Here is a 112,231-nt window from a genome sequence, read left to right as displayed (position 1 = left end):
TTCCAGCAGGTGGCGCATTTCTCGAAGAGCTACCGGGTACTGTGCATGGACATGCGCGGCTTCGGCGGTTCGGCGTGCAATGCCGACACCTTCCATCAGCGCTTCTTCCCCGACGACCTCGCGCGCATCCTCGACGTCGAGGCGACTGAGCCGGTGGCGGCGGTCTGCCAGTCGATGGGCGCCTGGGCCGGCTTACCGCTCGCGGTTCGCGAACCCGAGCGCTTCCGCGCGCTTGTTCTCTCGGGATCTCCGACGCCTGCATATGGTCCGCATCATGCTGCGCTGACCAATGTGTCGAACACGTTCAAGCGCGCCGGCGCCGGCGAGAAGGTGGACCCGACGCAACTCGGATTCTCGGAACGCTTCGTCCGTGAACGGTCCGACCTGATCGCGCTTTACCAGATGCTCGCGCGGCAGAACCAGAAGGTCGATACCTCGCACATCACCGATCCCGAGCTTCGGCTGCTCCCCGAGCATTTCGAAGGCTATGCGGTACCGACGCTCGTGATGGGCGGCTTGCAAAACAAGTTGCTCGGCGGAGAGACCCACAAGATCGCGGCGAGCTTCATTCCCGGCTCGGAAGTTTACACCTTCGAGGACAGCGGACACTCGTCCTACTTCGAGGAACCCGATCACTACAACCGTGTCGTCGAGCAGTTCCTGCGCAAGCACGGTCACCTCCCAGCCAACACCGAGGAGAATTCCGCATGCTGACCAAGCGTTCGCTGAGCCTCGCCGACGCGCAGTTCCTTGCCGACGAAGTCTGCAAGGCGAGCGCCGTCGTCGGAAAATTTCCGGTGTCGGTTGCCGTCGTCGATGCCTCGACCTTCCTGCAGTCCCTTGCCAGGATGGACGGAGCGCCCCTCTTCAGCGCCGAAGGTGCGTATGACAAGGCGCGCAGCGCGGCCGAAGGGGGGCATCCGACGACCTTTTTCGAAGAGCCGCTGAATGCCGGCCGCTACTCGGTCCTCAAACTCCCACACACGCCCATCGAAGGTGGCATTCCCGTCATCGTCGATGGCCAGTGTGTCGGTGCGGTCGGCGTCGGGGGGGCGCCGCCGCACCTTGACGCGCAGTTCGCCCAGACCGCGATCGACGCCTTTCTCGCGCGGGAGGCCGGTCAATGAAACTCGTCTCCTATCTGAAAACCGGTACGCCGAGCTGGGGCGCCGTCGACGGCGAGGGCCGGATCGCCGACCTGTCGCATGTGGCTCCGAGCCTCCGTGCGGCACTGGCGGCGGGGGCAATTCCGGTTGAGGCTCCGTCCGCTTCGGACGGTCCACGCGTCGAAGACGTCGAACTGCTGCCGGTCGTTCCGGACCCCGAGAAAATCCTGTGCGTCGGGATCGCCTACCATGCGCATCGCATCGAGACCGGGCGAGACGAAAGCGCCGCACCGATCATTTTTCCCCGCTTTTCCAACAGTCAGGTGGCGCACGGCCAACCGTTGCTGCGGCCGATTGAATCCGAGCAGCTCGACTTCGAGGGCGAGATCGCCGTCGTGATCGGCAAGGGCGGTCGCCGGATCAGCGTTGAGGACGCCTGGGATCACGTCGCGGGCTATGCGCCCTATTGCGACGCAACGATCCGCGACTGGCAGCACAAGACCGGCCAGTGGACGCCGGGCAAGAATTTCGCCGGGACCGGCGGTTTCGGGCCGTGGCTCGTCACGCGCGACGAAATTCCCGACGGTGAGGCACTGAGCCTCGTCACGCGCCTCAACGGTGAGGAGATGCAGCGCACGACGACGGATCTCCTGATCTTCAGCATCCCCGAGATCATCTCCTTCTGCTCCACCTTCACTCGCCTCGAACCGGGCGACGTCATCGCCACCGGCACACCCGGCGGCGTTGGCGGCAAGCGCAATCCGCCGGTGTGGATGAAGCCGGGCGATATTCTGGAGGTCGAGGTCGGCAGCGTCGGCACGCTTCGTCACACGATCGAGGACGACAAGGCATGAGCGAGACTGACGGCATCGTCGAGACGGTGAACCTGGCTGCCGAAGAAGGGCGGATGGGCTTCTACGATCGGGCCAAGGCGGAGCATCTCGCACCGCTTTGGCGTGTGCTGCACGGTCTCGTGACCGCGGAGCCGAAGGTGACGGCACTGCCGGCCCACTTCGGCTATTCGCGCATTCGCCCTTACCTGATGGAAGCGTGCGAGCTCATCGGCACCGAAGAGGCCGAGCGCCGCGTTCTCGTCCTCGAAAATCCCGGTCTCGCCGGCCAGTCGAAGATCACGCCCAGCCTCTTCTGCGGTCTCCAGATCATTCTTCCGGGCGAAATCGCTCCTGCCCACAAGCATGTAGCCTCGGCACTGCGGTTCATCGTCGAAGGATCGGGAGCCTATTCGGCGATCGCCGGCGAGAAGACGATGATGGAAGTCGGCGACTTCGTGATCACCCCGAGCATGACCTGGCATGATCATGGCAATGAGTCCGATGCTCCAATGGTGTGGATCGACGGACTCGACATGCACATGGTCAACCTGTTCAGCGCCTCGTTCCGCGAGAATTATCCGGGCGCGGTGCATCCGACGCTCAAGCCCGAGGGCGCGACCATGGCCGAGGTCGGCTATAATATGGTACCGGACGGCTTCCGCCATGAATCGCAGACGTCGCCGATTTTCAACTATCCCTACAGCCGGACGCGCGATGCGCTCGACCGCATGGCGCGATTCCGTGAAGCCGACGTCTGTCATGGCTTCAAGCTGAACTACATCAACCCGCTCACGGGCGCGTCGGCGATGCCGACTATTTCGACCGCGATGCGCCTGATCCCGGCAGGGATGGTGACCGAGTCCTATCGCTCCACTGCGGCGACAGTATTCAACCTCGTCGAAGGCCGCGGGCGTGTCCGCGTCGGCGATGAAACCTACACGCTCGAAGCGAAAGACATATTCGTCGTTCCGAGCTGGTTCCCTGTCGTCTTCGAGAGCGACGCGGACATGGTCCTGTTCAGCTATTCTGACCAGGTCGTTCAAGAGAAACTCGACTTTTTCCGGGAGATGCGCGGCAATGCCTGATTTTCTGTTCGAACCCCAGGTCGTCAGCGTTCCCGTCGTCGGAAGTGACGTCCAGTTCCCGGTGCGCCGCATCTACTGCGTGGGGCGCAACTATCTCGAACATATCCGCGAGATGGGCCAGGACGAGCGTCAGCCGCCCTTCTTTTTTCAGAAGCCCACCGACGCGATCGTCCTAAATGGGGCAACCGTCGATTATCCCGTGGCGACCGAGGATTTCCAGTTCGAGATTGAGCTGGTTCTGGCAATCAGCAAGGGCGGAACCGATATCGAGGTCGCCGACGCAGTGGACCATGTGTTCGGAACTGCCGTCGGTATCGATTTTACCCGCCGCGACTTGCAGTTGAAGGCCCGCGATACGGGACGTCCATGGGAGCCGGGCAAGTCGTTCGACGAGTCCGCCCCGATCGGCCCGATCGTGCCGCTGGGTGCCGGGTTGCCTGAGAAGGGGCCGATCTCGCTCGAGGTCAACGGACATGTCCGTCAGACGGGCGACCTCGAACAGCTCATCTGGAATTGCGCCGAGATCGTGTCGCAGCTCTCGCGCCAGTACCGGCTCGAACCGGGGGATCTCATCTACACGGGGACGCCGGCGGGCGTCGGTGCCGTGGTGAGCGGCGATCACATTCTCGGCAAGGTGGAGGGCCATCCCGAACTGCGCATTGCAGTCGGCTGATCAAAGCCGGGGACCCGGCGAAACAAGGGAGCGGGTATGCGCAGCTATCGGAGAATAGCGACCGAAGAGGCCTTCACGACGCAGTCGATCATCGACGAAACCGACAAGCTCATCGCTGCCGGCGATATTGAGCCTGGCTTCGCGAAGATCGCAGGGTCGATCCTTGGCGACAGTCCGGGTGCCCGCGATGTGAAGCGGCGCCTCCTTGACCTTGGCGAGGGCCGCATCGCGCAGATGGATGCCGACGGCATCGACTTCGCACTCATATCGATCAATTCCCCTGCCGTGCAGGTCTTCGAGGCGAGCCGCGCAGTCGGCCTAGCAACCGAAGCCAATGATATCCTGGCTGAGGCCATAAAGGGGAGGCCTGACCGCTTCGCTGGCCTCGCGGCGGTCGCTCCGCAAGATCCTGCGGCTGCGGCTCGCGAGCTTGAGCGCGCGAAGGGCATGGGCCTCAAGGGCTTCCTCATTAACTCCAGCACGGCTGGCGAGTATCTCGACCTGCCGAAGTTCGCGCCGATCTTCGAGGCCGCCGAGGCGCTGAACATGCCGCTCTATCTACATCCGCGCGAACCGGGTCCCACGATGGTGACGCCCTTCCTCGACTACGGTCTCTATTTTGCGGGCTGGGGGTTCGCGGCCGAATGCGGTCTGTCGGCCATGCGCCTGATCATGTCGGGTTTGTTCGACCGCTATCCGGGTGTGCGCGTCGCGCTCGGTCACATGGGCGAAGGTATCCCATTCTGGTTGCAGCGGATCGACAATCGCTACGGCCTGCAAGTCAAGATCGGCGCTGTCGATCCACTGGCAAAAGCGCCGAGTGCCTATTTTCTCGACAATTTTCAGATCACTACCAGCGGCGTCATGACCGACGCGGCGCTGCGCCTGGCGATCGATGTCCTCGGAGTCGACCGGATCCAGTTCGCCGGCGACTATCCCTTCGAGGATGTGAAGGCGGGGGTCGATTTTCTCGAGGGAACTCCGATTTCGGCCGAACACCGAAGCGCCATATTCGAAACCAATGCCGTCGCCTTTTGGGATCTTCCGGCCACCGGGCCGATCATCGGAGCCGGGCAGTGAGCATAGCGGCCGAGCGCTATTCTCGGATCGCGATCTGGATGCACTGGCTCGTCGCGCTGGGGATCCTCGCCAATCTCTTCATTGGCTTCACGATGGATAGCCTGTTCCCGCGGTCGCGTGGGACGGTGATCTTTGTTCACGCCTCGATCGGGATGACTGTTCTCGCGCTGGTCGCGCTGCGCATATTCTGGCGCGTCACCCATGCGCCGCCGCCCTTCCCCGAGACGGTTCCTGGTTGGGAGCGCCATGGAGCGCATCTAGGGCATTTCTTCCTCTACGCGATGATGCTCCTGTTGCCGGTCAGCGGCTGGGCGATCCTGTCGACCAGCCCGCCTGCCGGCTCGCAAGGAGCCGCTGCCGCCAAGTCGCTCGGTGTCGACGCGCACCCGAACGATGGCATTTCGGTCTGGGGTCTGTTCAAGGCTCCGGTGATCGAGCCGATCAACGCTCTCGGGGCCAAGCCCGAGGGCGTCCGCCCACAGGCCGAGTTGCACGGTAAGCTCGAAGAACTGCACGAGGCCGGATCCTGGATCATGCTGCTGCTTGTCGCGCTACACCTCGGCGCGGCGCTCAAACACCAGTTCGCCGACAAATGGAATATTTTTGCCCGGATGGGGATCGGGGGCAATCGCTCTCCGCTCGCCGCCGCTGACGAGGAACAGATCTGACCATGAAATTCATCGGAATCGATGTCGACGGCCGGACCGTCATCGCCGTCGTCAAGGGCGACCGGGTTGCCCCCGTCGCGGACGCTGAACGCTTCTACAGCGATCCGGCCCACTGGGCGGAGGTCGCAGAAAGCCTGGAGGCAACGCAGGATCGGGCGTCGGTCCGGGAAGTCCCAGCCGCGTGGGCGGGTGCCCGCGTGCTCTGCGTGGGCCTCAACTATAAGGCGCATGCCGCGGAGGGCGGTTTCACGCCGCCCGAGTATCCCGCCATTTTCGGACGCTGGACACGCTCGCTCATCTGTTCGGGTGACAGCGTACCGGCGCTCGACGACCGGCTCGACTGGGAAGGTGAACTGGTCGCTATCGTCGGGACGCGGCTCGCCGATGCGAGCCCGGCAGAAGCACTCGAGGGCGTCTTCGGTTACGCCGCCTTCAACGACATCTCGGCGCGCACGTTCCAGCGGCACACCCATCAGTGGACCCCGGGCAAGAATATGGATCGCTCGGGCGCGATGAGCGACGTCGTGACCGCCGACGAAGTGGGGGATCCGGGGCGCGGGCTGAAGCTCGAAACCCGGCTCAACGGAGACGTCATGCAGTCAGCCACGACGGCCGACATGATCTTCGGCGTTGGCGAAATCCTCTCCTACCTCAGCCGGATCATGACGCTTTATCCGGGGGACATCGTGGTCACCGGCACGCCCGAAGGCGTGGGCTATGCACGCAATCCTCCCATTCTCATGAAGCCGGGCGACGAGATTGAGGTGACCATCGAAGGCGTAGGTTCCGTCCGCAACCCGATCGTTCCGGCATCGGAAAGGGCGGGCTGATGGTGGGTGTAACTGCCGACGGCATCACCGAGGCCTTCGCACGCGTCGCCGAGAATGCGCCGAATGCGCGCGCGCGCGAGCTCTTTGTATCGCTTGCCGGACACCTTCATGCGTGGCTCAAGGAGACGAAGCCCACGCATGACGAGTGGCGGGCCGGTATCGAGGCTCTGACCCGCGCCGCCGAACTCACCAATGGCGGACGCAACGAGTTCGTTCTCTTTTCCGATCTTTTCGGCATCACCTCGCTCGTCGACCTTCTGAACACTCCGGAAGGGGCAAGCTCCTCATCGCCGCTCGGGCCCTTTCATCAGCGCGGCGCTCCGCCGCTCGCGAATGGCGGAGATATGTGGAAGGGGCAGCAAGGCGAGGTACTGGTGATCGAGGGCCGCGTTGTCGATGCGGCCAGCGGCGAGGGCGTGTCGGGCGCGATCCTCGATCTGTGGCAGAATGCCGGAAACGGTCTTTACTCGGTGCAGGACCCCGAGCAGCCGGATGGAAATTATCATGGTCTGCTCACCTGCGCCGAAGATGGCAGCTTCTGCCTGACCACGACGCTCTTCCTTCCTTATACTGTGCCTTACGATGGCCCGGGCGGCGACATGCTGCGCGCCCTCGGCCGCGACGCCTGGCGCGCGGCGCACCTTCATGTGATCGCCGAAGCGCCGGGCTACCGCGCGCTCGTCACAGAGCTGTTTGTCGAAGGCGACGAGTGGCTGGAGAAGGATGCCGTGTTCGGGGTGAGGCCTGACCTGGTGCTTCCGGTCGAGCAGTGCCGGAAGGGCGATGCGGTTGCGGACGCGCTCGAAGCGAAGGATAGTCTGCCGGAGACCTTCCTGCGGATCCGGCCGACGATCCGCATGGCAACCGGAGGGAATTGATGGCAGGCAACGCAAACCTCGTAACCCATGTGCTCGTTGCGGCGGATTGCGCCGGCGGCAAACCGTTCCTCGTCGAACCGGACGGCACCGCCATTTCCTTTGCCGATCTCGATACGTTGACCGGACGTTATGCCGCCCGGCTCGCGGCGCTTGGCGGCGAGGTTGGCGATCGCATCGTGGTCCAGGTCGACAAATCGCCCGAGGCGGTACTGCTCTACCTCGCCGCGCTTCGCCTCGGCATGGTCTTCGTTCCGCTTAATACCGCCTACACCAGTGCGGAACTCGACTATTTCATCGGCGATGCCGAACCCGCGATCGTGGTTTGCCGCCCGGGTGACGAGACCGAGATCGGAGGTCGAACCGGCGCCCGGGTGGTTTCACTCGGCGAGCGCGGCGACGGGAGCCTGCTCGAACACCTCCCGGAAGGAGGCGTACCGGTCGTCGCGCGCGAGCCAAGCGATCTCGCCTGCATCCTGTACACCTCGGGGACGACGGGGCGCTCGAAAGGAGCCATGCTCACCCACGCCAACCTCCTCAGCAATGCACGCACGCTTCTGGCAGCCTGGCGATGGACGGCCGACGACGTGCTCATCCACATCCTGCCGATTTTTCACGTCCACGGGCTTTTCGTTGCCTTGCACTGCGCGTTGCTCGCGCCCGCGACGATCCGCTTTCACCGCGGTTTCGACCCGGCTGCAGTCGTCGCCGACTTTGCCCGCTCGACCGTCCTCATGGGCGTGCCGACCCACTATGTGAGGCTCCTTTCGGGCGCCCTGCTCTCGCGCGAGGCCTGTGCGCCGATGCGCCTCTTCATTTCCGGTTCCGCGCCGCTCCTCGCCGAAACGCATCGCGCGTTCACGGAGGTTTCGGGCCAGGCGATCCTCGAGCGCTACGGTATGACCGAAACCGGGATGATCACCTCCAATCCCTATGATGGCGAGCGTGTGCCCGGCACTGTCGGTTACGCACTTTCCGACATATCGGTGCGGATCTGTGCCGAAGGCGGCGCGCGCGTCGATCCGGGTGAGCCCGGAGTCCTCGAAGTGCGCGGCCCGAATGTATTTGCCGGCTATTGGCGTAACCCTGAAAAGACCGCCGAGGAGTTTCGGGCCGACGGATTTTTCATCACCGGCGACATCGCCACCGCTTCGCCGGACGGCCGTGTCACGCTGGTCGGTCGCGCCAAGGATTTGATCATTTCCGGTGGACTCAACATCTATCCCAAGGAGATCGAGGAAGCGATCGACGAGCTGGAGGGCGTGACGGAGTCCGCGGTGATCGGCGTTCCGCATCCCGATTTCGGTGAGGCGGTGGTTGCTGTGGTCGTGGGTAGTGCCGGCGCCGACCGAATCGCCGCCGGGCTTGATGGCAAGCTTGCGCGCTTCAAGCAGCCTAAGCGGATCGTCCTCGTCGATGATCTGCCGCGAAACACGATGGGGAAGGTCCAGAAGGCGCGTCTCCGCGAGCTCTATGCCGACAGCTTTCCTGTCGCCGCGGGTTGAGGAGAGCCTGGATGTCCGAATCTGAACGTCATCGCATCGAGCGCGTCCGGCGCGAGCCCCGCCGGCGCGAACTCGTCGTCGAAGGAATTTTGGACCTGTCACGATCGATGCGGCGCATCGTCTTCCGGTCGGACGATCTCCATGATTTCGAGAGCCTCGGACCCGACGACCATATAAAGCTCTTCCTCCCAGGCGAGGGCAGCGCCGATGGCAAGCCGCTGATGCGGGATTTTACGCCGCGCCGCTTCGATACGGCGGCGGGGGTCTTTGAGCTCGAGTTCTTCCTCCATGATGCCGGCCCCGCGACCGAATGGGCGAGGCAGGCCGGGGTGGGGGACCGGATCTCGATCGGCGGACCGCGCGGTTCGATGGTCGTCGCAGATGATTTCGACTGGTATCTTCTCGCCGGCGACGAAACCGCCTTGCCTGCCATCGCGCGCCGCATGGAGGAACTTCGCGACAGGGTACCTGTCCATTGCATCCTTCTCGTCGAAGCACCCGAGGACAGTTTTGATATGCCCCAGCGCGACGGTGCGCATGTCCAATGGATTTACCGGGCCGGGCGGGTTGGCGAGGACGCAGACCTGATCGGGACGGCGATCAGCACCTGGGAGCTACCGGAAGGCGACGGGTTTGCTTTTGTGGCGGCGGAAGCTCGCGCCTCCCAAGGAGCTCGCGAGATACTCGCTGCCAAGGGGCAGAAGGAACAATGGATCAAGGCGGCTGGCTATTGGTCGGCCTTGGCCACCTGATCAGTTTTCCGCATCGGCCTTTCCGCGCCGGAAGTTCAGGATCGCCACAACCACGCAGAGCGCGGCGAGGATCGCCATGGCGACGAACACGTGGTTGAGCGCCATGCCGATATCCTGCGCGACATCGGTGGGCAGACGTCTGAATCCATCTGACGCGATACGGGCTTCGATCGCGTGAATGTCGAGACCACCCGCCTGGCCTGAAACCGATGCGTTGAACACGACGCCGAAAATACTGGCCCCGATGACGCTGCCGAGGTTGCGCGCAAATATATTGCTTCCTGTTGCCGTCCCGCGCTCGGCCGGCGTAACCGATTCCTGGACCATGATCATCGCCGCGCTGGTGAGCAGACCCATGCCCATGCCGACGAAGAAGGATCCCGACGCAGCGTGAAGAAAGCTCGATCCTGCATCGAGAGTCGCGAAGAATATGCTGCCGAGCAAGATGAGCACACTTCCGCCAAGCATCGTGCGCGCGAGACCGATCTTCAGCTGATACCATCCCGCGAACGTCGCCCCGAGCGGCCACCCCATCGCGATCGCCGTCAGCGCGAGACCTGCCTTGAGCGGCGTTGCCTGAAGCAGCGCCTGCATGAAAAGCGGCAGGAAGGCCGTGATCGCGATGATGACCGACGCGCCGCAGAAGGTGGCGAGGTTCGCGATCGCGACGTGGCCGCTCTTCCAGACGCTCGGCACGAACAACGGTGCCGGGCTGTTGAGTTCGGTCATCAGGAACGCGAGGAGCAGAGCGCTTGCAACTGCAAGAGCAATCACTCCTTCCGGCCCGCGATTGCCGAACCAGCTGAGGGAGAGAAGCGCCGCTGTTAGCGCACCCATGAAGAGAAGGCTTCCCGACATGCGGATGCCTCCATCTCCCTGTCTTTCGTGGACCGGCAGGAGGAGACGAAACGCCAGCATGGCGGCCAGGGCGACCGGGATGTTGATCCAGAAGATCCACGACCAGCTGACCGACTGCACGATAGCCCCGCCCAGCATCGGGCCAACGACTGACGATGTGCCGAAAACCGTGGCCACAAGGCTTTGCGCCTTCCCGCGCTGCTGAGGCGGATAAAGGTCGCCGATGATTGTCATCGAGATCGGCATGATCGCGCCGGCGCCCAGCCCCTGGAAAGCGCGAAAACCGATCAGCGCGGGCAACGACCAGGCAAAGCCGCAAAGCAGCGAGCCCGACAGGAAGATTGCCAAGCCGATCAATATGGCGGTGCGCCGTCCGATCGTGTCCGCCAGGCGTCCGAACACCAGCGACGTCGCGGTTTGACCAAGCAAATACGCGGCGAACACCCAGCTATAGTTCGAGATGTCGCCGAAGCTCCTCGCGATGCTTGGCATTGCCGTGGAAATGACGGTGCCTTCCAGCGCTGCCATGAACATCGCTGCCATTACGGCGGCCATGATCATATTCTTGCGCGGCTTTTCCCGCTGCTCGTCCTGTGCCCTCTCCGGCGCGATGATCTGTGTCGTCATGCTGCGTCATTAACACGCCAACGCATGCGTAGAGACGTTATTCACAAATGATATGACCGATATTCCCGCCGAATATTGATTGGCGGAGCGGCGCCATCCTATGCCGAGGTGTGAAAATTCGGGCACCGAGACGGTGCCGCAAATGCCGGAGAGGATCAGTTTTGAGCAAGGTTGTCAGGAGCGGCGCCCGGGTCGCCGCGGACGTGATCGACGGGCTCGCGGCGTGCGGCGTTTCGACCGTCCACGAGGCGCAGGGACGGACCGGACTCCTTGCTCCGCACATGCGCCCCATTATCGAGGGCGCGCGAATTGCTGGCAGCGCGGTCACAATCAGCGCACCTCCCGGCGACAACTGGATGTTGCACGTCGCGATCGAGCAGCTTCTGCCGGGAGACATTCTGGTGCTCGCGCCGACCAGCCCCTGCAGCGACGGATATTTCGGGGATTTGCTGGCAACCAGTGCGATGGCGCGCGGTTGCCGGGGACTGGTGATCGACGCAGGCGTTCGGGATATCCGCGACCTTCGCGAAATGAACTTCCCGGTCTGGTCGAAATGTGTGTCCGCGCAGGGTACGGTCAAAGCGACGCTCGGGTCGGTCAATGTTCCGATTGTCTGCGCAGGCGCAAGCATCGAGGCCGGCGATATTATCGTCGCTGACGACGATGGTGTGTGCGTGGTTCCCGCTGCCAATGCAAAAGCGGTCCTTCAGCGGGCTCGGGACAGAGAAGCGAATGAGGCAGCCAAGCGCGAGAAGCTTGCGAGCGGCGAGCTCGGGCTCGACCTTTACAGCATGCGTGAAACGCTTAGCGCCAAGGGCCTGATTTACATCGACGCAGCGTAGCGACTTGTCGCAAGAAGGCGTGCCTAAGGACCGGCGATGGGCGAGAAACAAGCGGAAATGGTGACGGATGCGGTTGCGGCGCGCCGCAAATGCTTCGTCGATGCCGCGGCTGCCTCCTTCTTCGAGCATGGCTATGCCGGTACGACCATGTCGTCGATCGCGCAGCGGGTCGGAGGTTCTAAGACGACGCTTTGGAGCTATTTTCCTGCGAAGGAACAGCTCTTCGCTGCCGTCGTCGATGATATTGTCGACATCTATGGAACGGCACTGCAGATGGACTTGCCGCTCGATGTTCCGGTCATGACGGTACTCGAGACGTTCGCAAACGCGCTAGTAGACTCACTTCTCCAGCCGCCGATCATGTCGCTTCATCGGTTGGTTTCAGGCGAGGCTGGACGTTTTCCTCACCTCGCTCAGCTCTTCTACGATCGAGGCCCTAAACGCGGTCGCCAGCGACTGACGGACTATATGGCCGCGAAGATGCAGCAGGCCGAGTTGCGCGCGGGAGACCCCTCCGCCGCGAGTCAGCAGTTCTTCGGCCTCTGCCAGGCAAGCATCTACGAATATACGGTGCTCAACATGCCGCTTGACGAGAATGGGGGTCGCGTGAAGATCGAGGCCGACCTTTCTTTGGCGTTGGATAGTTTCGGGCGTGCTTGGGCCGTCAAGGGCTGAGTATCTGGTTCGCGCCTGATGTCCGTCGTTCCTCCTCCGACGCTAAGTCCGGAAAAGCGGACATCAAATGTTCGGCGCTAGTTCGGCTTTGATTGCTGACGCGCGAGCTCTTTCCGAGGTCAGATCGTACTCTCCCTCCAAACCAGCGGAACCGACCGTAAATCTCATAGGGTGTTCTTTGGCGCTTGCATGTCGGAATTTCCGACATTATAGGAGGGCAATGTAGAGAAATCGTGTGAGGTTCGAATGGCGACCATTGCTCCCCCCGCTCCGACGATTACGGCCTTTCCGAAGAACGATGTCATCAAGGCATTGGTCGACGAATTGCTTGAGGTCGCCCGCACCGAGGCGCAATTGCGAGGCATCGCGCTTCCGCAGGATGAAGCTGGCATCAGGAACGCGCCGGTGCCCCTCGATTCTCTCTCGATAGTGGACACGCTGTGTGCGATCGAGGCGGTGATCGGCTTCGAGTTGCGCGACAATATCGTTCAGACCGGCGGCTATGTCTCAGTCGAGGACGCGCTTGGGCATCTGGTGCCGCGTATCGAAAAGGTCTGGATCAAGAAGAAGGGAGTCAAGCCGTGACACAATTGTCGCTGGGGCAGTCGGCTGATGATGAGGCTGAGCGGCGGCGGCTTGGCGACCGATTGCGCGAAGCGCGCAAATATCTGGGCCTGAAGCAGGACGAGGTGGCTAGCTATCTCAAGATTCCGCGCACGGCTTTGACGGACATCGAGAGCGGTCAACGTCGTGTGGAGGCGATCGAACTCACGCGCCTCGCTAAGCTCTATCGACAGTCCGTTGCCTATTTCACCGGCGAGGACGAGGCGTCGGCGAGCCTACCGGCCGATGTCGCCCATCTAGCGCGGCGCGTCGTCGACCTGTCGATTGAGGATCGAGCCGAACTTGGCCGTTTTGCCGAATATCTGAGGGCGCGATCATCGGGCAAGGCGGCCTGAGCCGTGGCGCGCGACTATATCAGCGCAGTCCGGGCAGGCACGATGGCGGCGGGCCGCCTTCATCGCCAGCTAGGCACCCAAGCCCTGATCGAACAACATGGCGGCAACGTGGATGTATTTGGCGCGATCCATGCGCTCGACCTGCCGCTGCTGTTGCGCCCGCTCAAGGGTCTGCTCGGAGCCTATCTCAGTGAACCGGCACCTGGCGTGCTGGTGACGACCGAACGGCCGATGAGTATTCAACGTTTTACTGCCGCGCATGAGCTGGGTCATTTCTCGATGCGGCACGAACCGAGCCTCGACGACGAGAGTATTTTGCGCCGAATGCCGATGAGCCCGGAACCTGGAAACCAGTTCCAGGAAACCGAAGCGGATGCGTTCGCGGTCGCCTTCATGATGCCCAAATGGCTCATCGCCAAACATTGCGCACGGCAGGGCTGGACCGTCGCCGACCTCCGCCGACCAAATATCGCCTATCAGCTCTCGCTGCGCATCGGCGCCAGCTACGAGGCGACCTGCCGTACATTGGTCCGCTACGATCTCATCTCAGATACGATCATGCGCGAGCTTCTCGACACCAAGCCCCGGAGCCTCAAGGTGGATTTGCTCAAGGATTATCGCCCCGAAAATTATCGAGGCGATGTCTGGCTGCTTACCGAGCAAGACCAAGGCGTGCGCCTCGATGGCAGTCGCAACGATCTTTTCGTGCTGCGTCTCAAGGAGCATAGCGGCGGTGGCTATCTTTGGGATCTCGACCAGCTGATCGCGAGCGGCTTTGCCGTGGTGCGCGATGAGCGCGAAGCGTTCGATGCCGAAGCGATCGGTGGGCCGGTCGTTCGCCGTGTCACCGCAGCAGCTGAAGCAGCAGGGCGCGGTCGCATGTCGCTCAACGAACGGCGTCCCTGGCAGCCAGCGGCCGCGCATGCCAGCTTTACGATCGACTTCGATCTTACCGGTCCGGAGCAGGAAGGCCTTTCCCGCGCCGAACGGCGTCACCTGCTTGAGGCGGCCTAACAAGCATGATCGCAATCAAGACTGATCTTCGGCACCTGCTCGGGCCGGTGCGCGATCAGGGCGCGCGGCCGACTTGCCTCGCCTTCGCCGCGAGCGATGGACACGCCGCTTTGCGCGATGGTACGCCGCTCTCTTGCGAATATGCCTATTTCCATGCCCAGCGCCGTGGCGGCCGCGCAGCCGATCAGGGCGCAACCCTGTCCACGATGCTTGATGCGCTGCGGCTAGACGGACAGCCTGCCGAAAGCGGGTGGCCCTATCTCGACATCGTGCCGGGCGATGAATGGGCGCCGCCCGCCATGGCCGGACCGTGCTTCGGTCGGAAAGGCGGTGCTGCCACTCTCGATTTCTCTTCGATTCTGGCTTCACTCGATGCCAACCGACCGGTGCTTCTGCTGTCCACCTTGTCGGTCTCTTTTTTCCAGCCGACCGGCGAGGGATTGGTAGATCCAGCGAATGACGAGATGCCCGATGCCAGCCTGCGCCACGCGATCCTCGCGGTTGGCCATGGCCTTGCCGACGGGCAGAGCGCGATTTTGGTACGCAACAGCTGGGGTGTCGGCTGGGGCGTTGAAGGCCATGCCTGGCTCACCGAGAAGTTCCTGAAGCCGCGCCTGTTCGCGACGGCGATCCTAACGGAAGAGATCGATGTACCTTCCCATTCCGCCGCAGCCTGACTGCGTATCTGCCTGGCGTGAAGCCGTCGCGCTCGTTGATGCCCGGCCAGGCCATCACGATTTCAATGTCGTCATCGACGTGGCTGATCCGCTCGCGCGGGCCAGCCTCGCCGATCCGGTGGTCTCAGCCGTCGACGACTTTTTTAGCAAGCACGGCGCCAAGCGCATCGAGACCGTTGCCAACACGATCTTCCCTGCCGCCCTCTATCACCGGTACGGATCGCCGCTCTTCTTCGACCGCTTCCGAGACAATGTTTTGCCGAAGGTGCGCAACAAAGGCGATCGGTGGTCGGGCTACTATTTCGAGCGGATGATGCAGCTGCCACAGCTCAAAGGCGAACCGATCAACCAGCTGACGGACATCATCCGCCGCCTCAAGGATCCCTCGATCAGCGCTCTCAACAAGTTCGAACTTAGCGTGTTCGATCCCGCGCGCGACGTCGATGATTCACCCTATGGCGGCCAGTGCCTCAGCTTCGCGAGCTTCAAGCCGATCGGCGACGGCAGCAACCGGAGGCTGGCGCTGACCGCGATGTACCGGAACCACTATTATATGGAGAAGCTGCTCGGCAATCTGATCGGTCTCGGCCGATTGATGGCATTCGTCGCCGCCGAAGCGGGGGTCGCGCCAGGGCCGCTGACGATCCTGTCCACTCATGCGACAATCGACACTGACAAATGGAACCGGACCGACATCAAGGCGCTGCTTGCGGCCTGCGATCAGGCCAATGCGCAGGTCGCAGCGGTCGCATAGCGCGGTTCGAGCGGAAGTTCGGGCGCGCGAGGGGTATTGGCGATGCCGTACAGGTCGAACATACCATCGATAAACTCGCGCTGACCGCCATAGCTCGGATGACGGATAGCGGTGGTCGGAATGTCGAGCCCGTCGAGCGCCAGATGGGCGTCGCGGCCAATCGCGATGATCCGCTTGGGTTGAAGCATCGACACCAGCGCCTGCAACAGCGGCCAAGTCGCTTCGCGCTCGGCGCGCGTGTGGCAGCGATTGGACATTGGATCGTCCGCTTCGTGCGGATGGAAGGGAAACACGTTCCAGAGCATCACCGGCTGGCCGATCCGGCTCAGCACCTGCCAGACGATCGCGGCCGTGCGCTCGGCGATCGCCGGTCCCTCGGTGGCGCGCTCCAGCGCGATGCCGCCCATCAGCGCCGCGGCATGCGTCAGATGCACCTCGTCGGTGAGCGGCACACCGGTCCTGCGGCCGCCGCGATAGCCAAGGTCGCGGGCGATCCAGATCGTTTCCACGCGCGCGTCGAGCGCGGCAGCGATTACACCCTCCAGATTGGCCCGGCGTCGGGCGGCCGCATCGCGACGATCATGGATCGAGCATCGATCGCGCCATGGATTGAAGACCGAGGGCAGGTCAGCAGCCGCGAGCGCCGTTACAAAGCTTTTGGGGGTCATCACGGCAACTCCTTGATACGCAAGCGGCGGCGGGCGAAATCGATACCGATTCGCGCCCGTCGGTTCTTCTGGAGGAAACGAAAAGCCGCGTAGCCTTGGAGAATTGCCTCCTCCCAGAGCCATAGCGGGCAGCGGTCAGCCTCGTAGCCGGCGACGAATTGGCGAACATGTTTGAGCATGTCCAGCGGAAGTCCACCTGGCTTCACGCCTTCGAAGAAATTGAGCTGCTGGGCCTGTCCGAATAGCCAAGACGTTACCCCTTCCTCGATCAGTATAGCCCGTGCGCCATCCTCGGCGTCGTCCAGCTTGGGGTCGCTCTTTCGCTTGAGTCGGAGCAACGCACGAATGACAGGCGACCAGCCTAGCACCGCGACATAGGCATAGTGGAAGACGTCGTGGAACCGATAATCGTCCGGTTCCATCGCGTTATCGGTCAGCCGATCCCCGACATACACGCCGCGCGAGCGCTGGTAGACATAAACTTGCCCGCGCACAGTGCGCTCATAAACGTCGATTTCCATCGTCCGCGGAAGCTGTTCCTCGGCATCGTTGCTCTCGTCGAACGCTGGAGGATATTGCCGTTCGCGGGGCCAGCGGTCGAATATCTTCTGGAGATTCTTGATGGCGGCCCCTTCCAGCGTAACGCCGGAATCAGTCGCGGCTTGGATCAAACGGCGCATGATCGCCACAAGACTCTGGGCCACGGCCGCGCGGTGGCCCGGTTGACCGGCGCCGTCGATCTCGCGGGCCAGGAGTCCGACCTCGCCTGCCAGTCCCAGCAGCCCATGCTCGAACTTCGGCATCGGTGCCTTGGCGAGCGGCATATGCGCTGGTTGCAGCGCGTGCAAACTGAGGGCGGCATTGGCCCCGGCGCGATAGACGCCGTCGGCGACCAGCGCCGCGGCTGCGATGTCGCTCAGCGCGAGCCGATGTCGGCGCGCAACCGCGGCGAGATACCAGAGCACATCGCCAATCTCCTCGGCGACAGCCTCGGCGTAGCCCAGATAGGATGCGGCATCTCGCTGCTTCTTCTTGGCTTCGGCGAGCAGGCTGCCGGTTTCGCCGACCAGACCCAGCATCGTAAAGCCGATCGTCCCCGGCCCCTTGCGTTGATCGGTCCGCGCTGCCTCCCGAACATATTGATCGATGGTCAACGCTTCGAAGTCGTCGGACATTAGCTGCGTTTCCGTCGATCGGTGATCGCGCCCTCCGGCACTGTCACGCCGTAGGCTGCCAACGCCCTCAGTACGACCATACGGAGCGGCTCACGGGTATCAAGCGCACGCTGACCGAGATCGCGTTTAGTCGCCGCAGGGACTTGGATTTGGAGATGCTCGTCATCGCCACTCGCCGACGTTTCGTCAAATTTCATGAAACTATAAAAACATGTTTTCATGAAATATGAAAGCAATGTTTTTCATCGAGATATTGAGACCGCCCTGGGGGAGTTACAGTTTGGAGAGCCGAGGCCGCGCGGCGTTTGAGCAACTGAGCGAGTGTCGGCTTCTTGGGATCAACAGCCCGAAAGCCGTCGGTCTGCAACCGGCCAGACGCAGCCGCTCTCCGTCGCCCAACGTTATGAAACTGGCTGGCGTTTTGGCGCTTTCATACAATCGAGAATCGGGACGTCGCGCTAATTGCGCCACGCGACCCAGAAGAGCTCTTCCTCGAAAGGGGACGAAATCTTCATCTTGCGCCCGCCGGATTCATTCGGCGGGCGCATTTTTTTAGCCGAAAGCGCAACGCTAGAGCGCGGTTCGCTCGATCAACTTTCGTAGCAATTCCCAGAGGTCATGTTGCTCCTCGATGGCTGAAAATTCCTGTTTCAACGTGGCAAGCCTGACTAGAGATTCGCTCTCGCCCCGACGGTCGCGAGGATCGATTTCGGTCCGAAAGGCGAGTTCGGTGACCAAGGATGTCACGAATGTCGCCGCGTCCGGAAGGCCCATATCCTCGAAACCGGCGCGGGCGGCGGCCCAGCTGAGAACCTTGGCATTTGCGGGTGCATGATCTCCGGACGCAGGCGCTATGTAGGAGATCACCGCTGCGGTGTTCCAGATCTTGCTCTCCACCGTAGACAGTGTCTTTCCACCGCCGCTTTCGATCTTTTGTCCGATCGCTGAGAGCGTCGCTTTGAGGCTGGCAGCTTTCGCTAGCCTCGCCGATCGATCCGGGGCTTCCCGGGTGCGAAATCGCTCGAGCAGTAGGCCCATCAGCACAGCGGCAACACCGGTAGGAGATCGCCCACATCTGCTGGGGGCGCATTAGCGGGGCGGCGCACGAGGCAATCGGTGAGACCGAGCATGGCCTGTCCCGACGCGTTTTGGCGATCGCAAATGGCGGCGCCCTCGCACGAGAGTGTTGCGCAAAGAAACGCCTCACGCGGTCCATTGGCAGGGATCGGCTTAGTCGCCTGCCTGAGCTGCCAAGGCAGCTCGTCGGATATGGCGCCGCCGGAGAGACCTGCGATCAGTGGCGCCAGGAAAAGTCGCGCAACTGTAAGCGCCGCGGTCGGGTTCCCCGGTAGCCCGAGAACATGTGCTGGCCCCAACCGGCCGTACCAGACCGGCTTGCCGGGCTTGATGGCGACATCGGCAAAGGCGATATCGAGCCCGAGCGATGCAAATGCCGACCGCCCGAAATCGCGATCACCGCGCGAGGCGCCGCCGATGACGACGACCACGTCGGCGGAGGTCTCTTGCCGCGCTTCGGCAATTGCCTTCTCATCGTCGGGAAGCCGAAGGTTTGCGACGACGTCCGCACCTGCCATGACGCACATTCGCTCGATCGCGATGCTGAGACTGTCCGGGATCGCGCTCGGCATCTGCGATGCGCATCCCGGAGCGAGGATTTCGTCGCCGGTCGCGACCAGCAGGATACGCGGACGGCCCCATACTTCGACCTCCGAATGGTCGGCGGCAGCCGCCACGACGAGCCGTCCCGGCGTCAGCCTTGTGCCCGCAGCAAGAAGCTCATCATTCGCGGCAAAATCGGAGCCGGCCTTCCGGACGTGCGGTTTGCCGAGCGGCGGAGCGTCCAGCACCACGAGATCGCCGCGATGCCGGCAATGCTCGATCATTACAACGCGGTCGCTGCCATGGGGCAGGGGGCCGCCTGTCATCACACGCCAGGTTTCTCCCGCCGAAATTGCGCCCGGCTCGGCGCCGCCCGCGTAGCTCGTGCCCCTCGATCGCAAGACTATGGTGCCGTTCTTCAGGTCGGCATCGCGGACCGCGTAGCCGTCCATGGCAGCGCAGTCGCGCCGCGGGGCATCGATCCGGGCAAGCACCGGTGCAGCGAGATAGCGCCCGCCCGCGTCGCGCAAGGGGACGTTTTCCTTGCTGAGGGGACGGGCGTGCGCTGCCAGGATCGCCAGCGCGCGGTCGAATTCGATCGAAGCGGCGCAGGCGCCCGATGCCGGGATGGTTGCATGTTTACCCATGCATCTGTCTCGCGTGCGCTTCCGAAATCATGAGTGCGGGGGCACCTTGGTCGACAGCCTCGCCAACGAGGATCAGTGTCGGTGCGTCTGTTGCGAACGACCGGGTCGCGAGATCGAGCAGGTCGAGCCGCGTTGCCAGTCGGCGCTCGTCCGGGCCGCTGACGTCGCAGGCGATCATGACCGGGATGTCACCGTCCATACCCGCGCGTATAAGCCCGCGCATGATCTCGCCTGCGGCGTCGCGCCCCATGTAGAAGGCAAGGGTTGACCCGCCGTTGGCGAGCGAGTGCCAGTCGATATCGAGCGCTGCGCCACGCTTGCTATGTGCAGTGACGAACCGGACATCGCGGGCGACGCCGCGGAGCGTGAGAGAGATGCCGGCGGACGCCGCAGCGGCGCACGCAGTGGTGATGCCCGGGCAGATGCGAGCAATATGCCCGGCTTCGCGTAGGGCAGCGAGCTCCTCGGCTGATCGGCCGAAGATTGAGGGGTCGCCGCCTTTCAGCCGCACGACGCGCTTGCCGGCGGCGGCTGCCTCGACCAACATCGCGTCGATCGTGCGCTGGTCTTTCGAATGGCGACCCGACCGTTTGCCGACGCTGACCGTCTTGGTCCCGGCCGGGATCAGTGCGAGTACGCCGTCGCCGACGAGCGCGTCGTAAAAGACGATGTCGGCGCGTTCGATCAGGCGCACCGCTCTCATTGTGAGCAACTCGGGATCGCCGGGGCCGGCGCCAACAAGCCAGACGGTACCGGGCTCGAAATCGTCAGGCTGCATTGCTGGTCTCCTCGGTCAGAATGCGCGCGAGCGCGGGACGGCACGATCCGCAATTGGTTCCGGCGCCGAGCGCACCGCCGATAGCGGCCACATCGGCGAGCTTCCGGTCGCGGATCGCCGCGACGATTGTCTTCAGGCCGATGTCGAAGCAGACGCAGATGACCGGACCGCGATCGGCCTGGACTCCCGGCGCCCGCCCGGCGAGCAGCGTTGGCGCAGTCTGCGGGGCCGAAAGCTGCGCGATCAGCCAGTCGCGGGGAGGCAGCTCGCCGGTCTCGGTGACGAACAGGGCGCCCGACAGCCGTCCGTTCGCAACGATGGCAATGCGCTTGGTGCCGCGCGCAGCATCTTGCGCCTCAATCCGCTCCCCCTTGGGAAGCAGCGCTTCAATTGCCTTGAGATCGCCATTGCCCGCGAGTTCCCACATCACGCCGGACGGCACCGCAACGCGCGTAGCCCAGAGGCACCGCGGCGTGCTGGCGAGTTCGCGGGCGAGGAGCAGGAAGCCTCGCCATTTGGGCGCGATGGAGGCGATCGACGCCGGCGTGCGTTTGAACCCCGGCTGACCCGATACGGGGTCTACGAGTGGGCGCGGGAGCAGCCCGGTGCGGCCGCCGCTCGACGTGCGATCGGTCCAGTGGATCGGGACGAACAGCTCTCCGGCGCGCTGGCCAGCGTGGAAGGCGACGCGGTAGATGCTGTCGCCCTGCGGGGTTTCGACGCGGGCAAGGCCGCCGTCACTGAGGCCGAGGCGCGCGCCGTCGTCGGGGTGAACCTCGACCAGCGGTTCCTCGCGGTGGCGCGCGAGCTTGGGCGCGAGGCCGGTGCGCGTCATCGTGTGCCATTGGTCGCGGTACCGGCCGGTGTTGAGGGTCAGTGGCCATTTGGCGAGCGGTTCGGGTACCAGTTTTTGCGCGACGGGGACGAGACGCGCGCGGCCATCTTCGGTGGAGAAGCGGCCATTGGCGAAGGGGTGGTCGCCGCCCCAGCGGAACGGCTGCATCGCATCATAGGCGGCGGTGCCGCCCCGCGCTGCGCCCGGCAGCGCGAAGAGGCGCGCGCCGCCATTGTCGTAGGTCGAGAGGCGGCAATGCTCGCGCCAGATGTCGGCGGCGCGGTCGTAGGTGAAGGCGTTCTTCCATCCCATCCGCCGACCGACTTCCTTGACGATCCACCAGTCGGGCATCGCTTCGCCGGGGAGCGCGAAGAGCGCACGCTGGCGGCTGATCATACGGTCGCTGTTGGTGACTGTTCCGTCCTTTTCACCCCAGGCCGCGGCGGGCAGGCGGATATGCGCGAAGGCGCCGGTATCGGTCTTTTCGATCACGTCGCTGACGACGACGAAGGGGCATGTTTTGAGCGCTTCGCGTACCGCATTGCCGTCGGGCATCGACACGGCAGGGTTGGTTGCCATCACCCATAGCGCCTTGATCCGCCCTTCGCCGATCGCGCGGAACATGTCGACGGCCTTCAGTCCGGCCTTTTCGGCCATCGTCGGCGCGGCCCAGAAGCGCTGGACGCGGGCGCGGTTCTCCGGCGCGAAATCCATGTGCGCGGCAAGCGTCGAGGCGAGCCCGCCGACCTCGCGTCCGCCCATCGCATTGGGCTGACCGGTGATCGAGAAGGGCGCTGCGCCGGGCTTGCCGAGGCGGCCGGTCGCGAGGTGCAGGTTGGTGATCGCGTTGACCTGATCGGTGCCGGCGGCCGACTGGTTGATCCCTTGGCTGAACAGCGTGACGGTGCGCGGGTTCGCGGCGAACATCTCATAGAAATGCCTGAGGTCGGCGGCGGGGACATCGCAAATGCGCGCCACCGACCACAGGTCATTCCCCTCTCCAAGCTGGTCCCAGAAATCCTGCGGAACCGCGACATGCGCGGCGAGATAGTCCTCGTCGACAACGCCGGTCTCGCGGCAATGCTGAAGCAGGCCGTTCATCAGCGCGACGTCGCTTCCCGGCCGGATGGCCAAGTGCAGGTCGGCTTCCTCGGCGGTCTCCGTTCGGCGCGGGTCGATGACGACGAGCTTGGCGCCCGCCTCGCAACGCGCGCGAATGCGCTGATAGACGATCGGATGGCACCAGGCGGTGTTCGATCCGACGAGGACGAAGAGGTCGGCGGCGTCGAGATCGTCATAGGTGGCGGGGACGATATCCTCGCCAAAGGCTCGCGTGTGGCCCGCGACCGCGCTCGACATGCAGAGACGCGAATTGGTGTCGATGTTCGCGGTGCCGATGAAGCCTTTCATCAGCTTGTTCGCGACATAATAATCTTCGGTGAGGAGCTGCCCCGAGACATAAAAGGCGACGCTGCCCGGACCATGGCGCGCGATCGTCTCCTTGAAGCGTTTTGCGACGAGGTCGAGCGCCTTGTCCCAGCTTGCGCGCTTGCTGCCGATCATCGGGTGGAGCAGACGACCTTCGAGGCCAACGGTCTCGCCCAGATGCGTGCCCTTCGAGCAAAGGCGGCCGCGGTTTGCAGGGTGATCGGGGTCGCCTGCGATCTCGACGCTCCGGGCGCCCGTCACTGTGGCGCGGATGCCGCAGCCCACTCCGCAATAGGCGCAGGTCGTGCGGACCGCATCCGCCATCAGGCCGCCGCCTTCAGCGTGCTCGCGCGGCAGATGAGGACGCGGCCGCCGTCGATCTTGACCGGCACGGTCGGGGTGCAGCCCTTGTCCTCGCCCAATGCCTCGCCGGTCGCCAGGCTGATCCGCCAGTTGTGCAGCGGGCAGGCGACCGCGCCGCCATGGACGATGCCCTGGCTGAGGCGCCCATGCTTGTGCGGGCAGCGATCGAGCAACGCGAAAACCTTGCCCTCGGCGGTGCGGAACACGGCGATGTCGTCGCCGCCTTCGACCTGGACGGTGCGGCTGCCGCGCACGGGAATCTGGTCGACCCAGCCGATGTCGAGCCATTCAGCGGTGGTCATGCGAATTCTCCCTGCGGGATGAAGCGGGCCATCGGTGCGTGATGTTCGGCCTCGGCGCCTTCGGCGCGCTGCGCCCAGGGATCGTCCTGGCTGAAGCTTTGCGAATAGAGGAAGCGCGCGCGGAGCGCCTCGCGACCCGCTTCGTCATCGATGATGCGCGCCTTCACATAGTCGACCCCAACGCGCTCGATCCACGGCGCAGTGCGTTCGAGATAGCGTGCTTCCTCGCGGTAGAGCTGAATGAAGGCGGCGCAATAATCCATGGCCTCCTGCTCGTTCGCGACCTTGCAGAGCAGGTCGGTGGCGCGGACGTGAATGCCGCCATTGCCCCCGACATGGAGCTCGTAGCCGCTGTCGACGCAGACGACGCCGAAGTCCTTGATCGTCGCTTCGGCGCAGTTGCGTGGGCATCCGGAGACGGCAATTTTGAACTTGTGCGGCATCCAGCTGCCCCAGCTCATCCGTTCGAGCTTGACCCCGAGCCCGGTCGAATCCTGCGTGCCGAAGCGGCACCATTCGGACCCGACGCAAGTCTTCACCGTGCGCAGCGCCTTGCCGTAGGCGTGGCCCGACACCATGCCGGCGGCGTTGAGATCGGCCCAGACCGCGGGCAGATCCTCCTTCTTGATCCCGAAGATGTCGAGTCGCTGGCCGCCCGTGACCTTGACCATCGGGGCGTTGTATTTCTCGACCACATCGGCGATCGCGCGCAGCTCGGTCGGGTTGGTCAGCCCGCCCCACATGCGCGGGACGACCGAATAGGTGCCGTCCTTCTGGATGTTGGCGTGGAGGCGCTCGTTGACGAAGCGGCTCTGCTGGTCGTCGACATACTCACCCGGCAGCGCGCAGAGCAGATAGTAGTTTAGCGCGGGGCGGCACGAGGAACAGCCGTCGGGCGTGGTCCAGTGGAGCTTCTGCATCACCTCGGGGATCGAGCGCATGCCCTGCGCGACGATCTCGCGGCGGACGTCGTCGTGGCCGAAGCTGGTGCATTTGCACATCGTCTTGGGGCCGCTCTGGACATCGTCGCCGAGGGTGAGAGCGAGCAGGTTCTCGACGAGGCCGGTGCAGCTGCCGCAGCTTGCAGAGGCCTTGCAGGTGCCGCGCACCGCGTCGAGGCTGTGCGCGCCCTTGGCGATGCAAGAGACGACCTGGCCCTTGGTGACGCCGTTGCAGCCGCAGATTTCCGCATCGTCGGAAAGCGCCGCAACGGCCGTCTTAGGGTCCGCGGCGCCGCCTCCCGCGGCGAAGGCGTGGCCGAAGATGAGCAGATCGCGAAGCTCGGATACATCCTCCTGCTTCTTGAGCAGGTCGAAATACCAGCCGCCGTCGGCGGTGTCGCCGTAAAGCACGGCGCCGACGATGCGGTCGTCCTTGACGATCACGCGCTTGTACACGCCGCGGCTGGCATCGCGGAGGACGATATCCTCGCAGCCGTCGCCGCCCGAGAAGTCGCCCGCGGAAAAAACGTCGATGCCCGATACCTTGAGCTTGGTCGAGGTCACCGAGCCGCGATAGCCGGTGGGTTTCTCGACAAGGCCATCAGCAAGGCTGCGGCACATATCCCACAGCGGCGCGACGAGGCCGTAAACCTGCCCGTCATGCTCGACGCATTCGCCGACCGCGAGGACGGCGGGGTCGCTGGTGACCATATGGTCGTCGACCTGAATGCCGCGCCCGACCGCGAGGCCCGCGTCGCGGGCGAGGGCGACCGAGGGGCGGATGCCAACCGCCATGACGACAAGGCTGGCCGGGATAAGCGTCCCGTCCTTGAGCTTTACCCCCTCGACCTTGCCTTCGCCGATAATCTCGGCGGTGTCGGCGCCGGTCAGGATCGTCTGGCCGCGCGCTTCGAGGGCGTTCTTGAGCAGCCAGCCGGCGGCTTCGTCGAGCTGGCGCTCCATCAGCGTCGGCATCAGGTGGATGACGGTAACCTTCATGCCGCGCAGCGTCAGCCCGTGCGCGGCCTCGAGCCCGAGCAGCCCGCCACCGATCACCACCGCATCGCCGCCGGCATCGGCCGCGGCGAGCATCGTGTCGACATCGTCCATGTCGCGAAAGGCGATGACGCCGGGCAGGTCCTTGCCGGGGACGGGGATGATGAAGGGATCGGAGCCGGTGGCGATCAGCAGCTTGTCATAACTTTCGCTGACCCCGCCGCGCGTCGTGACCGTCTTCGTCTCGCGATCGATCGCGACCACCGGATCGCCTGCGATCAGCGCGATGCCATTGTCGGCATACCAGCCCGCATCGTTGATCACGATATCCTCGAAACATTTCTCGCCCGCGAGGACGGGGGAGAGCATGATGCGGTTGTAGTTGACGCGCGGCTCGGCACCGAAGATCGTCACGCGGTAGCGGGTGGGATCGCGCGCGAGCAGTTCCTCGACCGCGCGGCATCCGGCCATGCCGTTGCCGATCACGACCAGATGCTCGCGCATGTCGGTTTCGGCCTTGAGGGGGCGATGTTCCATCAGAGCGTCCAGTCCAGTTGCAGCCAGAATTTATGGGTGTCGGCGACGAAGCCGTCGGCGTCGTAGTTCGCGTAGCGCGCCGAGGCCGTGCATTTGCCGAGCTTGGCGCTCGCGAGCAGGTCGATCTCGTCGCCATAGGATCGCGAGGCGCGGTCGCTGCGATAGTCGTGATACACCGCCTGCAGCGTGACGGCCTTGAGCGGCCCCACCGCCTTCCAGCCCCAGCCAGCGCTCGCATAGAGGTCGCGGACGCCATCGGACGGGGTGACGAGAAATTTGTCCGCCCAGCCCTGGAATTTGAACCCGGTGGCGAGCGGGGTCTGGAAGCTCGTCAGCGCAACCCCGTTGTCGGCGCCGAGTATCTCGTACCCGGCGCCGACCCGGGGGCCGCCAAGATCGACCGCGACATCGGCCAGCCAATAGTCGGCGGCGTAATTGTTAGGGTTGCGGTGCCAGTCGGACTGGCGCGCATAGCTCAGCTGATACGCGATCTTCGCCTTGCCGAGTGGCTGGCTGCCGTCGAGCCGGGCGCCGTAGGTCTGGCTCGACATACGGAAGCCCTGCATCGCGGCCTCGTCCTGATCGACGAGATAAGCGAAGGCCGCGATCTTGCCGACCGGTGTTGCCACGCTGAGGTTGGCGAAGACATTGTCGCCCGACACCGCCTGTTGCCGAGAGCCTGAGCCGTCGATGCCCCAGATGGTGCGCACGCTCCACGCATAGGTGAGGTCGGCCTTGACCCCCTTGGCGGGAGTGATCTCGGCGCGCACCGCGTCGAAGCTTTGCCCGTTCTGGCGGAAGGGCACCGCGCCGACGAAGCGCTCGTCGTCGAGTGCAATCCTTTGGCGCCCCGCGATGAGCGCAAAGGTCGGCGAGGCGTAGCGGAGCTGAGCGCGGGCGAGGGCGATATTCTCGGGATCGGCCACCAGCGGCCGCGTCGCGGCGCCGTGTAGGCCGTCGAAATAATCGCCGACAACCGCAAGCGTGCCCTGGCCTTCGACGAGCGCCGACCAGCGGCCGGCCTTCGCCTCGACCCCGGCGCGGAGACGCAGGGTCAGGGCGTCGGCATCGGCGGCGAGGCCGTCCTGATCGACCTGTTCATAGCGAAGCCGGACTTCGCCGAGCGGCTTGAGGGTGACGGTCTGGGCGTGCGCCACCCCGGCCGGCGCGAGCGCCAGCAAGATCACAAGGGTGCGGGTCATGGTTAGATCCGCACGCCTTCGGCTGCGCCCCAAGTCGCGCGCCAATGGCCCTTGACGAAGAGCAGTCCGACCAGCGCGACGACCGCGAGCCCGGCGAAGATATAGAAGCCGGGGCCGAAGCTGCCGCTCCACTGTTTCGCAAAGCCGAGCGAGGAGGCGAGGTAGAAGCCGCCGACGCCGCCCGCCATGCCGACAAGGCCGGTCATCACGCCGATTTCGGCAGAGAAACGCTGCGGGACGAGCTGGAACACGGAGCCGTTGCCGGTGCCGAGCGCGAGCATCGCGATCACGAAGAGGCCAAGCGCGGCTGGCAGCGTATCGGCTTGCGGTACGCCCGCGAGGGCAAGGGCCGCGACGACGAACACCGCCATCAGCGCCTTGACGCCGCCGATCCTGTCCGCGAGTGCGCCGCCCATTGGCCGCACCAGCGACCCAGCGAAGACACAGGCCGCGGTGCAATAGCCCGCGACGACCGGGGTCAGATGGAACTGGTCGGTGAAATAGACCGGCAGCGAGGCGGCGAGGCCGACAAAGCCGCCGAAGGTCACCGAGTAGAAGGCCATCAGCCACCAGGCATCGGCGGTCTTGAGCGGCTGGAAATAGTCGACCAGCTTCTTCGGCGCGGGCGCGTTCGGCGCATCTTTCGCCATCGCGAGGTAGATGAAGAAGACGATCGTCAGCGGGATGCAGGCGAGGCCGAGCACGGCGTTCCAGCCGAACAACTTGGCGAGGCCGGGGGCGAACAGCGCGGCGAGTACCGTGCCCGAATTGCCCATGCCCGCGAGGCCCATCGCCTTGCCCTGATGCTCGGGCGGGTACCAGCGGCTCGCAAGGGGGAGCGCGATTGCGAAGCTCGCACCGGCAAAGCCGAGGATCACGCCGAGTGCGAGCGTGCCCGCGAAACTGTGGACACCGAAGAACCAGGCCGCGAACAGCCCGGCGATGACGATGGCCTGGCTGATCGCGCCAGAGCGTTTCGGTCCGATCCGGTCGACGAGCAGCCCGTTGACGACGCGCAGCACCGCGCCGGCGAGCGTCGGGACCGCAACCATGAGTCCTTTCTGCGCGGGGGTAAGTCCAAGGTCGTCGGAAATCGACGGCGCCAGCGGGCCAAGGATGACCCATACCATGAAGGCGAGATCGAAATAGAGAAAGGCGGCGATCAGCGTCGGCCAGTGCCCGCTCGCCCAGAAGCTCGATTTGGAAGCCGCGGCTCCCGTGGTTGCAGTCGTCATCGTCCGTCCCCTTCGTGTGACGGGCAATAAAAAAGCCGCCAGGACGGCGGCCATGCGGGCGCATCCTGACGGCTTCATTGCCTGTTGGGATTGCGGGGAATGGCTCCCCGTCCGCCTCGCGGTTCGATCCCCTCGTTGGAACCGGCGCCGCCTTATCCTGCCCCGGCAACCCTGCCGAGTGCGTTAAAGCTGCCTGATTCGCGGGTTTGCTGCAAGCGGTTATTTCGCAGGTGCAGCATAAAATGGAAAGTTAGGGAAGTTCAGTGAGATAGGTCTCGATATCGTCGGGATCGAAGGCGCGACCGTCGAAAAAGCGGTCGCTGCCGAGCGTCAACCGACCCTGCGTCGAGCCCGCGCCGATCGGTTCGTCGAGGCCGCCTTCGAGCTTCGAGCTGGCGCCGGGCAGTGGCGCGCCCGAGCCCGCGAGCGCGGCGCGGTAGACGTCCGGACGGAACACGTTGCCGGCCGCCGCGGCTTCGGCGTCGTCGAACGCCATATAGTCCCAGCGGACCATCTGCGAATAGAGCCACGCGGCCTGGCTGCGCCAAGGGAAGTTGGCGGCTTCGCGGTACTGGAACATGAAGTCGGGATAGTGGATCGGCTCGCCGCCGGGGACGAGCCGGATGCGGTCGGTGATCGCGCGCAGCACGGCGTCGCGCGGCGCGTCGAGATATTCGGGCCGCGCCAAGATGTCGGCGCTTTCCTCGGCCGCGCCGGGTTCGACGAAATGCGCGGCTGCCGCATGCAGCGCGCGCACCAGCGCTTCGATCGCGTCGCGGCGTTCGTCGAGCACCGTCTCGCGCATCGCGAGCACCTTCTCGACGCCGCGGCGCCAGATCTGCGCCGTCGCCAATGCAATATGACCGACCCCGCGATCGACCGCGATCGAGTTCCACGGTTCGCCGACGCAGATGCCATCGACTTCGCCCGCTGCAAGAGCGTCGGCGGCGAAGGGCGGGCTGGTTACGACGATTTCGATATCCTGATCGGGACGGATGCCGACGCCGGCAAGCCAATAGCGCAGCATATAGTTGTGGCTCGAATAGCGATGCACGACGCCAAAACGCAAAGCTTTGCCCGCCGCGACCCGTGCGTCCGCCACTTTCTTCAGCGCCGCGCCGATCCGGATCGGATCACCCAGCGTATCGGCCAGACCTGTCTCTTTCGCCAGCCTGGCCGAGAAGGTGACGGCATTGCCGTTGAGACCCAGAACGAACGGCACCGCGAGCGGCACGGCGGGGCGGTCTTTCCCCAGCGTCGTCGCGATAGCAAGCGGTGCGATCATGTGGGCGGCGTCGGTATGGCCGTAGAGCAACCGGTCGCGCACCGTCGCCCAGGTCATGTCGCGGACAAGGTCGATGGCGACGCCCTCGGCGGCGGCGAAGCCGAGTTCGTTGGCGAGAACCGGAAGCGCCGCGTCGACGAGCGGCAGGAAGCCGATACGGAAGCGCTCGCCGGTCATTCCATGTCTCCCATCAGCGCTTCGCTGGTAACGATCGCCTCGGCAATCTCCGAGATACGACGGTTGGTGCGCATCGCTTGTCCGCGGAGCAGGGCGTAGGCCTCTGGCTCGTCGATCTGACGGCGCTTCATCAGGATCGCCTTCGCTTTGTCGACGACCGCGCGTTCGGCGAGCGCGTTCTTGGCGTCGTCGAGTTCGCGCTGCAGCCGTGAAAAGGCCTGGAAGCGCCGGATGGCAAGATCGACAACCGGCTTGATCCGATGTTTCGACAAGCCGTCGACAACATACGCTGATACGCCGGCATCGATCGCCGCGCCGGTCGCCTCGGCATCGCTCTGATCGACGAACATCGCAATCGGGCGGGCGAGGGCGCGCGACATGGCGAAGAAATCCTCGAGCAGGTCGCGGCTCGGGTTCTCGAGGTTGACAAGAACAACTTCGGGGGCAGCCGCTTCGATCTGCGCAACAAGTGGTTTGGAAGTGTCCACCAGTACGAGGTCGTCGAGGCCAGCGTCGCGCAACCCGTCGGATATGACGGCCGCACGCCCTGCGCTAGTGTCGATGATCGCGATCCTCATGGTCGCGCCTTTACGCTGCAGCGCACAAATCTGCCAGAGACTTTGTCGGTGGCGACATAATCCGCGCGTCAAGTGTCCGCTTAGCGAAATAGGCTACCAACAGCGGACAGTCTCCAACCGGCCAGGTTACGACTTCGAGGTGGCAGTGATCCTTTGCGTTACTGGAATGAGAATGAGAGCGAAGCCAGTTGCGAACCCGATACTCGCGTCTTGAGACCAAGAATAGCTGGCAGCACCGAGAATCCCGCCAAATATAAGGGCAAGCCAAAGTAGCAGATAGGGAATCCAAGCCGTCCGGCTACCACCCAGTGCGGCATCAGCAAGCCTATGTCCGAGTTTGACAAGGGTGCCGGTCATATATGTGACGCCGATACTCACATCGCCGTCGCGGCGGAAAATTGTGTTGGAAGCGCCCATTGCAACGCACAGAAAACCTGTGGCGGTGACATCGGAGCCCGCCCATTTGCAGCAAGCAGCCCCGAAGAGAAGCGCGGCGACGCCCGACATTGCGACGACTTTGCGATGCGCGACGGTTATCTTTGCCGACACGATGATGTTGAGGAAGACGCCTGCCACGAAGAGGCCGATCAGCGCCGCAGCCGCCAAGGCAAGAGCCTTTGCTTCCATTATACCTATCGCCATTCTGGTCGAGTTGCCGCTCATGAACGAGACGAAGAGGCCGCCAGACCCGAGGAAGCCGATGGCATCAACAAAGCCCGCGAGTCCCGCGAGGCAGAATGCCAGTCTTTGAAAGCTGGTGTCATATCGGATCATGCACTCTCCGATAGCATCGGCGTAACGGCGATGTCTCATGCTATTGTTCGAGGCGAGCCACCATCACGCCTGGTGGGCAAATTCTGCTTCGTACAGTGTCGGACTAGAAGCTGATGGTCTCCTAGGGTCGGCGGCATTTGCCGATTTGATGCGGATCAATGACGGGTCCTGCATTTCGATGAATCTCATGCTCAGATAGGAGATGAGATTATGCGGAATATTCTGGTCCAGGCGGACAATGATACCGGTATGCCGACGCGGATGGAGAGCGCGCTGTCAATCGGTCGCCGCTTTCGCTCGCACCTCAGCTTTCTGATCAGCTCCCCCTATCAGCAGTTCATTGCTGCCGATCCGTTCGGCGGCATGTATCTGGCGAAGGAACAGCTGGCTCAGGCACAACTGGCCGATGCCGACCTGGAGCGGCGTTTGAGCGCCGAACTGGAGCGCGAGGATGTCCCGTGGGATGTTGCGATCGCCGACGGTGATGCCTTGTCGGCGATGACGCTCGGCGCCACGCTGGCCGATTTAGCGATCGTGTCGCTTGGGGCCGGCGATCGCCATGGCCTGCGGACGCCGACCATAGCGGCCGATCTCGCGCTGACCGTTCCCATCCCGGTGCTGGCGATGCCTGTCGATGCACCGCCGATCGATCTCGACGCACCGGTCATGGTGGCCTGGAACGGCAGTCCGCAGGCCGCTAGCGCGCTGCGCGCGGGGGTGCCGCTGATGGGCGACGCGAGGCAGGTGATTCTCGTGAGCGTCGGAGAAGACGATGGGCGCATCGCGGCGGAGGACGCGCTCCTATATATGTCGCGGCACGGAGTGCATGGAGAATGGCGGCGCGAGAGCAAGGGTGTCGATACGGCGGAAGAGGTGCTCGAACGCATCGCGGCCGAAATTGAGCCGGGACTGATCGTCATGGGCGCCTATGGCCGCGCACGCCTGCGCGAGACCCTGTTCGGCGGCGTGACGCGTTACCTGCTCGAAGTCGCGCGTGCTCCCTTATTGCTCGCTCACTAGGGTTTCGATCCGCCACGCTTTTCAATCGGGCCGGGTTACTGTACGGCGGGCCGGTGACCGATTGTGCCAGCTGCATTGTTCGAAATCGTGCGATTTGCGCAAGCCTGACCTCCGCGGAGCTTGCCGCGCTGGGCAAGATGGGCCGCAGGCAAAAGATTAAAGCCGGTCACACGCTGCTTTGGGAAGGCGACGGCGCTCCCGTCGTTGCGAACGTCCTCGAAGGCGTGCTCAAACTCGTCGTTTCGGCAGCCGACGGTCGCGAGCAGATCGTCGGCGTTGTCTTTCCGTCCGACTTCATCGGCCGCCCTTTCGGCAAGGAAAGCCCCTATAGCGTCACCGCGATGACCGATGCCGAAGTCTGCATCTTCAACCGCACAAATTTCGACGAGTTTGCGAGTTCGCACCCCGATCTCCAGCAGAAATTGCTGCGCCGTACGCTCGATGAACTCGACCGGGCACGGCACTGGATGATGCTGCTGGGACGCAAGTCGGCGTCGGAGAAGGTCGCGTCCTTCCTGCTCGAGATGTCCGAGCGGCTCCTGGGGCAGGGATGCGAATCGGGTGCGCGCGACGGCTTCGAACTGCCCTTTGGACGTCAACAGATCGCCGATATTCTCGGGCTGACGATCGAGACGACCAGCCGCCAGCTCACCAAAATGCGCGCCGACGGCCTGCTCGACCTTCCTTCGCGCCGCGAGATCGTCATCAACGACCGCGCGGCGATGGAGGAAATCGCGGGCTGACCCTCGGCGCCAGTTGGAGAGATCGTCAGAAGCGGAAGGCGACCCCGGCACTGATCACCCACGGATCGAGCGTGTGCCGGGTTTTCAGGACGGGCGTCGCGCCGGCATACCAGGTTGCGGTCGGACGCAGGAAGTAGCGCTTCGCGTCGAGCGAGAAGGCCAGGCCCTTGTCGTTCACCGGAATGTCGATGCCCGCCTGCAGCGCGACCCCGAGCTTGTCGCCCAAGCGTTATGGATACTCTGGTAGCAAAGGCGGGAGGCTGGCTCGGGCTGGCGTTCCTTGCGCTGGTGATGGCTGCGATGGCGGTAGATGCGCCCTTTGCCGTTCACATGATCATTGTCGCGTTCGCCTGCCTGCTGATGCTCTGGGCGACCGTGTCGCGCGCCGATTATGAAGCGATCGCGCGGGGCCTCTTGAAGATGCCGGCGGACGAGGGCGTCTATGACGACGATCCGATCCGCTGGGGCGTCATCGCGACGCTTTTCTGGGGCCTCGCGGGTATGGCGGCGGGGCTGTTCATCGCGCTGCAGCTCGCCTTTCCGGCGCTCAATCTAGGGTTCGAATATACGACCTTCGGGCGCCTGCGCCCGCTGCATACCTCGGCGGTGATCTTCGCCTTCGGCGGCAATGCGCTGATCGCGACAAGCTATTATGTCGTGCAGCGCACCTGCCGCGCGCGGCTCGCTTTTCCTACGCTCGCGCGCTTCGTCTTCTGGGGATACCAGCTCTTCATCGTGCTCGCCGCGACCGGCTACCTGATGGGGGTCACGGAGGCGAAGGAATATGCCGAACCCGAATGGTATGTCGATCTCTGGCTGACGATTGTCTGGGTCGCCTATCTCATCGTCTTCCTCGGCACGATCGTGAAGCGCCGCGAGCCGCATATCTATGTCGCGAACTGGTTCTACCTCAGCTTCATTATCACCATCGCGATGCTGCATCTCGTCAACAATCTGTCGATGCCTGCGAGCCTCTTCGGGTCGAAGAGCTATGCCGCCTTCGCCGGCGTCCAGGATGCGCTGACGCAATGGTGGTACGGGCATAATGCGGTCGGCTTCTTCCTAACCGCGGGCTTCCTCGCGATGATGTATTATTTCGTGCCGAAGCAGGCCGAGCGGCCGGTCTATTCCTATCGCCTGTCGATCATCCACTTCTGGTCGCTGATCTTCCTCTACATCTGGGCGGGGCCGCACCACCTTCATTACACCGCGCTGCCCGACTGGGCGCAGACGCTGGGCATGGTTTTTTCGGTGATCCTGTGGATGCCGAGCTGGGGCGGCATGATCAACGGGTTGATGACGCTCAACGGCGCGTGGGACAAGATCCGCACCGACCCGATCATCCGCATGATGGTGATGGCGCTCGCCTTCTACGGCATGAGCACCTTCGAAGGCCCGATGATGTCGATCAAATGGGTCAATTCCATGTCGCACTATACCGACTGGACTATCGGGCACGTCCACAGCGGCGCTCTCGGCTGGAATGGCATGATCACCTTTGCATGCGTCTATTACCTCGTGCCGCGCCTGTGGGGCCGTCCGCGCCTCTACAGCCTGCGCATGGTCAACTGGCACTTCTGGCTCGCGACGGTGGGGATCGTTTTCTACGCCGCGTCGATGTGGGTCGCGGGCATCATGCAGGGGCTGATGTGGCGCGAATATGGCGCTGACGGCTACCTCGTCTACAGCTTTGCCGAGAGCGTATCGGCGATGCACCCGATGTACCTGATCCGCGCCGCGGGCGGGGCGATGTATCTCGCCGGCTTCCTGATCATGGTCTTCAACGTCTGGGCGACGCTCGGCGGCAGGGTCCGCACCGAAAAGCCGATGACCGAAACGCCCTACAATGCCGCGGCGGATCGTCCGCTCGCGCCCGTCCCCGCCGAGTAAGGAGCCCGGACCATGGCCACCAGACCCGCCAAAAAGGGCTTCAGCCACAAGAAGATCGAGCGCAATGTGACGTTGCTCGGCGCGCTTGCGCTGCTCACCGTCACGATCGGCGGCATCGTCGAGATCGCGCCGCTCTTCTGGATCGACAACACAGTAGAGAAGGTCGAGGGCATGCGGCCCTACACCCCGCTCGAGCTCGCCGGGCGCAACATCTATATGCGCGAGGGCTGCTACACCTGCCACAGCCAGATGATCCGTCCGTTCCGCGACGAGGTCGAACGCTACGGCCATTACAGCCTCGCCGCCGAGAGCATGTATGATCACCCGTTCCAGTGGGGATCGAAGCGCACCGGGCCCGATCTGGCGCGGGTCGGTGGCCGCTACTCCGACGAGTGGCACCGTGCGCACCTCGCCGATCCGCGTAGCGTCGTGCCAGAATCGATCATGCCGCCCTATGCCTTCCTTGCCGAGAAGGATCTGGAAACCGGCGACATGTCCAACGACCTGGCCGCGCTCTACCGGGTCGGCGTACCCTATACGAAGGCCGATATCGCCAAGGCCAACGACGATATCCAGGCACAGGCCAATCCCGACGCGGGGGCAGGCGACCTTCAAAAACGCTATCCGAAGGCGCAGGTTCGCGACTTTGACGGCGACCCGTCACGCGTGACCGAAATGGATGCCCTCATTGCCTATTTGCAGATGCTCGGCACCCTCGTCGATGTCGACAGGGCTGCGCCGCAGGGACGCGCCGGCGAAACGGAGGCGGCGCGATGAGCTACGACGAGCTTCGCCATTTCGCCGATAGCTGGGGGCTGCTCGCGATGGCGTTGCTGTTCCTCACACTTATCGCCTGGCCGTTCCGGCCGAGCGCGCGCGCCCGCAACGACGAGGCTGCGAACATGATCTTCAAGGACGACGAGCATGGCTGACCTGAAACAGCGCATCGACGAAGCGACCGGCACGAGCACGGTTGGCCATGAGTGGGACGGGATCGAGGAACTCGATACGCCGATGCCGCGCTGGTGGCTCTGGACCCTTTACGCAACGATCGTCTGGGGGCTGGCGTATGTCGTCCTCTATCCGGCGTGGCCGATGGTCGACAGCGCGACCAAGGGCGTGCTCGGCTGGTCGAGCCGCGGCGACCTTGCAAAGGAAATGGCGGCCGACGCGAAGCGCCGCGCGCCGACGGTCAATGCCATCGCGGCAACCGCGATTACCGATCTGCCGGCGAAGCCCGAACTGATGCAGGCGGCGGTGCAGGGCGGCGGCGCGGCGTTCCGCGTGCATTGCGTCCAGTGCCATGGTGCGGGCGGCGCGGGGGTGAAGAACCTTTACCCCAGCCTGACCGACGACGACTGGCTGTGGGGCGGCGATCTGGCCACGATCGAATATACGGTCACGCACGGCATCCGGAATCCCGACCACAAGGCGACACGCACCAGCCTGATGCCCGCTTTCGGCCGCGACGGCATTCTCGACGCGGCGCAGATCGGCGACGTCGTCAGCTTCGTGCGGACGATCAGCCGGCAGGAAAAGGCCAGCGCGTCGTCGGCGCGCGGCGCGGCGCTGTTCGCGGACAATTGCGCGGTGTGTCACGGCGCGGGCGGTGAAGGCGGGCGGCAGGTCGGCGCGCCGAAACTGACCGATGCGATCTGGCTGTACGGCGGCGATCGCGACAGCCTGACCGCGACGATCACGCAGCCGCGCAACGGCGTGATGCCGCGCTGGGGCGGCCGGCTCGATCCGGTCACGATCAAGATGCTGTCGGCCTATGTCTATTCGCTGGGCGGGGGCGAGAAGGGGCTGGCGCCCGTCGCCGAAGGGGCGGGAGCCGATGGCCAGCCCTGAAGATCTCTCCGGCCAGCCGGCGCCGCTCTATGAAGCGCGGAAGGGCGTTTACCCGAAAGCGGTGAACGGTCCCTTCCGCCGCTTCAAATGGGCGATCATGGCAGTGACCCTGGCGATCTATTACGGCACGCCGTGGATCCGCTGGGATCGTGGTCCTTACGCGCCCGACCAGGCGGTGCTCGTCGACCTTGCGAACCGGCGTTTCTACATGTTCCAGATCGAGATCTGGCCGCATGAATTCTACTATGTCGCGGGCCTGCTCATCATGGCGGGGATCGGGCTGTTCCTTGTCACCAGTGCGGTCGGGCGCGCCTGGTGCGGTTATGCCTGTCCGCAGACGGTGTGGACTGACCTGTTCCAGCATGTCGACCGGATGGTCGACGGCGACCGCAACGCGCAGGTCCGGCTGGCGAACGGCCCGTGGACGGCCGAAAAGCTGGCGAAGCGGGTGGTCAAATATGGCATCTATCTGGCTATCGCCTTCTGGACCGGCGGCGCGTGGATCATGTATTTTGCCGATGCGCCGACGCTCACGCTGGACTTCTGGACCGGGCAGGCAGCACTCGTCGCCTATGGCACCGTCGCCATGCTGACCGCGACGACCTTCATCCTCGGCGGTTTCCTGCGCGAACAGGTGTGCGTCTATATGTGCCCGTGGCCGCGCATCCAGACCGCGATGATGGACGAAAAATCGCTTCTGGTCACCTACAAGGACTGGCGGGGCGAACCGCGCGGCAGCGTCAAGAAGGGACAAGCGCATCCCAGCGCCTTCGGCGACTGCATCGATTGCAATCAGTGCGTCGCCGTATGCCCCACGGGCATCGACATTCGCCAGGGGCCGCAGATCGGCTGTATAACCTGCGCGCTGTGCATCGACGCGTGCGATGGGGTGATGGCGCAGGTCGGACGGCCGCGCGGGCTGATCGACTATTGTACGCTCGACGACGCGGCGACCGAAAAGGCGGGCGGTACGGGACGGCCGATCCGCAAGACGCTGCTGCGTCCGCGTACTCTGATCTATTTCGGTGTTTGGATCGCGATCGGTACGGCGATGCTCTTTTCGCTCGGCCAGCGCACGCGGCTCGACCTTGCCGTCCAGCATGAGCGCAGCCCGCTCTATGTCCAGCTTTCCGACGGCCATATCCGCAACAATTACACGCTGAAGCTGCGCAATATGGAAACGCGCCCGCGCCGGGTCGCGGTGAGTGTAAGCGGCCTCGCCGATGCGGTGCTGTGGACCAACGCCGGTTCGCGTGAAAAGGCCGGGCAGCGTATCGAGCTGGCGCTGCCCGCCGATAGTGTCACGGGCGTCAAACTCTTCATCGCGGCGCCCGGCGCCGGTCCTGCGCGGCAGGACTTCACGATCAGCACGCGCGGGCTCGACGGTGATCCGCGCGGCGACAGCGACATCATCCAGTTCGACCGGCCGGAGGCAGGACAATGACCGACACACACAAGCTCAAAAAGTTCACCGGCTGGCACATGACCGCAATTCTCGTCACCTTTTTCGCGGTGGTGATGACGGTCAATTTCACCATGGCGCGCTTTGCCATGTCGACCTTTGGCGGCAAGGTGGTCGAGAACAGCTATGTCGCGAGCCAGCATTATAACGAATGGCTGAAACGCGCCGACGCGCAGGACCGGCTAGGATGGGATGCGCGCATCACGCTCGATGCGGGGCGTCATGTCCTTCTGGCGATCCGCAAGGATGGGACTCTGCTCGATGGCGTTCAGGCCGCCGCGACCGTCAATCACCCCCTTGGGCGCACCGCGCCCGCTGCGCTGCGTTTCGAGCCGGCGGCGGGCGGCGTGCTGCGCTCGCTCGAGCCGCTGGCGATAGGGCGCTGGCGGCTCGACCTTATCGTCCGGCATGGCGCCGCCGAAGCGCGCTATCGCGAGGATCTGCAATGACCGCCACCGCCCTCGTCGAACGGGACTTCGCGGTGCCCGATATCCGCTGCGCAGGCTGCATCGCCAAGCTGGAGCAGGGGCTGGTGCGCGACAGGCGCATCGCCGCCGCGCGCGTCAATTTCACCGAAAAGCGCGTGCATCTGTCCTGCACAGCCGACACCGACATGCCCGACCTGATCGGTGCCTTTTCGAATCTGGGGTTCGAGGCGCATCCGATCGGGAGCGGCCCCGAGGAAGCCGATGCCGAAGCGGAAACGAGCCGCGAACTGCTGCGCGCGGTTGCGGTATCGGGCTTCGCGATGATGAACATCATGCTGTTGTCGGTGTCGGTCTGGTCGGGGGCGGCGGGGGCGACGCGCGACCTGTTCCACTGGCTGTCGGCGGCGATCGCGCTCCCGACGGTGGTTTATGCCGGGCGGCCCTTTTTCCGCTCGGCGTGGCGCGCGCTCCGCCACGGCCGGACGAACATGGACGTGCCGATCAGCATCGGCGTTGCGCTCGTCTGCGCGATCAGCATGTACGAGACCGCTACCAGCGGCCCGCATGCCTATTTCGACGGCGCGGCGATGCTGCTTTTCTTCCTGCTCTGCGGCCGCTGGCTCGACAGCGTGATGCGCGATCGCGCACGCGGCGGCGTGACGGCATTGCTGCGCAACATGGGGACCGGTGCAATGGTGCTCGGTAACGATGGCCGCAGCCGCTGGGTCGACGCGACCGCGCTGGAGCCCGACATGGTGATGCTGGTCGCGGCGGGCGAGCGGCTGTCCGCCGACGGGGTGGTCATCGGCGGGGCCAGCCAGCTCGATCTGTCGCTGCTGACGGGCGAGAGCGCACCGCAACCGGTCCGTCCCGATGACCGGGTGCATGCCGGCACGTTGAACCTCGACGCGCCGATCCGGGTGTGCGTGACCGCAGCGGGCGCCGACACCGCCATCGCCGACATCGCTCGGCTGATGGGCGAAGCGGCGCAGGGAAAGTCGCGCTATGTCCGCATCGCCGACCGTGCGGCGCGACTTTATGCGCCCGCGGTTCATTGCCTCGCGCTGATAGCGTTCGCGGGATGGATGATCGCGGGGGCGGGGTGGCATCACAGCCTGCTGATCGCCGCCGCGGTGTTAATCATCACCTGCCCCTGCGCGCTTGGTTTGGCGGTTCCCGCGGCACAGATCGTCGCGGCGGGCGAACTGATGCGCGCGGGCGTGCTGATCAAGGACGGATCGGCGCTCGAACGGCTCGCCGAGGTCGACCGCGCGCTCGTCGACAAGACGGGTACGCTGACGCTCGGACGCCCTGAAGCCATTGGTCTCGAACGGCTCGATATCGGGGTGAAGTCCCTGATCCTCTCGCTGTCGCAGGCGAGCCGCCATCCGCTCAGCGAGGCGCTGACGCGGGGATTGCAGGCATATGATGTTCGGCCCGCCGAGGTGAAGTCGATCCGCGAGACACCCGGCTTTGGTATCGAAGCGCACTGGGCGGGGCGCGTCGTAACGCTCGGCCGGCCGCAGGACGCGGTTCTGGGCGATGCACTGGCGACCGAACTGTCGGTCGACGGCCGCACCGTCGCGACGATCCGCTTTGCCGACCGGCTGCGCCCCGATGCCGCCGAGGCCGTCGATGCGCTTGGCCGGCAGGGCATCGAATCGATGATCCTGTCGGGCGATCGCGCCGGCGCGGTTGCGCCGGTGGCGCGCGAACTTGGGCTGACGGCGCAGACGGGGATGAGCCCGCAGGACAAGCTTGCCGCGATCGATCGGCAAGTCGCGCTGGGCCACAAGGTGCTGATGATCGGCGATGGTCTCAACGACGGACCGGCGCTCGCGGCCGGTCATGCGTCGATGGCGCCCGGGTCGGCAAGTGACGTCGGGAAGAACGCCGCGGACTGCATCTTCCTTGGCGACCGATTAATGCCGGTCGCGCAAACGGTGCGTATGGCCCGGCGCGCGCAGGCTATCGTGCGCCAGAATTTCGCACTCGCCATCGGCTATAACATGATAGCCGTGCCGCTCGCGTTCCTGGGCTTTGTCACGCCGCTTGTAGCGGCGATCGCGATGTCAGGATCCTCGCTGATCGTGGTTGGGAATGCGCTGCGCCTGAAATGGGCAATCCAATGAACGGGCTGATTTTCCTCATCCCGATTGCGCTCGGGCTCGGATTGCTCGGTCTAGCGGCCTTTTTCTGGTCGCTCAAGAAGGGGCAGTTTGACGATCTCGACGGTGCGGCGCTGCGTATCTTCGTCGAAGACGAAGAGGGTCGCGAGTCATGACAGCGCCTAAATTCCTTCTCGCGGTCAGCGCTGCCGCGTTCATGCAGCCGCCCAACGGGGTCGAAGCGCGAATATTGATGATCCCCTCCTGCGGCGGCGGTGCGCATCATGTCCTCGTCCCGGGAGATCCTGCCGATCCTCATCAGCGCCGAGATTGCGCGAAAGCGTGCCACGCGATCACGGATCGACGGAGTAAAGCAAGCGGCAGCAGAAAGGGCTGCTGCTGACAATTGTTGATCCTGGTCAATGATAGCCGCCGAGGTGAGGGCGTAGGAGAGTGTCATGTGGTCCTATCATCCCGATCTCCTCGCCAAACCGGTGCCTCGCTACACCAGCTATCCCACCGCCATGGAGTTTACCGACGCCATCGGCGCTGATGACTATGCGCACGCGCTCGATGGTGTGGAGTCGGCCACACCGATCTCAGTCTATGTCCATATACCGTTTTGCGAGCAGATATGCTGGTATTGCGGTTGCAATACCGGGGCGACAAGTCGCAAGCAGCGACTGGCTGACTATTTGATCGCCTTGCAGTCGGAAATCGCGTTCGTCGCGAAGCTGCTTGGCGGGCGCGGGCGGGTCCAGCACATCGCGTTTGGTGGCGGAAGCCCCAACGCGATCGCTCCCATCGAACTTGTCCGCCTGCTCGACCGTATCCTGACCGTCTTCGATGCGCATCGCCCCGAGGTTTCGGTCGAACTTGATCCCCGCGGATTCACCGCTGAGTGGGCCCTTGTGCTCGCGGCTGCAAATGTCACGCGTGTCAGTCTTGGCGTCCAGACGTTCGCGCCCCACGTTCAACAGGCGATAGGGCGCGTGCAACCCCTCTCGCACATCGAACGTGTGGTCGCTGCACTCCGGCTGCGCGATATTGGCGCGATCAACTTTGACCTGATGTACGGCTTGCCGGGGCAGACCATGGACGATCTTGACGCCACGCTCGCCGACACGATCCGTCTCGCGCCAAGTCGCATTGCTTTGTTTGGCTATGCGCATCTTCCCGACATGATACCGCGGCAGCGGCGGATCGACGCGAGCAACTTGCCCAACGCCCGTCTTAGGTTCGAGCAGGCCGAGCTAGGCTTCATGCGATTGACTCAGGCTGGCTATATTCCGGTCGGCTTCGATCATTTCGCGAAGCACGACGACAGTCTCGCGCTGGCCGCGCTGGAAGGGCGGGTCAACCGCAATTTCCAAGGCTTTACCGAGGACAGCGCGCCCGTCGTGCTCGGATTCGGGGCAAGCGCGATAAGCAAGTTTCCCGACCTGATCGTGCAGAATGAAAAGCGAGCGGGACATTACCGCGACATGGTGCAGCGGGGTCTGCTCGCTGCTGTGCGAGGAGTCAGCCTCGACGCGCAGGAGCGGGTTCGCGCGCGGATTATCCGCGACATACTCTGCGCGGGACGCGCGGAGATTGGTGCCTTAGATTTAAGCGAGACGAGACGCGCGATGTCGGACTTTGAGCAACGCGGCATCATATCATGGGACGCTGGCAAGATCGTTTTGCAAGACGATGGGTTGCCCTACGCGAGACATGTCGCGTCGCGTCTCGATGCAGCGAGATCAGATCTGATGCTTGCATAGGCTTGCCTCTGGACGAAGGCACGCAGCAAACACCTGCCGCTTTCCCGTTCCGATGGAGCCAAAATGAGAATAATTTGAACGCCGGACGTGCTGGATCGACAAGATTTCGCCATGTAGAGGCATCGACGGTCGCCTCGCGTTGCGAGTCTCTTTACTGGTGGGCTGAGGTTACCCAACCAGGTCTTTGCACGGTTTGCAGGCGCTCATCGAAGGCGAGGCTGATGAACGGCGCAATTGTCCTCCTGGTTGTGAACGCGGCGGTAGCCGGCATGTTTGCATTGAGCTATTTTCTAATAGCCGCCATCAGTCGCGGACAGCGGCCGGTCCTCGCGTTTGGAATAAGCTATCTGGTTGGCATGTTGACTCCGATCAGCGAGATTGCGCTAAGTATTACTGGTGACGGGGCTTTTCAGGTGCCGAGCTATGGAGGATTGCTCGCCGCCTTTCTCTTGACTTCCTATGGTCTTTCGCGGTTCGAACGGCAAAGACCCTTGTGGCGGGCCATTCTGCTTGCTGCGTCCTTTGGCGTATTGATCCGCCTTACGATCTGGGGAGGTCCGCGAGATAATCTCGCTTACGAAATCGCCTATCAGTCCCCATTTGCGGTCGCTTTGGGCCTTTGCGCCTACACTGCCTTTAGACATGCTAACGGGCGATCACTCTATTTTCTCTTAGGCAGCCTGTTTGGCGTCACCTCGATTAATTTCCTCGTCAAACCATTCGTCGCCGTCGCGGTGGGGTCGGGCGCGACCGCCGCGGATTACGCCAACAGCGCATACGCCTTATATTCTCAGGGGAGCACGGGCATCTTGTTGATCGCTGGTGGTCTGGTCGTCCTGTTGATCGTGATTCAGACGACGATTGTGGAATTTACCCACATATCCGAGACGGACCCACTGTCGCAGCTCCTCAATCGGCGCGGTTTTGATCGCCAAGCCCAAATGTTGCTATCGCACAGTGCCAACGAGAGCCACGATGTTTGTCTCATTATGATCGACCTCGACAACTTCAAAGCGATCAATGACTATTACGGCCATGATGTGGGCGATCGGGTCATTCAGCATTTTGCTGAGCTTCTGCAGCATTCCATTCCCAAATCAGCACTGGTCGCCCGAACCGGCGGAGAGGAATTTGTCATACTCCTCAACCATGCGACGCTTCCAGCCGCCGTCCTCATAGCGGAAACCATAAGGGAGCAGGTATCAGACCATGGCTTCGAAGAAGTTCCGCGGTTTACCTTTAGCGGCGGCGTCGCTCAGCTCAGACCGGGCGAGACGCTTGCCGACCTGAAGCGGCGCGCTGATCGCGCAAGCTATGATGCGAAGACAGGTGGAAGAGATCGAATTGAAATCGAGCAGCCGGCCTCCGCGCATTCGAATAGTCAAAAGATCGTTCCGCTGCGCCGGTAGATTTTTCGGCCGACCGACGCTCGCGCCTCTTTGCACAGCTAGCCCGTCATTCGCCTTCAGTAAGACGCGCGCAGAAACTCGACATGGAAGCACACGGGGCCAATAGGCTCGACACGATGAAGAATAGTGGGTTCGACTACGCCTGGCTCCCCACCTTGTGTAATTATCTTCTCATAGGGCTTGCGGCGGGTATCGGTGACAACGTAGCGAATACTGCCCTCTGCGACGTCGATCAGGCCCCATACGCCTTTTTTGGTCGAATGATCTGATAGCAGCGCGGCAGGTATCGTGCTCTCGGTAAAGGATCCCGTTCGTCTATAGGACTGAAGGCTTTCCGGGATCGCGATGGTCATGATTTCTCCGATCGTTCCAGATGAAACTGCGCCCCGAGTTGGAGGCTTTCAGCAATTCGATCGGCCTTGGCTTGCATGGCACAAGCATTTTCCGCGTTGAGGAGTTCAGCTGTCGTGCTCCGCCAGATGCTGAGCCAGCGCCCAAAATTCTCCGGCGTCATGTGAACGATGTGGCGTAAATGCGCGGCCATTGGCTGTCCTTTGTAGCGACCGCTCGTGAGCATGACCGAAGACCAGAAGGCCTGCAGCTTTTCGAGGTGCTCGGCCCAGTCGCTGATCGCGCCCTCGAATATAGGGCCAAGAATGTTGTCGGCGCGAACCCGCCGGTAAAATTCAGGGATAAGGTGGTCGATATCCTGCTCTAGAAGTTGCGGTTTCGTCACAGAGCCGTCCTCAGGCGGCATCAGCATCGTTATAGGCCTGCGCTTCAGCGGCAATGAGTATGTCGGCGAGCATCCAATAGGCGTCGCCCCACGCGGCTAGAACCTCGTCAGTCGCTACGTCGGCGCCGAGGGCGTCGCGGATCGCCGGCAGCAGCGCTTCAGCGACATAAGGATAATGCTCGGGTTTGACGCCTGTCTCGACATGCCGCGCGACCATTCGGCCAACCGCCGGTCCGAGATTGGCTAGCTTGTCGATGTTGCGGGCATAAGCGAGGATCGCGCCTGCGAGCCGCCGGGGCTGCTCGCCACTGCTTTGGGCAGCGTGATCGAACATCGTTTCGATGTCAGGATTCTGGAACAGCCGAGCATACATGGCGGTCGTGATCGCGATGCCATGCCTTTCGAGGGCTGGCGCTGTCGATTTGACGATCATCATGGCTTCTGGAGACGCGGTTCGCATGCAACTTTCCTTTTCTAATGTGACGGGTTTTGCGCTTCAGGCGGCAGGTCGATGGGTCAGGATGCTGGTCAGGGCTTCTGCCAGTTCGTCGCCCTGAAGTGGTTTGTCGACGAGACGGGCGGCTATCGCCGTGCCTGCCGCGCGGGTTCTGCGATCGGGGTTCGTCACAAGAAGAAGGGCCGGAACGGAAAGGCCGGATGCTCTCGCCTCGGCAAGCCAGGCGATGCCGCCGTCCCGATAGTCTTGATCGACGACGAGGCATCCTGCCTTTGTGTCAGCTTCGCTGTCCTCACAAATCACAAATCCATCGAGCGCAAGGGCGAAGCGAAGCGAGGAGAGAAGGGCGGGATCGCTTACACGGAGCCCGATCGTCTGATCCATGCCCTTTCTCCTCTTGTCCCACCCTCAAGCCGCCTGCTTCCAGTTCGGTTCGAGCGTCACATGCGGCGGGCATTCGGCGACCGGGCCCACTGGCAAGCCGGCGAGCTCATTGGCGAAGCCGTGATTGACGTCGCGGTGATGGGCCTCGTCGGCGCGGACGACCAATACGACGTCGCGGAGCGTCGCATCAGCAGGCAGGCCCCAATAATCCTTTGCAATCTTCGGCGCAGGTACGTTGACGCTGCGGCCTTCGTCGATCTCGGCGAGATAGTGCGTGTAACTGATCACCGCCTCTTCCTCGAAGTAGCCGACAACGCGGTGCGCGGTCTTGGAGCTGATCAGGTAGAGCGCGAAGAAGCAGATGTAGAAGATCCACTGCACGCCGATGATTACCGCACGTTCGAAGAGCGTCGGCTTGGAGATCTCGATGAACGTCATGAGGTGCATGCGCTCATTCTCGGCCTCGTCCATGAGCGTTTTTATCCAGCCTTTGTCGTCGCACATGCGGCGAAGGCAGGCGAGATGGTTGATCGTCGCGCCGACCATGCCGGGGACCGCGGCGACCGTCTCGAGGACCACGGCGCGGTGGCCGTAACGTTCGGCGAAGAAAGTGTCGGCGCACCAGCGCAGAGCCTTGGTGAAGCCGAAAGCGATGCGATCCGACACGCCCTTGGGGTTGTGATGGACGCTGAGATCGATGAAAGGTGCAGTCATGGGAACATCTCCGTTCGGGCGGCGGGTTGGGGCTTGCCGTCGATGCGGAGGAGATAGGCTTGTCGTCGGAGCGCGGAAATTTGGATGATGTCCCTACCGAAACTCCCCTAGGGGATTCACCGGAGGCGCGGCGCATCGGACTGAACAGCCGCTTCCTGCCGAGGTTGCCGGTGTCCGGCGCCTTCGGCATTGCGCTTCTAGCTGTCTTGGCAGGCATGGCAGTGCGGCTCATCTTTGCCGATGAACTCGGCCGGCGTGCGACCTTCATCTTCTTCGTACCCGGCGTCGTCATCGCGGGTGCGCTTTCGGGTCTGCGCGCAGGCACGCTGGCGGCGATCGCAGGCGCAGGCGCAGGTCTTTGGTGCGACAGCCGCACGGGCCCTGTCGAAAGCGGAAGTGTGATCGCCGCCGCTTCCTTCCTTCTGATTTCGCTCGCCATCTCGCTTGGCGGCGAATGGTTCCAGCATGCCCGTGTCCAGACCGAAGAAGGCGCCGCAATTCTCGCCGGGCGCGAGGCGCATCTCCGCTCGATCCTCGAAACCGTGCCCGACGCAATGGTCGTGATCGATGAGAGTGGCACGATCCAGGACTTTAGCCCGGCAGCTGAAAGCATGTTCGGCTGGTCTGCGGAAGAGGCCTTGGGGCGCAATGTCCGGATTCTAATGCCTGAGCCCTATCGCGCCGCGCATGACGATTATCTGGGGCGATATTATCAAACGGGGGAGAAAAGGATCATCGGGACGGGTCGGATTGTCGTCGGTGAACGGCGCGACGGCTCGACCTTCCCGATCGAGCTCGCGGTCGGCGAGATGCGGGCTGGCGGCCAGCGCTTCTTCACCGGGTTTATCCGCGACCTCACCGAGCGCCAGCAGGCCGAGACGCGCCTCCAAGAACTGCAGAACGAGCTGGTTCATGTGTCCCGGCTCACCAGCCTCGGCGAGATGGCCTCGGCGCTCGCGCACGAGATCAACCAGCCATTGTCCGCAATCGCGAATTATCTGAAGGGTAGCCGCATGCTCCTCGCGCGCGACGAGGTGCCGCACGATAAACTCGCTGAAGCGGTCGAGCGGGCCGCGGCCGAGGCGCTTCGGGCAGGCGACATCATCCGTCGGCTCCGGGATTTTGTCGCGCGCGGCGAGACGGACCGCTCGATCGAGAATCTTCCCAAGCTAGTGGAAGAAGCCAGTGCGCTCGCCCTTATCGGCGCGCGCGAGCATGATATACGCGTGCGGTTCGTATTTGATCCCGGCATCGACCGGGTACTCGTCGACAAGGTGCAGATCCAGCAAGTTGTCCTGAACCTCGTGCGGAACGCTGTCGATGCGTTCGCCGACGCGATCTCTGTCCCGAAGATATTGGCGATCGCGATCGATCGAGATGGCGACATGGCGCGGGTATCCGTCACCGACAATGGCCCCGGAATAGTCGCGGAAATTGCCGCGCAGCTGTTCCAGCCCTTCATTACGTCGAAGCAGACGGGTATGGGCGTCGGCCTGTCGATCTCGCGGACGATCGTCGAGGCTCATGGCGGCAAGATTTGGGTCGAAAGGGCGGAGGGCGGCGGCGCTCGGTTCGTTTTCACGGTACCGCTGGTTGGCGAGGAGGAATTACAGGATGGCGAGTGATCCAATCGTCTATGTGATCGACGACGATGACAGCGCGCGCCATTCGCTCGAGTTCCTGCTCGATTGCGCTGGAATTCGCGTTCGCGGCTTCGCTTCGGCCGACGCCTTCCTCGCCGCCGCGCCGCCGGTCGATGGTGCCTGCGTCGTAACCGACGTCCGGATGCCAGGGACCAACGGAATGGAGCTGGTGGCTGTCTTGCGCGAGCGCGGCGCATCGGTACCTGTCATCGTCATCACCGGTCATGCCGATGTGCCGCTCGCCATTCAGGCGATAAAAGCCGGCGTTGCGGATTTTATCGAAAAGCCGTTCGACGACGAAGCGATGCTCGGCGCGATCAGGCAGGCGCTCGCCTCGCAGGCCGGAACGGCGGACGCCCGCGCCGAACGTCAGGCGATTGAGGCGCGCATCGCATCACTTTCAGCGCGTGAGCGCGAAGTACTCGACGGTCTGGTTGCGGGCAAGGCCAACAAGGCGATTGCCTATGATCTTTCGATTAGCGCGCGGACGGTAGAGGTTTACCGCGCGAATGCGATGATGAAGATGCAGGCGAAAACACTCTCAGATCTCGTGCGCATGGCTACCATCGCAAAGTTTGGCTGACTTACGCCAACTGTCGGGAGGCTTATGCAGCTCGGGGTCGGATTTTGCGATGACTTAGTCGACGTCGACGGCGTTGCACCGGACATCATGCTCTCTCCAGATGCAGACACCCGGCGAACGAGCGCCGCCGTCGCCTAGGCTCAGTCGAGCAACCGCCCCGGCGAGATTTCAAAGGGCTTCGCGAGCTTCTCGATCACGGTCGCCGTCGGATTTCGCCGGCCGCGTTCAATGTCGCTGACATAGGTGCGATGGATGTCGGCCCGGTCGGCATAGTCCTCCTGGCTCCAGCCCTTCTCTTCTCTCAGGCTGCGCACATTTCGGCCAAGGCGAACGCGTATATCCACGCGTGAGTAAAGAGCCCCATGTGACTGATTGATCTACAGACGATCAGTGACATTGAACTTGACTTGGCAGCCCCTCGAAGCACTAGTCCCGTCACTGATCGTCGACATATCCCGTGCCGAGATCATGCGATGGAGGACTTGCGATGGGGGCTTTAGGAAGTGCGCGCGCGGGGCTTCGCCAGTGAAGCGCGACGAACGATCCTGCCCGCAGTGCGGCGAGACAATTCCGAAGGCAGCCCACCTCTGCAAATATTGCGGAAAGCGGTTCGAGCTTCCCATCAGGGCGGAAACTCAATCTGCTCCAGATGGCCCGCGACCGATGATAACGAAGCGCGAGCTTGGCTGGTTCGCAGCGATGCTCGTCGGCGCCGTGATCCTGAGCAACGTCTTGCCCCGGCATAGCTCTTCGCCGCCGCCAAAGGCGGAGACTGAGATCAGTTCCTTCGCCGACGTCGGCAAACAAAATGCCTGGATCGCGGCGTCGCAGATTTCGATCAAGGGACGGCTCAAGGATCCGGACAGCGCCGAGTTCCGCAACGTGCATTTCTATTCGGGCGGGAAGACTGCGGTCGCCTGCGGCGAGGTCAATGCGAAGAACAGCTTCGGCGGCTATTCGGGTTACGAGCGCTTCGTGGCGGCGGGGCCGACCGAGCTTGCTTTTCTGGAATCCGATCTCTCCTCGCGGTCCGAGATGGACAAGGTCTGGAAGGAGCTTTGCGTGAAGGCGCCTACCGACAAAGCGTGAGCCCTGCCGGCCGGCGCCCAGATCACCATGGCCGCGACCGGCGGCGAACAACACGGAGCGGGCGATTGTCATCGCCCCGCTCGGTCAGGATCCACCTCCATTTCGTGATCTGATAATTCACGAACTGGCTGAAGCTATCGACCTGGTCGTCGTGGCGCCCGGCAGGGAACGCCTTGAGCTCCGCCCGAAAGCCGTCGAGCCAGGGTGCCTCAGCTGGAAGGAGGATATGGCCAGCCTCGACCTCACCCAGGCAGCCATTGAACCGCTCGACCTTCGCGTTGACCGGCGGGATCATGATGAGATTCAGCCGGGCCGTGGTCTTGAGGTCGTCGTACAAGGATATACCGCTGCAGGCCTTCTCCATCAGCACGGCGTCCGCTTTGTATTGATCTCGAAGTCGGACGACCGCGCGCTTGAGGTCGGGGTAATCGAGGCGCTGGCGAAAGACGTTGAGCAGATGCCATTTGTAGGTGTCGCGCGAGAACCCCCAAGTTGTACAGACCGAAGGATCGCTCGTCGGGCTTGCGGTCATGCCCGTGTCCCAGCTTTGCACCACCTTCAGATACCGATGGCGCTCGAGCGGCTCGTAATATGTCCCGAACCATTCGAGCCGGATCATGTTGCCCTCGGGTGCGACTGGGTTCTGCTGATATTGCGCCGAGAACACCACCGGTCCCAATTGCCGGCGAAGGTCCTCCAGCACCCCTTGATGCTCGCGCGTCGGATTGAGGAGATCGCCCACCCGTCGATGATGGACGACATTGGGGGCGATGCGGATGGTCTCTTCGCGTTCGGCAATCGCCGGCAGATTGAGATGTCCATATCCCTTGGCGAGCATATAGGCGGGAAGGTCATCTTCGTGGAGCCGCTGCTGGATCGAGATGATCTTGCCGTTGGCCTTGTCATTGAGGCGGCTCAGCAGCGTGCCGTCGAACCAGCTTCGCAGATTCTCGCGGGCGATCGCACTGTTGGCCTCCTCGGCCTTCATGCAGTCATCGACGATGACCGTGTCGGCGCCAAAGCCGGTGACCGATCCGCCGACCGACACCGCCTTGCGGACACCGCCGCGGGTGGTCTCGAGCTCGAGGGCGCGATTACCGCGATCGCTGATCCGGGTGTTCGGGAAGTCGCTCTTGTACCAATCGCTTTCCATGATCCGGCGCGTGTCGTTCGAATGCTGCCGCGCGAGATCCTGACTGTAGCTCGCAACCATGATCTTCATGCTCGCATCATGGCCAAGTAACCAGGCGACATAGGCAACGGACGCCGTGATCGATTTAAGATGGCGAGGGGGCACTGTGACGACGAGGCGCTTGCTCTCGCCCCGATGCACCTCCTCGAGGGCGTGACACATCGCCCGAATGTACCACGCCATCTGCAAGGGCGGGTCTCCAGGGTGCAAGGTCTCGAAGACCTTCATCAAGAAGATAGAGAAGTTTGTCCGGCGTGCGGCGGCGAGCAGCGCAAACTCTTGCGCCATTTTGTCGGGGTTGGTTTTCATGACTCTTCTCCCAGCTCAGCCTGGATCTGTGCTCGAAGCTCCGCGAGCATCTGGAAATCGGTTTCGGTGAAGTCGGTGGCCGTGTCAGGCGTCAACGAATCCGGCAGGTCGGGAACTGCCCGCTCATATCGCAACAGCGCCTTGTCGATCGCGGCCAAGCTGCCCTGGAGTGCGATCGCGCGCTGCTTCATGACCAGAGCCCGGAGCACGCTGACCTTCTTTGGGCCCTTTGGGGTCTTCAGCGTAATCTTCTCGTTGTAGACCTCCCGGTAAACAGTGCTGACGTTCTCGGACCCTTTGACCTTTCCTTTCGGGTTGCCGGACTTCCCCTTCTGGAAGCGTGTGTGGAGCGGTGGCTTGCCATAGCCGACCTCGTAGCTGGCAGCTTTTGGACGATCATCAGCGTCCTGCATGGGTGGCGGCATCGATGGCACCGGCGACGTCCGGCGACGTCGGGAAGGAGGGTCGATGATCCGCTGGTCATCGAGGTGTGGGCGGGGAGCTTGGTCAAAATCAGACATTGGATGTCTCCAGAGAGAGCAACGGCCCGGCGCATGCGTGGCGCCGGGCCTGGAGGGCTTAGGCTTCGGGGGCCGCATATGCGGGGATGTCGTCGGATGCGTCGGAGCGCGCTGCTGCAACCTCAGCGAAGGTCTGGCCGGTATCGGCCAGCACCGCCTCCTTCCCGGTAATCGTCTCCCAACGGCGGATCGCGACATCGACATAGCCCGGCTCAAGCTCGATGCCGTAGGCGACGCGCTTGGTGCGCTCGGCGGCGAGTATCGTCGTGCCCGAGCCCATAAATCCGTCGAGCACGATCTCACCGGGATTGGTGACATCGCGGATGGCGTCCGCGACGAGTGCGGTCGGCTTCACCGTCGGATGATCGGCAAGATCCTGGTCACGAGAGGCGCCGAAGCTGTTGGCGCCGGCATAGTCCCAGACATTGCAGCGATACCGACCATATTTGCCGAGCTGCACATTGTTGGTGTGTGGCGCCTTGCCCTTCTTCGCGACAAATATCAGCTCATGCTTTGAACGGTACAGGGAGCCCATGCCCGCATTGCTCTTGTTCCAAACGCACAAATTGAGCAGCGACAGATGGTTCACACTGATGGCGTCCAAGATTTCTCGAAGATGTCTCCAGTCCATGCAGAGGGCGAGCACGCCCCCATCCTTTAGATGGGCTGCGGCACCACCAAAGGCATCCGTGAGGAACGTTGTGAACTGAGCGGGCGACATCTCGCCGGACGCCTGCGCGAACTCTTGGTGCTGGTGCTTTCCGAGCCCTGAGACGTGCCCCTGTATCGGAACGTTATAAGGCGCGTCGGTAAACACCATGTGGGCGGTCTTCCCGTCCACCAGGCGGGACCAGTTCTCCGCCTCCAAACAAGAGCCGCAAAAGAGGCGATGCTTGCCGAGGGCCCAGAGATCGCCCAAGCGACTGACGGGCAGCTTGGGAAGTGCCGGAACAGCGTCTGCCGGATCGTCTCCGAGCAGTTCGCCAGCGCTTTCATCGAGGTGAAAATCAACCTCGCCGGTGTCAAACCCGAACGACTCCGAGCCGACTTCGCCAAGCTCGACAATGTCTCTGATCTCAATGGAGAGGGCGTCATTGTCCCACGTCGACAGCTGCGCGAGCTTATTGTCGGCGAGACGATAGGCTTTGACCTGCCCAGGAGTCCATTTTTCGGCCGAGAGCACCGGGACTTCTGGAAGGCCGAGGCGCTTTGCGGCTTCGACCCTTGCCTCGCCGGCAATGATCACATCCGACCGATCGACGAGGACGGGGATCGCGAACCCGAATTGGCTGATCGAGGCCATGATCTTCACGATTTGCTTTTCGGGATGCTTGCGAGGGTTGTTGGCGTAGAGCTTCAGCGAAGCCGGCTGCCGATACTGAATTTCGCCAAGCCGATGGTCGATATTGACCAGAGCTGGAACGCTATTCTCTATTCGAGGGGATGGCTTGATACGCATTGTCTGTTTCCTTGCTAGGCCAGCAAATCGAAACAGAAGGGCGGGAGAAGCAGCTGGGCAGCAAAACAACCGCCATCCTGCCTCGCATCGCGTGGCCGATGGTGTTGTCCACGCTGTGCACTTAGCTCTCCCAGCACGGTCGTTAGACCCGACCTGCATAGATAAAACTCTCGGCATTGAAAGCGAAAAAATCAATTTAACGCTTTGAATACAAGTAAGAAATCTCAATGTTATTGACAATGAAAGTAGTGGCTCTTCATTTTACTTAAGCATCATCTTGGTTTCGAAGCGGAATTTCGGGTGGCCGCTGACAACAAATCTCGGGCGTGCTGGAAATGGTGCCATTTGAAGCTCCCACCGATGCCAAGAAATCTCCGATCCAGAAGCCTGAGAAAGCTGGACGGCGTGTTTCAGCGCTGCCGGGGGCGATGAACGTCAGAATGCAATGGCGTCTCTAGGGCCGAGGAATGGAGGTGGCTGGCTAGCCGGAGATGGGCGGCATCAAATTGCCTGACAGGGCTCTGTTCGATCCAAATATTCCCGAAATTTTCCCTGCTCCGGTTTTAGGGAATTTCGTCGCCGCATCGGCGGAATTGCGCGGTCTGCGAGCGGCAGACTTTGCGTTGAATAGGCCGATGGGGCTGAATTCCCTGCAAATTCCCGTGTTGCAGGGAAAATTTCGGCAGAGACCGGTGGTCGGATCACTGTCCACACCTCCAACCATAATCGATGAACCGGCGGAAGCGCTTTTTCTCTGCCTAGAGCGAGCGCGTCGAGAAGCTCGGTCTCGTCGTCTATGAGGTCTGTTTGACAAGATCACCGAACTTGCGGCGGCGGCGCGCCGACAGATCTAATCCGAAATCGCCGCCCAAACCGGCATCCGGGACCGGAGGATCGCAGTTTTCGAGGCGAGTCCGCATGGGCCCAGGTGCGGGGGCGAGCGTCAAGCGGCGCGATGCAGCCGGTTCGCGCCATTCCCGTTCGGCTGGTCGAGCCAGAGCCCGCGCGTATCGTAGACGATCTTGTCGCCGCGCTCTTCGAGCGGGATTGACTTGAAGAGATCATGGTCGACGAGGACGATGAGCAGGTCGCAACTGGCGAGCGCGCTGTCGAGGTCGATCAGTTCCGCGCCGGTGCCCGCAAACTCCATCGGCAAGCCGCGCGCGTAGGGCTCGACGATCTGGATCTGTTTGCCGAAACGGCGGGCGAGCGCGGCGGCGACCTCGACCGCGGGGCTTTCGCGGAAATCGTCGATATTGGGCTTGAAGGCGAGGCCGAGGCAGGCGACGCGCGCCTGCGGATGCTGCGCGACGAGCATCTCGGCGGCGCCGATGACATGCGCGGTCTTGGCGAGATTGACCTCGCGCGCGGTGCGGATCAGGCGGCTGTGGTCGGGGGCGCCGTGGACGAGGAACCAGGGGTCGACCGCGATGCAATGGCCGCCGACGCCGGGGCCGGGCTGGAGGATGTTGACGCGCGGGTGGCGGTTGGCGAGGCGGATCACCTCCCACACATCGACGCCCATATGCTCGGCCATCATCGACAGCTCGTTGGCGAAGGCGATGTTGACGTCGCGGTAGCTGTTTTCGACCAGCTTCACCATTTCGGCGGCGCGCGCCGAGGTGGTGACGCAGGCGCCGCGGACGAACTGACGGTAGAAGGTCATCGCGCGGCGGGCGCAGCGCGGGGTGATGCCGCCGATGCAGCGGTCGTTGTCGACCAGCTCGACGAGGATGCGGCCGGGCAGCACGCGCTCGGGGCAGTAGGCGACGAAGATGTCGGCCGCGCCGGAGCAGGCGCCGGGAACCTTGAGGTCGGGGCGCAGCCCGGCGAGCAGCGCGGCGACCTTTTCGGTCGTGCCGACGGGCGATGTGGATTCGAGGATGACGAGATTGCCGGGCTGAAGCTTCGGCGCGATCGCGCGTGCGGCGGAGAGGACATAGGCGATGTCGGGGCGGTGCTCGTCGTCATGCGGGGTCGGCACGGCGATGACGAAGACGTCGGCCGGGGCGACCTCGGTCGAGGCGACAAGCGCGCCGCGCGCGACGACGCCCTGGACAAGGCCGTCGAGATCGACCTCTTCGATGTGCACCTTGCCGTTGTTGACGGTGTCGACGACGTGCTGGCTGACGTCGACGCCGGTCACCTTGCTGCCCGAACGCGCGATCAGCGCGGCGGTCGGCAGGCCGATATAGCCGAGGCCGAGGACGGTGACTTGCTGTTCGCTATCGATGGGCACGCGCTACGATCTCCGCAATTCTGGTCGCTGCCTTGCCGTCGCCGAAGGGATTATGGGCGCGGGCCATGGCGTTATAGGCGGCATCATCGTCCAAAAGGCTGAAAATTTCAGAAACGATGCGATTCTTGTCGGTGCCGACGAGCCGCGCGGTGCCCGCCTCGATCCCTTCGGGGCGCTCGGTCGTCTCGCGCATCACGAGCACCGGCTTGCCGAGCGACGGCGCCTCTTCCTGTACCCCGCCGCTGTCGGTGAGGACGAGGGTCGCGGCGCCGAGCAGGCGGACGAAGTGCGGATAGTCGAGCGGGTCGATCAGCGCGACATTGGCGAGGCCGCCCAAGATCGGCTCCATCGCGCTGCGGACATGCGGGTTCGGGTGGACCGGAAAGACGACCGCGACGTCGGGGCGCGCCGCGATCCCGGCGATGGCGTCGGCGATCGCCTTCATGCCCTCGCCGAAATTCTCGCGCCGGTGCGAGGTGACCGCGATGATCCGCTTGCCGGCGAAACGGGCCAGCAGCGGATCGAGGCCGGCGGCGAGCGATGGTTCCTCGTCGATGCGCGCCTTGGTTGCGAGCAGCGCGTCGATCACCGTGTTGCCGGTGATGTGAATCCGGTCCGCGGGGACATTTTCGGCGCGCAGCGCCGCCGCGGCGGTCTCGGTGGGCGCGAAATGCAGATCGGCGACCGCACCGGCGACCTTGCGGTTCACCTCCTCGGGGCAACCCGAGGTCACCGGTGGGCCGCTAGCAGAGGCGATCCATGTCCGCAACCATCCTTGCGCGCCCGGACGCGGCGACAGGATTCTGCAGGATCCGCCTCGTGCGGCGATCATTCAGGGCTGAAGGGCTGCCAGCAGTTCTTTGGCGAGGGGGGCGGCGGAGGCCGGATTCTGGCCGGTGATGAGACGCCCATCGACGACCACGTGCGGTTCCCAGTTGGTGGTTGACGAATAGTCGGCACCCTCGGCCCGCAAGGCCTCCTCGAGCTCGTAAGGCACATCCTCGCGGGCATAGTCATACTCTTCCTTGGTCGAAAAGCCGGTGACCTTTCGGCCGCTCACGAAGGGTTTGCCGTCACCCAGATCGACGCCCAGCAGCGAACAGGGGCCGTGACAGACCGCGGTGACCAGCTTGTTCGTCGTCCAGGCGCGCACGATGGCTTTCTGGACATCGGCGTTGCGCTGAATGTCCACCATGGGACCCAACCCGCCGGGGATCAGGATCGCGTCATAATCGGCCGCATCGACGTCCGAAAGTTTGCGACTGCGGTTGAGCCGGCGGAATGCCTTGCTCTCGAAGAATTGCTTTTGCGCGCTATCGCTCTCGTCATAGGCGTCAAAGGGGGTCCACCCGCCCGCTGGAGAGGCGAACTCGACCGCGATCCCCGCCTCGTCGAGCACCTCGAACGGATGCGCGACCTCGGCGAAAAAGAAGCCGGTCTTCCGATTGTGCGGGCCGATAACGGCGGCGTTGGTGACGATGAACAGAACATGTTGGGTCACGGCCTTCTCCTCGCGCGTCGGATCCGGCTGACGCAGGGCTGAGGGTTCCACGCGGCGCCCATCCGGTTTTCAGGATGGAAGAATATGGGACAAGCGCCTGGTGTGGGGGTTAAGGCCGGTAAAGCCCGGCGCAATGCGGTTCCTGCGGCGTCACGCCGCGTCCCGGCCTATTGCACCTCGCGCGGGCCGACGATCCGGTTGTTGCCGGAGAGTGAGCCAAGCGCGAGCCATATGTTCCGCGACCTTATACCCGAACTCGCGCCGCATTTTCATGTCGCGGTGCCGGACTATCCGGCTCGACACCGGCCATTTCGCGCTCGAAACGCATGTGGCCGATATCGGCGCTGCAATAGGTCGTTTCCCCGAGCGCCATTTTCCCCGATTGGCTGAGCCGGATAAATTGCCTGCGCGGCGTCAACGACGACTGGACGCGGGCCTTTGCTCTTCACCCCGTTTAACCTCCGGCCTGCGCGGACTCGATTAGAACATGCCTTCGTTCGGAATGGGGATTTGCATGGCCCCTGCTCCGACAATGCAAATCAAATGGACGAAATGCGCCGGTCGATGCCGGTGCAGGACCGCGGGCGCCGACGCTCTGACCCCGCAAGCGGCGCCAGCGGTCCCACCGGATATCGGAAGGAGTTGGAAGATGCGTCGACTCTTGCGAACCGCCGTCTTCGGCGCGGCGCTCTGTCTGCCCCAAGTTGCCCTCGCGGTCTGCCCGCCGGTTGAAAAAACGACCGCGCGGCCGGTGCCCGTCATCCACTACCGGACGGCAGAGATCGATGGCGTCAAGGTTTTCTACCGCGAAGCCGGTCCTCCGGATGCCCCGGTGGTTCTGCTGCTCCACGGCTTTCCGACTCGTCGCATATGTTCCGCAATCTCATCCCGCTGCTTGCCGATCGCTATCGGGTGATCGCGCCGGACTACCCCGGTTTCGGCCAGAGCGACGCGCCCGATCACACCCGTTTCGACTATAGTTTCGCGCATCTTGCCGACATCGTCGACCAGCTGACCGACCGGCTGGGTGCGAAGCGGTACAGCATGTATGTCATGGATTATGGCGCGCCGGTCGGATACCGGCTGGCGATCAAACATCCGGAGCGCGTCGAGACGCTGATCGTCCAGAATGGCAATGCCTATGTCGAGGGTCTGGGCGCCTTCTGGGATCCGATCAAGGCCTATTGGGCCGAGGATACACCGGCGCGGCGCGAGGCGCTGGCGGGGCTCGTGACGCTGGAGACGACGAAGTTCCAATATACCGACGGCATGGGCGATGTTGCCCGGATCAGCCCCGACAATTGGGTCATCGACCAGGCGCTGCTCGATCGCCCGGGCAACAAGGATATCCAGCTCGACCTTTTTCACGATTACGGCTCCAACGTGCCGCTCTATCCGCAATTCCAGGCCTTCTTTCGCGAGCGCAAGCCGCCGACGCTGATCGTCTGGGGCAAGAACGACAAGATTTTCCCCGAGGCCGGGGCGCACCCCTATCTTCGCGACCTCCCCGAGGCGGAGATGCACATCCTCGATACTGGCCATTTCGCGCTGGAAGACAGGCTCAGCGAAATGGCGCCGCTGATCCGCAGCTTTCTCGACCGCAATCTCTGCCGCTGATTGTTCACCGGGCTTCGACGCTCAATCCTGAAAGGATATCCGCATGGCCGGCTTCACCTCGCTTCTGATTGCTGCGGCGGTCGCGGTAACGCCTGCGCCCGCGCCCACCGACAAGCCGGTCTCGATCGTGCTCGTGCATGGTGCGTTCGTCGATGGCTCGGGATGGCAGGGGGTTCACGACCTTCTGATCGCGCGCGGTTACGAAGTGCTGGTCGTCCAGAACCCGACCATCACGCTCGCCGGTGACGTGGCCGCCACCGAGCAGGTCATCGCGATGGCAAAAAAGCCGGTCGTTCTCGTCGGCCACAGCTATGGCGGCGCGGTCGTCACCGCGGCGGGGACCAACCCGAAAGTGAAGTCGATCGTCTATATCGCAGCCTTTGCCCCCGATACCGGCGAGTCCGTCGCGGCGCTCAACGACGCGCCGGTGGCCGAGGGAGAGGTCAAGGCGCCGCTGCTGCCGCCGCAGGACGGTTTCCTGATCGTCGATCCCGCAAAATTCGCCGCCGCCTTTGCACCTGACGTCGATCCCGCGACGACTCGGTTCATGGCGGTGGCGCAAGTCCCCTGGGGTTTGGGGGCCGTGACCGCCAAGGCCGACCGGATCGGCTGGAAACTCAAACCAAGCTATTTCATGATCACGACGAAGGACCGGATGGTGCTGCCGAGCGGCCAGCGCAGGATGGCCAAGCGTGCGGGAGCGCAGGTGGTCGAGATCGAGAGCAGCCATGCGGTGATGCTCGCGCATCCCGCCGAAGTGGCGGCCTTCATCGAAAAGGCCGCCGACGCGAAATAGGAATGGCTTGGTCGGGCTCGCCATCAGGCAACGCTCTTTACCTCCTTTAACCGGCGCTCACCGGGCCGCATGATAGTCCATGTAGCCGGGCGGTCGGCCGATTCCCGGATTAACAGGCGAGGCGCGCCCGCTTCTGTGCTAATCTACTCCGGTGCTGCCGAACGGCAGGCCACGACGGGTGGGAGCGTCTTGCCGGCCATGTTGTCCGCCGAATCCGACCACGACATCATTTTCGGCCCGTTCCGGCTCGATGCCGTGCATCGGAAAATATTCTGCGGCACCGACGAGATGCGTCTTGGCGATCGCGCCATGGACGTCCTTCTGGCCCTTGCGCGCCACAAGGGCGAGATTGTCAGCAAGGAGCGGCTGTTCGCAGCGGCATGGCCTGACATATTCGTGCAGGATGCAAACCTCAAGGTCACCATATCCTATCTGCGCCGCGCCTTTCGCGCCCGGGCGCCCGCGGCCGATTATATCAAGAATGTCATCGGCCGGGGCTATTGGCTCGACGTCGATGCGCCTTGCGATCCCGGTCATGTCGAAGCGCTCCGGGCCAATGCAGCACCGATCCCCGATCTGCCCGATATCGTTGGGCGCAGTTCGGAAATTGCCGAAATAGAGCGGGCGCTCGCCGAGCACCGACTTGTATCGGTCGTCGGTGCGGGCGGCATAGGCAAGACGACCGTTGCGCGGGCTGCCGCGCGCCACGTTCATATGGCGAACGGTATCGCGGTAACGTTCGTGGATTTCTCGCGGATCACCAGCGACGATTATGTCGCCTCGTCGCTTGCCTCCGCACTGGGCATCAGTAGCGGGCAGGACAGCCTTCAGGCGATCGCGTCGATCCTGGCGCGGGAGAGGATGCTGCTGGTATTCGACACATGCGAGCATGTCTTGAGCGCCGTCATTCACATCTGCGACGTCATTCTGGCGAAGACGCGAAATATTCGCATTCTTGCGACAAGCCGCCAGCTGCTCCGGGCGCGGGGTGAGAAAGTGATATGGCTGGGTCCGCTTGCCATGCCGGCGCCGGACGAACGCGCCGATGCAAGGGAGATGCTGCGCTTTCCCGCGCTGCGGTTGCTGGCGCTGCGGGCAGCCGAAAGCGGTTATCTGGCGAATGAGGAGGACGCGCCGGCAATGGCCGAGATATGCCGGCGCCTGGACGGATTGCCGCTGGCCATCGAACTGGTGGCGCCGCGACTGGCCGCGAGCGGGCCGGCCGCGGTGATCGAAGCGCTCGCGTCGCTCCTCCTCGTGCTGAAAGGCAACAGGGGTCAGGGGCCCCAGCGGCAGCAAAGTCTCCCGTTAACGCTCCAATGGAGTTACTCGCTCCTCACGGCCGAAGAGCGAGCCGTTCTCCGTGCCGTTTCGGTTTTTGCGGGTTCGTTCAATGTTGGCGCCGCCGTTCGGGTTGCAACCCGCGAAGGGATCGCCCCGGTCGATATCGTCGACGCGATGAGCGGCCTGCGCGCCAAATCGATGGTGAGCCTTCAGCATCGTGGCGGTGAACTGAGCTACCGGCTGCTCGATAGCACGCGGGCTTTCGCGCGCGAATTGCTCGACAACGCGGGCGAGGCGGCCGCAACATGCGAACGCCACGCGCGGCTGTGCCTTGAACAGATCAAGGCGCTTTCCTCGGCGTGGAACGGGCGGCCCGCCGAAGATCGGCATGCTGCGGCAGCGGGTGTCGTCGACGAGTTGCGTAGCGCCGTCGACTGGTCGCTGGCCCGCTCGGGAAACCCGGCCGTCGGGATTGAGCTTGTTGCAGCGGGCTTGCCGCTCTGGCACGAATTCTCGCTCAGCGAAGAGGTGCGCCAAAATTGCGAGCGGGCGCTTTCCGAATTCGAACGGATCGGGAGCAGCGACTTTCGGCTGAAGTTGCAATTGCTCGCCGGGCTCGCGCGTGTGAGCACCTATCTTTCGCCAGACAGCGATCAGGCGACGGCCTTGTTCCGGACCGCCGCAGCCGTGGCGCGGCAGATCGGCGACGCCGCCGCGGAGTGCCGGATCCTGGGCGCCCTCGCCACGTTCGAGCTTCTGCCCGGCCGGGGCGGTTCGGTTGCCGAGACGCTTGACGAGATGCGCGGTGTCGCTTCATCGACGGGTGATCGCACCGCGCTTTGGGAAGAGCAGCAACTGCGCACGCAATGGGAAATTCGCATTTGCGAATTCGGAGCGGCCCTTGCCCGTGCGGAGGCGCTTTTCGCCGAGATTCAGGACGATGTGGAAGAAAAGGCACCGCGCTTTCAAATCCACCAAAAGATGAACATCGAGGTCCAGCTGGCGGCGCTCAACTGGCTCAAGGGTCGGCCGGGAGAGGCGGTGCGGATTGCCCGAATTGCCGCGCGCGACGCCGAATTGGCCGATCATGGAATGACGCTCATACACTGCCTCGCGCAAGGCATCGTCTGGACGCTGTTTCAATGCGGCGACTATGCGGGCGTGCGCCCCTATGTCGACAAGCTGCGGAGCGCGATCTACCGGCACGGCATCGCAGCCTGGCTGCCCGTCGCCGACTGTTATGATGCGACGATCGCTGCCATGGCCGGAGAGCGTCCGGATCCGCAGAAGTTGCGGGACGTCTATCTTACCCTCCGCTACGGCATGGTGCAGTTTCGGCACGATGCCCGCTTTGCCATGTGTGCGGAGGCAATGCTCGCCAACGGACAGCCGGCCGATGCGGCGCGCGTCGTCGCGGATATATTCCAAATCAGTGCCGACCCGTGGGGGAAGCCCGAGTTTCTTCGCATACGGGCGGCGGCCGAACGCGCCCAAGGGCGCGACGGGACCGCCCGTACGACGCTGGAGGAAGCGCTCCGCCTCGCCCGAAAGATCGGCTGTCTGCCATGGGAGCTACGCGCTGCCCACGACCTTGCCCGGCTGCTGTGCGATCGCGACGAACTGTCCGCTGCGAAGCGCCTTCTTGGACGGGTTTGCGAACGGTTCGGCGACGGGTTCGAAACGTCGGATACAGCCAAGGCAAGGCTATTGCTCGCCGCATTATCCTAAACAGCCAAAGGCCCGCGGAAAGCGGGCGGTCAGCGCGTCTAAGCGCGTACCCAGCCGGGCGCTGCGGCGATCAGGCCGGCCAGGAACGCCGCGGCCGATTTGCGGTACGCCTGCTGCTTGTCCGGACCCATGCGGTCCCAGTTCGCGTACATGTTCGCCATCCGCCGATTGCTGCGAAACCGATCCTCGTGCCGGGCAAGGAAATCCCAGTAGAGCGCGTTGAAGGGGCAGGCTTGGGGGCCCGTCTTCGCCTTCACATCATAGGAGCAGTGTCCGCAGTAGTTGGACATGCGGTTGATATAGGCGCCGCCGCCGGCATAGGGCTTCGTGCCGAGCCGGCCGCCGTCGGCGTACTGGCTCATTCCCAGGACGTTCGGCAGTTCGACCCACTCGAAGGCATCGGCATAGACGGTCAGGAACCAGTCGCCGACGTCCTGCGGCCGCACGCCCGCCAGCATGGCGAAATTGCCGAGCACCATCAGGCGCTGGATATGATGCGCATAGGCGTTGTCGCGGGTGTTGCGGACGGCCTCGGCGAGGCAAAACATGTCGGTCTCGCCGGTCCAGAAGAATTCGGGCAGCGGGCGTTCGGCGCCGAGCGCGTTGGCATCGGCGACGCCCGGCATCTCCAGCCAATAATAGCCGCGCACATATTCGCGCCAGCCGATCAGCTGGCGAACAAAGCCCTCGGCGGCGTTCAGCGGCGCCTTTCCGGCCTCATAGGCCGCGGCGACGGCCGCCGTCGCTTCGCCCGCGGTGAGCAAGCCGATGTTCAGGGCCGGGCTCAGCCAGCTATGGAACAGCAGATCCTCGCCCGCCACCATCGCATCCTGAAACGTCCCGAAATGCGGGAGCGCCTGGTCGATGAAATGGGCGAGCGCCTGCTGGGCCTGCCGCGCGGTGACGGGCAGCGCGAAGGTCGCCGTATTGCCGAAATGGTCCGGGAACCGGTCCTCGACGAGCGCGATGACCTCCTGCGTCACAGCGTCGGGCGCAAAGCGCAGCGGGGCCGGATAGGTCTGGCCCTTCTTCGGCGGCGCGCGATTCTGGTCGTCGAGGTTCCATTGGCCGCCGACCGGCGCGCCGTCCGGGGTCATCAGCAGGCCGGTCTTGCGGCGCATGTCGCGATAGAAATATTCCATCACCAGCGTGCTGCGCTGCCCCGCCCATCGCCTGAATTCGGAGATCGAGCACAGGAAGCGATCGTCTTCGAGGATGTCCATCGACCCGTCGAAGCGCGCGCGCCATGCATCGATCGCCTGGCGTACCCGCCATTCGCCGGGCTCGACCATCGCGATCGCATGGGGGCGGTGCCTGGCGACGGCGCGCGTCAGTTCGCCGGCGAAGCTGCCGCTGTTATCCGCGTCGTCGAGGCGGATGTAATCGACGGTCCAGCCGGCCGCGGCAAGCTCGGCGGCGAAATGGCGCATCGCGGCGAGAATGAATATGATCTTCTGTTTGTGATGGCGGACATATCGCGCCTCGTCCGCGACCTCCATCATCAGCACGACCGTATCCGACCGCGATCGGTTCCTTAGCGATGCGATGGCATGCGACAGCTGGTCGCCAAGGATCGGCACGAGGACCGTCACCGCGGCGCTGCGCTGCTGCGTCGCGACGGACAAGCGGGCGTGCCGAGGTCGATCAGACGGGTTCCGATTCTTGTCACGGATCGCGGGGCATCGGAGGGCAAGAAGGGCAACAAGGTCATGTGGTCGGTTTGCATGCTGCAATTGCGCGCCGCCCCTGTCAGCCTGTCCGAAGGGGCAGATCGGCGGCGCGGCGCTGCGCGGGCGCGCGCCCTGGCCGCGTGGCATGCCATGCGGGACTGAAAGCGATCATGTACCCCGACGTGCCGGGCCCTCGGGTCGCCGTGACGGCCCGTCAGAAGGGCATGACGCTCCCGTCCCAGGCGAAGAAGCCGCCGCTATCATCGGGGCCAAGCCGATCGGCAACGTCGAGAAGGTGCCGCGCGCTTTGGCTCGCTGTAAACAGCTGCCCGGCCCGGACGCCGCGCTGAAAGGGCTTCGAGAGGCCGGTATCGACCGTCCCCGGATGCAGCGCCGCCACCACCGACTGGCCGTTGCGGGCGCGCGCTTCGATCGCGAAGCCGCGCACCAGCGCGTTGAGCGCGGCCTTGGAGGCACGGTAACTGTGCCAGCCGCCGAGGCGATTGTCGGCAATCGAACCGACGCGCGCCGAGAGGAAGACCGCGACGGCGCGGCGGTCGCGCGCGAGCAGCGGCAGAAAATAGCGCGCGACGAGCGCCGGGCCGATCGTGTTGATCGAGAAGACCGTCTCCATCGCATCGCGCTCGATCTGCTTCAGGCTCCGTTCCGGCCGGATGTCGGGTTCGCGGTGCAGCACCCCGGTCGCGACGACCAGAAGATCCAGCGGGCCAGCTGCCGCGATGTCGGCCGCGGCGGTCTCGATCGAGGCCGTATCGCAAAGGTCGATGGCGAAGGGGCGGAATCCGGGACCTGCGACCGTTCGCGGCGAGCGCATGCCGGCGTGGATGCGGCCATAGCCTCGCGCGGGAAGCAGCGCGGCAAGCGCCGAACCGATCCCGCCCGACGCGCCGATGATGCAGGCCGACTTATCCGTCATCGCTCCATTCCAACCGGAATCCAAACTGGATCATGGCCGCAGCATGAGCGAGGGCGGCCATCGCCGCCAGCTGGCCCTTAGGTCATGTCAGAAGCCTGCCTCGACGGCGAGGCGGATGGCGTCGGCGGTCGTGGCGATACCGAGCGAGTTCAGGAGCGCCGCCCGGTGCATTTTGACCGTTCGCTCCGAAAGCCCGAGGCGATAGCCGATCTGCTTGTTGAGACTGCCCTCGGCCATCAGCAGCAGCACTTCGCGCTGCCGCGGCGAGAGGGCTTCGATGCGGCGGCGCGCTTCGGCGCGGCGCCGGTCGAGCATCGCCCGATCGTCACCGACCTGCATTTGGGATCCCAGGAAATATTCCAGTCCCCCATCGCTGCCGAAGATCGGGGCGACCAGAACGGCGTTGCGAAAAGGGGTGCCGTCCTTTTTGTAATTCAGGATCTCGACCAGCGCCGGACGCCTCTCGCGGATCGCGCTGCGCAGTTCGTCGCTGAGTTCGGTCTCGGTGTCGGGTCCGGTGAGGAAGCGGCAATTCTGGCCGACGATTTCATCTGCCGCATAGCCTGTCAGATCGACGAACGCGTCATTGCACTCGACGATCGGATTATCGGCCAGGCGTGGATTGCTGATGACCGCCGCGATCGGACTTGCCGCGATCATGGCCTTTAAAGACATTTGATTTCCAACCCTTCGCAACGCCCGGGACGCGACCTGCCCCAAGGGACATGTTGCGACAGCCGGGACCCTTCGTGCAAGCGGGTAAGTGGCGGTCCACCTCCCTCAACTCTCCTCCGGACCGCCAAAGCTTCACCAAAAGAGGCGCGGACCATGCTCTATGTACCCCCTTCGATCGAAGCCCGGAACGACGGTGAGATACCGGCCGAAGTGCTTGCGTCGGTGGCAACGCTGCTGCGCTGGGTCGGCGAGGACCCGGAGCGCGAAGGCCTGGTCGATACGCCAAGGCGTGTCGCGCGCGCATGGCGGGAGTATTGCCTGGGCTATGACGAGGATCCGGCGATCCACCTCGCGCGCACCTTCGAAGAGGTCGGGGGCTATGACGAGGTCGTGCTGCTTCGCGACATCCCGTTTCAATCGCATTGCGAGCATCATATGGCGCCGATCACCGGCAAGGCGTCGATCGCCTATTTGCCAAAGGACCGCGTCGTGGGCATCTCCAAGCTCGCGCGCGTCCTCAACGGCTACGCCCGGCGTCTCCAGGTGCAGGAGCGCCTGACGGCCGAGGTCGCCCAATGCATCTGGGACAATCTCCAACCCCATGGCGTCGCGGTGGTCATCGACGCGCAGCACGGCTGCATGACCGGCCGCGGCGTGCGCAGTCACGGCGTGGGCATGGTCACGAGCCGGCTGCTCGGCTGCTTTCTGAACGACCAGCGCAGCCGCAAGGAAGTGCTGTCGCTGATGGGCTATTGATGCGCACGGCGATCATCGGGGCCGGTATTGCAGGGCTGGCCTGCGCGAACCGGCTTGTGGCGGCCGGTCATGACGTCGTGCTGTTCGACAAGGCGCGGGGGACGGGGGGCAGGCTCTCGACCCGGCGGGTCGCCACGGCGCGCGGCGAGATCGCGTTCGACCATGGCGCCACGCATTTCACGGTTCGCTCGCCGGAATTCCGGGCGCTGGCGCGCGAATGGATGCAGGGGGGACATGCCGCGCCCTGGCCGGTCGCTGGCCTCGACGCCTGGGTGGGCGTTCCGACGATGAACGCGCCGGTGAAGGCGATGGCGGCGCATCACAAGATCCTCTGGTCGTCCCATATCAGTGCGATCGTCCGCGAGGACGGCGCGTGGTCGCTGTATCGCGCGAGCGAGCGGATCGGACCGTTCGACGCGGTGGTCGTCGCGATCCCCGCCGAACAGGCGGCGCCCCTCCTGTCGCTCCTCGACTTCGGGCTCGCGCGGGCGGCGATGGCGGTGCGCTCCTATCCCATCTGGACGGCGATGTTCGCTTTCGACCGGGGACTGAAGGGGCTTCCCGACTTTTTCAAGAGCCGCGGGCCGATCCTCTACGGGGTCAGGGGCAATGCGCGGCCGGGCCGCGCCCGCCATGAACATTGGATCGTTCAGGCGGACTGGACCTGGAGCGAGGCGCACATCGGCGCCGACGCCGCGACCATTTGCCGCGAGCTGCTCTCGGCGCTCGGCCAAGCCGGCGACATTGCGGTTCCCGAGCCTTTCTTTGCCGACGCTCATCGCTGGCTCTTCGCCCAGCCCTCGGGCAGCGACGCCGGTCACCTGTGGAACGCGGCGACCGGGCTTGGCGTCTGCGGCGACTGGCTTGCGCATGGCTATGTCGAGCACGCCTGGCGGAGCGGGCACGAGCTCGGCGCCACGATGACGCGCGGCGCGCGTTCCTCGTCGGCGTTGCCGCAGGACCTCGCGCGGGCCGACGGCGATGCCGACGGCCCGCTGCCGTCCATCCAGAGCGGCAGCCTGAGGTAAGGCCGATGTCGAGCGAGCCAAGCCAAGCGGTCGCCGCAGCAGACGACAGAAATCGGGCGAGAAATCGCCTCGCCGATGCGATCGAGGCCGCGGCGCGCAGGGACAGGAAGGCGTTCCGGGACGTCTATCGTCTGACCGCCGCGAAGCTTTTCGGGGTCTGCCTTCGTATCTGCGGCGACAGGGCGCGTGCGGAGGACATATTGCAGTCGGCCTATATCAAGATCTGGGAAAAAGCGGGCAGTTTCGACCGCAACCGGGCGAGTCCGATCAGCTGGCTGACCGCCATCGCGCGCAACTGCGCGATCGATGCCCATCGATCGTCCGATGGTCGCGCCAGGCTGCGTCTCGTTCCGATCGACAAGATGGTCCTGGCCGCGGCCGATAATGGTCCGTCTCCCGACGATCTGCTTGTCGTCGCCGAAGAGGACGCGCGCCTTGCGGCCTGTCTCGCGGGCCTCGAGCCGCGATCCGCCGCTTTCATCCGCGCCGCCTATTTCGAGGGCCTGACCTATGCCGAGCTTGCGGCGCGCGAGGCGCTGCCCCTCGGGACGATGAAAAGCATCATTCGCCGCGCGCTCCTGCGGCTTCGCAGTTGTCTTGGCGATGCCTGACCCGAACGGCCAGAATGGGGAGGATGCGGTGCGGGCTGCGGAGCGCGCACTTCGCCTCGACGACGAGGATCGAACGGAGCCTCCCCGCGGCGGGGACGAGGCGCTGGCCGCCGAAATCGCGCGATGGGAGGTACGCTTCGCCGCCTTCGCCGCCCTGGCGCCCGATGTCCCGCCGCCGGCGCGGGTGTGGGACCGGATCGAAGCGGCGATCGATGCCGGGGACGCTGCGCCGCCGCAGCCGAACCGCCGCCGCCGGGCCTGGCTTGTCGGCGGCGTGATCGCGGCCGCGGCAGCCTGCCTCCTCCTGTTCGTCACGATCCCCGCGACCAGCCCCCGCACCGGTGTCGCCGTCGCAACGATTGCCGGCGCGGACACCCGCGTCCTTGCCCGATATGACCGCCGCACGGGCAGGATGCGGGTCGATGTCCAGGCTTTCGGCGCGGGGCGGGGCGTACCGGAGCTCTGGCTGTTGGCGCCCGGGCGCGAGCCGGTATCGCTCGGCCAGCTGCCATCCCGCGGGCCGGCCGAGATGGACATGCCGCGCCATCTTCGCCCGCTGATCGACGGCAGCGCGCGGCTTGCGATCACGCGCGAGGCGCCGTCCCCGACGCCGCATCGGGTTCCGAGCGGAGACCCGATCGCGCAGGGGAGAATAATTGCCGCCTGATGCATCCGCGCAAAGGCCTGTTTCGTAGCTACCCCGCTCCCCACCCCCCTTTCGGGAGCGATCATGAAAGGACACGTCTATGAAGCTCTCTCGGATCGGCCTCGGCGCGGCAGCCGCCGCCCTTGTGGCCACTGCTGGTATCGCGTCCGCCAAGAACCCCGACGTCGGCGGCGCCGCGATGTATGAAACCAAGACGATCGTCGAAAACGCTGCGGCGTCCAAGGATCACACCACGCTGGTCGCCGCGGTGAAGGCGGCCGGCCTGGTCGACACGCTTGCGGGCGCCGGCCCGTTCACCGTGTTCGCACCCACCAACGCCGCCTTTGCGAAGCTCCCGGCCGGCACCGTGGACACCCTTCTGAAGCCCGAGAACAAGGGGACGCTGACCGCGGTCCTGACCTATCATGTCGTGCCGGGCCGTCTTACCGCCGCCGATATCGCAGCGCAGGCGCAGGCCAATGGCGGCAAGGCCGTGCTGACGACGGTGCAGGGCGCAAAGCTGACGGTGTGGCAGAAGGACGGCGTCTGGTACGTCACCGATGCGAAGGGCGGTCAGGCCAGGATCGGCCCGGCCGACGTGCTGCAATCGAACGGCGTCATCCATGTCATCGACGGGGTCCTGCTCCCCGGCTGACGACAGGCCCGGCCCGGCCGGTGGCCGGGCCGGTAGCGCCCTTGCCCCCAGCGCGATGGAGTATCGCGGGCGAGATTCGCTGTCTTCCTTTCGGGTTCGGACCGGCTAGACATAGGGGCTGGCCGAGCAGGAGGAGGCGGACATGGCGCAAGGCATCGCGCGCATCGGGAAAGACCGGTATCGCACCGAAATCACCGTCAACGGCCGCGATCTGACCGCCGACGAACCGCCCGCGCTCGGCGGCCAGGGTGCGGGCTTCGCGCCTTATGATTTGCTGCTCGCCAGCCTCGGCGCCTGCACGGCGATCACGCTGCGCATGTACGCCGACCGCAAGGGCTGGCCGCTGGAATCGCTGGAGGTCGGTCTGCGCCTCCACGGCGCCGAGGAGCGCCGCATCGACCGCACGCTGACGATCGCCGGGCTCGACGACGAACAGCGGGCGCGAATGGCCGACATCGCGGAACGCACCCCGGTCACGCTGACGCTGAAAAACGGTCTGCCGATCGACACGCGCCTGACCTGATCCGGCACCCTGCGCAGGCATCGTTTACGCCACCTTTACCACTTCTGGTGCATGACATCCGCCGATGTTTGCGATTGGGGACAGGTAGATGGACAGCTTGCGCGGGCTGCTTGCGGGCAGCCACGATCAGGACGATGGCGCGATCGACGCGCCGCCCGCGGTCGGCGCCGATGAGCGGCGGATGCAGGTCCGGGCCTATAATTACTGGGCATCGTTGCTTCACGACCGCGCCTATCCGTCGGTCGAGGATGTCGATCTGGACGGCGCCGATTTCGGTCCGAACGCGGTGCTGCTCGACTTCACGCAGGGCATCGACAACCCCGGCATCTCCTACCTCGGCGAGCGTCTGCGCATCGAATCGCAGATCGACGACGAGGTTCACTATATCAAGGACATCCCGGGCCGCTCGCTGCTGTCGCGGCTGACCGACCATTATCTCCAGATCATCGCCAACCGCGCGCCGATCGGCTTCGAGGCCGAGTTCGTCAACGATCGCGGCGTGACGATCATGTACCGCGGCATCCTGCTGCCCTTCTCGTCCGACGACGACACGATCGATTTCATCATGGGCGTCATCAACTGGAAGGAAGCCGTTCCCGCCGACGAGGCGGCCGAACTGCAGCTTTCGGTCGAGCAGGCGCTGCGCAGCGCGGCGCCGCTGACCGCGCCGGTGCCGGTGTGGGCCGACGGCCCGGACTCGGAGCATCTCGACGAGGACGTCGCAGACGCGACCCCCGGCTTTGCGGCGCTCGCCGACGAGGCCGAGGATGAAATGCTGCTGACCGACGCGTTCGTCGAAGAGGCCGGGGAAGTCGAAGTCCCGGCCGTCGAGGCCGACGCCGAACTCGCCGACTGGCTCGCCGTAGCGCGCGAAACCGCCGAGCGCGCGATCGCCGCCGACAGCCGCAGCCGCAGCGCGCTGTATCAGGCGGTCGGCAAGGCGTGGGACTTCGCGCTCGCCGCCGACGCGCAGCCCGACGCCTTTGCCGAACTGCTGGAGGATGCGGGGCTGGCCGCGCAGGATCGCGCGCCGATGACGCCGGTCGTCAAGCTGGTCTTTGGCGCGAACTACGACAAGACGCGCCTTGCCGAATATGCCTGCGTCCTCGGTCACGCCAGGGAGGAAGGCATCGCGCGCGGCGAACTTGCCGCCTATCTCGATCGCTATCCGGGCGGGCTCAAGGGCCTCGTCAAGGATGCCCGCGCGCGCCGCAAGCCCGAGGGCGAAACTGCCGACAAGGGCGATGAAAAACTCGACGCGCTGCGCACCGCGCATCCGGCCGTGATCCTTGAACATGAGGCCGGCGACGCCGAGTTCGTCGTGCTGATCGCGCGCGCGATGCCCGGTGGTCATATCGGCATTGTCGCCAAGGCCGCCGACGATCCGGCGCTGGTCGCGAAGCTGGCGAAGAAAGCCATCCCGATCACCTATTGATCGCGCGCAACAGACAATCCGAAAATTGAAATTATTTTGCGCGAATGCGCGCGGGGTGTTGAACCGCGCGCCGCAGAGGCGCATAGGGCGGCGTAGCGAACGGGCCGGCCGGTCCCCCCGGTAGAGGCCTGTCACTCTCGGTTCGGGATGCAACACCCTTATGCCTTCTAAAACGACTGACACGCCGGACGCACACATCGCACCGGCCGCCCAAATTCCTGCCAAAATCGCCAAAGCCTTGTCGGCCGCCCTGTACGGCAGCGCGCTGCCCGGCGAAGGCGACGACCTCGACGCCAAGGCGCTGGCCGAGGCGGGGGCCTTCGCGGCGCGCGCCTCGCTCGATCGCGCCGATGGCAAGCCGTCGCTGCTGCTCGAGCCGATGGCCGTCGACGGCACCGACCGCCGCATGCGACTGGTCGTCGTCAATGACGATATGCCCTTCCTGGTCGATTCGGTGTCGCAGATCGTCGGCGCCCAGGGCCTTGCGATCCACCGCATCCTCCACCCCGTCGTTTCGGTCGAACGCGACGCAAAGGGCAAGCTGACCAGCGCCGACGCCGGCAAGACCGGCAGCGCGCGCGAATCGGTCATCTATATGGAACTCGAACGCGGCGACGCCCGCGCCCGCCGCCGCCTGCTCGACGGCCTCGAAGCGGCGCTCGCCGATGTGCGCGCCGCGGTGGCGGACTGGCGCGCGATGCGCGCGGCGATGCTCGCCGACGCGGCGATGCGCGCCGAGGGCGAGGCCGCCGAATTGCTCCGCTGGTTCGAGGGCGGCGCGATGACGCAACTCGGCCACGAATGGCGCTCGCGCGATGGCGCGGTCCACGACGCGCTCGGGATTTCGGCGAGCAGCACCAGCCAGCTGCTTTCGCCCAACGCGCTCGAAGCCGCCTTCGGCTATTTCGACAAGGGTGGCGCATCGCCGCTCCTCATCAAGTCGAACCGCCTGTCGGCGGTGCACCGCCGCGTGCTGCTCGATCTCGTGATCGTCCCCGAACTCAAGGGCAAGAAGGTCGAGAAGCTGTCGATCCACGCGGGGCTGTGGACCAGCGCCGCGCTGTCGACCCCGCCGGCCAAGGTGCCGATGCTGCGCGCGCAGCTCGACGCGCTGATGGCGAAATTCGGTTTCGATCCGACCGGCCACGCGGGCAAGGCGCTCGCGCATGCGCTGACCGCGCTGCCGCACGACCTGCTCATCGCCTTCGACAGCGCCTCGCTCGAAGATCTGGTGCTGACCTCGATGTCGATCACCGACCGTCCGCGGCCGAAGATCGTGATGGTGCGGAGCGCGCTCGGCCGCCATCTGTTCGCCTTCGTCTGGCTGCCGCGCGACGAAGTGTCGACGGACCGCCGCCTTGCGGTCGAATCGCTGCTTGTGCGCGAAGCCAGGGCCGGCGTGATCGGCTGGACGATGGTGCTCGAAGACGGCGGCGCGGCGCTGCTCCGCTATACGCTCGATCTGCGCAGCGGCGGCGTCGTCCCCGATGCCGATGCGCTCAATGCCCAGCTCGAACAGATGGTCCGCGGCTGGCAGCCAGAGGTCGAGGCGGCGCTTGCCAAGCGCGGAGACGCGGGCCGCGCCGCGGCGCTGGCGTCGCGCTTCGCGCCGCTCTTTCCGGCCAATTATCGCAACCTCTACAATCCCGAGGAGGCGGCGAGCGACATCCTGCGCCTGCGCGACCTCGACGCCGACAATCCGCGCAGCGTGCGGCTCGCGCGCAAGAGCCTCGACGGCGACGACCGGCTGCGGCTGAAGGTCTATAGCGCAGCGGGCCCGCTCGCGCTTTCCGATGTCGTGCCGGCGCTCGAACATTTCGGCTTCGAGGTGCTCGAGGAAATCCCGACCGAACTCCACGTTCGCGCCGGCGAGGACGAAGCCGAAGCGCCGACCTTCATCCACGATTTTTCGCTGCGCCTGCCGGCCTCGGTCGATGAAACCGCGCTGCTTCCCTATGTCGGGACCATCGAAGGCGCGATCGCCGCGGTGCTCGATGGCAAGGCCGAGAATGACGCGTTCAACGAGCTGGTGCTGGTCACGCAGACCGATCCGCAGGCGATCGTCTGGCTCCGCGCCTGGTTCCGCTACATGCGGCAGGGCGGGTCGAGCTATGGCATGGACACGGTCGTCGCGGCGCTGCGCCACGCGCCGGTGCTGACGACGAAGCTGGTCGAGCGTTTCCGCGCGCTCCATGATCCCAAGGCGCATGACGCCGACCGCGCCGCAGAGCTCGATGCCGAAATCCAGGCCGGCTTCGCCGACATCAAGTCGATCGACGATGACCGTATCCTGCGCCTGTTCCATGCCGTGATCGGCGCGACGCTGCGCACCAACGCCTTCGCGCCCGCCGCCCAAGAGGCGCTGGCGTTCAAGATCGACTCCAGCCTGGTGCCCGGCCTGCCGAAGCCGCTGCCATGGCGCGAAGTGTGGGTCTATTCGCCGCGGGTCGAGGGCATTCACCTGCGCGCCGGTCCGGTCGCGCGCGGCGGCCTGCGCTGGTCCGACCGCCGCGACGACTTCCGCACCGAAATTCTGGGGCTGATGAAGGCGCAGCGCGTCAAGAACGCCGTCATCGTGCCGACCGGCGCAAAGGGCGGCTTCTATCCGAAGGCGCTGCCTGACGTCTCGCTCGACCGCGATGCCTGGTTCGCCGAGGGCACCGAATGCTATCGCATCTTCATCCGCTCCTTGCTGTCGATCACCGACAACCTCGTCGGCGGCAAGGTCTTGCATCCGAAGGGCGTCGTGATCCGCGACGGCGAAGACCCCTATTTCGTGGTCGCCGCCGACAAGGGCACCGCGACCTTCTCCGACGTCGCCAACGCGCTGGCGATGGAGCGCAATTTCTGGCTCGGCGACGCCTTCGCGAGCGGCGGGTCGAAGGGCTACGACCATAAGGCGATGGGCATCACCGCCAAGGGCGCGTGGGTCTCGGTCCAGCGCCACTTCGCCGAAATGGGCGTCGATGTGCAAACCGACACGATCCGCGTCGTCGGCTGCGGCGACATGTCGGGCGACGTGTTCGGCAACGGCATGCTCCTGTCGAAGGCGATCCAGCTGGTGGCGGCGTTCGACCACCGGCATATCTTCCTCGACCCCGATCCCGACCCGGCGAAAAGCTGGCAGGAACGCGACCGCATGTTCGCGCTGCCGCGGTCGAGCTGGGAGGACTATGACAAGAAACTGATCTCGAAGGGCGGCGGGGTCTTCCCGCGCAGCCAGAAGAGCATTCCGCTGAGCCCCGAGGTGCAGGCGGCGCTCGGCCTGTCGCAGTCCGAAATCGAACCCGGGGCGCTGATCTCGGCGATCCTCAAGGCGCCGGCCGACCTGCTCTGGTTCGGCGGCATCGGCACCTATGTGAAGGCCGCGGCGCAGAACAATGCCGAGGTCGGCGATCCCGCGAACGACGCGCTGCGCGTCGACGCCGAGGATCTGCGCGTCCGCGCCGTGGGCGAGGGCGCAAACCTTGGCGTCACCCAGGCCGCGCGTATCGCCTTCTCGGCGAAGGGCGGGCGGATCAACACCGACTTCATCGACAACAGCGCCGGCGTCGACTGCTCGGATAACGAGGTGAACATCAAGATCGCGCTCAACCGCGAGATGGCCGAGGGTCGCCTCGCGCAGGAGGCGCGCGATGCGCTGCTCGTGCGGATGACCGACGATGTGGCGGCGCTGGTGCTCGAGGACAACCGGCTGCAGGCGCTGGCGCTGTCGATCGCCGAAAAGGGCGGTTCGGCGGCGGTGCCGTCGCTGGTGCGGATCATGGAAACCTTCGAGACCTCGGGCCGGCTCGACCGCAAGGTCGAGGGGCTCGCGGCGAACGACGAACTGCTCCGCCGCGCGCAGGAGGGCCGCGGTCTGACGCGGCCCGAGCTCGCCGTGCTGCTGTCGACCGCGAAGCTCGCGCTGCAGGATGCGATCGAGCATAGCAGCCTGCCCGACGATCCGGCGCTGGCGAGCGACCTCGCCGCCGCCTTCCCGGCCGAGATGCAGCGCGATTTCGCGCAGGCGATCGCCGATCACCAGCTGCGCCGCGAAATCATCGCGACCAAGCTGGCGAACCGCATCATCAACCGCATGGGCGTCGTCCACCCGTTCGAGGTCGTCGAAGAGGAAGGTTGTTCGCTGGGCGAAGTCGCCGCCGCTTTCGTGGCGGTCGAACGGCTGCTCGGCATGCGCGACCTGTGGAGCTCGCTCGATGCCGCGAAGATCAACGAGGGCATCCGGCTCTCGCTGTTCAGTCAGGCCGCCTCGGCGATGACCTCGCAGATGGCCGACCTGCTCCGCATCACATCGACGCTGTCGCAGCCCGGGCCGGTCGTCGAGCGGCTGGAACCCGGCGTCGAGCGCTTGACCAAGGGGGTCGATGCGCTGCTCAGCCCGTCGGTCAAGCGCCAGTGGGACATGCTCGCGCAGCAACTGCTCGACGCGGGCGCGCCCGAAGCGCTGACCTCGGCGGTCGTCCGCCTGTTCAAGACCGACGGCGCGATCGGCATCGTCGATCTGGCGGCGCGGCGCGGCGACGACGAGGTCGCGGTGACGCACGCCTTCACGCACCTTGGCGAAGCGCTCGGCCTCGACTGGGCGCAGACGCTGGCGGCGCATATGAGCCCGGCCGATCCGTGGGAACGCCTGCTGGTCAACAGCCTCGCGCGCGATTTCCAGCAGATGCGTCTGACCTTCCTCGCCGGGCTGCCGAAGGGCGACCTCGACGCGGCGGTGACGAAGTGGCTGGCCGACAATGCCCCGCGCGTGGCCCAGTTCCGCACCACCATCGACCGCGCGCGGACGATCCCGAACCCGAACGGCGCCATGCTGTCGCATATCGCCGGTCAGGCGCGCGGATTGCTGGGGCGTTGATTTAGAGCGGTACCAGCCCTCTCCCCCGCCCAGCCTCCCAACAGAATATCCTGGATCGGGAGGCTGGGCGGGGGAGAGGGCTGGTACCGCCTCGGAGATAAGAATGCCCTATCAGCCGCGCGTCGCGATCCTCGTCCCGGCGCCCGATTATTACGAGACGTGGCAGCCCGCCTTCGCCCGCAAGGCGGCGGCGCTGACCGCGGCGGGCCTGATCGTCGAGCCGCGCGTGTGGACCGATCCCGGCGATTTGTCGGGCCATGATCTGGTGTTGCCGCTGTTCGCCTGGGGCTATCAGCGCGATGTCGCGACCTGGTATGCGCTGCTCGATCGGCTGGAGCGCGAGAGGTTGCCGGTGGTCAATTCCGTGCCGGTGCTGCGCTGGAACAGCGACAAGGCCTATCTGGCCGAGCTGGGGACAAGGGGCGTTGCGGTGGTGCCGACGGTCGACGTCGCCGCGCTCGACCAATCGGGCCTCGACAGGGCCCGCGCCGCGCTTGGTGTCGACGAGGTCGTGATCAAGCCCGCCATCTCGGGCGGCGCCGACGGCACGCACCGGATCGCACCCAGCGCGCCAATCCCCGCCGATGCGCTCGGCCAGCGCCGGCTGGTCCAGCCCCTGATGCAAGGCATTCTGACCGAGGGCGAATATTCGCTCTTCTTCTTCGACGGCGCCTTCAGCCACGCGATCGTCAAGCGCCCCGCATCGGGCGATTTTCGCGTGCAGGAACAGTTCGGCGGACGCGAGGCCGACTGGAACGCGAGCGCCGAAGCGCAGGCGCTTGCCGCCGATGCGCTTGCCGCTGCCCCCGCGCCGCCGGTCTATGCGCGCGTCGACATGGTCGGCGATGCGGCGGGCAAGCTCCACATCATGGAACTCGAACTGATCGAACCGTCGCTGTTCCTGCATTTCGCCGACGATAAGGGCGCTGCGTTCGGCAGGGCTGTTTACGCCGCGATCTAGTCCGCCGGCCGTCCCCGCCACAACCACTGGCGGATCGCCGAGGTCAGGTTCGGCGGATCGTCGGCCTCCATCCGCTCGACGTCGATTCGCGCGACGAGCGCGTTGACGGGGAGCGCCAGCCGGTGGGCTTCGGCCTCCAGCGCCTCCCAGAACATCGGTTCGAGGCTGATCGACGTCGGATGCCCCGCGATCGTCACGGAGCGCTTTACGGGGGGATGAAGGCCGCCCGGCACCTCAATACATATGCTGGCCGCCGTTGATCGACATCGTCGATCCGGTGACGAAGCCGGCATTCTCGCTGCACAGAAAGGCGACGCCGCGGGCGATTTCGTCGGCCTGGCCGAGGCGGCCGACCGGGATTTTCGCGACGATCTTTTCCAGCACCGGCGCCGGGACCGCGGCGACCATGTCGGTGTCGATATAGCCGGGGGCGATCGCGTTCACCGTGACGCCCTTTTTCGCGCCTTCCTGCGCCAGCGCCTTGGTGAAGCCGTGGATGCCCGACTTCGCGGCGGCATAGTTCACCTGGCCATATTGGCCGGCCTGGCCGTTGATCGAACCGATGTTGACGATGCGGCCCCAGCCGCGCTCGACCATGCCGCCGAAGGTCGCCTTGGCCATGTTGAAGCAGCCGCCGAGATTGACGCGCATCACGTCGTGCCAGTCGTCATAGCTCATTCGCGCCAGCGTGCCGTCGCGCGTGATGCCCGCATTGTTGACGACGATGTCGATCGGACCGAATTCCGCGGCGATCGCGGCGCAATTGTCGAGGCAGGCCTGATGGTCGCCAACGTCCCATTTTCTGGCTGCGATGCCGGTGCGTTCGGTGAACTCACGCGCCTTGTCGTCGTTGCCGGCATAGTTGGCGACGACGGTGACGCCCTCTTGCTGCAGCTTCAGCGAAATCGCTTCGCCGATGCCGCGGCTGCCGCCGGTAACGATTGCGATGCGTCCCATAATGCCCGTCTCCCAAGTTGGTCGTTTGACCCATGCTTAGGATGCGGATTTGCCGCCCGCAAGTTGACCGGCGCGTCAATTGCCGGCGAGGGCGCGTATCTTCGAAAAGTCGCCCGCGGCCAGATCGACCTTGCGGATGGCGAGGAGCAACGACCCTTGGTTGCGCAGGCCGATGCTGCGGAGGCCGCTTGCCGGAAGCTCGAGCAGCGCGACGTCGCGCTCCGCGTCGAAGCCTTCGCGCAGGCGGGTCGGGAAGTGGCCCATCGCCGCCGTTTCGCGCGCGGCCATCGCGTCCCACAGCGGCTCAAAGACGGCACGCGCCGCCGGCGACAGACTGTCGGGCCTGGCGGCATAGGCGTGCTTCAGCCGGTCGAACAGCACCGCGCGATAGGCGTCGACCCACAGATCGTCGGTCGGGTGGTGGCGCGTCAGCGGCAGGGTTGTCGCCTCGACCCGATCTTCCCCGGTTTCGGGGTCGGATTCGGTCGTCACGCTCGCCCAGCGGATCGCATGGAGCCCGGCGAGCACCGCGGTCGCGTCGGCGGGCGAGAAGCGGACGCCCTGACCCGCGCTTTCGTGGATGATGTCGATAATCTCGCTCGCGCGTACCTGCGCCTCGCGGTTGATCTCGGCGGCTTCGGCGATCGCCTGTGCCAGCTCGTCGCTCGCGTCGTCCGGGGCGGCGCCATCGACGGCAAGCCGGGCCATCCGGTTTTCCAGAATCTCGGCCATCGCCAGCATCGTGCCCCAATCGAAGGGGTGGAAGGCAGGGTCGGCGATGTCATAATCGCTGGCGAACAGCAACTCGGCATCGCCGTCCGTTCCGGCCGCCTCACCGGGCTGCGCCGGCACGAGGTCGACCGGCCATTCGGGGAAAGCGCGGATCGCGAAGGGCATAAGTTCGGCGGTATCGATTCGCCAAGGCTGGAAATAGGCGGGCCCGACGCTGCGCGGCGGATCGCGCGGCGCGCCGTCGTCGGACAGATGCACTGCGGTCGCCGCGCCGGTGTCGGGATTGGTGAAGAAGGCGAGCGTGCCGAGGCGCGGGCCGAGGCCGTCCCACAGGTCGGCAGGAAGGTCGCTGCAGACGATCTGCGCCAGGAAATCGCCATCCTGGCCGTCGATGCGCGGCCATTCCATGTCGGCGGGCAGGTGCGGGCGGCCGCCGATCCAGCTTTTGCGCAGGATCGCGTCGGGCGGCGGGATTTTCTGGACGAGGCGGACGAAGGCCTTGGCCGTGGGGGGAATTGGGACAGCTACGTCGACCGCGTGCGCCCTTTCCTCGACCTCGGCGACGAGCGATTCGAGGATCGCCTCGTCGAGCGCCGCCGGTGCGGCCGTGAAATCGTCGGATGCCGGTTCGGCTTCGGCCGCCGGGGCATGGCTGTATTCGGAAACCGGTTCCGGATGCGCCTCGGGCACGATCACGGGCGCCGGGTCGATGGCGTCGGGCGTGTCGGCCCAAGGGTCTGGGGCCGCTTCGGCGGCAGCTTCGAGCGGCGCCTTGCCGCTGATCCGGGCGAGGCGCGACGGTGCGATTTCGACCGTTTCCTCCTCGGGCACGGCCTTGCGCGACAGGCTGGGCAGGCGGAATTCGCGCGGCGCTTTCGGCGCTGCATAGGCGGCCGGCTCGGGCTTCGGGCGGCGTACCCACCACACGGCGAAGACGATCAATATCCAGGCGAGCAATGCGCCGCCAAGCATCAGCGCAGCGGAGTTGAGGTCGTTCATGGGTCGCCCTTCCAAAGCCGGCGACCGGCCAGACCCGGCGCCGCATCGAAGACCCTAGAGGAAAGACCTAAACAGGGAGTAAGCGCGTATTATTTCAAAGCCATCCGGCGAGTTCGCGGCGCACCAGTGCCTCCAGCATCGCCATGCCGGGAGCGCTGTCGTTCAGGCAAGGAAGATAGGCGAATTGGCCGCCGCCGGCCGCCGTGAATTGCTCGCGCCCGCGAATCGCCAGCTCTTCGAGCGTCTCGAGGCAGTCGGCCGAGAAGCCGGGGGCGAACATGGCGACGCTGCGGCCTTCGCCGCCCAATCGTTCGAGCGTCGCGTCGGTGGCCGGTTCCAGCCACTTGGCGCGGCCGAAGCGCGACTGGAAGCTGATCTCGATCGGACGGCCCAGGGCTTCGGAGAGCAGCCGCGCGGTCTTCTGGCACTGGCAGTGATAGGGATCGCCCAGATGCAGCGTCCGCTCGGGCATGCCGTGAAAGCTTGCGACCAAGACGTCGGGCACGAAATCGAGCGCAGCAAGCCCCGCCTCGACCGAGCGTTTCAGCGCGTCGATATAGGCCCGATCGTCATGATAGGGCGGCAGGAAGCGAAGCGTCGGCTGCCAGCGCAGCGTTGCCAGATGCGCGTTCGCGGCATCGACGACCGTTGCCGTCGTCGCGGCGCAATATTGCGGATAGAGCGGCGCGACGAGAATGCGCCGGGCGCCCTTTTGGACCAGCGCGTCGATGGCCGCGCCGATCGCCGGCTGACCATAACGCATCGCATAGCTCACGGCGATGTCGCCCATTACAGCCTGCAAGGCAGCCGTCTGCGCGCGCGTGATCGCCGCGAGCGGCGATCCGTCGTCGGTCCAGACCTGGGCGTAGGCATGCGCCGACTTTTTCGGGCGCGTGGTGAGGATGATCCCGCGAAGTATGGGCTGCCACAGCAGGGCCGGAATTTCCACGACGCGGCGATCGGACAGGAACTGGGCCAGATAGCGCCGCACCGACCGGGCGTCGGGCGCATCGGGCGTGCCGAGATTGACGAGCAGCAGCCCGACCCGCGGCGCGGCGATGGGCGGATGGCCGGCGGGCACGCTCATACCGGCTGCGCCGACAGGGGCAGGCGGCGGATGCGGCGGCCGGTCGCGGCGAAGATCGCGTTGGCGATCGCCGGCGCGACGACGGGTACGGCAATCTCGCCGAGGCTGCCGGGATCGCGGTCGCTGTCGAGGAACTCGACAAGGATCTGCGGGCTCTGCGACAGGCGGGGGAGGCCGAGCTGGCCGATCTTGCGGGCGGTGGCGACGCCGCCCCGATAGTCGGTCGTGGCGCCGACCGCGGCGGCGAGGCCGAAGATCAGGCCGCCCTCGATCTGCTGCCGCGCGATCGCGGGGTTCACGAGGCGGCCGGCATCGACGACGGCGACCAGCTGTTCGACCTGCAGCCCGCCTTCGCCAAGCCGCGCGGTCGCCATCAGCGCGATATGGCTGCCGCGCATGCTGTGGCACGCCAGGCCCTGCGCCGATCCCGACAGCATCCCCTCCCAACCGCCAAGGCTGGTCGCGGTGAGCAGGCAGCGCGCGAGCAGGGGCGCGTCGCCGAGCATCGCGATGCGATAGGAGAGCGCATCGAGCCCGGCGCGCGCCGCCATCTCGTCGACGAAGCTTTCGGTGAAGAAGGCGGTGTAGCTGTCGGCATTGCCGCGCCAGCGCCCGGTCGGCAGGCCGATGTCGGCGGGGCAGTGGTCGACCGCGAGATGGCGGATCGAATAGATGCGCGCGGCGCCCTCGACCGCGGCGGCATCAACCGATCCCGCGGCGCTGCGCTGCGCGACGTCGGGCGCGACATTGTCGAACAGCCGCTCGCGGACCTCGTGGTTGGTCGCGGGGACCGCGATCCGCGCAACCAGCGCGTCGATGCCGCCCGCGGCGTTCAGCGTCGCGGTCATTTTCGCGCGCGCCGGCGCGCGCGGGATGTCGCGCATGATTTCCTCGGCGCGCGACCAGGCAAGCTGGACGGGGCGCTTGACCTGCAGCGCGATGATCGCCGCCTGCACGGCGACGCTATGGTCCAGGCAGGCGTCGAACGATCCGCCCGCCATCATCGGGAACAGCGTGACCTGCGACGGCGACAGGCCGGTCGCCGCGGCGATGGCGTCACGGCATTGCGCGGGCGCCTGCGTGGCGACCCACATGCGGAGGCGGCTGCCGTCGGGCGCGGCGGTCGCGGTGCGCGTTTCGATCGGCGCGTGCAGGGCGGGCGCGACCGCATAATGGGCCGAAACCTTGGTCCGGCCCTCCATCGCCTCGGCGACTTCGCCCTGCTTGACGATGCGATAGCCGTCGCCCTTGAGTGCCGTTTTCAGCGCCTTGTCGATGCCGTCGCTCGAAATCGGCGTGCCCTCGGTCTCGAAAACCGGCGCAAAGCGGTCGAGCGCGCGGTTCGCCGCCCACCAGTTGCGCGCAACGGTCGCGATCCAGCGCTCATGCTCGACGATGTGGAGCAGGCCGGGCGACTTCAGCCCGGCCTTGCGGTCGATGCTTTTCAGCCGCGTCGCGCCGAGCGGACCCTGCCGGATCGCCGCGAACACCATATCGGGCAGGCGGATGTCGCCGGCATAATTGGCCGAGCCGTCGATCTTGGCCGGCAGGTCGAGCCGGATGACTTCCTTGCCGTACAGCGGATCGGCGCTTGACGAACGATAGACGGGCTCGTCGGGCGGTTCGAGCAGCGCCGCAGCGGCCGCGACCTCGCCGAAGCGCAGCTTTTTCCTGCCGTGGGTGACGAAGCCGCCCTGCGTGTCGCAGCTTTCCCAGTCGACATCCCAGCGCCGCGCCGCCGCCATCATCAGCAGCGCGCGCGCCTGCGCCGCCGCGGCGCGGCACGGCCCCTCGAACATCTGCACCGACGATCCGTTCGCGGTCAGCATCACCGCGTGGCGCACCGCCCATTCGCGCCGCGCCCAGCGGCGCACATCGGCGACGAAATCGGGCACGGCGGCGCGCGGCATGAAGGCGGCGCTATCCTCGTCGACGACGAGCGTGTTGGTGTAGAGCGGGCTGATCGGCGCGGTTTCGACCGCCATCGTGCGCCAGTCGGCGCCGAGCTCGTCGGCCATGATCTGCGGGAGCAGCGTCGTGACGCCCTGACCCATTTCGCATTGCGGGACGATCGCGCTGATATGCCCGTCGTCGCCGATCTTCAGAAAGGCGTTGAAGACATGCTCATCGCGGGCGGCGGTCAGGTTCGGCTGATAGTCGCGTGGCCACAGCGTCCAGGCGATCGCAAGGCCGCCCGCCGCGGTGGCGCCGACCAGAATCTGGCGGCGGCTGACGTGCGGCAGGCGCCGTTTGTCTGTCCCCACTTTGTCCCGGATGCCCGCCATGCCCGCTGCTGATAGTCGCGGTGAGTCGACGAGGCAAAAGGTTTCGGTGAAAGCGATCCCCGTGCCCCCGCGCAGGCGCGAGCCCATCTTCCGTCGACGCCGTCTCGAACCGCCGGAGATCGGTCCCCGCCTTCGCGGGGACACAGGCAGGGCAGGTTAGCGCAGCAGCCCGAGGCGCGGCACTTCGATCTTGGGACAGCGGTCCATGACGACGGTCAGTCCGGCCGCCGCGGCGCGTTTGGCCGCGGCGTCGTCGATCACCCCGATCTGGAGCCACACCGCCTTCGCGCCTTGCACGATCGCCTCGTCGACCGCGGCGCCGGCCTGATCGCTGGCGCGGAAGATATCGACGATGTCGGCGGGCGGCTCGACATCGGCGAGCGTCGCGACCACCGGCGCGCCGTGGATCGTCGTCCCGGCATGGCCCGGATTGACCGCGATCACGTCGTGGCCCTGCCGGACCAGGAAGGCGAGCACGCCGTTCGACGGGCGGGCGGGATTGGGCGAGGCGCCGACGACGGCGATGCGGCGCGGCTGGCCCAGCAGTTCGCGGATTTCGGCATCGTCGTTGATCGCCATCATTTGCCCTTTCGCGTATCGAGCCAGTCGGCGACCTTCGCCGCTATCGCGTGGAACGGTTCGCCCTGCGGGTCGGTTCCGGCCGCGGGGGGAACCCCGCCGTCGCTGGCGAGGCGGATCCCCATCGACAGCGGAATGCGGCCGAGGAAGTCGAGCCCCATCACCTTTGCCGCGGCTTCGGCGCCGCCGCTGCCGAACGGATCGCTGACCTCGCCGCAATGCGGGCAGGCATAGCCCGCCATATTCTCGACCAGCCCGATCAGCGGCACATCGGCCTGCTCGAAAAAGGTGATCGCGCGGGTCGCGTCCATCAGCGCCAGATCCTGCGGGGTCGAGACGATCACCGCGCCGGCGGGCTTGTGCTTCTGGATCATCGTCAGCTGGACGTCGCCGGTGCCGGGGGGCAGGTCGACCACCAGGGTGTCGATATCGCCCCAGCTCGCGTCGACCAGCTGTTCGAGCGCGCGGCCCGCCATCGGTCCGCGCCAGGCGATCGCCTGACCCGGCGCGGCGATCTGTCCGGTCGACAGCATCGGCACGCCATAGGCGTTGGGAACCGGCGCGAGCTTCGATCCGCGCGCCTCGGGCTTGACGCCCTCGCTGTCCATCAATCGGGGCTGCGACGGGCCATAGATGTCGGCGTCGACGAGGCCGACCTTCACGCCGCGGCGGTGGAGCGCAACCGCCAGATTGGCGGCGAGGGTCGATTTGCCGACCCCGCCCTTGCCGCTGCCGACCGCGATGATCGTCATGCCCTTGCGCTCGGCGGTCATCGCCACGCGCACCGAGGTGACGCCGGGTTTGGCGAGCAGGCCGGCGCGGATCTTCTCTTCGAGCGGATTGCGGTCCGCTTCGGCGAGCCCGGTGACGTCGAGGACGATTGCGAGCGTGCCCTCGCCGTCCAGAAAACGAAGGCCCGAGGTGCGGCCGCCGCTGAGATCGGTGGCGATGCTGGCGAGGGGTGCGGTGTCGGTCATGTTCGCGGGAAATAGGGATGGTGAGGGCGAAAGCCAGCCATTTTCGTCCGTCATTTTTCTGCGCCCCCTGTTAATCCCGCTCTCCCTCCCTATAAAAGCAGGCATGAGCAACGAAAGTGACGGAAGCATGGGAGGCCGCGCCCGAGGGGGATTGCGGCAATTTTTCCACCAGATCAGCCTGATGGCGAACAGCCCGTGGGGACCGAAAGGCGACCGGGATGACAAGGGCGGGGACGGCGACAGGCCGGGTCCGCGCAACCCCTGGGTCACCCCCGACCCCGCCGATTCCGCGCGCCAGCGCAAGCCGCGCGGCCCGTCGGCGCTCGACGAGCTGCTGCGCAAGGGCCGCGGCGGCTTCGGCGGCGGCGGTTCGGGCGGCGGCGGTTTCAACTTCGGCGATTCGTCGCGCGTCTGGAAATGGGTTGCGCTGGCGCTGGCCGTGGTCTGGCTGATCTCGAGCTTTCACATCGTGCCGCCCGAAAAGGAAGGCGTGGTGACGCGCCTTGGCAGCTATTCGCGCACCGTCGGTCCGGGCGTGAAGTTCACGCTGCCCGTGCCGCTCGAACGCATTCGCCTGGAGGATGTCCGCGCGATCCGGACGATGGCGATCGGCTCGCCCAATGCGACCGACGAGAATTTCGTGCTCACGCGCGACCAGAGCATCGTCGACCTCGCCTATGAGGTCCGCTGGTCGGTGCGCGATCCCGAACTCTTCATCTTCCAGCTCGCCAGCCCCGAAGAGACGATCCGCGAGGTCGCCGAAAGCTCGATGCGCGCGACCGTGGCCAATTTCGATCTTGTCCAGGCGATCGGTCCCGGCCGTGTGGAGATCGAACGGCAGGTCCAGCAGCGCATGCAGGCGCTGCTCAACGAATATCGCGCCGGCGTGACGATCCAGGGCATCGCGATCCGGCAGGCCGATCCGCCGAGCCAGGTCGATGAAGCGTTCAAGGAGGTGACCGCGGCGCGGCAGGAACGCGAATCGGCGATCAACCGCGCCCGTGCCTATCAGCAACAGGTTCTGGAGCGCGCGCGCGGCGACACCGCGGCCTTCGACCAGATTTACGAGCAATATCGGTTGGCGCCGGACGTGACCCGCAAGCGCCTTTATTATGAAACGATGGAGAATGTGTTGTCGAACGTCGACAAGACGGTCGTCGAGGCGCGCGGCGTGACCCCCTATCTGCCGATCAATCAGGCGCAGCGGCGGCTGGCTGAACCTGCAGCCGATGTGACCACGAAGGGAGGCCAGTGATGTTCGACTCCCTGTTCCGCTATCCGCTGCGGCTGATCGCCGGCCTGCTCGTATTTCTTGTCATCCTGTCGCAAACGCTGGCGATTGTTCCCGAGGACAAGCAGGCGCTGATCCTGCGCTTCGGCGAAATCGAGCGCACCGTGAACCGTTACAAGCCCGGCGAGGACTTCGGCCGCTCGGGTGCGGGCCTCGTGCTGCGCGTGCCTTTCACCGACGGCATCCAATATATCGACAAGCGCATTCTCGGCGTGAACATGGAGCGCCAGCAGGTGCTGTCGACCGACCAGCAGCGGCTGCAGGTCGATGCCTTCGCGCGGTTTCGCATCACCAATCCGGTGCGCATGTACACCGCGATCCGCACCGAAGAGCGGTTGCAGCAGCAGCTCGCGACCATCCTTGGTTCGTCGCTGCGCAACGAACTGGGCAAGCGGACCTTCGCGACCTTGCTGTCCGCCGAGCGCGGCGCGGTGATGGACAATATCCAGGTCGCGCTCAACCGCGAGGCGAACAAATATGGCGCCGAGATCATCGATGTCCGCATCAAGCGCGCCGACCTGCCCGAAGGCGCGACGCTGGAGGCCGCGTACAACCGCATGCGCACCGCTCGCCAGCAGGAGGCGATCACCATCCGCGCCGAAGGCGAGAAGGAGGCGCAGATCATCCGCGGCGGCGCCGACGGTGAAGCGGCACGCATCTATGCCGCCAGCTTTGGCAAGGACCCCGAATTCTATGATTTCTACCGCGCGATGCAGAGCTATCGCCAGACCTTCCTCGGCGAAAACAACCGGGGCGGGACGTCGATCATCCTGTCGCCCGACAATGAATATCTGAAGCGCTTTAGCGGCGGCTGATCGGTCCGGGCCGAGGGCAGATGAACGGCATTTGCAACCGCCGTTCATGTTCAAACGTCGTTCAGCCTCCGGTGAGCAGATAGCCGCTGCCGGGGAAAGGGTCAGAACCCATGAAGAACTCGTTCGAGGTTTGAGGCGATTTTGTTCAGGGCAAGGAAGCGAGACGCAGGCATATGAGCATATTCCAAGGCTCGCTGACGCAGCCATGGACAAAATCGGCCAAATCCCGAAGGGACGGCGAAATGGCTTCGATATCGCCTCCGCGCGGCCTTGCAGATGGAACCACCATCGGCGGCGGCCGCGCGAAGGCGATATCTTCGCCATTTCGCCGCCTCGAACGAGTTCTTCATGGGTTCTGACCCTCTAGTTTTTCGCAAGAGAAAAGGAATTGCGATCGTGCGTTACGTATATGGCATCACTTCGGCCCTGCTGGTGGGTGGCACCGCGCTGGCGCTCGTTACCCAGTCGCCCGTCGGCGCGCAGGTCGCGCAAAATGAAAAAAGCGAGATCGCCAAGACGGTTCCGCGCGCCGGCGCGCCCGAAAGCTTCGCCGACCTCGTCGAACAGCTTCAGCCCGCGGTGGTCAACATCTCGACCAAGCAGGAGGTCACGCTCGGCGTCCGGCTGAACCCGTTCGCCGGCACGCGCGAGCCGATCACGCAGGAACAGCAGGGCGGCGGCTCGGGCTTCCTGATCTCGGCCGACGGCTATATCGTCACCAACAACCATGTCGTATCGGGCGGACCGCGCGGCGAGGCGGTGAACGAGGTCACGGTCACGCTGACCAACAGCAAGGAATATAAGGCCAAGATCGTCGGCCGCGACGTCGCGTCCGACCTCGCACTGCTCAAGATCGAGGCGACGGGGCTGCCGTTCGTCAAATTCGCCACCGGCAGCGACGCGCGCGTCGGCGACTGGGTCGTCGCGATCGGCAATCCGCTGGGCCTCGGTTCGACCGTGACCGCGGGCATCATCTCGGCGGTGCAGCGCAACCTGGGGCAGGGCGGCGCCTATGACCGCTACATCCAGACCGATACCGCGATCAACCGCGGCAATTCGGGCGGGCCGCTGTTCGACCTGCAGGGCAATGTCGTCGGTATCAACAATATGCTGATCTCGCCGGTCGGCGCCAATATCGGCGTCAATTTCGCCATTCCCGCCGACGCCGCGATCCCGGTGATCGAGGCGCTGCGCGCCGGTCAGGCCGTCGAGCGCGGCTATCTGGGCATCGGCATCACGCCGGTCGACGAGGATATGGCGGCGGCGCTGGGCCTGCCCAAGGACCGCGGCGAACGCATCGGCCGGATCGAGCCGGGCGAGGCGGGCGACAAGGCCGGGCTGAAGCGCGGCGACGTCGTGACCAAGGTCAATGGCAAGGACGTCTCGCCGCAGCAGACGCTGTCCTACATCGTCGCCCGCATCAAACCGGGGACGCGCATTCCGCTCGAGGTGATTCGCGATGGCAAGACGCTGACGCTCTATGCCGTGGTCGGCACGCGCCCGGCTTCGGCGGATCAGGCACAGGCCGCTTTCGACCCCGAGGACGAACAGGCGACGCCCGACGATCCGACCGGCGCCGCCGACACCGCGATCCAGAATGAACTGGGTCTCGCGGTGCTGCCGCTGACGGCCGACATTGCACGCTCGGTGGGCGTCGATGCCGGAACCAAGGGTCTGGTGATCGCCTCGGTCTCGGCGAACAGCGACGCGGGCCGCAAGGGCCTCCGCCGCGGTGACGTGATCCTCAGTGCGGGGACCAACCGCACCCCGGTGGCGACTGCCGACGCGCTGGCGAAGGTCGTCGCTGCAACCAAGGCGGCCGGGCGCGAGGCCATATTGGTCGAAATCCTGCGCCGCGGGGGTCCCTCGGCCGACGTGGCGCTGCGCATCAAGCGCTAAGTGTCGCCATCGAATAGAAAAGGCGCCGCGGGCTTTGGCCCCGGCGCCTTTTTCTTTGCCTGTCGGGCACAATGTTCCTATTATGTTCGCATAACCACGAGTCGGGAGAAGGCAGATGATCGGATATGTGACGCTGGGAACCAACGACCTCGCCAAGGCGGCGGTCTTTTACGACGCGATCGCGGGCGAGCTCGATACGCCGCGGATGATGGAATTCGACGGGTTCATCGCGTGGGGCAAACCGGGCGCCGCCGCCGGGATCGGATTGACCAAACCCTTCGACGGCAATGCCGCAAGCGTGGGCAACGGCGTGATGGTGGCGCTGGAGGCGAAGGACGAAGCGCAGGTGCAGCGCCTTTACGACCTTGCGCTGGCCAACGGCGGCAGCTGCGAAGGCCCGCCGGGACCGCGCGGCGAGGGTTTTTATGCGGGCTATTTCCGCGACCCCGACGGCAACAAGCTCAACGCCTTCGTCATGGGGTGATGGCGGCGCGCATCGGACGTGATAGGTCATCCGCACCAGCTTTGGAGAGTGCGGATGACATCGCGGAATGCCGACGGCCCCCATTATTCGCCCTTCGTGATCGGCGGCGGCCTCGTCTTCGTGTCGGGGCAGCTGCCGTTCCGGCCCGGCCGCGATACCTCGCTGGCGGCGGCGTCGGTCAGGGTGCAGACCGAACAGGCGCTCGCGAATCTGAAGGCCGTGCTCGAAAGCGCGGGGGTCGGCCCCGCGCAAGTGGTCAGGACGACGGTCTATCTGACCGACATGAACGACTGGGGCGAAATCGACGCGGCCTATCGCGCATTTTTCGGCGCGGCGCGTCCGGCGCGGACCGTGGTGTCGACCGGCCCGCTGCACTTCGGCTTCGCAATCGAGATCGACGCGATCGCGACTGCAGAAACATGATGGCCCAGGCTCTCGGTCGGGACGCTTCGAAAGCGCTTTCCTAAAATATTTCGGCGTGATCTACCCTGTCGGATGATCCGGCATTCTCCCGTCGATGTTTCCCGTCGCCCTGCTGCACCGGCACGCCATGTCGGTGCCGTCAAAGCCCCTAAAGACACAATTTCGATCGATGCATGCGGGGCTTGTATGGCTCCGGTCTCGTTACGCTCCGCCGCGCGCGAGCGAAACGGCGATTCGCGAGTGAAGTTGGGCAGTTTTGTGCCATTTCCCGTCGCATCGGGACCGGTTTGGCGATTGCCTGGCCTGCCCCTCCGTTCTAGACTTTGGAGCGGGTGGCCAGAGTGGAGGAATGCGCAGTGAGCGACGGCAGCGAAGCGACCGAAATCTACATCGGCCTCGGCGGCGGCGGAGCCCCCGACGGGCCGCGGCAGTCGCTGGTGCTGAAGCGCGCGAATCGCCACGGCCTGATCGCGGGCGCGACCGGCACCGGCAAGACGGTGACCTTGCAGGGGCTGGCCGAAGGCTTTTCGGCGGTCGGCGTCCCGGTCTTCGTCGCCGACGTGAAGGGCGATCTGTCGGGCATGGCGATGGCGGGCAGCCCGACGTCGAAGATGCACGAGATTTTTGCCGCGCGCGCCGCCGAGATCGGCGATGCCGGCTGGGCCTATCACGACAATCCGGTGATCTTTTGGGACCTGTTCGGCGATCAGGGCCACCCGATCCGCACGACGATTTCCGAGATGGGGCCGCTGCTGCTCGCGCGGCTGATGGGGCTCAACGAAGTGCAGGAAGGCGTGCTCGCGATCGCCTTTCGCGTCGCCGACGAACAGAATCTGCTGCTGCTCGACCTGGGCGACTTGCAGGCGATGCTCGCCTGGTGTGCGGAAAACGCCGACGAACTCACCACCAAATATGGCAATGTGTCGAAGGCGACGGTCGGCACGATCCAGCGCCAGTTGCTGACGCTCGAAACGCAGGGCGGCGACCATTTCTTCGGCGAGCCCGCGCTCGACATTCAGGACATGATCCGCGTCGATGAAAATGGCCGCGGCTATGTGAACATCCTCGCCGCCGACAAGCTGATGGCCAGCCCGAAGCTGTATGCGACCTTCCTGCTCTGGCTGCTCAGCGAAATGTTCGAGACGCTTCCCGAGGTCGGCGACCCCGACAAGCCGAAGCTCGTCTTCTTCTTCGACGAGGCGCATCTGCTGTTCGACGACGCGCCGCCCGCGCTGACCGAGAAGATCGAGCAGGTCGTGCGCCTGATCCGCTCGAAGGGCGTCGGCGTCTATTTCGTGACGCAGAACCCGATCGACGTCCCCGAAACGATCGCCGGCCAGCTCGGCAACCGCGTCCAGCATGCGCTCCGCGCCTTCACCCCGCGTGACCAGAAGGCGGTGAAGGCCGCCGCCGATACCTTCCGCCCCAACCCCAAGGTCGATGTGGCGCGCGAGATCACCGAGCTCAAGGTCGGCGAGGCGCTCGTCTCGTTGCTGATGGCCGACGGCGCGCCGTCGCCGGTCGAACGCACGCTGATCAAGGCGCCCTGCTCGCGGGCCGGTCCGCTCGACGCCAAGGAGCGCGCGATCATCAAGTCGATCTCGCCGGTCGAGGGCAAATATGACACCGCCGTCGACCGCGAAAGCGCCGAGGAATTGCTCGCCGCCAAGGCCGAGCAGGCGCAAGCGGCCGCGATCGAGGCCAAGGCGCAGGCCGAGGCCGACAAGCAGGCGGCGATCGCCGCGAAGGAAGAGGCGAAGCGCAAGGCGGCCGAAGAGCGTGTGCGCCTGCAGCAGGAAAAGGCCGCGGCGCGCGAGGCCGCGAAGCCGAGCTTCGCCGACAAGATGATGCAATCGGCGGCACGCTCCGCGGCGACCAGCCTCGGTCGGCAGGTCGCGGGCAAGTTTGGCGGCCAGCTGATGCGCGGCATTTTGGGCAGCCTGTTCAAATGAGCGACGCCGCGTCGATGGAAGCGAGCCTGATCGCTGCCGCCGACGCGGACATTCGTATCCCGCTGTTCGAGCGCTTCTTCGCCGCCTTTCCGGAGCGGCGACCGAGCTTCATCTCGGTCGACGCCGCGTCGCGGCGGATGACCGACGAGACGCTGCAGATGATGTTCGGGCTGGCGACGGGCGAGAGCTGGGTCTGGCCGCTCGTCGCCGAGCTGGTCTTCACCCATCGCAGCTACGGCGCGCTGCCGATCGCCGAATATGACGCCTTCATCGACATGACGGTCGAGGAGCTGGGCGTCGCTGCCGGGGCCGCGTGGAGCGCCGAAGCAGCCGCGGCGTGGGCGCGGAACGCCGACGCGCTCAAAGCCATGATCCGCAAGGCGCGCGCCGAATGGGCCGAGGCGATGCCGGCCGGTGCGCCGCAGCGCGCCTGACGCCATCGCGTCTACCGGCTCGACAAACGCCGCGAATCGCGGCAGCTTGGGTTGCATGACAAAACCTATATTGCCTGGAGAGGTATCCGCCGCCGTCGTCGATCCCGCCGCTTACGGCGACTGGGACGGGCTGCATCGACAATTGGCATGGGCGCGCGCCAACGCACCGCTGGCGGTTGCGGAGAATCCCGACCACGACCCCTTCTGGCTGGTGACGCGCCACGCCGACATCATGGCGATCAGCCGCGACCCGCAGCGCTTCGCCAACGGCATTCGCCCGACCGTGCTGACCAATCGCGACGGCGAGGCGCTGGCGCGCGCCGCGACGCCGGGGGGCGACGGGCACCTCATCCGCTCGCTCGTCCAGATGGATGCGCCCGACCATATGAAATACCGGCTGCTGACGCAGAGCTGGTTCATGCCGAAGAATTTGAAGATCGTCGAAGACCGCATCCGGCATCTGGCGCGCGAGACGGTCGACCGGATGCTGGCCGGCGACGGCGAGATCGATTTTGCACGCGACGTCGCGGCGCATTATCCGCTGCGCGTGATCATGGATATCCTCGGCGTGCCGCCCGAGGACGAGCCGCGGATGCTGATGCTGACGCAGCAATTGTTCGGCTCGACCGACCCCGAACTCAACCGCAGCCGCGAGGCGATCACCAGCGCCGAACAGGCGATCGCGATGCTTCACTATGTCATCGCCGATTTCGAAAATTATTTCCGCGAGCTGACCGCCGACCGGCGCAGCAACCCGCGCGAGGATATTGCGACCGTCATCGCCAACGCGATGGTCGGCGGCGAGCAGATCCCCGACCGCGAACTCGCCGGCTATTATATGATCATCGCGACCGCGGGTCACGACACGACCAGTGCCTCGACCGCGGGCGCGATCATGGAACTGGCGAGGAACCCGGCGCTGTTCGAACGCTTCCGCGATGCGGAGAGCGACAAGGCGGGGCTGATCGAGGAGGCGATCCGCTGGACCACCCCGGTCCAGCATTTCATGCGCAGCGCCAGGGAGGATGTCGAGATCGGCGGGCAGACGATCCGCGAGGGCGACTGGCTGATGCTGAACTATGTTTCGGGCAACCGCGACGAGGATGTCTTTGGCGACCCCTTCACCTTCGATCCCGACCGCGAGAAGAACCAGCAGATCGCCTTCGGCTTCGGCGCGCATGTCTGCCTCGGCCAGCATCTGGCCCGGATGGAGATGGGCATCCTGATGGAGGAATTGCTGCCGCGGCTCAAAAGCCTCGAACTGACGGGCGAGCCCGCGCGGGTCGAATCGGTATTCGTCGGCGGCCTGAAGCGCCTGCCGATCCGGTTCGCGGCGGCCTAGGTTCGAATGGAGCACCGTGCCGGCTAAGGATCGCAAGGCGCCCTACCGACCTCGTTGGACGCGAACCGAAACGTGGGAGTGTCGGAAAACGACCGATTGCGGCCGTTTAAATCCTCCCTGTCGCGAAGCGATGGGGAGGTGGCAGCGCCCTTCGACTGCCTTGCAGGCGCTCAGGATAAACTGCGCCTCGGGCGCAGCGCTGACGGAGGGGCGATGGCGCAGCGTCGGGGCCCCTCCACCACGCCCTCCGGCGGAGTGCTGGGTCGTCCAGTCCCCGGACTGGACTTGGATTGCCGGGGGCAATCCAACCCTGCACTCCCCCCTCCCCATCGCTGCGCGACAGGGAGGATTTATCTTTTGTCGTCATCCCGGCGAAGGCCGGGATCTCGCCGGTGCGCAAATCCGAGAGGGTGAGATCCCGGCCTTCGCCGGGATGACGGACAAGTAAGGTCCCCTCCCGGCGCAGCGCTGACCAGGGCAGGCAACAGCGCCGGCACTCCGGCGAAGTTGGCGGCTTAGCCCTTCTCGCCCGGGAAGAAGCGCGCGATGACATCGCTCGCGAGCCGCGCCGGGCGCAGCGTCTCTGCGTCGATGCAGCACCAGCTCGACTTCACCTCGGCCAGCACATCTTCGCCGCGCTTGATGATCGTCTCGTAAAAGGCGCGCGCGCCCTGGACCTTTTCCAGGATCACGGTCGCGATGACCTGATCGTCGAGAAAGGCGGGGCGGCGGTAGGTGATCTCGTGCTTCAGCGCGACCCACAGATGCGCCGCGACCGCCTCGGGCGGCGCGATCTTGCGCCAGTGCGCGAGCACCGCATCCTGCACCCAGCTCAGATAATGGGCATTGTTGACATGCCCCATGAAATCGATCGCGTCGGCGCCGACGGCGATGGCGTGATCGTGGGGGAGCGAGGCTGCGGTCATAACGCTGACATTAGTGTCAACAATTTGTGACGGAAAGATGAATCTTCAGCCGCGTCCGCGGTACGGTGCGACGCCCTGATCGGGGAGCCACAGTCCTTCGGGCGGCAATCCCGATTGCCAGAACACGTCGATCGGAATCCCGCCGCGCGGATACCAGTAGCCGCCGATGCGGAGCCAGCGGGGCCGCATCTCGTCGAACAGGCGGCGGCCGATGCCGACGGTGCAATCCTCGTGGAAGCCGGCGTGGTTGCGAAAGCTGCCGAGGAAGAGCTTCAGGCTCTTCGATTCGACGATCGTTTCGCCCGGCGCGTAGTCGATGACGAGATGCGCGAAATCGGGCTGGCCGGTGACCGGGCAGAGCGAGGTGAATTCGGGCGCGGCGAAGCGGACGAGATAAAGCTCGCCGGCGCGCGGATTGGGCACATAGTCGAGAACCGCGGCCTCGGGCGAGGCGGGCAGTTCGCTCGACTGGCCGAGATGTTTGGGCGCGAGGCCCGGAGGGGTAGAATCGGACATGGAAACCATCTAGGGACGCGCGCGGCCGATGTCATCAGCGGCCCATCGGTTGAACAAGGGTTCAGCGCCAATTCAGCGGCTGAGCGTGACAGGTAAATTCGGAATCGCGGATTCAAGAATGACGGTGCGGACGATCGGGTGGAATCAAAAGATGGCGCGGCTGTCGCTGGGAGCGCTGGCGGCATCGCTCGCGCTCGGTCCGCCGGTATGGGCGCAAACCGATGCGCCCGCGCCGACCCCCGCGCCCTCGTCGACCTTCCGCTTGCCGCCCGCGTCCGACGGCCGGACGCCCGGCGTGCAGGGTCCGGCCGACAACAACCTCCCGCCGCTCGGTCCCGCCGATCGCCAGCCGACCCCGGCGCCGACGCCCGCACCTGCACCGCCGCCAGTCGTCGCGACGCAGCCGCCTGCATCGACGGCAAGGCCGGCCCCGGCGCCCACGGTCGCGACGCCGACGCGTCGCGACACGCCCGCCGCCACTACGGCTGCACCGCGTGCGGCGGCCACCGACGCTATGACGCCGACGCCGGTCGTGGCTGCTCCCGATATCGTTGCCCCCGCGTCGGCCGCCGGCCCGGGCTTCACCACCGATCCGACGGCGCCCTCCGCCGTGCCGGTCGTACCGGCTGCGGCGTCGGTGCCTGCCGGAGGTGATGGCGGAACACCGCTTTGGGCGTGGTTGCTCGCAGGGCTTGCTGCCGCGGGCGCGGGCTTCTGGTATTGGCGCCGCCGCCCGGCAATCGCAGGCGATGCGCCCGCCGACTATGCTAAATCCACGCCGCCGCCCGCGCCGAAGCCGCTTCCGCGCGCTGCCGAGCCGGCCCGCCCGGCGTCGCCTGCCCAGCGAGCACCGTCACCCGCTCCCATCGCTCCGCCGCGCCCCGCGGGTGCGCCGCTCGTCACCCGACCGCAGGCCGAACAGCGCGCGCTGGTGTCGATGGCGCTCGAAATTCGCGGCATCCGGATGACCGCTGAGCAGCTCATCGTCGCTTTCACGCTCAACCTCCTCAATCAGGGATCGGTCGATGCGACCGGGCTGATGGTGCGGATCGCGCTCAACCAGGGCTCGGCGATGCCCGAACCTGTGCTCCAGCGCTTCTTCGACGGCGCGGGCGGCAGCGTGCTGCGCGACGACATGCGGCTCGCGCCGGGCGCGGGCGAGCAGCTCAGCACCGAGGTGATGCTGCCGCGTGCCGCGGTCGAGCCGCTGATGATCGGCGGCAAGCCGATGATGGTTCCCGTGCTGGCGTTCGACGTCACCTATCATTGGGACGGCACCGGCGAGGCGTTCGGTCAGAATGCCGGCAGCTTCGTCCTCGGCCGCGAACAAGGCGCCAGCGCCAGCGACAAGCTCGCGCCGCTGCCGCTCGACCGGCCGAACCTCGTCGTCAATCGGCCGGCGGCGCGCACGACCGCGATCAAGCGCAGCCAATAAGCTTTTCTGTTGCAGTGCAGCATCGGCTGGGGCAGACCGCCAGCGTGCTTGAAAAAGGGCACGCCGGGGCATAGGCTTGCCGTCCCCGGGAAAGAACAGAGCCGCAGGATGGCCGCGATGGGACAGGCAAACGGGTTCCCGCTCGGTCGCAACAGGAGCATGACATGGACGCCTTGGTCTCAACCGACTGGCTGGAACGCGAACTGGGGGCATCGGATCTCCGGATCGTCGATGCGACGAAATTCATGGACGGCGCCGGCCGCGACCCGCGCGCCGAATATGAGGCGGGCCATATCCCGGGCGCGGTGTTCATGGACCTGGCCGAACTAGCCGATACGTCCAATGCGATCGACAATATGGCGCCTCCGGCCGAGAAATTCGCCAGCCGGATGCAGTCGCTGGGTCTCGGCGACGGCAGCCGCATCGTGATCTACGACGACAGCCCGCTCAAAAGCGCGGCGCGCGCCTGGTGGTTGCTCAAGCTGTTCGGCGCCCATGACGTCGCCTTGCTCGACGGCGGGCTCGCCAAATGGAAGGCCGAGGGGCGCGCGCTCGAAATGGGCAAGCAGACGCTGCGCCACCGCCATTTCACCGTATGGCGCGACGCGAAGGCGGTCCGGACCAAGGACCAGATTTTGGCGAATATCGACAGCGGCGCCGAACAGGTCGTCGATGCGCGCCCCGCCGCGCGCTTCACCGGCGAAGAGCGCGACCCGCGCCCGGGTCTGGCGCCGGGCCATATCCCGGGCTCGCGCAGCCTGCCGCACAGCGAATTGTTCAACGCCGACGGCACGTGGAAGCGCGGCGACGCGCTGAAGGCCGCCTTCGACGCCGCGGGCATCGACCTCGACAAGCCGCTCGTCACCACCTGCGGCAGCGGCATGACCGCGACCGTCGTCGCCTTTGGCGCGCATCTGCTCGGCAAGGAGGACGTCGCGGTTTACGACGGCAGCTGGACCGAATGGGGCGCCGATCCCGCGACGCCCAAGGCGACCGGCGCGGCCTGAACGCGGGGGCGCGTGCGCGGAGGCTGGGCTGCCCGCGCGTAGCGCCATTGGTCTCGCACGAAGACACAAAGAGGGCAACTCATGCGCGCGCGGTGCGTGCAAGGGCTGCCCTCTTTGTGTCTTCGTGTGAAAATATGGAAATAGCCCACTGGCGCGGGGCGTGTGACCTGCCACTGGATTTTGCCCGGCGCGCCGCTAACAGGGGGCATGAGCAACAGCGACGACGACAGCCTCCGCCCCGCGACGAAACTGGTGCAGGGCGGGCGGCGGCCCGAATGGACCGGCGACCCGCGCCTGGGCGGTGGGGTGGTCAATCCGCCGGTGTGGCGCGCCTCGACGATCCTTTATGACAATATCGCGGATTTGGAGGCGCGCGGGCATGCGACGCACGACAAACTCTATTACGGTCGGCGCGGGACGCCGACGGTGTGGGCGCTCGCCGACGCGTTGACGCAGATGGAGCCGGGGGCGGAAGGGACTCTGCTCTATCCCTCGGGCGTCGCGGCCAATTCGGCGGGGCTGCTCGCCTTGCTGTCGCCTGGCGATCATCTGCTGATGGTCGACAGCGCCTATGAACCGACGCGCGCCTTCTGCGACGGGATGCTCGCGCGGATGGGCGTCAGGACGACCTATTATGATCCGCTGATCGGCGCCGATATCACCGGACTGATCGAACCCGCGACCAAGCTGATCTTCCTCGAATCGCCGGGCAGCCTGACTTTCGAGGTGCAGGATATTCCTGCGATCACGGCTGTAGCGCGCGAACGCGGCGTGCTGACGATGCTCGACAACACTTGGGCGACCCCGCTGCTGTTTCCGGCGCTGGCGCATGGCGTCGATGTGACGATGATGAGCCTGACCAAATATATCGGCGGGCACAGCGACGCGATGATGGGTTCGCTTACCGCGACGCGCGCCGTGTGGCCCAGGCTGCGCAGCGCGGCCTATCAACTGGGGCAGGCGGTCTCGCCCGACGATTGCGCGCTCATGCTGCGCGGGCTCCGGACGCTCGACGTCCGCATGGCGCGGCACGGCGATAATGGGCTGACGATCGCGAACTGGCTCGCGGGGCGGCCCGAGGTCGGTCGCGTGCTGCATCCCGCGCGGCCCGGCGATCGGGGTCACGCGATCTGGTCGCGCGATTTCGGCGGCGCCAGCGGCTTGTTCGGCTTCACCCTGAAGAGCGCCGACGAGGCGGCGCGGACGCGCTTCCTCGATGCGCTCGAACATTTCGGCATCGGCTTCAGCTGGGGCGGGTATGAAAGCCTGGTCGTGCCGAGCAATCCGCAGACGATCCGTACCGTCGTGGCTTGGACGGATCCCGATCCGCTCGTCCGCCTGTCGATCGGTCTCGAGGACCCTGCCGACCTGATCGCGGATCTGACGCGCGGATTCGCCGCCCTGTGAGCGCCGAGACAAGCCTTCGCGAGGGATTTGCGCGCACCGTAGCGGTGATGAAGGACATCGGGCTCGACGTCGGCTCTTACCGCCTGTCGCTCTATGGCCTGTTTTCGGCGATCGTCGTCGCGTTCCTGCTCTATGTTGCGGTCAAAGCGACGATGCGCGCGATCAAATGGCTGCTCCGCCGCAATCGCCAGATCGACGAGGCGCAGCGGTTGCTGACCGAAAAGCTGATCGCTATCGCGCTCTTCCTGTTCGCGATGCTGTTCGGCATCGACCTGCTCGGCATCGACCTGACGGCGCTTGCGGTCTTTTCGGGCGCCGCGGGCCTCGCGATCGGTTTCGGCCTCCAGAAGACGGTCGGCAACCTCATCGCGGGGATCATCCTGTTGATGGACCGCTCGATCAAGCCCGGCGACATCATCGTCGTCGGCGACGGCAGCAGCATGGGCGGGTCGGCGATGCTAAACGGCGTGCCGAACGTCGGGCGCGTCGCCAAGATCGGGGTGCGCGCGGTCAATGTCGTGACCCGCGACGGCAAGAAGCATCTGATCCCGAACGAATTGCTGATGACGCAGCCGGTCGAGAACTGGAGCTATGCCAGCCCCGAGGTGCGGGTGCGGATGCGCGTCCCGGTGCCCTATGATGCGGATTTGCGGCTGGCGCAGCGGCTGATCGTCGAGACGGCAAACGCGAACCTGCGCATCCTGAACGAGCCCGAACCGGCGGTGTGGATCACCGCCTTCGGCGAACGCGCGGTCGAGCATGAGCTGCGCTACTGGATTTCGGACCCCGAAGCGGGCCTCGGCAATATCCAGGGCGATGTGTTTCTGGGCATTTGGGACCGCTTCAAGGAGGCGGGAATCCGCATTCCCTATCCGCGGACCGATGTTCGGATCGTCGATAAGGACGCGGACGCTTAAAGCGACTGTGTGTCCCCTGCGTTCGCAGGGGCGCAGAAGATCAGACGCCGACCTTCTTCGCGCGCTCGACGCACTCGACGATGATGCGCTTCGCTTCGTCGACGTCGCCCCAGCCGTTGAGCTTTGCCCATTTGCCGGGTTCGAGGTCCTTATAGTGGGTGAAGAAATGCTCGATCTGCTGGAGCACGATCGGCGGCATGTCGGTGTAGCTTGCGACATCGGCGTAATAGGGGAAGGTCTTGTTGACCGGCACGCACAGCAGCTTCTCGTCGCCTCCGGCGTCGTCCTCCATCAGCAGAACGCCGATCGGACGGCACTTCACCACCGCGCCGGCAACGATCGGTGAGCGCGCGACGACGAGCGCGTCGAGCGGGTCGCCATCGTCGCCCAACGTATGCGGAATGAAGCCATAATTGGCGGGATAGCGCATCGGGGTGTGCAGGAAGCGGTCAACGAAGAGCGCGCCCGACGCCTTGTCGAACTCGTACTTCACCGGCTCGCCGCCGATCGGGACTTCGATCAGCACGTTCAGGCTGTCGGGCGGATTGTCGCCGGCGGGAATCAGGTCGATGCGCATGGGAGAATGCAGTCCTTTTGGTTTTTGGATTCGCGCGCGCCTTTAGCGCCGGTGGGCGCGGAAAGTCGAGGCGCAAGTTCCTCCCTGTCGCGCCGCGATGGGGAGGGGGACCGTCCGCGTAGCGGATGGTGGAGGGGCGACGTCCTGGCCCTTGCGTCAGTGCTTTGCGCTGCCACCTCGCCATGCCTCCAGCACAGGGAGGATATTACAGCGCGCGTTTCGCCGCGAGGAGCTGGTCGAACCAGTCAGGCCCGGCGCCACTCTTCTCGATATGCGGCCAGCGCAGCCCGCCGTGATAGTCGAGGTCGATCGTCCGATAGCGCCCGCCGCGCTCGACGAGCAGCTTCACCGGGGTCTTGCCGTCGGCCGCGGCGCGGATCGCGGCTTCCAGCCGATCCTTGCTGTAGGCCATGCCCTCGACCGCCACAATCTTCGTCCCGTTGACGATGTCGGCCTTGAATGCGGGGCCGTCCCACAAAATGCTGCCCGCCACGCCATCCTTGTCGATCGTCATGCCGAGCGAGAAGGTCAGGTCGTAATTCTTCGCGCGGCGCATGCGGTCGCGGTCATAGACATTGGGCGCGTCGCGCCACACCAGCCGATACCCGGCCTTTTCGATCCCCGCGACCGGCGCGGGCCGGCCGGGCAGCTGCATATGGTCGCGCAGGAATTTCGCCCAGTCATAGGGATGGACGGCGTTCAGCGTCGCGGCGATGTCGTCGAAGTCGTATGTAACCTCGCCCCAGTCGCCGCTCCTGCCGCCGAAAAAGGCCTTGGCGAAATCGTCAAGGCTCTTCCCATTGTTCGTCGCCTGGCGGATGATCATGTCGGCCTCGAGCCACATCAGCGAGCCTTCGTTGTAATAATCCTCGGTGCGCGTTGCGCTGGGGAAGGCGCGCGCCTTGCGCGCTGCGATCACGGGGTCGAGCGTCGTATCCTCAACCGAGCGCCATTCGCGGCCGGCCTGGACGCTGTAGGTGGCGGCGTTGGTCGCCCATTCGGCGAGCACCATTTCCTTCGACTGCATCCCCGACCGGCCGGCAAGGACGAGATCCCAGAAGCTGGTCTGCCCCTCATAGACCCAGAGCAGATTGCCCTGCATCGGGGTGCGGTAGTCGGGGGTCCACAGCTTGTCGGGGCGGCGGTATTTGCCGTTCCAGCTGTGAACGAACTCGTGCGGAAGCAGTCCGCGCTCCGAATCATTGTCGTCCCACTCGGTGAAATAATCGGGGTTCCGGCTGTTCTCACTCGATCGGTGATGCTCGAGCCCGATCCCGCCCAGCTCGTCGCTCAGCGCGAGAAGGAACTCGTAGCGATCGAAATGCTTGATCCCGAACAGCGCAATCGCTTCGGACACCATCGCCGCATGGCGCGCGATATGATCGGGATTGGCGGCGAGATATTTGGCCTCGTCGGCGACCACGTTCAGCGTCACATTCTGCCCGAGGTCCCATTTGCGGAAATATTTCCCCGCGAACATCGGGCTGTCGACCAGCGTCTCGTAAGTCGTCGGCGCGTAGCTGTAGCGATTGCCCGAAATCTTCAACCCGTCGAGCGCCGCCGCGCCGGTCCAACCGTCGGGCAGGGTCACGTCGAGCTGAACCGGGATCCCGCGCGTGAAATAGCCGGCGGGGTACAGGCTGACCTGCTCCCATTGCAGATTCATCATCGCCGGGGTGACGACGACGCGGCCCTCGGTCGTCCGCGTCGGCGACAGGAAGTCGAAGGCGACGTCGATGCTTTTCGTCCCCGCGGGCACGTCGATGTCAAAGGCGTAGACGTCGGTCGGCTGGCGTGTCCACGTCAGCGGCTTGCCGCCCGCGGTCGGCTTGAAGCCCGCGATCTCGGCGATCGCGCCGCGCGGGGCGTGCTTGCCGGGCAGCCATTGCGGATAGAGCAGGGTGAATTTTCCCGACTTCGCAACCGGGATCGTCTGGCGAACGCGGAAGATGCCGCGCGCATAGTCGGTCGCATCGACTTTCAGCAGCATCGTGCCCGGATAAGGCCGGTCGGCGGGCAGCGGGATGCTGTGCGGCTGGACGACGGGCTGGGGGCGGCTGTTCGCCTCCTGCGCATGGGCGGGGGCGATAATGGCGATCAGGGCGGCTGCGATGAACAGGGTTTTTTCCATGGCCATCCTCTGCCGCCAAACCGCGCGGAGGTCCAGCAGACGCTCTGCCAGCGCGCCGGCCGGTTCGACGAACCGCGCGGCTCAGCCGCCGGCGATCATATTGATCGAGAAGGCCAATATGCCGAGGTTGTAGATGAAGGCGGCCAGGCAGTGCCCGGTCGATGCGTGGCGGATGTCGCGGCTGGTGATGTCGATGTCGGCGGTCTGGAAGGTCATCCCCAGGATCAGCGCGAAATGCAGGAAATCGAAATAGTCGGGGGTGTCGGTGCTGGGGATCGACAGCCCGCCGGCGTGTCCGCCCTTCGCGCCGCCCCGCCGGTAATAGAGATGCGCATAATGGATCGCGTAGACAATGTTGGCGAACAGCCAGACGAGCGCGAGCGTGACGATGACCAGCGGCTTCGAATAGGCGCCGGTTCCCGCGACGAGCTGCGCCAGCGCGCCAAGCACGACAATGCTGACCGCCACCGACAGGATCAGCAGCGCGGTGCGGTTGGCGTCATTCTCGGTCGCGTGGCGCGCCATCACGCGCGGGTCGGTCGTGCGGAACAGCGGGATCGTCGACAGCAGGAAGAGCGCGGTCACGATATCGAAGCCGATCAGAAAGCCGTGCAGCGGCGAAGCCGACTGCCACACCGCCCAGATCGCGACGAGGATCAGGCCCGCCGCATAGGCGACGAAGCGCGGCGGCGCGATGCGGTTGCCGATGGTGCGGGCCATATGCCGAGCCTAGCCGCGGCGAAGGCCCATGCAAGCCCGCTTTGCCTTTCGGCGAAAAAGCATTAGACGCGCGGCGCATGAGCAAGGACAAATCCGCCAAGATCCCGACCCCGCAAGCCGTGCGCGGCACGCAGGACATGCTCGGCGATTTCGCCGACCGCTTCGCACATGTCGTCGAGACCTTCGAACGGGTGCGCCGCCTCTATGGCTTCAAGCGGATCGAGGTGCCGGTGATCGAGCCGACCGCGGTGTTCGCGCGATCGCTCGGCGAGACGACCGACGTCGTGTCGAAGGAAATGTACTCGTTCGACGATCGCGGCGGCGAATCGATCACCCTGCGCCCCGAATTCACCGCGGGGATCGCGCGCGCCTATATCACCAACGGCTGGCAGCAGTTCGCGCCGCTCAAAGTCGCGACGCACGGCCCGCTGTTCCGCTACGAGCGCCCGCAGAAGGGCCGCTATCGCCAGTTCCACCAGCTCGACGCCGAGGTGATCGGCAGCGACAGCCCGCTCGCCGATGCCGAACTGCTGGTTTTTGCCGACCAGCTCTTGAAGGAACTGGGCATCGCCGAGGGCGTGACCTTGACGCTCAACACGCTGGGCGATGCGGCGAGCCGCGATGCGTGGCGCGCGGCGCTGGTCGAGCATTTCGAAGCGCACCGCGGCGATCTCAGCGAAGACAGCCTCGCGCGGCTCGACAAGAATCCGCTGCGCATCCTCGACAGCAAGGATCCGAAGGACCGGCCGATCGCCGACAGCGCGCCCGACATCGATGCGTATCTGACGCAGGAGGCGCAGGATTTCTTCGGTGCCGTGACCGCCGGGCTCGACGCGGCGGGCGTCGCGTGGGAGCGCAATGCGCGGCTGGTGCGCGGGCTCGACTATTATCGCCACACGGCGTTCGAATTCGTCACCGACCGGCTGGGCGCGCAGGGCACGGTGCTCGGCGGCGGGCGCTATGACGGGCTGATCGAGAATCTCGGTGGCCCGTCGACCCCGGCGGTCGGCTGGGCGGCGGGGATTGAGCGGCTGGCGATGTTGCTGGCCGACGATGTGATCGATACGCGGCTCGACGCGGTGATCGCGGTCGAGGATGATGGCCAGCTCGCGCTGGCGATGCAGGCGCTGACAGCGCTTCGAAATGCTGGTTTCGCGACCGAGATCGTCGCGAGCGGCTCGCCGCGCAAGCGCTTCGACAAGGCAGCGAAGATTCCGGCGCACGCGCTGATTTCGGTCGGCACGCGCGATGGCGCACCGCATATCAATGTGCGGGGTGAGGGCGAGCGGGCGAAGGCGATGCAGGCTCTTCTTCCCTCGTCACCCTGAACTTGTTTCAGGGTCCATGGGCCGAGGTTTCGATGTAGCGCCATGGATGCTGAAACAAGTTCAGCATGATGGCTTCTGGAGTGGTTCGGCAATTCCCCATTCCACGGCCAAATCGTCCCAGTCGGGATTGTTCGCCTCGATCAGATTGATCTTCCATGGCCGGTGCCAACGCTTGAGTTGCTTTTCGCGCGCAATCGCGGCCGCCATATCGTCGAAGAATTCGGCGTGGATGAGCCGGTAGACGCGGTATTGCGTCGTGAATCCCGGCGCGGCGCCCGATCGGTGCTGCCAGATGCGTGCGGCGAGGTCGGACGAGACGCCGATATAGAGCATGCCCTGCTTTTGGCTGGCGAGAATATAGGTGCAGGGTTGCCGCGACGGCATGTTGGCCTCTATGCGGCGCCATGGATGCTGAAACAAGTTCAGCATGACGTAGTTATACCATTTTGGACAAGATGACCTCCGTTTCCGAAAAGCAGATCGACGCCATCATCGAACGCCACGCGGCGCTGCAGGCGCGCATGGCGACGGGCGATATGGCGCCGGCCGACTTCGTTGCGGCGTCGAAGGAGTTTGCCGAACTTGAGCCCGTCGCCAAGGCTGCGAGCGAAGTGACGCGGCTTAGGGCCGAACTGGTGTCGCTGACCGAAATGCTCGCCGATCCCGAGATGAAGGCGATGGCGGCCGAGGAAATCGCCGCGGTCGAGGCGGCGCTGCCCGCCGCCGAGCATGATCTGGCGATCAAACTGCTGCCCAAGGACGTCGCGGACGAACGCGCCGCGATGCTGGAAATTCGCGCCGGGACCGGCGGCGACGAGGCGGCGCTGTTCGCGGGCGACCTGCTGCGCATGTACAGCCGCTACGCCGATACGCAGGGCTGGAAGGTCGAGGTCATTTCGGCGAACGAGACCGAGGTCGGCGGCTACAAGGAAGTCGTCGCGTCGGTCAGCGGGCAGGGCGTGTTCGCCAAACTGAAGTTCGAAAGCGGCGTCCACCGCGTCCAGCGCGTCCCCGCGACCGAAAGCCAAGGGCGCATCCACACCAGCGCGGCGACCGTCGCGGTGCTGCCCGAGGCCGAGGAGGTCGATGTCGCGATCAACGACAACGACCTGAAAATCGACATCTATCGCGCATCGGGCGCGGGCGGCCAGCACGTCAACACCACCGACTCGGCGATCCGCATCACGCACTTGCCCACCGGGCTCGTCGTGATCCAGCAGGATCAGCGCAGTCAGCACAAGAACCGCGCCAAGGCGATGCAGGTGCTGCGGGCGCGGCTCTATGATCTGGAGCGCGAGAAGATCCACAGCGCCGAGGCGTCGGCGCGCAAGTCGATGGTCGGCTCGGGCGACCGCTCCGAACGCATCCGCACCTATAATTTCCCGCAGGGGCGCGTGACCGACCATCGCATCAACCTGACCCTCCACCGCCTGCCGGAGATTATCGAGGGACAGATGGACGAACTGATCGACGCGCTAATTGCCGAGGATCAGGCGCAGCGGCTGGCGGGGCTGGGTGAATAGACTAGCGCCCCTGCGCGTTCCCCAATCCGTTCGCAGCGAGCCCTTCGACTGCTCTGCGGGCGCTCAGGATAAACCTACGGCGCGAGATGCCTCTCGACGTAGAGCGCGGTTGATGGGTGTCTCGACTTCGCTCGGCACGAACGGAATTTTACGTGTGTGACGTGGCTCAGGCACTGCGCGATGCGGCGCAGCGGCTGGCTGGCGTCTCCGACACGCCGCGGCTCGACGCCGAATTGCTGCTGGCGCACGCCTTGGGCGTCGAACGGCAGGTTTTGCTGCTCGATCCGGCGCGCTACGCGGTTCCCGACATGTTCGACGCCTTGATTGAGCGGCGGCGTGCGCACGAACCGCTCGCCTATATCGTCGGCTATCGCGATTTCTGGACGATCCGGCTGCGGGTCGGCCCCGGCGTGCTGATCCCGCGTCCCGACAGCGAGACGCTGATCGAAGCGGCGGTTCAGCATTTCGGCGAGTCCGGCCCGCGGCGGGTGCTCGACCTCGGCACCGGGCCGGGGACGCTGCTCCTCGCGGCGCTGGCCGAATGGCCCGCCGCGACCGGGCTTGGCGTCGATGCGAGCGAGGCAGCGCTGGCCTTGGCGCGCGCGAATGCCGAGGTGCTGGATCTGACCGAGCGCACCGCATTCCGAACCGGCGACTGGGCCGACGGCGTCGACGGGCCGTTCGACCTCATTCTTTGCAACCCGCCCTATATCGCCGACAGCGAGGCGCTGATGCCCGACGTCGCCGATTTTGAGCCTGCCGGGGCGCTGTTCGCGGGCGCCGACGGGCTGCGCGACTATCGCCGGATCATCCCCGATCTGGGCCGATTATTGGCGCCCGGCGGGATCGCGATCCTTGAAATCGGGCACCGGCAACGCATATCGGTATCGCAGCTCGCCGAAGCGGCGGGCTTTGCCGTGATCTGCAAGCGGGACCTCGGCGGCCGCGACAGGGCGCTTTTGCTGACCTGCGCCTGACCGGCTCGTGCAAGAATTTGCTTGGTTTCCGCCCGAAAGCACGGTAGGGGCGGCTCACAGACCCGGCACGGTTACCTTCATTGGTCCGGCCGGTCTGCTTCCCACTTACAAGGCTGGTGCGGACCATGGGTCCGGCGCAGGCGGTAACGGGAACCGCGCACAAAGCGCGGGCGCGACGCGCATATCGCGGTCGGCCAAAATGGGGTTGGCGTAGCTTATTAGCTTATCAGGATGTCTCAGTTGAACATGAACAACCGACAGAGCGGTCGCCGTCGCGGCCGCAACAATAACAACAACAATAACAGCAATCGCTCGCAGTCCGGTGGCGGACGCGGCGGTGTCGACCAGGCCAACCGCATCGACAGCCGAGCCCGCGGCAACGCGGCCCAGATGATCGAGAAATACCGCAACCTTGCGCGCGACGCGCAGCTTGCGGGCGACCGGGTCCAGACCGAATATTATCTCCAGTTCGCCGACCATTATTTCCGCGTCGTGAGCGATTTCCGCGCCCGGCAGGAAGAAAAGGCCGCCGCGAACGGACAGGAGCGCAGCTACGACCGCAGCCGCGAGATCCGCGGCGTCGAGGATTTCGACGGCCATGACGACAGCGGCTTTGAAAGCGACACCGACGCCGACACCGAGAGCCGCGACGAAGGTCGTGACAATGGCAATCGTGAAAACGGCAATCGCGAAGGCCGTGAGGGCCGCGAGCGCGGCGGTAACGAGCGCCGCGACGACGACAATCGCGGCAACCGCCAGCAGCGCGAGCGGGGCAATCGCCGCGACCGCGAGGACGATCGCGGCCCCGTCGCCAACGCCGATGAAGGCCATGGGGACGAGGTCGAATCCGCACAGGAAGCGCCCGCTCCGCGCACGAATCGCCGCGGTCCGCGCCGCGCCCGCCCCGAGGCCGATGTGAACGAAGATGGCGGCAATGCTGGCATCGACACCGCGGTGCTGCCGCCGGCCATCGGTCGTCCGGCCGAGCCCGAAGCAGCCGAGGGCGACGCCGACGAAGCGCCCGCGCCCAAGGCGCGCCGCACCCGCCGCACGCTCGCCCCGCGCGGTTCGGGGGTCGAAGCGGCCGAATAAGGCCGTTCGATCGCTCGCCGATTTCGGCTGGCCTTTGGATTCGACATAACATAGCCTCTTCGCACGACATCGTGCGGGGAGGTGATTATGCGCGCTTTGGCAATGGCTTGCGTGCTCTTGGCCGGATCGGCGACCGGCCCGGCGATGGCGCAGGCCGACCTGGTCGGCAATGCGCAGGGCGATGTCGCGGTCACCGTTTATTCGGGCGAGCTTGCGCTCGTCACCGACACGCGGCTGGTGACGCTCCCGGCCGGCGAATCGCGGGTCGAATTTCCCGACGTGTCGAGCCGCATCCGGCCCGAGACGGTCAGCCTGACCGGCAGCAATTTCGAGATCGTCGAGCAGAATTTCGATTTCGACCTGCTGTCGCCGACAGCGATGATGCAGAAGGCGGTGGGGCAGGAGATCACGCTGATCCGCACCAACCCGTCGACCGGCGCCGAAACGCGCGAGCGCGCGAAGGTGCTGGCGGTCAACGGCGGCGTCGTTCTCGACGTCGGCGGCCGGATCGAGATATTGCGCGACGACAATCTGCCGGTGCGCGTGATCTTCGACGGCATCCCGGCCAATCTGCGCGCCCGCCCGACGCTGTCGGTGATGGTCGATTCCAAGGCGGCGGGCGCGCGGCCGCTCACGCTCCGTTATCTGTCCGAGGGGCTCAGCTGGCGCGCCGACTATGTCGCGCTCTACGACGAGGCCGCGAAGGCGATGGACCTGCAGGGCTGGGTGACGCTGAAGAACAACAGCGGCACGGGATTTGCGAATGCGAAACTGCTGCTCGTGGCGAGCAGCGAGATCGGGGTGCGGCGCAGCCGCCGCGGCGACGACGGCGAGCCTGCCGCGCTGACCAGCGCCGGGACCGAGAAGGCGAAGGCCGAGGCGCTCGCCGACATGTTCGCTTATCCGATCGCCGACCGCACGACGATCGCGAGCGCGCAGCAGAAGCAGATCGCCTTCCTCGACGCGATGGCGGTGCCCGCGACGCGCGGCTATTCGGCGTCGCATGATCGCTTCGGCTCGCTCGAGCAAGCGCAGAGCGCGCTCTCGACCTATCGCTTCTCCACCGGAAAGGGCGGGGTGGGCGACGCGATGCCCGCGGGATCGGTGCGGCTCTATGTGAAGGACGCGCGCGGGCAGGCACAGTTCGTCGGCGAATCCTATATCAGCCATACTCCCGCAGGTTCGACGCTGTCGCTCGCGACCGGGCGCGCCTTCGACGTCAAATATCAGCCGATCCTCGAGAAGCGGGAAAAGCTGACCGAGGAAGAATGGACGCGGACGAGCCAGTATCGCATTCGCAAGGATGGGGTGACGACAACCTACGAGGTCGACGTGAAGCGCAATTTTTGGCGCACGCACATGAAATATATCTTCACCAACGCGCGCCCGCAGCCGGTGACGATCGAATTCACGCAGAACGGGCTCAACACCTATAATAATGACACGCGCGTTTCGGCTGAAAGCATAACCGCCGAACCGAGCCTGCTCTGGGAGCAGCGGAAGTGGATGGTGACGGTGCCCGCGAACGGGCGCACCGAGCTGACCGTCCAGTTTGACACGCTGAACTGAGCGATGCGGCGCGCGGCGCTCGCCCTGCTGGTGTTTCTGGCTGCGGCCGGATCGGCCCGCGCGGCCGATCCGCCGGTCGTCGCTTCGCCCAAGCCCGACCATGTCGCCATCAGCCTGTACCGCGATCCGGCGCGCGACACCGACAGCGCGCTGCCCGCGCCCGATAATGACGACGGGCTCGGCGGCTTCGCGCTGATCCGCGAAACGCGCAGCGTCGACCTGCCTCCGGGGCCGGTGACGATTCGCTTCGAGGGGGTGTCGAGCAGCATCCTTCCCGAAAGCGCCCTGCTGCGCGGACCCAAGGGGCGGCCGCGCGAGAAGAATTTCGACCGCCGCCTGCTGTCACAGCGCGGGCTGATCGACGCCTTCACCGGCCAGCGCGTGCTGCTGCGCACCACCGATCCGGCGACAGGCAAGCCGAGTTTCGAGTCCGTGCGCATCCGATCGGGACCCGAGGCGCTGATCGTCGAGCGCAAGGGTGGGTTCGAGGCGGTGCAATGCAGCGGCCTGCCGCAGACGATGCTGTATGAGGCGGTCCCCGCGGGCCTGAACCCGGTGCCGACGCTGTCGATGACGCTCGGCGATCAGCCGGGCGGGCGCACGACGCTGGAGCTCACCTATCTTGCGACCAATTTCGACTGGCAGTCGAACTATGTCGGCGACGTCGCCGGCGACGCCGATTCGGTCGACCTCTTCGCTTGGCTGACCGTCGCCAGCGGCGATGCGACCAGTTTCGAAAAGGCCGACATGGCGGTGATCGCCGGACGCATAGCTTTCTTCCGGCAGGCGCCGGCGGCCGACGACGAGGATGCGTGGGACGCGGAGGATCGCCGCGAGCAGGAAGCGCGCGAGGACCCTTGGCACCCCGACAATATCGAAGTCTGGTTCGATTGCTGGCCGCGCGGCAGTACCGGCGCCGGCACCTATGGCGGACGCCAGTTCGGGCCGGCGTCATTGCCGACCGAATATCCGGCCTATGCCGATGGCTTCAGCATCGGTTTCTTCGGCGGCGGCGGGGGATGCGGCGACGAAGAGGATGGGTGCGATTCGATCGTCGTCACCGGCAGCCGCATCGCGCCGCGCGAGGACATCGGCGACTACAAGCTCTACCGCGTCCCGCAGCCGACGACGCTGGGCGCGCAAAGCCGCAAGCAGATCGCCTTCCTCGAAAAGCCGGCGGTCGCAGCGCAGCTGCTCTATATCCTGGAGGTGAGCGGCGACGATTATGGCTCGGAAAAATCGGTGCTGCGAATCGACAACAAGAAGGGCGGAGTGCTGGACGAGCCGTTGCCCGGCGGACAAGTCACCTTCTTCCAGGCGCGCGGCGGCGAGCGGATGCTCGCGGCCGAGACCAAGGTGAAGGACAAGGCGGTCGGCGAACTGGTCGATTTCGACCTGCCCGAGTCGAACGATCGCTATCTGAGCTCGGATCGCGAGGAACTCGATGCGGGCGAAGGCTGGGCGCGCTACCGGATGACGATCGAGAATGACGGCCAGGTCGCCGAGCCGGTCGAGGTCAGCTTTGCCAACGATAGCGATTATGCGATCGACAAGCTCAGCAAGCCGGTGAAGGAGCGCGACGGCAAGCGCATCTGGTCGGTGGTCGTGCCCGCGGAGGGCAAGCGCTCGATCGACTATCGCGTCCGCGAGGTGGCGCGCATCGGCGCCGACAATCAGGACGATTGGGAAGGGCCGGACGAATAGGCGGCCCCCCGCCTTATGATCGTCATTCCGACGGCAGCGGCCGCGGGCGGTGGTTTTCGTCGAGCGCCACGAAGGTGAAGACGCCTTCGGTCACTTTCTCTTCGGTGCGCCCGCCGTCGCGCGTCGCGATGACCTCGAGCCGGATCGCGAGCGAGGTGCGCCCGCGGCGTTCGATATGGGCGTAAACCGAAATGATGTCGCGCAGCAGGATCGGCGCGATGAACTCCATCGTCTCGATCGCGACGGTCGCGACCGCGCCTTGCGCTTCGCGTCCGGCGACGATGCCGCCGGCGATGTCCATCTGGCTCAGCACCCAGCCGCCGAAGATATGGCCGTTGGCGTTGATGTCGGCGGGACGCGGGACGACGCGCAGGATCGGGTCGCGCGGGCAGTCGGGCTTATCGCTCATTCTTCATGTCCGGATCGTCCTCGAACGGGTCTTCGATCGCTTCGTCATGGCCGCTGCCGCTCGACAGGAAGACGAGACCCATCAGCGCCGCGCCGAGCATGACCGACAGGCCGACGCCCGCGGCGGTCGCGATGATCATATGGATGGTGAGCTGGTCGCCGAGCGTATAGCGCAGCCAGCCGAGCGCCAGGACCACGGCGCCCGCCGAGACGAGCGCCATGCCGCGCATCAGGCGGCGATAGCGGGCCCAGGCGACATCCGACGTGGCGCGATTGTCGAGAGGCGAGCGTTTGACCATGCGACTTCATGAACCATGCCTTCCATAAGGCCAAGCCGAAAGGCCGCGCATTTGGCTTCGCGGCGAATCATGATAGGCTTCGCGGGCAACGGATAAGACGAAGGGAGCGGCACCATGACGATCGGAGCGATTCTTCACGGGCGCACAGGCGCGGTGGTTTCGGCGCGGCCGGCGGATACGGTGCGGGCGGTGATCGACTTGCTGGCGCAGCATCGCATCGGCGCGGTCCCGGTCGTCGAGGGCGATGCGATCGTCGGCATTTTCTCCGAGCGCGATCTCGTCCGGCTGATGTCTTCCTATGGCCCCGAAGCGCTCGACCGCACTCTCGACGAAGTGATGACCAAGTCGCCGGTCACCTGTGACTCGCGCATGGCAGTGATCGCGGCGCTGTCGCAGATGAC

The 112,231-nt window shown here is 65.1% G+C and carries 109 protein-coding genes and 2 pseudogenes (2 of these 111 running past the window's edge); 65 read left to right on the top strand and 46 right to left on the bottom strand.

The features are described 5' to 3' along the window. From ATE67_RS14490 to ATE67_RS14440, 11 genes are all read left to right on the top strand, one after another. Positions 1-714: the 3' portion of an alpha/beta fold hydrolase gene (locus ATE67_RS14490; protein ID WP_058817374.1), read on the top strand. Its footprint begins 105 nt before the window's first position; 714 of the gene's 819 nt are visible here — the last part of the coding sequence; its start codon lies off the left edge, out of view; it ends in the stop codon at positions 712-714. Next, positions 708-1,127 (top strand): GlcG/HbpS family heme-binding protein, encoded by a 420-nt coding sequence (locus ATE67_RS14485; RefSeq protein ID WP_058817373.1) that lies wholly within the window; start codon positions 708-710, stop codon positions 1,125-1,127. Before ATE67_RS14490 ends, ATE67_RS14485 begins: the two co-directional genes overlap by 7 nt. Then, complete coding sequence (locus ATE67_RS14480; RefSeq protein ID WP_058817372.1) at positions 1,124-1,960, top strand: fumarylacetoacetate hydrolase family protein; 837 nt, start codon at positions 1,124-1,126, stop codon at positions 1,958-1,960. The genes ATE67_RS14485 and ATE67_RS14480 overlap by 4 nt, the downstream gene beginning before the upstream one ends. After that, entirely contained in the window at positions 1,957-3,024 is a 1,068-nt protein-coding gene (gtdA, locus tag ATE67_RS14475) for a gentisate 1,2-dioxygenase (protein ID WP_082660390.1), read from the top strand. The genes ATE67_RS14480 and gtdA overlap by 4 nt, the downstream gene beginning before the upstream one ends. After that, the gene (locus tag ATE67_RS14470) at positions 3,017-3,697 is read left to right on the top strand and encodes a fumarylacetoacetate hydrolase family protein (RefSeq protein WP_058817371.1); all 681 of its coding nucleotides are present in this window, start codon (positions 3,017-3,019) and stop codon (positions 3,695-3,697) included. Before gtdA ends, ATE67_RS14470 begins: the two co-directional genes overlap by 8 nt. A gap of 234 nt (positions 3,698-3,931) precedes the next feature. Beyond that, positions 3,932-4,777: an amidohydrolase family protein gene (locus ATE67_RS14465; RefSeq protein ID WP_231728173.1), complete on the top strand. Its 846-nt coding sequence runs from the start codon at positions 3,932-3,934 to the stop codon at positions 4,775-4,777. Continuing rightward, entirely contained in the window at positions 4,774-5,445 is a 672-nt protein-coding gene (locus ATE67_RS14460; RefSeq protein WP_058817369.1) for a cytochrome b, read from the top strand. The genes ATE67_RS14465 and ATE67_RS14460 overlap by 4 nt, the downstream gene beginning before the upstream one ends. Positions 5,446-5,447: 2 nt before the next feature. Beyond that, a complete protein-coding gene (locus tag ATE67_RS14455; RefSeq protein ID WP_058817368.1) occupies positions 5,448-6,275 on the top strand; it encodes a fumarylacetoacetate hydrolase family protein in 828 nt (275 codons plus the stop codon). Then, positions 6,275-7,153, top strand: a complete 879-nt coding sequence (locus ATE67_RS14450) for a dioxygenase family protein (protein ID WP_058817367.1) — start codon at positions 6,275-6,277, stop codon at positions 7,151-7,153. The genes ATE67_RS14455 and ATE67_RS14450 overlap by 1 nt, the downstream gene beginning before the upstream one ends. Further along, positions 7,153-8,655 (top strand): AMP-binding protein, encoded by a 1,503-nt coding sequence (locus ATE67_RS14445; protein ID WP_082660389.1) that lies wholly within the window; start codon positions 7,153-7,155, stop codon positions 8,653-8,655. Before ATE67_RS14450 ends, ATE67_RS14445 begins: the two co-directional genes overlap by 1 nt. Positions 8,656-8,666: 11 nt before the next feature. Next, positions 8,667-9,407 carry a siderophore-interacting protein gene (locus ATE67_RS14440; RefSeq protein ID WP_082660388.1) on the top strand — a complete coding sequence of 247 codons (741 nt, stop codon included), beginning with the start codon at positions 8,667-8,669 and terminating at the stop codon, positions 9,405-9,407. Here the strand turns inward: ATE67_RS14440 and ATE67_RS14435 are convergent, their stop codons facing one another. Further along, positions 9,408-10,892: an MDR family MFS transporter gene (locus tag ATE67_RS14435; protein ID WP_058817366.1), complete on the bottom strand. Its 1,485-nt coding sequence runs from the start codon at positions 10,890-10,892 to the stop codon at positions 9,408-9,410. It abuts the gene before it with no gap. A gap of 161 nt (positions 10,893-11,053) precedes the next feature. Between ATE67_RS14435 and ATE67_RS14430 the strand changes: the two genes are divergently transcribed. The 7 genes from ATE67_RS14430 to ATE67_RS14400 all read left to right on the top strand — a co-directional run bounded on the left by ATE67_RS14430 (position 11,054) and on the right by ATE67_RS14400 (position 15,813). Continuing rightward, positions 11,054-11,734: a 4-carboxy-4-hydroxy-2-oxoadipate aldolase/oxaloacetate decarboxylase gene (locus tag ATE67_RS14430; RefSeq protein WP_058817365.1), complete on the top strand. Its 681-nt coding sequence runs from the start codon at positions 11,054-11,056 to the stop codon at positions 11,732-11,734. A gap of 36 nt (positions 11,735-11,770) precedes the next feature. Next, positions 11,771-12,409: a TetR/AcrR family transcriptional regulator C-terminal domain-containing protein gene (locus tag ATE67_RS14425; protein ID WP_231728171.1), complete on the top strand. Its 639-nt coding sequence runs from the start codon at positions 11,771-11,773 to the stop codon at positions 12,407-12,409. Positions 12,410-12,721: 312 nt separating this feature from the next. Beyond that, complete coding sequence (locus ATE67_RS14420) at positions 12,722-12,994, top strand: hypothetical protein (protein WP_231728170.1); 273 nt, start codon at positions 12,722-12,724, stop codon at positions 12,992-12,994. Next, positions 12,991-13,368: a helix-turn-helix domain-containing protein gene (locus ATE67_RS14415; protein ID WP_082660387.1), complete on the top strand. Its 378-nt coding sequence runs from the start codon at positions 12,991-12,993 to the stop codon at positions 13,366-13,368. Before ATE67_RS14420 ends, ATE67_RS14415 begins: the two co-directional genes overlap by 4 nt. Before the next feature lie 3 nt (positions 13,369-13,371). After that, on the top strand, positions 13,372-14,382 hold the full coding sequence (locus ATE67_RS14410) for an ImmA/IrrE family metallo-endopeptidase (RefSeq protein ID WP_082660386.1): 1,011 nt from the start codon (positions 13,372-13,374) through the stop codon (positions 14,380-14,382). A 5-nt stretch (positions 14,383-14,387) separates the two neighbouring features. Next, positions 14,388-15,059: a C1 family peptidase gene (locus ATE67_RS14405; RefSeq protein ID WP_058817363.1), complete on the top strand. Its 672-nt coding sequence runs from the start codon at positions 14,388-14,390 to the stop codon at positions 15,057-15,059. After that, positions 15,031-15,813: a hypothetical protein gene (locus ATE67_RS14400; RefSeq protein ID WP_058817362.1), complete on the top strand. Its 783-nt coding sequence runs from the start codon at positions 15,031-15,033 to the stop codon at positions 15,811-15,813. Before ATE67_RS14405 ends, ATE67_RS14400 begins: the two co-directional genes overlap by 29 nt. On the opposite strand, the gene ATE67_RS14395 is transcribed toward ATE67_RS14400, so the two are convergent. The 14 genes from ATE67_RS14395 to ATE67_RS14330 all read right to left on the bottom strand — a co-directional run bounded on the left by ATE67_RS14395 (position 15,780) and on the right by ATE67_RS14330 (position 31,354). Continuing rightward, positions 15,780-16,481: a uracil-DNA glycosylase gene (locus ATE67_RS14395; protein WP_058817361.1), complete on the bottom strand. Its 702-nt coding sequence runs from the start codon at positions 16,479-16,481 to the stop codon at positions 15,780-15,782. The two genes, ATE67_RS14400 and ATE67_RS14395, sit on opposite strands and share 34 nt — an antisense overlap. Continuing rightward, positions 16,481-17,656, bottom strand: coding sequence for a nucleoside triphosphate pyrophosphohydrolase family protein (locus tag ATE67_RS14390; protein ID WP_058817360.1), 1,176 nt, complete (start codon positions 17,654-17,656; stop codon positions 16,481-16,483). Before ATE67_RS14390 ends, ATE67_RS14395 begins: the two co-directional genes overlap by 1 nt. Then, positions 17,656-17,853 (bottom strand): hypothetical protein, encoded by a 198-nt coding sequence (locus ATE67_RS21870; protein WP_058817359.1) that lies wholly within the window; start codon positions 17,851-17,853, stop codon positions 17,656-17,658. Before ATE67_RS21870 ends, ATE67_RS14390 begins: the two co-directional genes overlap by 1 nt. Before the next feature lie 373 nt (positions 17,854-18,226). Beyond that, positions 18,227-18,694 carry a hypothetical protein gene (locus ATE67_RS14380; RefSeq protein WP_058817358.1) on the bottom strand — a complete coding sequence of 156 codons (468 nt, stop codon included), beginning with the start codon at positions 18,692-18,694 and terminating at the stop codon, positions 18,227-18,229. Beyond that, on the bottom strand, positions 18,694-19,923 hold the full coding sequence (locus tag ATE67_RS14375) for a molybdopterin molybdotransferase MoeA (RefSeq protein WP_058817357.1): 1,230 nt from the start codon (positions 19,921-19,923) through the stop codon (positions 18,694-18,696). The genes ATE67_RS14380 and ATE67_RS14375 overlap by 1 nt, the downstream gene beginning before the upstream one ends. Beyond that, positions 19,916-20,701 carry a uroporphyrinogen-III C-methyltransferase gene (gene cobA / locus ATE67_RS14370; RefSeq protein WP_058817356.1) on the bottom strand — a complete coding sequence of 262 codons (786 nt, stop codon included), beginning with the start codon at positions 20,699-20,701 and terminating at the stop codon, positions 19,916-19,918. Before cobA ends, ATE67_RS14375 begins: the two co-directional genes overlap by 8 nt. Next, on the bottom strand, positions 20,691-23,288 hold the full coding sequence (locus ATE67_RS14365; RefSeq protein WP_058817355.1) for a nitrate reductase: 2,598 nt from the start codon (positions 23,286-23,288) through the stop codon (positions 20,691-20,693). The genes cobA and ATE67_RS14365 overlap by 11 nt, the downstream gene beginning before the upstream one ends. Then, positions 23,288-23,629 (bottom strand): nitrite reductase small subunit NirD, encoded by a 342-nt coding sequence (gene nirD / locus ATE67_RS14360; RefSeq protein WP_058817354.1) that lies wholly within the window; start codon positions 23,627-23,629, stop codon positions 23,288-23,290. Before nirD ends, ATE67_RS14365 begins: the two co-directional genes overlap by 1 nt. Next, positions 23,626-26,103 carry a nitrite reductase large subunit NirB gene (gene nirB, locus ATE67_RS14355; protein ID WP_058817353.1) on the bottom strand — a complete coding sequence of 826 codons (2,478 nt, stop codon included), beginning with the start codon at positions 26,101-26,103 and terminating at the stop codon, positions 23,626-23,628. The genes nirD and nirB overlap by 4 nt, the downstream gene beginning before the upstream one ends. Next, positions 26,103-27,305 (bottom strand): alginate export family protein, encoded by a 1,203-nt coding sequence (locus tag ATE67_RS14350; RefSeq protein WP_058817352.1) that lies wholly within the window; start codon positions 27,303-27,305, stop codon positions 26,103-26,105. Before ATE67_RS14350 ends, nirB begins: the two co-directional genes overlap by 1 nt. A gap of 2 nt (positions 27,306-27,307) precedes the next feature. Continuing rightward, the gene (locus ATE67_RS14345) at positions 27,308-28,540 is read right to left on the bottom strand and encodes a nitrate/nitrite transporter (RefSeq protein ID WP_058817351.1); all 1,233 of its coding nucleotides are present in this window, start codon (positions 28,538-28,540) and stop codon (positions 27,308-27,310) included. Between the two features lie 250 nt (positions 28,541-28,790). Continuing rightward, the gene (locus ATE67_RS14340) at positions 28,791-30,002 is read right to left on the bottom strand and encodes a CmpA/NrtA family ABC transporter substrate-binding protein (protein WP_058817350.1); all 1,212 of its coding nucleotides are present in this window, start codon (positions 30,000-30,002) and stop codon (positions 28,791-28,793) included. Further along, positions 29,999-30,580, bottom strand: a complete 582-nt coding sequence (locus ATE67_RS14335; protein ID WP_058817349.1) for an ANTAR domain-containing response regulator — start codon at positions 30,578-30,580, stop codon at positions 29,999-30,001. Before ATE67_RS14335 ends, ATE67_RS14340 begins: the two co-directional genes overlap by 4 nt. A 126-nt stretch (positions 30,581-30,706) precedes the next feature. Continuing rightward, positions 30,707-31,354 carry a YoaK family protein gene (locus tag ATE67_RS14330; RefSeq protein ID WP_058817348.1) on the bottom strand — a complete coding sequence of 216 codons (648 nt, stop codon included), beginning with the start codon at positions 31,352-31,354 and terminating at the stop codon, positions 30,707-30,709. Positions 31,355-31,615: 261 nt separating this feature from the next. Here ATE67_RS14330 and ATE67_RS14325 point away from each other — a divergent pair, with 261 nt between their 5' ends. Then, complete coding sequence (locus ATE67_RS14325) at positions 31,616-32,374, top strand: universal stress protein (protein ID WP_231728169.1); 759 nt, start codon at positions 31,616-31,618, stop codon at positions 32,372-32,374. A 53-nt stretch (positions 32,375-32,427) separates the two neighbouring features. After that, complete coding sequence (locus tag ATE67_RS14320; RefSeq protein ID WP_058817346.1) at positions 32,428-33,117, top strand: Crp/Fnr family transcriptional regulator; 690 nt, start codon at positions 32,428-32,430, stop codon at positions 33,115-33,117. Positions 33,118-33,142: 25 nt separating this feature from the next. Here ATE67_RS14320 and ATE67_RS14315 read toward each other — a convergent pair whose 3' ends face one another. Next, on the bottom strand, positions 33,143-33,343 hold the full coding sequence (locus ATE67_RS14315) for an OmpW family outer membrane protein (RefSeq protein WP_058817345.1): 201 nt from the start codon (positions 33,341-33,343) through the stop codon (positions 33,143-33,145). 5 nt (positions 33,344-33,348) lie between these two features. On the opposite strand from ATE67_RS14315, the gene ccoN reads away from it, so the two are divergent. From ccoN to ATE67_RS14265, 10 genes are all read left to right on the top strand, one after another. After that, entirely contained in the window at positions 33,349-35,007 is a 1,659-nt protein-coding gene (gene ccoN / locus ATE67_RS14310) for a cytochrome-c oxidase, cbb3-type subunit I (protein WP_058817344.1), read from the top strand. Between the two features lie 12 nt (positions 35,008-35,019). Then, entirely contained in the window at positions 35,020-35,784 is a 765-nt protein-coding gene (gene ccoO, locus ATE67_RS14305) for a cytochrome-c oxidase, cbb3-type subunit II (RefSeq protein WP_058817343.1), read from the top strand. Beyond that, positions 35,781-35,939 (top strand): cbb3-type cytochrome c oxidase subunit 3, encoded by a 159-nt coding sequence (locus ATE67_RS14300; protein WP_058817342.1) that lies wholly within the window; start codon positions 35,781-35,783, stop codon positions 35,937-35,939. The genes ccoO and ATE67_RS14300 overlap by 4 nt, the downstream gene beginning before the upstream one ends. Beyond that, positions 35,932-36,858 (top strand): cytochrome-c oxidase, cbb3-type subunit III, encoded by a 927-nt coding sequence (gene ccoP / locus ATE67_RS14295; RefSeq protein ID WP_058817341.1) that lies wholly within the window; start codon positions 35,932-35,934, stop codon positions 36,856-36,858. The genes ATE67_RS14300 and ccoP overlap by 8 nt, the downstream gene beginning before the upstream one ends. Then, positions 36,845-38,302: a cytochrome c oxidase accessory protein CcoG gene (gene ccoG, locus ATE67_RS14290; RefSeq protein ID WP_058817340.1), complete on the top strand. Its 1,458-nt coding sequence runs from the start codon at positions 36,845-36,847 to the stop codon at positions 38,300-38,302. Before ccoP ends, ccoG begins: the two co-directional genes overlap by 14 nt. Next, positions 38,299-38,769 (top strand): FixH family protein, encoded by a 471-nt coding sequence (locus tag ATE67_RS14285; RefSeq protein ID WP_058817339.1) that lies wholly within the window; start codon positions 38,299-38,301, stop codon positions 38,767-38,769. Before ccoG ends, ATE67_RS14285 begins: the two co-directional genes overlap by 4 nt. After that, positions 38,766-40,880, top strand: coding sequence for a heavy metal translocating P-type ATPase (locus tag ATE67_RS14280; protein WP_058817338.1), 2,115 nt, complete (start codon positions 38,766-38,768; stop codon positions 40,878-40,880). The genes ATE67_RS14285 and ATE67_RS14280 overlap by 4 nt, the downstream gene beginning before the upstream one ends. Further along, the gene (ccoS, locus tag ATE67_RS14275; protein WP_058817337.1) at positions 40,877-41,032 is read left to right on the top strand and encodes a cbb3-type cytochrome oxidase assembly protein CcoS; all 156 of its coding nucleotides are present in this window, start codon (positions 40,877-40,879) and stop codon (positions 41,030-41,032) included. Before ATE67_RS14280 ends, ccoS begins: the two co-directional genes overlap by 4 nt. 282 nt (positions 41,033-41,314) lie before the next feature. Further along, complete coding sequence (hemN, locus tag ATE67_RS14270) at positions 41,315-42,619, top strand: oxygen-independent coproporphyrinogen III oxidase (protein WP_058817336.1); 1,305 nt, start codon at positions 41,315-41,317, stop codon at positions 42,617-42,619. 221 nt (positions 42,620-42,840) lie between these two features. Then, positions 42,841-44,028 carry a GGDEF domain-containing protein gene (locus tag ATE67_RS14265; RefSeq protein WP_058817335.1) on the top strand — a complete coding sequence of 396 codons (1,188 nt, stop codon included), beginning with the start codon at positions 42,841-42,843 and terminating at the stop codon, positions 44,026-44,028. A gap of 56 nt (positions 44,029-44,084) precedes the next feature. Here ATE67_RS14265 and ATE67_RS21085 read toward each other — a convergent pair whose 3' ends face one another. From ATE67_RS21085 to ATE67_RS14240, 5 genes are read right to left on the bottom strand one after another with little or no spacing between them, the layout of a single operon-like run. After that, on the bottom strand, positions 44,085-44,381 hold the full coding sequence (locus ATE67_RS21085) for a DUF1971 domain-containing protein (protein ID WP_082660385.1): 297 nt from the start codon (positions 44,379-44,381) through the stop codon (positions 44,085-44,087). After that, complete coding sequence (locus tag ATE67_RS14255) at positions 44,378-44,791, bottom strand: group III truncated hemoglobin (RefSeq protein WP_443028768.1); 414 nt, start codon at positions 44,789-44,791, stop codon at positions 44,378-44,380. Before ATE67_RS14255 ends, ATE67_RS21085 begins: the two co-directional genes overlap by 4 nt. Then, positions 44,775-45,224, bottom strand: coding sequence for a globin domain-containing protein (locus ATE67_RS14250; protein WP_058817333.1), 450 nt, complete (start codon positions 45,222-45,224; stop codon positions 44,775-44,777). Before ATE67_RS14250 ends, ATE67_RS14255 begins: the two co-directional genes overlap by 17 nt. Before the next feature lie 36 nt (positions 45,225-45,260). Beyond that, on the bottom strand, positions 45,261-45,605 hold the full coding sequence (locus tag ATE67_RS14245; RefSeq protein ID WP_058817332.1) for a hypothetical protein: 345 nt from the start codon (positions 45,603-45,605) through the stop codon (positions 45,261-45,263). 24 nt (positions 45,606-45,629) lie between these two features. Continuing rightward, a complete protein-coding gene (locus ATE67_RS14240; protein ID WP_058817331.1) occupies positions 45,630-46,319 on the bottom strand; it encodes an alternative oxidase in 690 nt (229 codons plus the stop codon). Between the two features lie 215 nt (positions 46,320-46,534). Between ATE67_RS14240 and ATE67_RS14235 the strand changes: the two genes are divergently transcribed. Both ATE67_RS14235 and fixJ read left to right on the top strand, forming a co-directional pair. Further along, complete coding sequence (locus tag ATE67_RS14235) at positions 46,535-47,944, top strand: two-component system sensor histidine kinase NtrB (protein ID WP_231728168.1); 1,410 nt, start codon at positions 46,535-46,537, stop codon at positions 47,942-47,944. 13 nt (positions 47,945-47,957) lie between these two features. Further along, the gene (gene fixJ / locus ATE67_RS14230; protein ID WP_231728167.1) at positions 47,958-48,545 is read left to right on the top strand and encodes a response regulator FixJ; all 588 of its coding nucleotides are present in this window, start codon (positions 47,958-47,960) and stop codon (positions 48,543-48,545) included. A 140-nt stretch (positions 48,546-48,685) separates the two neighbouring features. Here fixJ and ATE67_RS14225 read toward each other — a convergent pair whose 3' ends face one another. Further along, positions 48,686-48,859 carry a helix-turn-helix domain-containing protein gene (locus tag ATE67_RS14225; RefSeq protein ID WP_231728166.1) on the bottom strand — a complete coding sequence of 58 codons (174 nt, stop codon included), beginning with the start codon at positions 48,857-48,859 and terminating at the stop codon, positions 48,686-48,688. A gap of 349 nt (positions 48,860-49,208) precedes the next feature. Between ATE67_RS14225 and ATE67_RS14220 the strand changes: the two genes are divergently transcribed. Further along, a complete protein-coding gene (locus ATE67_RS14220; RefSeq protein WP_058817328.1) occupies positions 49,209-49,634 on the top strand; it encodes a hypothetical protein in 426 nt (141 codons plus the stop codon). A 22-nt stretch (positions 49,635-49,656) separates the two neighbouring features. On the opposite strand, the gene terL is transcribed toward ATE67_RS14220, so the two are convergent. The 3 genes from terL to ATE67_RS14205 are packed head-to-tail and all read right to left on the bottom strand — an operon-like array spanning position 49,657 to position 53,115. After that, on the bottom strand, positions 49,657-51,135 hold the full coding sequence (terL, locus tag ATE67_RS14215) for a phage terminase large subunit (protein ID WP_058817327.1): 1,479 nt from the start codon (positions 51,133-51,135) through the stop codon (positions 49,657-49,659). After that, on the bottom strand, positions 51,132-51,656 hold the full coding sequence (locus ATE67_RS14210; RefSeq protein WP_156417034.1) for a DUF5681 domain-containing protein: 525 nt from the start codon (positions 51,654-51,656) through the stop codon (positions 51,132-51,134). Before ATE67_RS14210 ends, terL begins: the two co-directional genes overlap by 4 nt. A 58-nt stretch (positions 51,657-51,714) precedes the next feature. Beyond that, positions 51,715-53,115: a site-specific DNA-methyltransferase gene (locus ATE67_RS14205; RefSeq protein ID WP_082660384.1), complete on the bottom strand. Its 1,401-nt coding sequence runs from the start codon at positions 53,113-53,115 to the stop codon at positions 51,715-51,717. A 491-nt stretch (positions 53,116-53,606) separates the two neighbouring features. On the opposite strand from ATE67_RS14205, the gene ATE67_RS21460 reads away from it, so the two are divergent. After that, the gene (locus ATE67_RS21460; RefSeq protein ID WP_156417033.1) at positions 53,607-53,915 is read left to right on the top strand and encodes a hypothetical protein; all 309 of its coding nucleotides are present in this window, start codon (positions 53,607-53,609) and stop codon (positions 53,913-53,915) included. 143 nt (positions 53,916-54,058) lie between these two features. Here the strand turns inward: ATE67_RS21460 and wecC are convergent, their stop codons facing one another. The 3 genes and pseudogenes from wecC to ATE67_RS14190 all read right to left on the bottom strand — a co-directional run bounded on the left by wecC (position 54,059) and on the right by ATE67_RS14190 (position 56,855). Then, positions 54,059-55,354, bottom strand: coding sequence for a UDP-N-acetyl-D-mannosamine dehydrogenase (gene wecC / locus ATE67_RS14200; RefSeq protein WP_058817325.1), 1,296 nt, complete (start codon positions 55,352-55,354; stop codon positions 54,059-54,061). After that, positions 55,341-56,072, bottom strand: a pseudogene (gene wecB / locus ATE67_RS14195) (non-hydrolyzing UDP-N-acetylglucosamine 2-epimerase); the annotation flags it as partial. The gene wecC and the pseudogene wecB, both read right to left, overlap by 14 nt. A gap of 114 nt (positions 56,073-56,186) precedes the next feature. Continuing rightward, entirely contained in the window at positions 56,187-56,855 is a 669-nt protein-coding gene (locus tag ATE67_RS14190; RefSeq protein WP_058817420.1) for a type 1 glutamine amidotransferase domain-containing protein, read from the bottom strand. Between the two features lie 649 nt (positions 56,856-57,504). Here ATE67_RS14190 and ATE67_RS14185 point away from each other — a divergent pair. From ATE67_RS14185 to ATE67_RS14175, 3 genes and pseudogenes are all read left to right on the top strand, one after another. Further along, a pseudogene (locus ATE67_RS14185) lies at positions 57,505-58,472 on the top strand (alpha/beta fold hydrolase). A gap of 43 nt (positions 58,473-58,515) precedes the next feature. After that, the gene (locus ATE67_RS14180) at positions 58,516-59,268 is read left to right on the top strand and encodes an alpha/beta fold hydrolase (RefSeq protein ID WP_058817324.1); all 753 of its coding nucleotides are present in this window, start codon (positions 58,516-58,518) and stop codon (positions 59,266-59,268) included. Positions 59,269-59,466: 198 nt separating this feature from the next. Next, positions 59,467-62,280 carry a winged helix-turn-helix domain-containing protein gene (locus ATE67_RS14175; RefSeq protein WP_058817323.1) on the top strand — a complete coding sequence of 938 codons (2,814 nt, stop codon included), beginning with the start codon at positions 59,467-59,469 and terminating at the stop codon, positions 62,278-62,280. A 38-nt stretch (positions 62,281-62,318) separates the two neighbouring features. On the opposite strand, the gene ATE67_RS14170 is transcribed toward ATE67_RS14175, so the two are convergent. The 3 genes from ATE67_RS14170 to ATE67_RS14160 form a co-directional block, all read right to left on the bottom strand. Beyond that, on the bottom strand, positions 62,319-63,905 hold the full coding sequence (locus ATE67_RS14170; protein ID WP_231728165.1) for a cryptochrome/photolyase family protein: 1,587 nt from the start codon (positions 63,903-63,905) through the stop codon (positions 62,319-62,321). Positions 63,906-64,164: 259 nt separating this feature from the next. Continuing rightward, a complete protein-coding gene (locus ATE67_RS14165) occupies positions 64,165-64,887 on the bottom strand; it encodes an SDR family NAD(P)-dependent oxidoreductase (RefSeq protein WP_058817322.1) in 723 nt (240 codons plus the stop codon). Positions 64,888-64,974: 87 nt separating this feature from the next. Then, entirely contained in the window at positions 64,975-65,547 is a 573-nt protein-coding gene (locus ATE67_RS14160) for a PAS domain-containing protein (protein WP_082660381.1), read from the bottom strand. A 168-nt stretch (positions 65,548-65,715) separates the two neighbouring features. Here ATE67_RS14160 and folE point away from each other — a divergent pair, with 168 nt between their 5' ends. From folE to ATE67_RS14115, 9 genes are all read left to right on the top strand, one after another. After that, on the top strand, positions 65,716-66,318 hold the full coding sequence (gene folE / locus ATE67_RS14155; protein ID WP_058817320.1) for a GTP cyclohydrolase I FolE: 603 nt from the start codon (positions 65,716-65,718) through the stop codon (positions 66,316-66,318). Next, positions 66,318-67,346, top strand: coding sequence for an NAD(P)/FAD-dependent oxidoreductase (locus tag ATE67_RS14150; protein WP_231728164.1), 1,029 nt, complete (start codon positions 66,318-66,320; stop codon positions 67,344-67,346). Before folE ends, ATE67_RS14150 begins: the two co-directional genes overlap by 1 nt. Before the next feature lie 5 nt (positions 67,347-67,351). Next, positions 67,352-67,957, top strand: a complete 606-nt coding sequence (locus tag ATE67_RS14145) for a sigma-70 family RNA polymerase sigma factor (protein ID WP_058817319.1) — start codon at positions 67,352-67,354, stop codon at positions 67,955-67,957. Further along, a complete protein-coding gene (locus ATE67_RS14140; protein ID WP_058817318.1) occupies positions 67,950-68,624 on the top strand; it encodes an anti-sigma factor in 675 nt (224 codons plus the stop codon). Before ATE67_RS14145 ends, ATE67_RS14140 begins: the two co-directional genes overlap by 8 nt. Positions 68,625-68,703: 79 nt before the next feature. Next, positions 68,704-69,258 (top strand): fasciclin domain-containing protein, encoded by a 555-nt coding sequence (locus tag ATE67_RS14135; RefSeq protein WP_058817317.1) that lies wholly within the window; start codon positions 68,704-68,706, stop codon positions 69,256-69,258. Between the two features lie 142 nt (positions 69,259-69,400). Beyond that, positions 69,401-69,781 carry an OsmC family protein gene (locus tag ATE67_RS14130; RefSeq protein ID WP_058817316.1) on the top strand — a complete coding sequence of 127 codons (381 nt, stop codon included), beginning with the start codon at positions 69,401-69,403 and terminating at the stop codon, positions 69,779-69,781. Positions 69,782-69,869: 88 nt separating this feature from the next. After that, positions 69,870-71,216, top strand: a complete 1,347-nt coding sequence (locus ATE67_RS14125; protein WP_058817315.1) for a hypothetical protein — start codon at positions 69,870-69,872, stop codon at positions 71,214-71,216. A 160-nt stretch (positions 71,217-71,376) separates the two neighbouring features. Then, positions 71,377-76,077: an NAD-glutamate dehydrogenase gene (locus ATE67_RS14120; protein ID WP_058817314.1), complete on the top strand. Its 4,701-nt coding sequence runs from the start codon at positions 71,377-71,379 to the stop codon at positions 76,075-76,077. A 103-nt stretch (positions 76,078-76,180) separates the two neighbouring features. Then, on the top strand, positions 76,181-77,038 hold the full coding sequence (locus ATE67_RS14115) for an ATP-grasp domain-containing protein (protein ID WP_058817313.1): 858 nt from the start codon (positions 76,181-76,183) through the stop codon (positions 77,036-77,038). Here ATE67_RS14115 and ATE67_RS14110 read toward each other — a convergent pair. The 7 genes from ATE67_RS14110 to ATE67_RS14080 form a co-directional block, all read right to left on the bottom strand. After that, positions 77,035-77,271 carry a ribbon-helix-helix domain-containing protein gene (locus tag ATE67_RS14110; RefSeq protein ID WP_058817312.1) on the bottom strand — a complete coding sequence of 79 codons (237 nt, stop codon included), beginning with the start codon at positions 77,269-77,271 and terminating at the stop codon, positions 77,035-77,037. The genes ATE67_RS14115 and ATE67_RS14110 overlap by 4 nt on opposite strands. Before the next feature lies 1 nt (position 77,272). Beyond that, a complete protein-coding gene (gene phbB / locus ATE67_RS14105; RefSeq protein WP_058817311.1) occupies positions 77,273-77,995 on the bottom strand; it encodes an acetoacetyl-CoA reductase in 723 nt (240 codons plus the stop codon). 75 nt (positions 77,996-78,070) lie between these two features. Continuing rightward, positions 78,071-79,726, bottom strand: coding sequence for a DUF1963 domain-containing protein (locus ATE67_RS14100; protein ID WP_058817310.1), 1,656 nt, complete (start codon positions 79,724-79,726; stop codon positions 78,071-78,073). Positions 79,727-79,820: 94 nt separating this feature from the next. Then, the gene (hemH, locus tag ATE67_RS14095; protein ID WP_058817309.1) at positions 79,821-80,813 is read right to left on the bottom strand and encodes a ferrochelatase; all 993 of its coding nucleotides are present in this window, start codon (positions 80,811-80,813) and stop codon (positions 79,821-79,823) included. Further along, positions 80,810-83,077 carry a xanthine dehydrogenase family protein molybdopterin-binding subunit gene (locus tag ATE67_RS14090; RefSeq protein WP_443028767.1) on the bottom strand — a complete coding sequence of 756 codons (2,268 nt, stop codon included), beginning with the start codon at positions 83,075-83,077 and terminating at the stop codon, positions 80,810-80,812. Before ATE67_RS14090 ends, hemH begins: the two co-directional genes overlap by 4 nt. A 177-nt stretch (positions 83,078-83,254) precedes the next feature. Continuing rightward, positions 83,255-83,677, bottom strand: coding sequence for a CoA-binding protein (locus tag ATE67_RS14085; RefSeq protein WP_058817308.1), 423 nt, complete (start codon positions 83,675-83,677; stop codon positions 83,255-83,257). Further along, positions 83,677-84,654 (bottom strand): Mrp/NBP35 family ATP-binding protein, encoded by a 978-nt coding sequence (locus tag ATE67_RS14080; protein WP_058817417.1) that lies wholly within the window; start codon positions 84,652-84,654, stop codon positions 83,677-83,679. Before ATE67_RS14080 ends, ATE67_RS14085 begins: the two co-directional genes overlap by 1 nt. A 103-nt stretch (positions 84,655-84,757) precedes the next feature. Here ATE67_RS14080 and hflK point away from each other — a divergent pair, with 103 nt between their 5' ends. From hflK to ATE67_RS14040, 8 genes are all read left to right on the top strand, one after another. Continuing rightward, positions 84,758-85,909 carry a protease modulator HflK gene (hflK, locus tag ATE67_RS14075; RefSeq protein WP_082660379.1) on the top strand — a complete coding sequence of 384 codons (1,152 nt, stop codon included), beginning with the start codon at positions 84,758-84,760 and terminating at the stop codon, positions 85,907-85,909. Next, positions 85,909-86,760 carry a protease modulator HflC gene (gene hflC, locus ATE67_RS14070; protein ID WP_058817307.1) on the top strand — a complete coding sequence of 284 codons (852 nt, stop codon included), beginning with the start codon at positions 85,909-85,911 and terminating at the stop codon, positions 86,758-86,760. Before hflK ends, hflC begins: the two co-directional genes overlap by 1 nt. A gap of 396 nt (positions 86,761-87,156) precedes the next feature. Next, on the top strand, positions 87,157-88,659 hold the full coding sequence (locus ATE67_RS14065; RefSeq protein WP_058817306.1) for a trypsin-like peptidase domain-containing protein: 1,503 nt from the start codon (positions 87,157-87,159) through the stop codon (positions 88,657-88,659). Positions 88,660-88,774: 115 nt separating this feature from the next. Further along, positions 88,775-89,143: a VOC family protein gene (locus ATE67_RS14060; RefSeq protein WP_058817305.1), complete on the top strand. Its 369-nt coding sequence runs from the start codon at positions 88,775-88,777 to the stop codon at positions 89,141-89,143. Between the two features lie 54 nt (positions 89,144-89,197). Beyond that, positions 89,198-89,566 carry a RidA family protein gene (locus tag ATE67_RS14055; RefSeq protein WP_058817304.1) on the top strand — a complete coding sequence of 123 codons (369 nt, stop codon included), beginning with the start codon at positions 89,198-89,200 and terminating at the stop codon, positions 89,564-89,566. Positions 89,567-89,922: 356 nt separating this feature from the next. Beyond that, positions 89,923-91,518: a helicase HerA-like domain-containing protein gene (locus ATE67_RS14050; RefSeq protein WP_058817303.1), complete on the top strand. Its 1,596-nt coding sequence runs from the start codon at positions 89,923-89,925 to the stop codon at positions 91,516-91,518. Next, a complete protein-coding gene (locus ATE67_RS14045) occupies positions 91,515-91,952 on the top strand; it encodes a hypothetical protein (RefSeq protein WP_058817302.1) in 438 nt (145 codons plus the stop codon). Before ATE67_RS14050 ends, ATE67_RS14045 begins: the two co-directional genes overlap by 4 nt. A gap of 55 nt (positions 91,953-92,007) precedes the next feature. Further along, on the top strand, positions 92,008-93,294 hold the full coding sequence (locus ATE67_RS14040) for a cytochrome P450 (protein ID WP_058817415.1): 1,287 nt from the start codon (positions 92,008-92,010) through the stop codon (positions 93,292-93,294). 515 nt (positions 93,295-93,809) lie between these two features. On the opposite strand, the gene ATE67_RS14035 is transcribed toward ATE67_RS14040, so the two are convergent. Beyond that, the gene (locus tag ATE67_RS14035; protein WP_058817301.1) at positions 93,810-94,220 is read right to left on the bottom strand and encodes an acyl-CoA thioesterase; all 411 of its coding nucleotides are present in this window, start codon (positions 94,218-94,220) and stop codon (positions 93,810-93,812) included. A 45-nt stretch (positions 94,221-94,265) separates the two neighbouring features. Further along, positions 94,266-94,736 (bottom strand): preQ(1) synthase, encoded by a 471-nt coding sequence (queF, locus tag ATE67_RS14030; RefSeq protein WP_156417031.1) that lies wholly within the window; start codon positions 94,734-94,736, stop codon positions 94,266-94,268. Positions 94,737-94,854: 118 nt separating this feature from the next. On the opposite strand from queF, the gene ATE67_RS14025 reads away from it, so the two are divergent. From ATE67_RS14025 to ATE67_RS14010, 4 genes are all read left to right on the top strand, one after another. Beyond that, positions 94,855-96,171, top strand: coding sequence for a hypothetical protein (locus ATE67_RS14025; protein ID WP_058817299.1), 1,317 nt, complete (start codon positions 94,855-94,857; stop codon positions 96,169-96,171). A 164-nt stretch (positions 96,172-96,335) separates the two neighbouring features. Beyond that, positions 96,336-97,178 carry a 3-mercaptopyruvate sulfurtransferase gene (sseA, locus tag ATE67_RS14020; protein ID WP_058817298.1) on the top strand — a complete coding sequence of 281 codons (843 nt, stop codon included), beginning with the start codon at positions 96,336-96,338 and terminating at the stop codon, positions 97,176-97,178. Between the two features lie 207 nt (positions 97,179-97,385). Further along, positions 97,386-98,585: a cystathionine beta-lyase gene (gene metC, locus ATE67_RS14015; RefSeq protein WP_058817297.1), complete on the top strand. Its 1,200-nt coding sequence runs from the start codon at positions 97,386-97,388 to the stop codon at positions 98,583-98,585. Further along, the gene (locus tag ATE67_RS14010; RefSeq protein WP_058817296.1) at positions 98,582-99,502 is read left to right on the top strand and encodes a mechanosensitive ion channel family protein; all 921 of its coding nucleotides are present in this window, start codon (positions 98,582-98,584) and stop codon (positions 99,500-99,502) included. Before metC ends, ATE67_RS14010 begins: the two co-directional genes overlap by 4 nt. 40 nt (positions 99,503-99,542) lie before the next feature. Here ATE67_RS14010 and ppa read toward each other — a convergent pair whose 3' ends face one another. The 3 genes from ppa to ATE67_RS13995 all read right to left on the bottom strand — a co-directional run bounded on the left by ppa (position 99,543) and on the right by ATE67_RS13995 (position 102,930). Further along, a complete protein-coding gene (gene ppa, locus ATE67_RS14005; RefSeq protein ID WP_058817295.1) occupies positions 99,543-100,079 on the bottom strand; it encodes an inorganic diphosphatase in 537 nt (178 codons plus the stop codon). A 205-nt stretch (positions 100,080-100,284) separates the two neighbouring features. Beyond that, positions 100,285-102,210, bottom strand: coding sequence for a M61 family metallopeptidase (locus ATE67_RS14000; RefSeq protein WP_058817294.1), 1,926 nt, complete (start codon positions 102,208-102,210; stop codon positions 100,285-100,287). An 81-nt stretch (positions 102,211-102,291) separates the two neighbouring features. Continuing rightward, positions 102,292-102,930: a DUF1345 domain-containing protein gene (locus tag ATE67_RS13995; protein WP_058817293.1), complete on the bottom strand. Its 639-nt coding sequence runs from the start codon at positions 102,928-102,930 to the stop codon at positions 102,292-102,294. A gap of 77 nt (positions 102,931-103,007) precedes the next feature. Here ATE67_RS13995 and hisS point away from each other — a divergent pair, with 77 nt between their 5' ends. Further along, positions 103,008-104,258 carry a histidine--tRNA ligase gene (gene hisS, locus ATE67_RS13990; protein ID WP_058817292.1) on the top strand — a complete coding sequence of 417 codons (1,251 nt, stop codon included), beginning with the start codon at positions 103,008-103,010 and terminating at the stop codon, positions 104,256-104,258. Between the two features lie 60 nt (positions 104,259-104,318). On the opposite strand, the gene ATE67_RS13985 is transcribed toward hisS, so the two are convergent. Beyond that, positions 104,319-104,642: a GIY-YIG nuclease family protein gene (locus tag ATE67_RS13985; RefSeq protein WP_231728163.1), complete on the bottom strand. Its 324-nt coding sequence runs from the start codon at positions 104,640-104,642 to the stop codon at positions 104,319-104,321. Positions 104,643-104,713: 71 nt separating this feature from the next. Here ATE67_RS13985 and prfA point away from each other — a divergent pair, with 71 nt between their 5' ends. From prfA to ATE67_RS13960, 5 genes are all read left to right on the top strand, one after another. After that, the gene (prfA, locus tag ATE67_RS13980; protein ID WP_058817414.1) at positions 104,714-105,781 is read left to right on the top strand and encodes a peptide chain release factor 1; all 1,068 of its coding nucleotides are present in this window, start codon (positions 104,714-104,716) and stop codon (positions 105,779-105,781) included. 161 nt (positions 105,782-105,942) lie between these two features. Then, positions 105,943-106,758 carry a peptide chain release factor N(5)-glutamine methyltransferase gene (prmC, locus tag ATE67_RS13975; protein ID WP_058817290.1) on the top strand — a complete coding sequence of 272 codons (816 nt, stop codon included), beginning with the start codon at positions 105,943-105,945 and terminating at the stop codon, positions 106,756-106,758. 231 nt (positions 106,759-106,989) lie between these two features. Beyond that, positions 106,990-107,850 carry a DUF4167 domain-containing protein gene (locus tag ATE67_RS13970; RefSeq protein WP_058817289.1) on the top strand — a complete coding sequence of 287 codons (861 nt, stop codon included), beginning with the start codon at positions 106,990-106,992 and terminating at the stop codon, positions 107,848-107,850. 87 nt (positions 107,851-107,937) lie between these two features. Further along, positions 107,938-109,419, top strand: a complete 1,482-nt coding sequence (locus ATE67_RS13965; protein ID WP_058817288.1) for a DUF4139 domain-containing protein — start codon at positions 107,938-107,940, stop codon at positions 109,417-109,419. Between the two features lie 3 nt (positions 109,420-109,422). Then, the gene (locus ATE67_RS13960) at positions 109,423-111,123 is read left to right on the top strand and encodes a DUF4139 domain-containing protein (protein ID WP_058817287.1); all 1,701 of its coding nucleotides are present in this window, start codon (positions 109,423-109,425) and stop codon (positions 111,121-111,123) included. Positions 111,124-111,145: 22 nt separating this feature from the next. Here ATE67_RS13960 and ATE67_RS13955 read toward each other — a convergent pair whose 3' ends face one another. Together ATE67_RS13955 and ATE67_RS13950 are read right to left on the bottom strand one after the other, a co-directional pair. Next, the gene (locus ATE67_RS13955; RefSeq protein WP_058817286.1) at positions 111,146-111,532 is read right to left on the bottom strand and encodes an acyl-CoA thioesterase; all 387 of its coding nucleotides are present in this window, start codon (positions 111,530-111,532) and stop codon (positions 111,146-111,148) included. Beyond that, positions 111,522-111,830, bottom strand: a complete 309-nt coding sequence (locus tag ATE67_RS13950; protein ID WP_058817285.1) for a hypothetical protein — start codon at positions 111,828-111,830, stop codon at positions 111,522-111,524. Before ATE67_RS13950 ends, ATE67_RS13955 begins: the two co-directional genes overlap by 11 nt. A 114-nt stretch (positions 111,831-111,944) precedes the next feature. Here ATE67_RS13950 and ATE67_RS13945 point away from each other — a divergent pair, with 114 nt between their 5' ends. Beyond that, on the top strand, positions 111,945-112,231 hold the 5' portion of the coding sequence (locus ATE67_RS13945; protein ID WP_058817284.1) for a CBS domain-containing protein. It continues 139 nt past the right edge of the window; only the first 287 of its 426 coding nucleotides appear in the window; the start codon lies at positions 111,945-111,947; its stop codon lies beyond the right edge, outside the window.

The organism is Sphingopyxis sp. H050 (assembly GCF_001468265.1).
Classification (GTDB): Bacteria; Pseudomonadota; Alphaproteobacteria; order Sphingomonadales; family Sphingomonadaceae; genus Sphingopyxis.
Note: the sequence above shows the minus strand (reverse complement) of the source record. Positions and strands in the feature narration are given on the sequence as shown.

What these genes read in the sequence shown, in the direction of transcription:
- ATE67_RS14485 (WP_058817373.1), top strand. Translation starts at nt 708, where the DNA reads ATGCTGACCAAGCGTTCGCTGAGCCTCGCCGACGCGCAGTTCCTTGCC.
- ATE67_RS14480 (WP_058817372.1), top strand. Translation starts at nt 1,124, where the DNA reads ATGAAACTCGTCTCCTATCTGAAAACCGGTACGCCGAGCTGGGGCGCC.
- gtdA (WP_082660390.1), top strand. Translation starts at nt 1,957, where the DNA reads ATGAGCGAGACTGACGGCATCGTCGAGACGGTGAACCTGGCTGCCGAA.
- ATE67_RS14470 (WP_058817371.1), top strand. Translation starts at nt 3,017, where the DNA reads ATGCCTGATTTTCTGTTCGAACCCCAGGTCGTCAGCGTTCCCGTCGTC.
- ATE67_RS14465 (WP_231728173.1), top strand. Translation starts at nt 3,932, where the DNA reads ATGGATGCCGACGGCATCGACTTCGCACTCATATCGATCAATTCCCCT.
- ATE67_RS14455 (WP_058817368.1), top strand. Translation starts at nt 5,448, where the DNA reads ATGAAATTCATCGGAATCGATGTCGACGGCCGGACCGTCATCGCCGTC.
- ATE67_RS14450 (WP_058817367.1), top strand. Translation starts at nt 6,275, where the DNA reads ATGGTGGGTGTAACTGCCGACGGCATCACCGAGGCCTTCGCACGCGTC.
- ATE67_RS14445 (WP_082660389.1), top strand. Translation starts at nt 7,153, where the DNA reads ATGGCAGGCAACGCAAACCTCGTAACCCATGTGCTCGTTGCGGCGGAT.
- ATE67_RS14440 (WP_082660388.1), top strand. Translation starts at nt 8,667, where the DNA reads ATGTCCGAATCTGAACGTCATCGCATCGAGCGCGTCCGGCGCGAGCCC.
- ATE67_RS14435 (WP_058817366.1), bottom strand. Translation starts at nt 10,892, where the DNA reads ATGACGACACAGATCATCGCGCCGGAGAGGGCACAGGACGAGCAGCGG.
- ATE67_RS14425 (WP_231728171.1), top strand. Translation starts at nt 11,771, where the DNA reads ATGGGCGAGAAACAAGCGGAAATGGTGACGGATGCGGTTGCGGCGCGC.
- ATE67_RS14405 (WP_058817363.1), top strand. Translation starts at nt 14,388, where the DNA reads ATGATCGCAATCAAGACTGATCTTCGGCACCTGCTCGGGCCGGTGCGC.
- ATE67_RS14400 (WP_058817362.1), top strand. Translation starts at nt 15,031, where the DNA reads ATGTACCTTCCCATTCCGCCGCAGCCTGACTGCGTATCTGCCTGGCGT.
- ATE67_RS14395 (WP_058817361.1), bottom strand. Translation starts at nt 16,481, where the DNA reads ATGACCCCCAAAAGCTTTGTAACGGCGCTCGCGGCTGCTGACCTGCCC.
- ATE67_RS14390 (WP_058817360.1), bottom strand. Translation starts at nt 17,656, where the DNA reads ATGTCCGACGACTTCGAAGCGTTGACCATCGATCAATATGTTCGGGAG.
- ATE67_RS21870 (WP_058817359.1), bottom strand. Translation starts at nt 17,853, where the DNA reads ATGAAATTTGACGAAACGTCGGCGAGTGGCGATGACGAGCATCTCCAA.
- ATE67_RS14380 (WP_058817358.1), bottom strand. Translation starts at nt 18,694, where the DNA reads ATGGGCCTACTGCTCGAGCGATTTCGCACCCGGGAAGCCCCGGATCGA.
- ATE67_RS14375 (WP_058817357.1), bottom strand. Translation starts at nt 19,923, where the DNA reads ATGGGTAAACATGCAACCATCCCGGCATCGGGCGCCTGCGCCGCTTCG.
- cobA (WP_058817356.1), bottom strand. Translation starts at nt 20,701, where the DNA reads ATGCAGCCTGACGATTTCGAGCCCGGTACCGTCTGGCTTGTTGGCGCC.
- ATE67_RS14365 (WP_058817355.1), bottom strand. Translation starts at nt 23,288, where the DNA reads ATGGCGGATGCGGTCCGCACGACCTGCGCCTATTGCGGAGTGGGCTGC.
- nirD (WP_058817354.1), bottom strand. Translation starts at nt 23,629, where the DNA reads ATGACCACCGCTGAATGGCTCGACATCGGCTGGGTCGACCAGATTCCC.
- nirB (WP_058817353.1), bottom strand. Translation starts at nt 26,103, where the DNA reads ATGGAACATCGCCCCCTCAAGGCCGAAACCGACATGCGCGAGCATCTG.
- ATE67_RS14350 (WP_058817352.1), bottom strand. Translation starts at nt 27,305, where the DNA reads ATGACCCGCACCCTTGTGATCTTGCTGGCGCTCGCGCCGGCCGGGGTG.
- ATE67_RS14345 (WP_058817351.1), bottom strand. Translation starts at nt 28,540, where the DNA reads ATGACGACTGCAACCACGGGAGCCGCGGCTTCCAAATCGAGCTTCTGG.
- ATE67_RS14340 (WP_058817350.1), bottom strand. Translation starts at nt 30,002, where the DNA reads ATGACCGGCGAGCGCTTCCGTATCGGCTTCCTGCCGCTCGTCGACGCG.
- ATE67_RS14335 (WP_058817349.1), bottom strand. Translation starts at nt 30,580, where the DNA reads ATGAGGATCGCGATCATCGACACTAGCGCAGGGCGTGCGGCCGTCATA.
- ATE67_RS14330 (WP_058817348.1), bottom strand. Translation starts at nt 31,354, where the DNA reads ATGATCCGATATGACACCAGCTTTCAAAGACTGGCATTCTGCCTCGCG.
- ATE67_RS14325 (WP_231728169.1), top strand. Translation starts at nt 31,616, where the DNA reads ATGGAGAGCGCGCTGTCAATCGGTCGCCGCTTTCGCTCGCACCTCAGC.
- ccoN (WP_058817344.1), top strand. Translation starts at nt 33,349, where the DNA reads ATGGATACTCTGGTAGCAAAGGCGGGAGGCTGGCTCGGGCTGGCGTTC.
- ccoO (WP_058817343.1), top strand. Translation starts at nt 35,020, where the DNA reads ATGGCCACCAGACCCGCCAAAAAGGGCTTCAGCCACAAGAAGATCGAG.
- ATE67_RS14300 (WP_058817342.1), top strand. Translation starts at nt 35,781, where the DNA reads ATGAGCTACGACGAGCTTCGCCATTTCGCCGATAGCTGGGGGCTGCTC.
- ccoP (WP_058817341.1), top strand. Translation starts at nt 35,932, where the DNA reads ATGGCTGACCTGAAACAGCGCATCGACGAAGCGACCGGCACGAGCACG.
- ccoG (WP_058817340.1), top strand. Translation starts at nt 36,845, where the DNA reads ATGGCCAGCCCTGAAGATCTCTCCGGCCAGCCGGCGCCGCTCTATGAA.
- ATE67_RS14285 (WP_058817339.1), top strand. Translation starts at nt 38,299, where the DNA reads ATGACCGACACACACAAGCTCAAAAAGTTCACCGGCTGGCACATGACC.
- ATE67_RS14280 (WP_058817338.1), top strand. Translation starts at nt 38,766, where the DNA reads ATGACCGCCACCGCCCTCGTCGAACGGGACTTCGCGGTGCCCGATATC.
- ccoS (WP_058817337.1), top strand. Translation starts at nt 40,877, where the DNA reads ATGAACGGGCTGATTTTCCTCATCCCGATTGCGCTCGGGCTCGGATTG.
- hemN (WP_058817336.1), top strand. Translation starts at nt 41,315, where the DNA reads ATGTGGTCCTATCATCCCGATCTCCTCGCCAAACCGGTGCCTCGCTAC.
- ATE67_RS14265 (WP_058817335.1), top strand. Translation starts at nt 42,841, where the DNA reads ATGAACGGCGCAATTGTCCTCCTGGTTGTGAACGCGGCGGTAGCCGGC.
- ATE67_RS21085 (WP_082660385.1), bottom strand. Translation starts at nt 44,381, where the DNA reads ATGACCATCGCGATCCCGGAAAGCCTTCAGTCCTATAGACGAACGGGA.
- ATE67_RS14255 (WP_443028768.1), bottom strand. Translation starts at nt 44,791, where the DNA reads ATGCTGATGCCGCCTGAGGACGGCTCTGTGACGAAACCGCAACTTCTA.
- ATE67_RS14250 (WP_058817333.1), bottom strand. Translation starts at nt 45,224, where the DNA reads ATGCGAACCGCGTCTCCAGAAGCCATGATGATCGTCAAATCGACAGCG.
- ATE67_RS14245 (WP_058817332.1), bottom strand. Translation starts at nt 45,605, where the DNA reads ATGGATCAGACGATCGGGCTCCGTGTAAGCGATCCCGCCCTTCTCTCC.
- ATE67_RS14240 (WP_058817331.1), bottom strand. Translation starts at nt 46,319, where the DNA reads ATGACTGCACCTTTCATCGATCTCAGCGTCCATCACAACCCCAAGGGC.
- ATE67_RS14235 (WP_231728168.1), top strand. Translation starts at nt 46,535, where the DNA reads ATGGCAGTGCGGCTCATCTTTGCCGATGAACTCGGCCGGCGTGCGACC.
- ATE67_RS14220 (WP_058817328.1), top strand. Translation starts at nt 49,209, where the DNA reads ATGATAACGAAGCGCGAGCTTGGCTGGTTCGCAGCGATGCTCGTCGGC.
- terL (WP_058817327.1), bottom strand. Translation starts at nt 51,135, where the DNA reads ATGAAAACCAACCCCGACAAAATGGCGCAAGAGTTTGCGCTGCTCGCC.
- ATE67_RS14210 (WP_156417034.1), bottom strand. Translation starts at nt 51,656, where the DNA reads ATGTCTGATTTTGACCAAGCTCCCCGCCCACACCTCGATGACCAGCGG.
- ATE67_RS14205 (WP_082660384.1), bottom strand. Translation starts at nt 53,115, where the DNA reads ATGCGTATCAAGCCATCCCCTCGAATAGAGAATAGCGTTCCAGCTCTG.
- ATE67_RS21460 (WP_156417033.1), top strand. Translation starts at nt 53,607, where the DNA reads ATGGGCGGCATCAAATTGCCTGACAGGGCTCTGTTCGATCCAAATATT.
- ATE67_RS14180 (WP_058817324.1), top strand. Translation starts at nt 58,516, where the DNA reads ATGGCCGGCTTCACCTCGCTTCTGATTGCTGCGGCGGTCGCGGTAACG.
- ATE67_RS14175 (WP_058817323.1), top strand. Translation starts at nt 59,467, where the DNA reads ATGTTGTCCGCCGAATCCGACCACGACATCATTTTCGGCCCGTTCCGG.
- ATE67_RS14165 (WP_058817322.1), bottom strand. Translation starts at nt 64,887, where the DNA reads ATGACGGATAAGTCGGCCTGCATCATCGGCGCGTCGGGCGGGATCGGT.
- ATE67_RS14160 (WP_082660381.1), bottom strand. Translation starts at nt 65,547, where the DNA reads ATGATCGCGGCAAGTCCGATCGCGGCGGTCATCAGCAATCCACGCCTG.
- folE (WP_058817320.1), top strand. Translation starts at nt 65,716, where the DNA reads ATGCTCTATGTACCCCCTTCGATCGAAGCCCGGAACGACGGTGAGATA.
- ATE67_RS14150 (WP_231728164.1), top strand. Translation starts at nt 66,318, where the DNA reads ATGCGCACGGCGATCATCGGGGCCGGTATTGCAGGGCTGGCCTGCGCG.
- ATE67_RS14145 (WP_058817319.1), top strand. Translation starts at nt 67,352, where the DNA reads ATGTCGAGCGAGCCAAGCCAAGCGGTCGCCGCAGCAGACGACAGAAAT.
- ATE67_RS14140 (WP_058817318.1), top strand. Translation starts at nt 67,950, where the DNA reads ATGCCTGACCCGAACGGCCAGAATGGGGAGGATGCGGTGCGGGCTGCG.
- ATE67_RS14135 (WP_058817317.1), top strand. Translation starts at nt 68,704, where the DNA reads ATGAAGCTCTCTCGGATCGGCCTCGGCGCGGCAGCCGCCGCCCTTGTG.
- ATE67_RS14130 (WP_058817316.1), top strand. Translation starts at nt 69,401, where the DNA reads ATGGCGCAAGGCATCGCGCGCATCGGGAAAGACCGGTATCGCACCGAA.
- ATE67_RS14125 (WP_058817315.1), top strand. Translation starts at nt 69,870, where the DNA reads ATGGACAGCTTGCGCGGGCTGCTTGCGGGCAGCCACGATCAGGACGAT.
- ATE67_RS14120 (WP_058817314.1), top strand. Translation starts at nt 71,377, where the DNA reads ATGCCTTCTAAAACGACTGACACGCCGGACGCACACATCGCACCGGCC.
- ATE67_RS14115 (WP_058817313.1), top strand. Translation starts at nt 76,181, where the DNA reads ATGCCCTATCAGCCGCGCGTCGCGATCCTCGTCCCGGCGCCCGATTAT.
- phbB (WP_058817311.1), bottom strand. Translation starts at nt 77,995, where the DNA reads ATGGGACGCATCGCAATCGTTACCGGCGGCAGCCGCGGCATCGGCGAA.
- ATE67_RS14100 (WP_058817310.1), bottom strand. Translation starts at nt 79,726, where the DNA reads ATGAACGACCTCAACTCCGCTGCGCTGATGCTTGGCGGCGCATTGCTC.
- hemH (WP_058817309.1), bottom strand. Translation starts at nt 80,813, where the DNA reads ATGAGCGTGCCCGCCGGCCATCCGCCCATCGCCGCGCCGCGGGTCGGG.
- ATE67_RS14085 (WP_058817308.1), bottom strand. Translation starts at nt 83,677, where the DNA reads ATGGCGATCAACGACGATGCCGAAATCCGCGAACTGCTGGGCCAGCCG.
- ATE67_RS14080 (WP_058817417.1), bottom strand. Translation starts at nt 84,654, where the DNA reads ATGACCGACACCGCACCCCTCGCCAGCATCGCCACCGATCTCAGCGGC.
- hflK (WP_082660379.1), top strand. Translation starts at nt 84,758, where the DNA reads ATGAGCAACGAAAGTGACGGAAGCATGGGAGGCCGCGCCCGAGGGGGA.
- hflC (WP_058817307.1), top strand. Translation starts at nt 85,909, where the DNA reads ATGTTCGACTCCCTGTTCCGCTATCCGCTGCGGCTGATCGCCGGCCTG.
- ATE67_RS14060 (WP_058817305.1), top strand. Translation starts at nt 88,775, where the DNA reads ATGATCGGATATGTGACGCTGGGAACCAACGACCTCGCCAAGGCGGCG.
- ATE67_RS14055 (WP_058817304.1), top strand. Translation starts at nt 89,198, where the DNA reads ATGACATCGCGGAATGCCGACGGCCCCCATTATTCGCCCTTCGTGATC.
- ATE67_RS14045 (WP_058817302.1), top strand. Translation starts at nt 91,515, where the DNA reads ATGAGCGACGCCGCGTCGATGGAAGCGAGCCTGATCGCTGCCGCCGAC.
- ATE67_RS14040 (WP_058817415.1), top strand. Translation starts at nt 92,008, where the DNA reads ATGACAAAACCTATATTGCCTGGAGAGGTATCCGCCGCCGTCGTCGAT.
- ATE67_RS14035 (WP_058817301.1), bottom strand. Translation starts at nt 94,220, where the DNA reads ATGACCGCAGCCTCGCTCCCCCACGATCACGCCATCGCCGTCGGCGCC.
- queF (WP_156417031.1), bottom strand. Translation starts at nt 94,736, where the DNA reads ATGTCCGATTCTACCCCTCCGGGCCTCGCGCCCAAACATCTCGGCCAG.
- ATE67_RS14025 (WP_058817299.1), top strand. Translation starts at nt 94,855, where the DNA reads ATGACGGTGCGGACGATCGGGTGGAATCAAAAGATGGCGCGGCTGTCG.
- sseA (WP_058817298.1), top strand. Translation starts at nt 96,336, where the DNA reads ATGGACGCCTTGGTCTCAACCGACTGGCTGGAACGCGAACTGGGGGCA.
- metC (WP_058817297.1), top strand. Translation starts at nt 97,386, where the DNA reads ATGAGCAACAGCGACGACGACAGCCTCCGCCCCGCGACGAAACTGGTG.
- ppa (WP_058817295.1), bottom strand. Translation starts at nt 100,079, where the DNA reads ATGCGCATCGACCTGATTCCCGCCGGCGACAATCCGCCCGACAGCCTG.
- ATE67_RS14000 (WP_058817294.1), bottom strand. Translation starts at nt 102,210, where the DNA reads ATGGAAAAAACCCTGTTCATCGCAGCCGCCCTGATCGCCATTATCGCC.
- ATE67_RS13995 (WP_058817293.1), bottom strand. Translation starts at nt 102,930, where the DNA reads ATGGCCCGCACCATCGGCAACCGCATCGCGCCGCCGCGCTTCGTCGCC.
- hisS (WP_058817292.1), top strand. Translation starts at nt 103,008, where the DNA reads ATGAGCAAGGACAAATCCGCCAAGATCCCGACCCCGCAAGCCGTGCGC.
- ATE67_RS13985 (WP_231728163.1), bottom strand. Translation starts at nt 104,642, where the DNA reads ATGCCGTCGCGGCAACCCTGCACCTATATTCTCGCCAGCCAAAAGCAG.
- prfA (WP_058817414.1), top strand. Translation starts at nt 104,714, where the DNA reads ATGACCTCCGTTTCCGAAAAGCAGATCGACGCCATCATCGAACGCCAC.
- ATE67_RS13970 (WP_058817289.1), top strand. Translation starts at nt 106,990, where the DNA reads ATGTCTCAGTTGAACATGAACAACCGACAGAGCGGTCGCCGTCGCGGC.
- ATE67_RS13965 (WP_058817288.1), top strand. Translation starts at nt 107,938, where the DNA reads ATGCGCGCTTTGGCAATGGCTTGCGTGCTCTTGGCCGGATCGGCGACC.
- ATE67_RS13960 (WP_058817287.1), top strand. Translation starts at nt 109,423, where the DNA reads ATGCGGCGCGCGGCGCTCGCCCTGCTGGTGTTTCTGGCTGCGGCCGGA.
- ATE67_RS13955 (WP_058817286.1), bottom strand. Translation starts at nt 111,532, where the DNA reads ATGAGCGATAAGCCCGACTGCCCGCGCGACCCGATCCTGCGCGTCGTC.
- ATE67_RS13950 (WP_058817285.1), bottom strand. Translation starts at nt 111,830, where the DNA reads ATGGTCAAACGCTCGCCTCTCGACAATCGCGCCACGTCGGATGTCGCC.